The 115,343-nt window shown below is 58.8% G+C and carries 102 protein-coding genes, 1 tRNA gene and 1 riboswitch (2 of these 104 running past the window's edge); of the genes, 63 read left to right on the top strand and 40 right to left on the bottom strand.

All coding sequences use genetic code 11. From position 1 onward, the window contains the following. Positions 1–18: the 3' portion of a serine/threonine-protein kinase gene (locus DX908_RS14700; protein ID WP_116393245.1), read on the top strand. It extends 2,355 nt beyond the left edge of the window; 18 of the gene's 2,373 nt are visible here — the last part of the coding sequence; its start codon lies beyond the left edge, outside the window; the stop codon is at positions 16–18. A 34-nt stretch (positions 19–52) separates the two neighbouring features. Here DX908_RS14700 and DX908_RS14705 read toward each other — a convergent pair whose 3' ends face one another. Continuing rightward, positions 53–565 carry a hypothetical protein gene (locus DX908_RS14705; protein ID WP_116393246.1) on the bottom strand — a complete coding sequence of 171 codons (513 nt, stop codon included), beginning with the start codon at positions 563–565 and terminating at the stop codon, positions 53–55. Between the two features lie 138 nt (positions 566–703). Beyond that, complete coding sequence (locus DX908_RS14710) at positions 704–1,072, bottom strand: hypothetical protein (protein WP_116393247.1); 369 nt, start codon at positions 1,070–1,072, stop codon at positions 704–706. Positions 1,073–1,930: 858 nt separating this feature from the next. On the opposite strand from DX908_RS14710, the gene DX908_RS14715 reads away from it, so the two are divergent. The 3 genes from DX908_RS14715 to DX908_RS14725 are packed head-to-tail and all read left to right on the top strand — an operon-like array spanning position 1,931 to position 9,961. Then, a complete protein-coding gene (locus DX908_RS14715; protein WP_147303825.1) occupies positions 1,931–3,868 on the top strand; it encodes a glycosyltransferase in 1,938 nt (645 codons plus the stop codon). Positions 3,869–3,878: 10 nt separating this feature from the next. After that, positions 3,879–7,850, top strand: a complete 3,972-nt coding sequence (locus tag DX908_RS14720; RefSeq protein ID WP_116393249.1) for a glycosyltransferase — start codon at positions 3,879–3,881, stop codon at positions 7,848–7,850. Next, entirely contained in the window at positions 7,847–9,961 is a 2,115-nt protein-coding gene (locus DX908_RS14725; protein ID WP_116393250.1) for a glycosyltransferase, read from the top strand. Before DX908_RS14720 ends, DX908_RS14725 begins: the two co-directional genes overlap by 4 nt. Before the next feature lie 88 nt (positions 9,962–10,049). Here DX908_RS14725 and DX908_RS14730 read toward each other — a convergent pair whose 3' ends face one another. Next, positions 10,050–11,345, bottom strand: coding sequence for a glycosyltransferase (locus tag DX908_RS14730; protein ID WP_116393251.1), 1,296 nt, complete (start codon positions 11,343–11,345; stop codon positions 10,050–10,052). Positions 11,346–11,596: 251 nt separating this feature from the next. Here DX908_RS14730 and DX908_RS14735 point away from each other — a divergent pair, with 251 nt between their 5' ends. Further along, on the top strand, positions 11,597–12,787 hold the full coding sequence (locus DX908_RS14735) for an NAD-dependent epimerase/dehydratase family protein (protein ID WP_116393252.1): 1,191 nt from the start codon (positions 11,597–11,599) through the stop codon (positions 12,785–12,787). Between the two features lie 36 nt (positions 12,788–12,823). Beyond that, positions 12,824–13,636, top strand: coding sequence for a glycosyltransferase (locus DX908_RS14740; protein ID WP_116393253.1), 813 nt, complete (start codon positions 12,824–12,826; stop codon positions 13,634–13,636). Positions 13,637–13,648: 12 nt separating this feature from the next. Here DX908_RS14740 and DX908_RS14745 read toward each other — a convergent pair whose 3' ends face one another. The 4 genes from DX908_RS14745 to DX908_RS14760 form a co-directional block, all read right to left on the bottom strand. Next, on the bottom strand, positions 13,649–15,517 hold the full coding sequence (locus DX908_RS14745) for a sulfotransferase domain-containing protein (RefSeq protein ID WP_116393254.1): 1,869 nt from the start codon (positions 15,515–15,517) through the stop codon (positions 13,649–13,651). 57 nt (positions 15,518–15,574) lie between these two features. Continuing rightward, entirely contained in the window at positions 15,575–16,318 is a 744-nt protein-coding gene (locus DX908_RS14750) for a phosphoadenylyl-sulfate reductase (RefSeq protein WP_116393255.1), read from the bottom strand. 71 nt (positions 16,319–16,389) lie between these two features. After that, entirely contained in the window at positions 16,390–17,160 is a 771-nt protein-coding gene (locus tag DX908_RS14755; protein WP_199564768.1) for an ABC transporter ATP-binding protein, read from the bottom strand. 3 nt (positions 17,161–17,163) lie between these two features. After that, the gene (locus DX908_RS14760; protein ID WP_116393256.1) at positions 17,164–17,988 is read right to left on the bottom strand and encodes an ABC transporter permease; all 825 of its coding nucleotides are present in this window, start codon (positions 17,986–17,988) and stop codon (positions 17,164–17,166) included. Between the two features lie 141 nt (positions 17,989–18,129). Here DX908_RS14760 and DX908_RS14765 point away from each other — a divergent pair, with 141 nt between their 5' ends. The 6 genes from DX908_RS14765 (at position 18,130) to DX908_RS14790 (ending at position 22,851) form a co-directional block, all read left to right on the top strand. After that, positions 18,130–18,795: an FkbM family methyltransferase gene (locus DX908_RS14765; protein WP_158548859.1), complete on the top strand. Its 666-nt coding sequence runs from the start codon at positions 18,130–18,132 to the stop codon at positions 18,793–18,795. Between the two features lie 103 nt (positions 18,796–18,898). Continuing rightward, positions 18,899–19,684, top strand: coding sequence for a glycosyltransferase (locus DX908_RS14770; protein WP_116393258.1), 786 nt, complete (start codon positions 18,899–18,901; stop codon positions 19,682–19,684). Beyond that, positions 19,681–19,908: a hypothetical protein gene (locus tag DX908_RS14775; RefSeq protein ID WP_116393259.1), complete on the top strand. Its 228-nt coding sequence runs from the start codon at positions 19,681–19,683 to the stop codon at positions 19,906–19,908. Before DX908_RS14770 ends, DX908_RS14775 begins: the two co-directional genes overlap by 4 nt. 223 nt (positions 19,909–20,131) lie before the next feature. Continuing rightward, the gene (locus DX908_RS14780) at positions 20,132–21,670 is read left to right on the top strand and encodes a M23 family metallopeptidase (protein WP_147303826.1); all 1,539 of its coding nucleotides are present in this window, start codon (positions 20,132–20,134) and stop codon (positions 21,668–21,670) included. A 67-nt stretch (positions 21,671–21,737) separates the two neighbouring features. Beyond that, entirely contained in the window at positions 21,738–22,364 is a 627-nt protein-coding gene (locus DX908_RS14785; RefSeq protein WP_158548861.1) for a histidine phosphotransferase family protein, read from the top strand. 97 nt (positions 22,365–22,461) lie between these two features. Then, complete coding sequence (locus DX908_RS14790) at positions 22,462–22,851, top strand: response regulator (protein WP_116393262.1); 390 nt, start codon at positions 22,462–22,464, stop codon at positions 22,849–22,851. Between the two features lie 2 nt (positions 22,852–22,853). On the opposite strand, the gene DX908_RS14795 is transcribed toward DX908_RS14790, so the two are convergent. Both DX908_RS14795 and DX908_RS14800 read right to left on the bottom strand, forming a co-directional pair. Then, positions 22,854–23,345, bottom strand: coding sequence for a CinA family protein (locus DX908_RS14795; protein ID WP_116393263.1), 492 nt, complete (start codon positions 23,343–23,345; stop codon positions 22,854–22,856). After that, complete coding sequence (locus tag DX908_RS14800; RefSeq protein WP_116393264.1) at positions 23,342–24,499, bottom strand: bifunctional 2-C-methyl-D-erythritol 4-phosphate cytidylyltransferase/2-C-methyl-D-erythritol 2,4-cyclodiphosphate synthase; 1,158 nt, start codon at positions 24,497–24,499, stop codon at positions 23,342–23,344. The genes DX908_RS14795 and DX908_RS14800 overlap by 4 nt, the downstream gene beginning before the upstream one ends. Before the next feature lie 126 nt (positions 24,500–24,625). On the opposite strand from DX908_RS14800, the gene DX908_RS14805 reads away from it, so the two are divergent. From DX908_RS14805 to DX908_RS14815, 3 genes are read left to right on the top strand one after another with little or no spacing between them, the layout of a single operon-like run. Further along, the gene (locus tag DX908_RS14805; protein WP_116393265.1) at positions 24,626–25,168 is read left to right on the top strand and encodes a methanogen output domain 1-containing protein; all 543 of its coding nucleotides are present in this window, start codon (positions 24,626–24,628) and stop codon (positions 25,166–25,168) included. After that, entirely contained in the window at positions 25,155–26,207 is a 1,053-nt protein-coding gene (locus DX908_RS14810) for a histidine kinase dimerization/phosphoacceptor domain -containing protein (RefSeq protein WP_116393266.1), read from the top strand. The genes DX908_RS14805 and DX908_RS14810 overlap by 14 nt, the downstream gene beginning before the upstream one ends. A gap of 16 nt (positions 26,208–26,223) precedes the next feature. Beyond that, entirely contained in the window at positions 26,224–26,613 is a 390-nt protein-coding gene (locus DX908_RS14815; protein ID WP_158548862.1) for a response regulator, read from the top strand. A gap of 1 nt (position 26,614) precedes the next feature. Here the strand turns inward: DX908_RS14815 and DX908_RS14820 are convergent, their stop codons facing one another. Then, positions 26,615–27,388 carry a ferredoxin--NADP reductase gene (locus tag DX908_RS14820; protein WP_116393268.1) on the bottom strand — a complete coding sequence of 258 codons (774 nt, stop codon included), beginning with the start codon at positions 27,386–27,388 and terminating at the stop codon, positions 26,615–26,617. A gap of 182 nt (positions 27,389–27,570) precedes the next feature. Here DX908_RS14820 and panD point away from each other — a divergent pair, with 182 nt between their 5' ends. The 4 genes from panD to ligA all read left to right on the top strand — a co-directional run bounded on the left by panD (position 27,571) and on the right by ligA (position 33,568). Further along, entirely contained in the window at positions 27,571–27,927 is a 357-nt protein-coding gene (gene panD / locus DX908_RS14825; RefSeq protein WP_116393269.1) for an aspartate 1-decarboxylase, read from the top strand. Between the two features lie 75 nt (positions 27,928–28,002). Then, entirely contained in the window at positions 28,003–29,622 is a 1,620-nt protein-coding gene (locus tag DX908_RS14830) for a M28 family peptidase (RefSeq protein ID WP_116393270.1), read from the top strand. 95 nt (positions 29,623–29,717) lie between these two features. After that, positions 29,718–31,406 (top strand): DNA repair protein RecN, encoded by a 1,689-nt coding sequence (gene recN, locus DX908_RS14835; RefSeq protein WP_116393271.1) that lies wholly within the window; start codon positions 29,718–29,720, stop codon positions 31,404–31,406. Beyond that, positions 31,403–33,568, top strand: coding sequence for an NAD-dependent DNA ligase LigA (gene ligA, locus DX908_RS14840; RefSeq protein ID WP_116393272.1), 2,166 nt, complete (start codon positions 31,403–31,405; stop codon positions 33,566–33,568). The genes recN and ligA overlap by 4 nt, the downstream gene beginning before the upstream one ends. Here ligA and DX908_RS14845 read toward each other — a convergent pair whose 3' ends face one another. Together DX908_RS14845 and DX908_RS16495 are read right to left on the bottom strand one after the other, a co-directional pair. After that, complete coding sequence (locus DX908_RS14845; RefSeq protein ID WP_116393273.1) at positions 33,569–35,386, bottom strand: aminopeptidase P family protein; 1,818 nt, start codon at positions 35,384–35,386, stop codon at positions 33,569–33,571. It lies immediately after the preceding gene. 115 nt (positions 35,387–35,501) lie between these two features. Next, a complete protein-coding gene (locus DX908_RS16495; protein ID WP_199564769.1) occupies positions 35,502–36,059 on the bottom strand; it encodes a CarD family transcriptional regulator in 558 nt (185 codons plus the stop codon). Positions 36,060–36,204: 145 nt separating this feature from the next. Between DX908_RS16495 and DX908_RS16500 the strand changes: the two genes are divergently transcribed. Next, positions 36,205–36,570 (top strand): hypothetical protein, encoded by a 366-nt coding sequence (locus DX908_RS16500; protein ID WP_199564770.1) that lies wholly within the window; start codon positions 36,205–36,207, stop codon positions 36,568–36,570. Positions 36,571–36,780: 210 nt separating this feature from the next. Here the strand turns inward: DX908_RS16500 and fdxA are convergent, their stop codons facing one another. Next, the gene (fdxA, locus tag DX908_RS14855) at positions 36,781–37,119 is read right to left on the bottom strand and encodes a ferredoxin FdxA (protein ID WP_116393275.1); all 339 of its coding nucleotides are present in this window, start codon (positions 37,117–37,119) and stop codon (positions 36,781–36,783) included. A 112-nt stretch (positions 37,120–37,231) separates the two neighbouring features. Here fdxA and DX908_RS14860 point away from each other — a divergent pair, with 112 nt between their 5' ends. From DX908_RS14860 to mfd, 4 genes are all read left to right on the top strand, one after another. Further along, positions 37,232–37,528, top strand: coding sequence for a succinate dehydrogenase assembly factor 2 (locus DX908_RS14860; protein ID WP_233508732.1), 297 nt, complete (start codon positions 37,232–37,234; stop codon positions 37,526–37,528). Between the two features lie 320 nt (positions 37,529–37,848). Next, positions 37,849–38,517 (top strand): carbonic anhydrase, encoded by a 669-nt coding sequence (locus DX908_RS14865; RefSeq protein ID WP_116393276.1) that lies wholly within the window; start codon positions 37,849–37,851, stop codon positions 38,515–38,517. Positions 38,518–38,544: 27 nt separating this feature from the next. Continuing rightward, complete coding sequence (locus DX908_RS14870; RefSeq protein WP_116393277.1) at positions 38,545–40,236, top strand: SulP family inorganic anion transporter; 1,692 nt, start codon at positions 38,545–38,547, stop codon at positions 40,234–40,236. 127 nt (positions 40,237–40,363) lie between these two features. Further along, positions 40,364–43,864: a transcription-repair coupling factor gene (mfd, locus tag DX908_RS14875; RefSeq protein ID WP_116393278.1), complete on the top strand. Its 3,501-nt coding sequence runs from the start codon at positions 40,364–40,366 to the stop codon at positions 43,862–43,864. On the opposite strand, the gene DX908_RS14880 is transcribed toward mfd, so the two are convergent. Beyond that, positions 43,865–45,151 carry a hypothetical protein gene (locus DX908_RS14880; protein WP_116393279.1) on the bottom strand — a complete coding sequence of 429 codons (1,287 nt, stop codon included), beginning with the start codon at positions 45,149–45,151 and terminating at the stop codon, positions 43,865–43,867. Positions 45,152–45,158: 7 nt separating this feature from the next. Beyond that, complete coding sequence (locus DX908_RS14885; protein WP_116393280.1) at positions 45,159–46,838, bottom strand: D-alanyl-D-alanine carboxypeptidase family protein; 1,680 nt, start codon at positions 46,836–46,838, stop codon at positions 45,159–45,161. Positions 46,839–46,982: 144 nt separating this feature from the next. Between DX908_RS14885 and DX908_RS14890 the strand changes: the two genes are divergently transcribed. The 5 genes from DX908_RS14890 (at position 46,983) to DX908_RS14910 (ending at position 50,911) form a co-directional block, all read left to right on the top strand. Beyond that, a complete protein-coding gene (locus DX908_RS14890; RefSeq protein ID WP_116393281.1) occupies positions 46,983–47,732 on the top strand; it encodes a histidine phosphatase family protein in 750 nt (249 codons plus the stop codon). Between the two features lie 89 nt (positions 47,733–47,821). Beyond that, positions 47,822–48,694, top strand: coding sequence for a hypothetical protein (locus DX908_RS14895; protein ID WP_116393282.1), 873 nt, complete (start codon positions 47,822–47,824; stop codon positions 48,692–48,694). A gap of 190 nt (positions 48,695–48,884) precedes the next feature. Then, on the top strand, positions 48,885–49,502 hold the full coding sequence (gene rpsD / locus DX908_RS14900) for a 30S ribosomal protein S4 (protein WP_116393283.1): 618 nt from the start codon (positions 48,885–48,887) through the stop codon (positions 49,500–49,502). Between the two features lie 176 nt (positions 49,503–49,678). Beyond that, a complete protein-coding gene (locus DX908_RS14905; protein WP_158548864.1) occupies positions 49,679–50,470 on the top strand; it encodes an oxygenase MpaB family protein in 792 nt (263 codons plus the stop codon). 114 nt (positions 50,471–50,584) lie between these two features. Further along, a complete protein-coding gene (locus DX908_RS14910; RefSeq protein ID WP_199564771.1) occupies positions 50,585–50,911 on the top strand; it encodes a YjhX family toxin in 327 nt (108 codons plus the stop codon). A 36-nt stretch (positions 50,912–50,947) separates the two neighbouring features. Here DX908_RS14910 and grxD read toward each other — a convergent pair whose 3' ends face one another. Both grxD and serB read right to left on the bottom strand, forming a co-directional pair. Further along, positions 50,948–51,283, bottom strand: a complete 336-nt coding sequence (gene grxD / locus DX908_RS14915; RefSeq protein ID WP_116393286.1) for a Grx4 family monothiol glutaredoxin — start codon at positions 51,281–51,283, stop codon at positions 50,948–50,950. A 45-nt stretch (positions 51,284–51,328) separates the two neighbouring features. Further along, complete coding sequence (gene serB / locus DX908_RS14920) at positions 51,329–52,231, bottom strand: phosphoserine phosphatase SerB (protein WP_233508733.1); 903 nt, start codon at positions 52,229–52,231, stop codon at positions 51,329–51,331. On the opposite strand from serB, the gene miaA reads away from it, so the two are divergent. Next, positions 52,212–53,108 carry a tRNA (adenosine(37)-N6)-dimethylallyltransferase MiaA gene (miaA, locus tag DX908_RS14925; RefSeq protein ID WP_116393288.1) on the top strand — a complete coding sequence of 299 codons (897 nt, stop codon included), beginning with the start codon at positions 52,212–52,214 and terminating at the stop codon, positions 53,106–53,108. The two genes, serB and miaA, sit on opposite strands and share 20 nt — an antisense overlap. On the opposite strand, the gene phhA is transcribed toward miaA, so the two are convergent. From phhA to DX908_RS14940, 3 genes are all read right to left on the bottom strand, one after another. Next, complete coding sequence (gene phhA, locus DX908_RS14930) at positions 53,105–53,974, bottom strand: phenylalanine 4-monooxygenase (RefSeq protein WP_116393289.1); 870 nt, start codon at positions 53,972–53,974, stop codon at positions 53,105–53,107. The two genes, miaA and phhA, sit on opposite strands and share 4 nt — an antisense overlap. Before the next feature lie 152 nt (positions 53,975–54,126). Beyond that, complete coding sequence (locus DX908_RS14935) at positions 54,127–55,080, bottom strand: PRC-barrel domain-containing protein (RefSeq protein ID WP_116393290.1); 954 nt, start codon at positions 55,078–55,080, stop codon at positions 54,127–54,129. Between the two features lie 129 nt (positions 55,081–55,209). Then, entirely contained in the window at positions 55,210–56,607 is a 1,398-nt protein-coding gene (locus DX908_RS14940) for a DEAD/DEAH box helicase (protein WP_116393291.1), read from the bottom strand. Positions 56,608–56,924: 317 nt separating this feature from the next. Between DX908_RS14940 and DX908_RS14945 the strand changes: the two genes are divergently transcribed. Further along, complete coding sequence (locus tag DX908_RS14945; RefSeq protein ID WP_147303827.1) at positions 56,925–57,782, top strand: alpha/beta fold hydrolase; 858 nt, start codon at positions 56,925–56,927, stop codon at positions 57,780–57,782. Here DX908_RS14945 and DX908_RS14950 read toward each other — a convergent pair. The 3 genes from DX908_RS14950 to DX908_RS14960 are packed head-to-tail and all read right to left on the bottom strand — an operon-like array spanning position 57,777 to position 59,272. Further along, a complete protein-coding gene (locus tag DX908_RS14950) occupies positions 57,777–57,971 on the bottom strand; it encodes a helix-turn-helix transcriptional regulator (protein WP_116393293.1) in 195 nt (64 codons plus the stop codon). The two genes, DX908_RS14945 and DX908_RS14950, sit on opposite strands and share 6 nt — an antisense overlap. A gap of 6 nt (positions 57,972–57,977) precedes the next feature. Continuing rightward, complete coding sequence (locus DX908_RS14955) at positions 57,978–58,361, bottom strand: hypothetical protein (RefSeq protein ID WP_147303828.1); 384 nt, start codon at positions 58,359–58,361, stop codon at positions 57,978–57,980. Between the two features lie 2 nt (positions 58,362–58,363). Continuing rightward, positions 58,364–59,272 carry an alpha/beta fold hydrolase gene (locus DX908_RS14960; RefSeq protein WP_158548866.1) on the bottom strand — a complete coding sequence of 303 codons (909 nt, stop codon included), beginning with the start codon at positions 59,270–59,272 and terminating at the stop codon, positions 58,364–58,366. A 202-nt stretch (positions 59,273–59,474) separates the two neighbouring features. Between DX908_RS14960 and DX908_RS14965 the strand changes: the two genes are divergently transcribed. From DX908_RS14965 to DX908_RS14990, 6 genes are all read left to right on the top strand, one after another. Next, positions 59,475–60,500 (top strand): NADP-dependent oxidoreductase, encoded by a 1,026-nt coding sequence (locus DX908_RS14965; protein WP_116393296.1) that lies wholly within the window; start codon positions 59,475–59,477, stop codon positions 60,498–60,500. A gap of 54 nt (positions 60,501–60,554) precedes the next feature. Further along, a tRNA-Asp gene (locus DX908_RS14970) sits at positions 60,555–60,631 on the top strand. A 635-nt stretch (positions 60,632–61,266) separates the two neighbouring features. Next, the gene (locus DX908_RS14975) at positions 61,267–62,808 is read left to right on the top strand and encodes an MmgE/PrpD family protein (RefSeq protein ID WP_116393297.1); all 1,542 of its coding nucleotides are present in this window, start codon (positions 61,267–61,269) and stop codon (positions 62,806–62,808) included. A 154-nt stretch (positions 62,809–62,962) separates the two neighbouring features. Further along, complete coding sequence (prpB, locus tag DX908_RS14980; RefSeq protein ID WP_116393298.1) at positions 62,963–63,874, top strand: methylisocitrate lyase; 912 nt, start codon at positions 62,963–62,965, stop codon at positions 63,872–63,874. A gap of 30 nt (positions 63,875–63,904) precedes the next feature. Further along, positions 63,905–65,107, top strand: a complete 1,203-nt coding sequence (locus DX908_RS14985) for an acetyl-CoA C-acyltransferase family protein (RefSeq protein WP_116393299.1) — start codon at positions 63,905–63,907, stop codon at positions 65,105–65,107. Positions 65,108–65,135: 28 nt separating this feature from the next. Continuing rightward, complete coding sequence (locus tag DX908_RS14990) at positions 65,136–66,269, top strand: bifunctional 2-methylcitrate synthase/citrate synthase (protein ID WP_116393300.1); 1,134 nt, start codon at positions 65,136–65,138, stop codon at positions 66,267–66,269. A 15-nt stretch (positions 66,270–66,284) separates the two neighbouring features. Here DX908_RS14990 and DX908_RS14995 read toward each other — a convergent pair whose 3' ends face one another. From DX908_RS14995 to DX908_RS15010, 4 genes are all read right to left on the bottom strand, one after another. Further along, positions 66,285–67,511 (bottom strand): NAD(P)/FAD-dependent oxidoreductase, encoded by a 1,227-nt coding sequence (locus DX908_RS14995; RefSeq protein WP_116393301.1) that lies wholly within the window; start codon positions 67,509–67,511, stop codon positions 66,285–66,287. A 49-nt stretch (positions 67,512–67,560) separates the two neighbouring features. Next, entirely contained in the window at positions 67,561–68,913 is a 1,353-nt protein-coding gene (locus tag DX908_RS15000) for a GntP family permease (protein WP_199564773.1), read from the bottom strand. Between the two features lie 5 nt (positions 68,914–68,918). Continuing rightward, the gene (locus tag DX908_RS15005) at positions 68,919–72,203 is read right to left on the bottom strand and encodes a glycoside hydrolase family 3 N-terminal domain-containing protein (RefSeq protein ID WP_116393303.1); all 3,285 of its coding nucleotides are present in this window, start codon (positions 72,201–72,203) and stop codon (positions 68,919–68,921) included. 96 nt (positions 72,204–72,299) lie between these two features. Further along, the gene (locus DX908_RS15010) at positions 72,300–73,190 is read right to left on the bottom strand and encodes an aldo/keto reductase (protein WP_158548868.1); all 891 of its coding nucleotides are present in this window, start codon (positions 73,188–73,190) and stop codon (positions 72,300–72,302) included. A 135-nt stretch (positions 73,191–73,325) separates the two neighbouring features. Here DX908_RS15010 and DX908_RS15015 point away from each other — a divergent pair, with 135 nt between their 5' ends. The 5 genes from DX908_RS15015 to DX908_RS15035 all read left to right on the top strand — a co-directional run bounded on the left by DX908_RS15015 (position 73,326) and on the right by DX908_RS15035 (position 79,639). Beyond that, the gene (locus DX908_RS15015) at positions 73,326–74,543 is read left to right on the top strand and encodes an acyl-CoA dehydrogenase family protein (protein ID WP_116393305.1); all 1,218 of its coding nucleotides are present in this window, start codon (positions 73,326–73,328) and stop codon (positions 74,541–74,543) included. An 11-nt stretch (positions 74,544–74,554) separates the two neighbouring features. Beyond that, positions 74,555–75,622, top strand: coding sequence for a phosphotransferase family protein (locus DX908_RS15020; RefSeq protein ID WP_116393306.1), 1,068 nt, complete (start codon positions 74,555–74,557; stop codon positions 75,620–75,622). 2 nt (positions 75,623–75,624) lie between these two features. After that, positions 75,625–76,530 carry a haloalkane dehalogenase gene (locus DX908_RS15025; RefSeq protein ID WP_116393307.1) on the top strand — a complete coding sequence of 302 codons (906 nt, stop codon included), beginning with the start codon at positions 75,625–75,627 and terminating at the stop codon, positions 76,528–76,530. 90 nt (positions 76,531–76,620) lie between these two features. Further along, a complete protein-coding gene (locus DX908_RS15030) occupies positions 76,621–77,394 on the top strand; it encodes an MIP/aquaporin family protein (RefSeq protein WP_116393486.1) in 774 nt (257 codons plus the stop codon). A 35-nt stretch (positions 77,395–77,429) separates the two neighbouring features. Then, positions 77,430–77,619, top strand: a riboswitch (cobalamin riboswitch). A gap of 151 nt (positions 77,620–77,770) precedes the next feature. Then, complete coding sequence (locus DX908_RS15035) at positions 77,771–79,639, top strand: TonB-dependent receptor plug domain-containing protein (protein WP_199564774.1); 1,869 nt, start codon at positions 77,771–77,773, stop codon at positions 79,637–79,639. On the opposite strand, the gene DX908_RS15040 is transcribed toward DX908_RS15035, so the two are convergent. Beyond that, entirely contained in the window at positions 79,615–80,910 is a 1,296-nt protein-coding gene (locus DX908_RS15040) for a putative O-glycosylation ligase, exosortase A system-associated (protein WP_116393308.1), read from the bottom strand. The genes DX908_RS15035 and DX908_RS15040 overlap by 25 nt on opposite strands. Positions 80,911–80,983: 73 nt before the next feature. After that, on the bottom strand, positions 80,984–81,685 hold the full coding sequence (locus DX908_RS15045) for a MarC family protein (RefSeq protein ID WP_116393309.1): 702 nt from the start codon (positions 81,683–81,685) through the stop codon (positions 80,984–80,986). A 145-nt stretch (positions 81,686–81,830) separates the two neighbouring features. On the opposite strand from DX908_RS15045, the gene DX908_RS15050 reads away from it, so the two are divergent. After that, positions 81,831–82,481 (top strand): hypothetical protein, encoded by a 651-nt coding sequence (locus tag DX908_RS15050; protein ID WP_116393310.1) that lies wholly within the window; start codon positions 81,831–81,833, stop codon positions 82,479–82,481. 6 nt (positions 82,482–82,487) lie between these two features. Here DX908_RS15050 and mutL read toward each other — a convergent pair whose 3' ends face one another. Continuing rightward, positions 82,488–84,362 (bottom strand): DNA mismatch repair endonuclease MutL, encoded by a 1,875-nt coding sequence (gene mutL / locus DX908_RS15055; protein ID WP_116393311.1) that lies wholly within the window; start codon positions 84,360–84,362, stop codon positions 82,488–82,490. Positions 84,363–84,423: 61 nt separating this feature from the next. Next, entirely contained in the window at positions 84,424–84,663 is a 240-nt protein-coding gene (locus DX908_RS15060; RefSeq protein ID WP_116393312.1) for a DUF2061 domain-containing protein, read from the bottom strand. Positions 84,664–85,170: 507 nt separating this feature from the next. Here DX908_RS15060 and DX908_RS15065 point away from each other — a divergent pair. Then, positions 85,171–85,860 (top strand): winged helix-turn-helix domain-containing protein, encoded by a 690-nt coding sequence (locus tag DX908_RS15065; protein ID WP_116393313.1) that lies wholly within the window; start codon positions 85,171–85,173, stop codon positions 85,858–85,860. 11 nt (positions 85,861–85,871) lie between these two features. On the opposite strand, the gene parE is transcribed toward DX908_RS15065, so the two are convergent. Continuing rightward, a complete protein-coding gene (parE, locus tag DX908_RS15070; RefSeq protein WP_116393314.1) occupies positions 85,872–87,869 on the bottom strand; it encodes a DNA topoisomerase IV subunit B in 1,998 nt (665 codons plus the stop codon). Positions 87,870–87,959: 90 nt separating this feature from the next. After that, positions 87,960–88,349: a PGPGW domain-containing protein gene (locus tag DX908_RS15075; RefSeq protein ID WP_116393315.1), complete on the bottom strand. Its 390-nt coding sequence runs from the start codon at positions 88,347–88,349 to the stop codon at positions 87,960–87,962. Between the two features lie 277 nt (positions 88,350–88,626). Between DX908_RS15075 and DX908_RS15080 the strand changes: the two genes are divergently transcribed. The 10 genes from DX908_RS15080 (at position 88,627) to metG (ending at position 99,074) form a co-directional block, all read left to right on the top strand. After that, complete coding sequence (locus DX908_RS15080; protein ID WP_116393316.1) at positions 88,627–89,691, top strand: FAD-dependent oxidoreductase; 1,065 nt, start codon at positions 88,627–88,629, stop codon at positions 89,689–89,691. Positions 89,692–89,710: 19 nt separating this feature from the next. Continuing rightward, positions 89,711–90,073, top strand: coding sequence for an Mpo1-like protein (locus DX908_RS15085; protein ID WP_116393317.1), 363 nt, complete (start codon positions 89,711–89,713; stop codon positions 90,071–90,073). Then, a complete protein-coding gene (locus DX908_RS15090; RefSeq protein ID WP_116393318.1) occupies positions 90,070–90,435 on the top strand; it encodes a ribosomal maturation YjgA family protein in 366 nt (121 codons plus the stop codon). The genes DX908_RS15085 and DX908_RS15090 overlap by 4 nt, the downstream gene beginning before the upstream one ends. Positions 90,436–90,505: 70 nt before the next feature. Beyond that, positions 90,506–91,381, top strand: coding sequence for a 3-deoxy-8-phosphooctulonate synthase (kdsA, locus tag DX908_RS15095; protein ID WP_116393319.1), 876 nt, complete (start codon positions 90,506–90,508; stop codon positions 91,379–91,381). A 4-nt stretch (positions 91,382–91,385) separates the two neighbouring features. After that, on the top strand, positions 91,386–91,928 hold the full coding sequence (locus DX908_RS15100; protein ID WP_116393320.1) for a cell wall hydrolase: 543 nt from the start codon (positions 91,386–91,388) through the stop codon (positions 91,926–91,928). Positions 91,929–91,939: 11 nt separating this feature from the next. Next, positions 91,940–93,544 carry a glycoside hydrolase family 13 protein gene (locus tag DX908_RS15105; protein ID WP_116393321.1) on the top strand — a complete coding sequence of 535 codons (1,605 nt, stop codon included), beginning with the start codon at positions 91,940–91,942 and terminating at the stop codon, positions 93,542–93,544. A gap of 51 nt (positions 93,545–93,595) precedes the next feature. Then, complete coding sequence (gene parC / locus DX908_RS15110) at positions 93,596–95,866, top strand: DNA topoisomerase IV subunit A (RefSeq protein WP_116393322.1); 2,271 nt, start codon at positions 93,596–93,598, stop codon at positions 95,864–95,866. Between the two features lie 65 nt (positions 95,867–95,931). Then, positions 95,932–96,420, top strand: a complete 489-nt coding sequence (locus tag DX908_RS15115; RefSeq protein ID WP_147303829.1) for a hypothetical protein — start codon at positions 95,932–95,934, stop codon at positions 96,418–96,420. A gap of 89 nt (positions 96,421–96,509) precedes the next feature. After that, positions 96,510–97,304 carry a MipA/OmpV family protein gene (locus DX908_RS15120; protein ID WP_116393324.1) on the top strand — a complete coding sequence of 265 codons (795 nt, stop codon included), beginning with the start codon at positions 96,510–96,512 and terminating at the stop codon, positions 97,302–97,304. A gap of 75 nt (positions 97,305–97,379) precedes the next feature. Beyond that, positions 97,380–99,074 carry a methionine--tRNA ligase gene (gene metG, locus DX908_RS15125; RefSeq protein WP_116393325.1) on the top strand — a complete coding sequence of 565 codons (1,695 nt, stop codon included), beginning with the start codon at positions 97,380–97,382 and terminating at the stop codon, positions 99,072–99,074. An 86-nt stretch (positions 99,075–99,160) separates the two neighbouring features. Here the strand turns inward: metG and DX908_RS15130 are convergent, their stop codons facing one another. The 5 genes from DX908_RS15130 to DX908_RS15150 form a co-directional block, all read right to left on the bottom strand. After that, entirely contained in the window at positions 99,161–99,520 is a 360-nt protein-coding gene (locus tag DX908_RS15130) for a hypothetical protein (RefSeq protein ID WP_116393326.1), read from the bottom strand. 161 nt (positions 99,521–99,681) lie between these two features. Next, positions 99,682–100,713 (bottom strand): ACP S-malonyltransferase, encoded by a 1,032-nt coding sequence (locus DX908_RS15135; RefSeq protein ID WP_116393327.1) that lies wholly within the window; start codon positions 100,711–100,713, stop codon positions 99,682–99,684. Beyond that, on the bottom strand, positions 100,710–102,938 hold the full coding sequence (locus DX908_RS15140) for a thiamine pyrophosphate-dependent enzyme (protein WP_116393328.1): 2,229 nt from the start codon (positions 102,936–102,938) through the stop codon (positions 100,710–100,712). The genes DX908_RS15135 and DX908_RS15140 overlap by 4 nt, the downstream gene beginning before the upstream one ends. After that, a complete protein-coding gene (locus DX908_RS15145; protein WP_233508741.1) occupies positions 102,935–104,170 on the bottom strand; it encodes an acyl-CoA dehydrogenase in 1,236 nt (411 codons plus the stop codon). Before DX908_RS15145 ends, DX908_RS15140 begins: the two co-directional genes overlap by 4 nt. 173 nt (positions 104,171–104,343) lie before the next feature. Continuing rightward, positions 104,344–105,501 (bottom strand): mechanosensitive ion channel family protein, encoded by a 1,158-nt coding sequence (locus DX908_RS15150; RefSeq protein WP_116393329.1) that lies wholly within the window; start codon positions 105,499–105,501, stop codon positions 104,344–104,346. An 83-nt stretch (positions 105,502–105,584) separates the two neighbouring features. On the opposite strand from DX908_RS15150, the gene DX908_RS15155 reads away from it, so the two are divergent. From DX908_RS15155 to DX908_RS15165, 3 genes are all read left to right on the top strand, one after another. After that, positions 105,585–106,784 (top strand): pyridoxal phosphate-dependent aminotransferase, encoded by a 1,200-nt coding sequence (locus tag DX908_RS15155; RefSeq protein WP_116393489.1) that lies wholly within the window; start codon positions 105,585–105,587, stop codon positions 106,782–106,784. A gap of 110 nt (positions 106,785–106,894) precedes the next feature. Further along, on the top strand, positions 106,895–107,338 hold the full coding sequence (locus tag DX908_RS15160; protein WP_116393330.1) for a Dps family protein: 444 nt from the start codon (positions 106,895–106,897) through the stop codon (positions 107,336–107,338). A 31-nt stretch (positions 107,339–107,369) separates the two neighbouring features. Then, positions 107,370–108,323 (top strand): DMT family transporter, encoded by a 954-nt coding sequence (locus DX908_RS15165; RefSeq protein ID WP_116393331.1) that lies wholly within the window; start codon positions 107,370–107,372, stop codon positions 108,321–108,323. A 9-nt stretch (positions 108,324–108,332) separates the two neighbouring features. On the opposite strand, the gene DX908_RS15170 is transcribed toward DX908_RS15165, so the two are convergent. Further along, positions 108,333–109,835: a sigma-54-dependent transcriptional regulator gene (locus DX908_RS15170; RefSeq protein ID WP_116393332.1), complete on the bottom strand. Its 1,503-nt coding sequence runs from the start codon at positions 109,833–109,835 to the stop codon at positions 108,333–108,335. A gap of 180 nt (positions 109,836–110,015) precedes the next feature. Between DX908_RS15170 and DX908_RS15175 the strand changes: the two genes are divergently transcribed. From DX908_RS15175 to DX908_RS15190, 4 genes are all read left to right on the top strand, one after another. Then, positions 110,016–110,243, top strand: a complete 228-nt coding sequence (locus tag DX908_RS15175) for a hypothetical protein (protein ID WP_116393333.1) — start codon at positions 110,016–110,018, stop codon at positions 110,241–110,243. A gap of 99 nt (positions 110,244–110,342) precedes the next feature. Beyond that, complete coding sequence (locus tag DX908_RS15180) at positions 110,343–111,539, top strand: Re/Si-specific NAD(P)(+) transhydrogenase subunit alpha (RefSeq protein ID WP_116393334.1); 1,197 nt, start codon at positions 110,343–110,345, stop codon at positions 111,537–111,539. 2 nt (positions 111,540–111,541) lie between these two features. Beyond that, positions 111,542–112,036 carry a proton-translocating transhydrogenase family protein gene (locus DX908_RS16830; protein ID WP_267895873.1) on the top strand — a complete coding sequence of 165 codons (495 nt, stop codon included), beginning with the start codon at positions 111,542–111,544 and terminating at the stop codon, positions 112,034–112,036. Positions 112,037–112,042: 6 nt separating this feature from the next. After that, positions 112,043–113,455, top strand: a complete 1,413-nt coding sequence (locus DX908_RS15190) for an NAD(P)(+) transhydrogenase (Re/Si-specific) subunit beta (RefSeq protein WP_116393335.1) — start codon at positions 112,043–112,045, stop codon at positions 113,453–113,455. A 2-nt stretch (positions 113,456–113,457) separates the two neighbouring features. On the opposite strand, the gene DX908_RS15195 is transcribed toward DX908_RS15190, so the two are convergent. Then, the gene (locus DX908_RS15195; protein ID WP_116393336.1) at positions 113,458–113,691 is read right to left on the bottom strand and encodes a hypothetical protein; all 234 of its coding nucleotides are present in this window, start codon (positions 113,689–113,691) and stop codon (positions 113,458–113,460) included. A 616-nt stretch (positions 113,692–114,307) separates the two neighbouring features. Between DX908_RS15195 and DX908_RS15200 the strand changes: the two genes are divergently transcribed. Both DX908_RS15200 and clpB read left to right on the top strand, forming a co-directional pair. Further along, positions 114,308–114,742: a hypothetical protein gene (locus DX908_RS15200; RefSeq protein ID WP_116393337.1), complete on the top strand. Its 435-nt coding sequence runs from the start codon at positions 114,308–114,310 to the stop codon at positions 114,740–114,742. A gap of 168 nt (positions 114,743–114,910) precedes the next feature. Beyond that, on the top strand, positions 114,911–115,343 hold the beginning of the coding sequence (gene clpB, locus DX908_RS15205) for an ATP-dependent chaperone ClpB (RefSeq protein WP_116393338.1). It continues 2,237 nt past the right edge of the window; only the first 433 of its 2,670 coding nucleotides appear in the window; the start codon lies at positions 114,911–114,913; its stop codon lies beyond the right edge, outside the window.

Consider the following 115,343-nt stretch of genomic DNA (forward strand, 5'->3'; position numbering starts at 1 on the left):
CTCAATTGCAATATCTAGGCTGCCGTTCGACCAATGATCCTGACAGCATGTCTCAGTTCGGGCAGGGTTCGCCCGCCTTGTGGTTGACGTGGAACGTGGCCTGACCCATCGGCTGGCCGCGCTGGTCGATAAACATCGCATGAACATGGCACTGGCCGTCGAACTGGAGCCTCAAATTCGACCTGTTCACCTTCCCCCGCTGACGCAAGTTCGGGGTGGTTACCATAGTATTGGCCATCATCCCGTTGAATTGACCCTGGATCTGGGAAACGCCGTTGGGGGATCGTTGGCTTGCCTGGATCTGTCCGTTGGCGGACACTTGCGCCTGCCAGGGGGCCGCGTCATTTCCGGTTTGCGGACTGGAGTAGTACCACTGACCACTCAGTGACTGGAAACTTCCTCCACCAGCGCCAAAGCCGGGCTGACCATAGGGCTGCTGACCGTAAGGCTGCTGTGGCTGGACCATACCGCCGCCGGGATAGCCAGGTTGCTGACCATAGCCTTGGGCGCTTGCAGTGGCGGCCATCATCGCGGCCGCGGCGAGAAGGGAAAGGCGGATTTTCATTTTCAAGCTCCTTGATCTGCGACGGCGGGCGGGCGAGACGCTCACGGACAACCGCTCAGTAAACGTATGAGGTAGTGTGGGGTCTGGGTGGGTGACGGCCCAGCGGCGAATCCGCCGGGCCGCTCTCCCCACTATCGATCAATCGAACATCCAGGTCGTGTCATAGAGACCGCCCGGAGCCCAATTGCTCGATTCCGTTGAGGTGTATGCGGAGCTGTTGTATTCGCTCCAGCTGTTCGTGGACGCTTGGTTACTCGGCGTCAGGTCGTACATGCCGACCGACGGGTCCATGCTGTAATTGTAGTTCGAGTACACATTGCCGTAATTATCGACCTGCGAGTCGTAGGCATACGGATCGACATAGTGGACGTTACCGAACTGATCGACCATTTCGAGGCCGTAAGGGCTGATCGTCGACCAATCGCTGTAATCTTGGGCGCTTGCGGCACCGGCGCTGACGGTGGTGGCGGCAATGGCAGAAAGGGCAAGTTTCGAGATGGTTTTCATGACATTGGTTCCTTTCAGGTTCTGGTCTCTCTCGTGTTGGTGGGCCCCCTCATCAGGGGCCTCATTAGAAAAGGCGTGAGCCAGCCGGAAAACGGGTCAGAAATTTTCAAAAAAAATGGAGAATTGCAGCGCGAAGACACAAAATATTGAAAAATCAATGGGTTAACCGCGAGATTCGACGCACTTTTTTCGTCTCTCAACGTCGATCACGGGTCTCAAGGCCGATTTTCGTGAGGCGAACGGTCCAGCCCCATGAGACAGGGCGATCGTTCGATCCAAGATCTAGCCCCCGTAGCCATCAATACGGTTGTGAGCCAGACCGCAGCCCTGCTGAAATGGAGTGCGCATTCGTCGGGTGACTAACTTAGCTGGATATTGAAACGATATTGTCTTCCTGATGTGAGCTGCAAGCTGCTTGTGCTGGCCCGCCCTGGAATAAAGTGGTCCGGGTTTTGAGTTCGCTCTGGCTCCAATTGAGAAGCTCAAGAATGGCCCTAAGGCGGTACAGGGGCGTTCCGATGAGAAAGCGCTGACCAAAGCCATCATTGCACCGGCCGATGACTATGGCCGGTACGGAAAGCATTGAATTACAGCGTCCCCATCTGGCCCCCTTCGTTGATCTTCACGCTTCGGTCTGACGCGAGTTTTCTCGCGCTCCGCCCTAGGCTGAAATTCTAGGAATCCGAATTTTTCAGCCAGCCTCAATCTCGGGTTGCTAAAGGGTTGTGCAGCCGCTAACACACAACCCTAGATTACAGGCGGACGACGACACACTTTAGCCGTGACGTCGCAGCGTAACCGGTATGGCGATCCCATAAGACGCCATCTGCGCCTGTCGGGATAAATTGGGGGCAGGCGGTGATCAGCGTCACCACGCAAATAGTCGGTCAGGGCGACCTCGTAGCGGAGGCACTGGCGCGGTCGCCCGTCACCGGGCGAATGCTGGATATCGGCCTTGGCCGGGGGCGAGCGGCGAATGCCTTTGCAGCGGCGGGCTGGTCCGTCTCCGCGACGGGGTTTGATGTCTCTGACTATATCTCTGACACCGAAGACCTCGCGGAAGTGATCGAGCTTCATGAAGGCATCGATATCTGTGACATGTCGATCTTCGAAGATGAAAGCTTCGATGTCATCTGGTGCGCCCATGTGGTGGAGCATGTGCTCGACACGGGCAGGGCGCTGGCGGAGATCCGGCGGATCCTCAAACCGGGCGGCAAGTTTTTCATCAGCGTGCCGCCATTCAAGCCGGATATTGTCGGCGGGCATGTAAAGCCCGGATGGAATGTTGGCCTACTGATGTATGTGCTGGCCGTTGCTGGATTTGATGTGCGTAGCGGCGCCTTCATCCGGCATGGATATAATATTTTTGGCGCTGTCGGCCGAGGGACAGGACCCCTGCCGCGCCACGTGCTGCGCTTTGCCAATGGCGATCTGGAGCTGCTGCAGCGCTATGGCCGCTTTCCCGAAGACTTCGATGCGCAGCAGGGGTTTGATGGCGATATACCGTCATGGAATTGGGAATGGCAGCAGGCGCCGGAAGAGCTGCCGCCAGCCAAACAGGCCCAAATGCCGGAGGAGGCCGCCGCCGAAGACGCGCCTCCGACCCATATCGTCCGGAAGCGGATGAAAATTGCGTTCTTTGTGCCGTGGATCACGAAAAGCCGCGGTGGAACGGAGAATGTCGGGCAGGCGATGGCGAATGCCATGGCAGAGCGCGGTCATGAAGTGCAGATCTTCACATTCGACAATGACCGGGCGCCGTCTCGCTGGCCACTCGATCCCACGATCCGGCTCTGGCACCTGCCAGAAGGGGAACCTACTGACGATCTCCTGTTAATGGCGGCCGTTGCGCAGGCCAATGTCGAGCTGATTGTCGGTCTGCACATGAACCGGACCTTTGGCCGCTATGTCAGATGCGCGCACCGTCTCGGCCTTCCGGTCGTTTTGTCAGAACATATCGATCCGCGCTTTCCGCAGCGGATCGGCGCCTTCACCGAGGACGAGCGGCTGACATTCTTCAGTGGGGCCACCAAAATCCACCTCCTGGTCGAGGCGTTCCGCAAGACATTGCCGGAGAGCTTTCAGGACAGGATTGAGGTCATTCCCAATACGGTGCCGCCCGCTCGTCGATTGGCAGAGCCTGCCGGTGTGGACGGAGAGCCTAAGACGATACTGGCCGTCTGCCGTTTGGTGCCGCGAAAGAATGTCGACCAGTTGATCAGGGCCTTCGCGAAGATCCTGCCCCTTGTCCCGGAATGGCGGCTGCGGATTGTTGGCGACGGGCCGGAGCTTGGCCGCTTGCAGTCACTGGCTAAAGAGCTGGGAGTTGCCGACTCTGTCGATTTTCATGGGTACACAGACGATACTTATGTCTGCTATGAAAAGGCGCAGATTTTCTGCTCTGCCGCCCTGTTCGAAGGTTTTCCCATGACCACGCTGGAGGCCATGGCGCATGGCTTGCCCTGCGTCGGCTTTGCCGCTTGCAACGAAATTTATGAGCTTATTTCATGCGGTGAAACAGGTTTTGTTTTTTCGGATAGAGTAGCCCACCAGAGTCTGGAGGCGCGATTGATTGAGCTAACTCAAGGACGTGAGCTGAGAAATCGCATGGGGAAATCTGGGTTAAATAAATATACGGAAGAATTCGGCGAAAACTATGTTCTTGATAAATGGGAATCTCTCTTCTTTAAGGCAGTATGTGGGGGATTAAAATATCTTAGTACGGAGTTGATTGAAGTGCATGAGGATCGATTGAACTCTTTTGCCTTCGCTTCCGATGATGAGATGCTGAACTAGGGGTAAGGAAATGTCGCAGGAGGAAGGTGATGCATATCTCAACTTCAGGGATTTCCTTGATCTCGGAAGCGAGCGTCTCAAGCAAGCTGTCGACATCAGAGAAAAGGTTCTTTCTCTCCGTCAAAAGGAAGTGATTTCTAGTTACTCAGTAGATGTCTTGGAATCAGGTTACGGAGCTAATCTGGGTGGCTTGTTTCGTGGTCTTAAAAGCATTGATGAGGGTTTATATGCCTCAGATGCTAATATGCTATCACATGGAACGCTACTGCGATCTCAAAAATCATCTAATTTTAGAGCCGGTAAGGTGTTTGGGGGGTATAAGTCTGAAAATAACATTGTTCTGTATGAGACGGGATTTCTAGCATCAGTATACGGATGGATACATTCTTTTAAAAATCGCCGCCCTGAAATGTCTTGCTTGGGGTATGTCTATGATGACATCGCGCATTATTTCATGACGGATTATCCCAATCGTCTGATCCAGAAACTGAACAGTGATGCCGAACTGAGCGATGCCGAGAGTGCGCGAGCCGAAGGTTTGATCAGACGCATCGTCGATCGAAGAATCAGCAAATATAACGCCCAGCCTTTTACAGCGCCTGCCATGACGGAGGGATATTCTCGCCGTGTGCTCGTTTGTGACCAGAGCTACGCTGATGCCTCGACAATCTATGGCAAAATCAATACGCACGGCTTTGAATCTATGCTGCTCGCCGCCATTCAGGAAAATCCTGATGCGGAGATATTGGTAAAATCCCATCCGGACACTTACTGGGAAAAATCAGAGCTCAAGAGAGAGAATCGTGCAGGCTATTTCGAGCACTTGCGTGACACCGGCCGGGTGCGCATTCTGCGTGAGCCGGTCAATCCTTATACGCTCTTTGACCTGGTCGACACAGTCTATGTGGGCACCAGCCAGATGGGGCTTGAGGCGCTGTTTGCAGGCAAAAAGGTCGTCTGCTTCGGTGCACCTTTTTATGCCGGCTGGGGGCTGACCGATGACCGGCAGCCAGTGCCGCACAGGCATCGGAACCGCTCCCTGATTGAGCTTTTTCACTATTTTTATGATTGGTACACAATTTATCATGTGCCGGGATGTGCGGTCCCCAGCAGGATAGAAGATGCGCTCGATTTCATTGAGCAGCACCGTCCCTATGCACCGCCAATTGCCTTGCCGGCGACGGAGCGTCCGCCAAAAATTTCTGTCATTCTGCCGGTCTATGGGGTTGAGCAGTATATTGAGGAGTGCTTGCGCTCGATCCAGCGACAGACATTGGAAGATATCGAGATCATTCCGGTGAATGACCAGAGCCCGGATGGCAGTCAGGCCATCATCGACCGGCTCGCGGCGGAGGATTCGCGCATTCGGCCGATCATCATGAAAGAGAATGTCGGGCAGGGTTTCGCCCGCAATGCTGGGATAAAGGCGGCACGCGGCGAATATATCTGGTTCATCGACTCGGATGACTACCTGGCTTCTCCAACTCACCTGGAGACGGTTTACAATGTTGCGTGTGAAGATGGTGCAGATTTAGTCCGTGGACGAAAAAACATAGAGAGAATAGAGGATTCGAGCGGACAGCATTTGCGCGATCGTCGAGATGAAACCGAAAAATATTTCGATGAGAATTTTCAAAAGAAGACATTCGCAGAAGCTACGGTCTTGCTACACAGTAGGCATCACTGCCAATGGCTCTACCGGCGAGAATTTCTTCAGGAAAGTGATATAAAATTCACAACGCCCAAATGGGAGGAGCGCCCATTCCTTTTAAAAGCGCTGCTGAGCGCAAAGTGTATCAGCACGACATCAAGTGAAGCTTTTATATATCGTATACGTCAGGATTCAACGGCAAGAAGGGAGAAAACCGCTCAGGACTACGAAGATCAAATCAAGAATTTTGAAGATGTTGTTGAGCTACTGTCTATTGCGGGTGCTTTCGGGAGATCAAGCGAACTTTGGTATCATGCTAACTTCACAATAGCTCAGTATATACATTATATATTCTGTGGCTTTCCATATGAGTTAGTCAGCGCTGGAAAATTAAACATCCAGTCGGAAGAATTTTTCGATCGTATTCGAGAGGTGTTCCTATCCACGAACGTGAATTCCAACGATCTGGTATTTGATGCCTATGTTTTCAGCAAGTCTAAGCTGAAACCAAATGTATACAGATTAATCTTTGCGGCAATCAGAGCTGAAGAGTACGACCTCGCCCGTACTGCAATAGAAGAAGCTCCGATCCCTCAAGAGAAGCTATATACGATTTATAAGGATGAGCCGTGCGATGAATTTGAAGCAGATCTCCAATATGCGCTGAACCTTTACGCCCGAAACGGGCTGGCAAAAGAGCTATCCGCGCGGCCGGATGTGTCGCTGGGAGCTTTACCCCGGATCGTCATCCATATCGGCGCGACCAAGACCGGCAGCACATTCCTTCAGCATTACATGGACCAGAACCGTCCGGCCTTGCTGCGAGAAGGGATCTGGTATCCTGAACGTGGGTTGTTCCAACAAAAGGGACGTCCACAAAAAGTAGCTGGCCAAGCAAATTTTGCTCCGGCTGCGGTGAAACGGGATCCATTCCTGCTCAACTATCTGCTGGATGGCCTGCGCCTGATGAAAGGCCGTATCCATACGATTGTCCTGTCGAGCGAGGCATTCTTCCTCAATGCGAAGGCCGATATGCTGGCGGAGTATTTCCGCGGCTTTGATGTGCAGATGATCGCCTATCTTCGCCGTCAGGATGAATGGGCAAATGCGCAATATGCTGAGTTCGTTGCCGGTGGGGCCGTTGGTCGGATCGATAAGGAATTCACAGAATGGCTGGAAAGCCCTGAGACCGCCGAACGGCTCAACTATCTCAACGTCCTTAACCGTTGGAACGAACGGATCGGCCGGGAGAACATCATTGTACGCCCCTATGAGCGTTCGCAGTTTGTAGATGGTGACCTGATTGCCGACTTTGCGGCTGCCGCAAATCTGCCTGCGTTGGCAGTTCTGCCCTGGCCCGAAAAGAGCAAGTCGAATTCCTTCCCGTTGGGGAGTGAGCACCTGCCGATGTTCCGGCATTTCAACAAGCTCTCCTATCCGAGCCGGGAAGCGTATCTCGACTTTGTCGAGGAGGCGACGCGCAAGATCACGGCCTATCGGGAGGAGATTGGCCGACCGATATCTAAGCCCTGGGCGCTTGCGGACGGCCAAAGCGAGCAGATCCTTGCCGATCATGCATCCGTCAACGAATCGATTGCCCGGCATTATATGGGACGTGAAGATGGCAGACTTTTCGAGGATATGACGCCGCGCGCTGGGGAGCCAGCGCCGACTGCTTTCGATGCGCGGGAATTCGAAATTCTGTCCAATGCTTATGAGTATCAGCTTAATAAGGCTGCGACGAAAAAACCCAAGCCAAAGGCAAAGCCCGCAGCGCCGCAGAAGGTCGTGACTGAAACTGTCACCTTGCAGGCCGTACCGAAACTTGCGCCGGGTGCTGTTAATTATGGGTTGTTCGGGTGGAGAAAGAAATTCCTTGCCCCAATCGTCGGGCGGTATCTCAAACCGCGTATTCCGACGCCGCTCTATCGTATTTATGACAAGGAGCCATCGCTCTATTTCAATTCCCTGCCGCATGTAAACCGTAACCTTGCCCACCGTGTCGTCTTTCCTCGGGGAAGTGTCTATGGGCCATTCGGTATCACGAAGATCTGGGTACCAATTGCATCGGCGGTCATCGGTGCATGGCGTGGGGACCGGATGAGGTCGACATTCGAGCAGGATCCGGTGATGTTCTTCCGGAATGCGAGGGGCGGGATGACGCGCCTTATCGGCCGGCTCCTTTTCCCGTTTGGGGAGCGTCCAGAAGATGTCCGCGAAGAGTTGCGGGCCGCCGGCTTTGTTTATGACTGGCACGGACAGCATGAACATCGGGCCGATCAGGCTGATCGTATCCGCTTCGGGCAGCTCAGCCATGGGGCGGCGGAATGACAAACTGGATCATCAGCGGTGTGGCGCGGTCCGGCACGACGCTGCTGTATCAGATCCTGTTTGACAGCCTGCAGGCGGAGGGGACGCCCTTCACGGGCATTTATGAGCCATATCTGTGGGGGAGGGGCGTCTGGAATCTGTCGCCTGCTGATTTCCGTTCGGAATTCAATGTGACAGATAACCTTCATCCGTATGGGATTTATACTCATACAGAAACGCCGCTGCATCTAAATGGAAACCACGAGACACACGATGCGTTCCTGAGCACTATTCTTAGTAGAGGGCCGAATGCACTGGTCAAAGTCATCAGGGGGGCGGGACGATTGCAGCCCATCCTGGATCATGGCCCCGATACGCGGATCATCCATCTTGTCAGGAACCCGCTGGATGTCTGTAATTCCCTTCTGAGTAATTTCTCTCCTTACGGGGATGAATATCATCCCAGTGACAGGGCACGGTTTCTCGCTGAGATCATTGCGGCGCGGACAGATGATTTTGGCAGGGCGCCGCAGACCGAAATGCAGTGGAATCTGTTGTGGTGGAAGCACATGAATGACTGGGCGTTTGAAGCGGCGGTCAAAAATCCGGATCGAGTGCTGATCCTGCCATATGAGCTTTGGGGGCATGACCCTTACTTATTCCTGAAACTCATCGGAGACTTCGCGCAGATCAGAACTTCAGGATTGTACAAAGAAGCATATACACGGCAGATCAAAGGCAAAACGACCCGCAAGCTTCTGAAATCCGATGATGTGTCAGATGCTGAGCCCTATTTCAGGCGCTTTGTGGAATGGGCTTCTGGTTTGACGCAAGCGAAGTCTGATGTGTGGACAAAGCATTTAAAGAGAGCCGGACAAAAATACGCATCAGGCAGTGTGGCTGGCCATTATTGCCCTTCACTCAAGCGGAATATGTCGAGCCTACGGCTTCGAAAAAGTCATGCACATAATGCTAAGTACACAGAGTTACTCTTATGCAGTCAGCGGATCACCAAACGTGAAACTGTCGCCCGCCTGTCACGTCTTGCTGACGGCGCCAGTCAGTTGCAGTCAAGCCGAAAACTTTGGTATCTGAATTTTGCATTCAGAGATGTCATCAAGACAATCGATAATGTCGCGAGTGAAGCGCGCGTTGTGCATGAGCCGCTAGATGTCACTTGTGTCATTACTTCATTCAACAATGGCGCATATTTACGAGGGGCGGTTGATTCTGTCCTCAATCAGTCCAGGCCTGTCAAATCCATTCTTATCGCAGATGATTGTAGCCAGGACGGCTCGCAAGAATTTATTCGTCGATATGCTGAAGAAAACCCGCAGATCGACTTCCTCTGCCGGGAGCAGAATATCGGTGTCGGGCGCAACCGTGATGATGCGTTCCGGCGCGCGGAAAGTGAGTTTGTTACTCAACTTGACGGTGATGATTTCATCTACCCCAAAAAGATCGAGCATGAGCTCCGGGCAATTGAAGTAGCTGGAGGTGATCCATCTACATTAGTTGCTTTTTCCGACATGATGAAGATTGACGAGATGGGATTACAGCCAAATTCCCTTTCCGGGTTTGCTGAACTGCAATCGCGGGAGAAGAGGTTGGAAGCGCTCTTGCTGCGCCGAAATCCGCTGCCCCATAACATGACTTTCAGTAAACGTCTTTATCAGGAATGCGGTGGATACGATACTGAGGCCTGCCTTTACGAAGACTGGGGATTGAAATTACGTCTCGCTAAACATGCCTCAAACTGGGTTTATTCAGGTGTCGTCGGTCTGGTCTATAACCGGCATGGTCAGGGGCTTTCGGCGGCCGATCCGCTCGTGCATTGGTACTGGCGGCTTTATTGTCTCTCAGTCAACCGCGGATGGCTGATAGGTTCCGTCGGGCCAGAGATGCTTGTGCGGACGATCGCCAATATCAATGAGCAGATCGTCGGGCGACATGTATCGCAAGCGGATAATTGCAGCTTCCTCAGTCAGGCTAACACCGAGTATGGAGCGAGGCTTTTGATGAAAAAACTCAGTACATTGAGTAATCCGAGAGCGTTGAACAAGAAGGGCGAGGGCGCCCTGTCGGAAAGTGTCAGGCGATTCTTTGCGGAAGAAAGTCTCTATGCGTATTAGGTGAAACGCTAAATCGATGCGTTCTTTTGCGATTTGCATATAGATTGAGCTTCATCCTGCTTGCTTTCTACTGGATGAGATATCAAAGCTACACGCCCTTGAGCCGGGTCACATAGGCGGCGACTCTATTTTCTTGCCGGTATTCTGCGGCAGAAGTGTCGAGCAGGCGCTGGCGCTTCTCACGCTTGGACATCGCATCAAGGAGCGCGCGCGCCATGTCGATCGGGCTCGTACCAGTTCCGCCATGATAACTTTCCGCGACATGCCCCGGATAGGTCCCGGCTGTGGCGATCAGGAATTTACCCGCCGCGATCGCTTCCGTGACGATCCCGGAGCTGCGCACGCGGTAATCTTTTGGGGTATAGGGCAGACAGACAGCATCCGCAGCCCCTAGCAAAGTGCGGTAATCGAGATCCGAGAGTGGTTCTTTCAGAAGCGTCAGTTTTTTCGGGTCGACTGCATCAAGTTTTTCCAGCGTGGCGGCGATAACCGGGTGCCGGCCGATGATCTGCGGGCTCGCATGAAGGGCGAAATGGATCTTCTCCGGCGCTGTGCCGGGAAACTCCTCTGAGCCGGCCAATTCAAAAGCGCGCCGGATAATGTCCGGAAACAGATTAAAGCCCTTTTCGAGCCGTGCCGCGCCAAGGCTGATGGTCACGAAACTGTCCGGTGTGACGCGTAATTTTTCGGCGCGGAAATTCGCGGCCTCCCCTGAGATGTCATCCTGTTCAAGGACAGGTAAGGGGAGGGGGGCGACTTCGACTTCCCACAATTCGGTTAGGTGCCGGGCGAGAATCTCATTCTCTGCATAAAGATGAATTCTGGTGCCGATGAGGCCTGCCTCCTCCCATTCATGAATGGGTGCTGAGACCTCGGCCGCGCTTGCCCGGTTCGGCATGACCCCCACAGGGTCATAGGGAGTGCAGATATGGATGGTGGGGAGCAACACGGCTTCGTCCTCGGCTATCAGCGCGGCGACCGCCCGGTAGGTCGCGCCATCGGCCGTGTGAAAGAGGAGGTGGTCATCCGGCCCGGCGCCGCTTTCTTTGAGGCCCTCTTTCAGGCCTTCCGCCATTGAGCGGGCGAGGTCAGGCGCCGGCGGGGCCGTTTTAGGTCCTGAATTGCGCATGAAGCGCCCCAGTAGCCCCCGGCGGGCGACGGGTGTCTTGGTGCCCTTATAGGCGTCATACATGCTCTTTCCGAAGGTCGGGATTGCCTCAGGGTGCTGGGCACCCAGACCCTCGCTCAGATCGGCACTGACGAGCCATGACGTCCTGAAGCCTGCCGCCTCCGCCGACGCAGCAACCGCGCGGGTGAGGTTGTAGTGATGCCCCCGGAGGTCGGTCAGGGAGGGGTCAGCGATCAGGAACAGGGGGCTCGGCACAGATTGCGCTTCCTTGAGGGCGGGACGGGCCCGTTCATAAGCCAGCTCGGCAAGCCTCTGTAACCCTTTAATTTCACGTGATTGAGGGCATGGACAGCGCCCGCCCGGCGGCGCTACGCGCATTCTCTGGATATCTGACCTTGCCGCGAGGCCCAGCGGCACTATAGAGGGTCGCAAATTTGGTAAAAGTGTCGCATTGGGCGCACTTTCCTTGACCCTGAAGACAGACAAGCGGGCAGGATTACAGCGTTATGAAAATTCTTGTAGTTGGTGGCGACGGTTTCTGCGGTTGGCCGACAGCCCTTCACCTTTCCAATGCAGGCCACGATGTCCTGATCGTTGACAATCTTTCACGCCGGAAGATTGATATCGAGCTTGAGGTTGCCTCGCTCACCCCGATCCGGCCGATTTCAGTGCGCCTTGACGCCTGGGAAGAAATTTCCGGCAAGCAGATCGGTTTTGAGAACATCGATGCCGCGCAGGACTATGACAAGCTTCTGACCCTGCTGCGCAATTTCGAGCCGGACACGATCGTCCATTTTGCCGAACAGCGTGCGGCGCCTTATTCGATGAAGTCGAGCTCTCACAAGCGCTATACCGTCGACAATAACCTCTCCGCGACGCACAACATTCTTGCAGCCGTTGTCGAGGCTGGTCTTCAGTCCACGACGCATATCGTCCACCTCGGCACGATGGGCGTTTACGGTTACGGCACGGCGGGCATGCGGATTCCTGAGGGCTATCTGACGGTCCATCTGCGGACCGATAGCGGTGAGGAAGTCACCAAAGAAATCCTTTATCCTGCCAATCCCGGGTCGATCTATCACATGACCAAGACCCAGGATCAGCTGATGTTCGCCTATTATAACAAGAATGACGGGCTGAAGGTCACCGACCTGCACCAGGGTATTGTCTGGGGTACACAGACCGAAGAAACTCGTCAGGACGAGCGCCTGATCAACCGTTTCGATTATGACGGCGATTACGGCACCGTTCTCAACCGCTTCCTTATGCAGGCCGCTGTCGGCTTCCCGCTGACGGTTCACGGAACAGGCGGTCAGACGCGCGCCTTCATCCATATTCAGGATACGGTCAAATGTATCCAGCTGGCGATTGAGAATCCGCCGCAATCGCGTGAGCGGGTGCGCATCCTCAACCAGATGACCGAGACACACCGCGTTCGCGATCTTGCGAAACTGATCGCTGAAGTGACCGGTGCCAAGATCGAGAATGTCGTCAATCCGCGTAATGAGGATGACGAGAACGAGCTGCATGTCGAGAACCGCCAGTTGCTCGGCCTCGGTCTTGATCCGATCACGCTTCAGAACGGGCTTCTTGAGGAAGTCACGCAGATTGCGAAGAAATATGCTGACCGCTGCGATCTGTCGAAAATCCCGTGCATTTCCTACTGGAATGACGATCGCCGCCCGGTTTCAAGTTAAACCGCCGGTTACGGCTTATCATTCAAGAGGACCGGCATGACGATCACGATCTTCATGCCGGTCCTTAATGGCGCTTCGTTTATTGCAGAAGCCATAGCTTCGATTGAGGCGCAGACCTCGCCGGACTGGCGGCTCTGTGTTCTTGATGGGGGCAGTACAGACGGCACGCTCGATATCGCCTCCGCCCGATGTGAAGCGGATAGCCGGGTCACCGTTCAGAGCGCCCCAGATGACGGGCAATATCCCGCGCTGCTCAACGGGATCCTTTCAACAGATTGCGACCATGTCGGCTGGCTGAATGCCGATGATTTGATGCCGCCCTGGGCTGTGGCTGAGGCTTCGCGTGCTTTTGCTGAAACGGGCGCTGACTGGATTTCCGGTCTGCCGTCCCTGTGGGACAGTGAGGGGCGGTTACGTGCCGTCTATCCGCTGGCGCGGCGCTCCCGGCGGCTGATCCGGGCGGGCTGGTATCATGACGGGCTTCTTGGTTGCCTACAGCAGGAAAGCATGTTCTTCCGTAAACGACTTATCGAGGGGATGAGCGCAGCTGAGCGGGATGAGGTGACGGGGCATCGTCTGGCCGGTGATTTTGCGCTGTGGCGTGCCTTTGCGCGGCAGGCGAGGCTGATGGCGGTGCCGGTCGTGCTTGGCGGTTTCCGGCGGCATGGCCAGAACAGGTCGTTGCTCGATGGGCAGTCTTATGCGGAAGAAGTCAGTGAGATGGGCGGGAAAGACTTTCCCGGATTTGTCGCGCGAAAAATCAGATCCGTGCACGATTATTTAGCAGCCATCGGATCACTGAAGGCGGCCCGAAAATCTGCTGAAATGCTGGCGCGTGAAGGCGAATAGCGGGCGCTATCCTCAGAAATGATCCCAGATCTCGTCCGGCGTGATCATGTTAAAGGGCGGGGCCCGGAAGACTGGATTGGCGCCGAAATGGGTCGAGCTGTGACCCATGCCGAAATTATAGATTAGGCGCTCCCGGCTCGGACGATGGGACATGCCGCGCATGGCCGTCAGCAGGGCGACTGTTTCATCCCAGGCAAAGAAATTAGTGATCGTGTTGAGGGGGTCACGTCCCGGCGTTGCCCGCAATCTCGCCTCGACATCCGGCGTGAGGGCGCGGTTGACGAAGTCGAGATAGTCATCCTCGCTCATCATGTAGCAATCGCGCAGGTCCGGCCAGATCGACATCATCTTGTCGCGGGTCGTTGCCCATCCCCACCCCTGAAAACGCGGGAAGCTCTCCTCATTCTGCTCAAGGCCGAAATGGTGACCGTAGACGGAGAAAATGCCGTCATCCTTCTCAATCGCGGATAGCTCGCAAGAAAATCCCTTCGCGGCATGGCGGGTCGGAAAGCAGTCATCTTCAAGAAAGAGCGCATGCTCATACATCTCGAACATGCGCTTGATGCTGAGGATCATCATCTTGCGGAAACCGAAATTTCCGCGCTGGCGGTGAATGCCGGCGATATCGTATGATCGAGCAATCTCTTCGGTGCGGTCGATAATCTGTCGTTTCGCAGGCCGCCCCTGATCGCCATCAATGAAGACATGTACCGTAGAAAGCGCATCCTGCAATTTCAGGCTTTCGAGGACAGCCTCGAGATTTTGTGCGCGGTCATAGGCGAAAACGGCGATACCGAGCGGCTTTTCCTGTGTCCATCCTGCATAAAAGGACGCTGACTGACCAGTTTTCCTTTGAATATTGTCAGGTGCCGCAGGGAGTTTCGTAGTCTCATCGGTGGCATGCTGTGAATCATGATCCTGATGACCAGCTTCGACGGGGATACCATGTTCATCAAATTTGAGGTGGCCGGATTTGACGAGGCCCCGCATGCGCATCACGAAACGCAATGGCTTTAGACTGAATATATTCTTCCACCGAGGCGCCAGCACATTGTGTAGCTGTCCAAGCCGACGATGGGCGCGGTCGAGTTCCGATTTCAGGCTCTCAAGCTCGGCGGCGAGTTCTGCTCCTGACATCCGGGCGCGGGCAGCCTCAGCCTCAGCCCGTTTCATCCGGGCGAGCATGTCAGTGGATGTCAGATCTGCCTTTGTGGTCTCGCTAGGGAGGGCGCGTTCCATATGGGCAATCTTCAGGCGGATTGAGAGCTCCTGCATGACTGGGATGAGGTTGCTGCGCTTGTGCGCCGTTCTGGGCAGATAGCCGAATTTTGCCATCTGCTCAGCATTCAGTACTTCAATCAGTGTAATGATTTCAGGTGTCAGATAGGCATGCGAGGAAAGCTCGGCGCCGAGTTCTTCGAGGGTGGTCTGGTCCACACTTTTTGCAGGCTTAGACTCCCGACCAAGAAAGCCCGCCAGTTTCTCGATTGCCGCGGGTAGGTCTTCCAGCAATTCTTCACAGGTCAAGAAGAGGGTGTTGGCTCGGTAGGTTGGGGACCAGCTTTTTACATGATCAGCCCACGATCCGAATGGTGAATTGCCCAGAATGACGTCACGATAATCGATCGCGCCTGTATCCTGTGTATCTGTGTCTCGCCGTGCCGATGCAATGACGTCTCGGGGATCCCGGATGAGATAGATGGCTTTTGCCTTGTCCTGAGGTTCATCATGCGTTTCGACGACATGAAGGTCTTTGGACTGAGTGATCTCTGAATAGGTGATCTCGCTTGCCGAACTGACGGGCAGGTCAAAGCCTTGCTGCAGCAGGGTGCGCAGAAATCGACTTCCCGAATGGGGATAGGAGGCGAGCCAGACAATCATGCAAGGAGGCGTTATCAGGCTCCGGGTCCGCGGGGAAAGGCTTTTGGCAACAAGCGCCTAGCCTTTTCCGTGAAGACCACATTCGGACTTGTCGAGACCGCGCCAGCGGCCCGCACGGGCGTCTTCTCCGGCTTTCACCTTGGAGGTGCAGGGATAGCAGCCAATGGAGCCATAGCCCTTGGAGAGAAGCGGATGGACAGGGAGTTCGTGTTCGATCTGATAGGCGCGGATCGTGCCGGCGTCCCAATTGGCGAGCGGATTGATTTTGAGCCGGCCATCGTCTCGCTCAACGATCGACATCACGGAGCGGATGTCAGACTGATAACGCTTACGGCCATTAAACCAACTGTCGAACGGCGACAGGGCGCGTTTGAGGACGTCCGTCTTGCGAATGCGGCAGCATTGGTCGGGGTTCGTTGCACTGAGGGTGCCCAGCGGGTCGAACTCTGCGAGATCGGATTTGCGCGGGTAGCTCGAGCGAATGTCCTCGAGACCTAGAACATGCTGGAGCTGATTGCGGTATTGCAGCGTTTCCCCGAACAGCTTGCCGGTATCGAGCATAACGATGGGCAGTGCAGGCTCGACCTGCGCGATCATGTGCAGAAGAACGGCTGACTCAGCGCCAAAGGAAGAAACGGCAGCACAATGGCCAAACAGGGCCTGACGGCGCGCCAGCGCATCCTCGATGATCTCCTGCGGCGTCAGGGTCTCGTAAAGGTCATTGAGGTCGGAAATCTCGCGCAAAAGGGCGCGTTCAGAGGCGCCGGGGAGAATGCTGTCTCGATTGCGGAGATCTACCATAGTCTTTGCGTAAGTCGCCGTCGGGCGTTGGTCAATAATGTTGCCATATGTGGCAGATGCTCATGGCGAAATCAGGGCGCAGCGGCGGCTGCCGCCTTGTCAGCCACCAGCTTGTCCTGAAACTCAAAGGCTTCTTCCAGTTCTCCACAAAAAAGGATCTGGCCTTTGTCCATGACCGCGCCCTTGTTCGACATCCGCCTATGCAGGTCTCGCGAGTGGGTCGCGAAGACGAAAATCCGGGAATCCTGAATGATCTGGCGCAGGCGGCGGGCAGCCTTGTCGCGGAACTCTAGATCGCCTGTGCCAAGCCATTCATCGAGCAGGATGACTTCGGGCTGGAAGGCTGTTGAGACGGCGAAGCTGAGCCGCATGCGCATACCGCTGGAATAGGTCTTGATCGGCAGGTCGAGATAGTCGCCGAGTTCTGTGAATTCGGCGACGTCAGGCGTGATCTCGTTGATCGCGTCATCGCGGAAGCCCATCAGCCGCCCCCGGATCCGGATATTCTCCATGCCGGTCGCTTCATTATCGAGGCCAAGCTGGATCGAGGTGAGAGGAGAGATGCGCCCTTCAACGGTCACACTACCGGCATTGGGCGGCAGGATGCCTGCCATCGTCTTGAGAAGCGTCGTTTTGCCCGCCCCATTATGGCCGAGCAGGCCCAGACGGTCGCCGTCTTTGAGCTCTAGCGAGATGTGGCGAAGCGCCTGAATGGTGACTTCTTTTTCCGCTGAAATCAGCCCGCCGAGCAGGGTCGACTTGGTCGTCGCCATCAACCCTTTGCGGTGGAAATGCGGGACCGGATAGCCGACCGAGACATTCTTGAGAGAAACGCGCGCCATTCGTCAGCACCAATAGGGAAGGCGGTGGGAAAACCGGCCGTAAACGAGCAGTCCAGCGACCATCGACAGAATGGCAATCGCGCCGGTGACGATAAAATGCAGGGCGATATCATCGCCGCCTAATAGCGGTCCACGGACAGTCTGGATCATGTGATAGAGCGGATTGAAATCAACGACCCAGCTGTATGGCCCCAGCCGGTCAGCCGTCCAGAAAATGGGGGTGACGAAGAAGGCAAAGCCGAACATCGCGCCGACCATCTGACCAAAATCACGGAACCGCGCATTGATAACCCCAAGCGCGAGGCTGGACCAAAAGCCGATCCACGTCAGAAGTGCAAAGCCGATGATCGCCAGGGCCGATAAAGGTGTGAACGGGACGCCAAAGATCATCATTACACCGAAGAGCACAATGAAGCGGAAGCAGACCTGTAGCAATTGCAGGACGGTCAGACGCATCGGGAACATGCTCAAGGGAAGGGGATATTCCTTGAAGATGTGCGAATTGGAGTTGAAGACCGCCGTTCCTGACGTCGCGAAGGAACTCATATAGGTCCAGACGACCAGCGCGATGGTCACATAGGGCAGATGGTTTTTGACATCGATGCTGAAGAGCTGGGAGTAGAGAAGTCCCAGTCCCGTGGCCGTCAAAGCTGTTGTCAGAGAAATCCAGAACGGGCCGATCAATGCGCCGCGATACTGGTTGAGAAAATAGCGAAAAGCCATGCTCGACCAGAGCCGCCAGCGGCCAAGCCCGGATTTGATATCTGCGACCGTCCGGCCCCAGTTCGAGTTGCCGGCTTCGTAGTGATAATAATCTGGGGACGCCATAAGTCCGGTCGTTCTTTCTCGTCAGTCAGGCACTGACATGCCGTCCTTCCATGAAGCGGCGCGAGCTAGCAAGGCACAACCCCTTGTGGCAAGGGCGGGTTTTCGTACATGTGCGCATAATATCCTTGTGGGAGAGTGGTTTTGACCGAACGGCCGACGCGAGATTTCGACGCGTTTTTTACTCATCTGAAGTCACTCGGTTTCGCTCCCAAGACCTGTATCGATGTCGGTGCGGCAAAAGGCACCTTGAGCATTTATCAAGCGTTCCCCGAAGCGCAGCACGTCGTTTATGAGCCTTTGCCGGATTTCCACGCCGAGCTGGCAAAGACCATGAAGCCGTACCGGCATGTGATTCGGACCTGCGCCTTGATGGAAGAGAAGGCGACAAAGACGCTTCTGCGGCATCAGGATCTGTTTGGTTCATCCATGATGCATCGACGGAAAGACGATGATCAGCGGGTCGTCGAGGTTGAGGTGACAACGCTCGACGATGAAATGGCCGAATTGTCCTGCGAGAAGCCGATCCTTTTGAAAACCGATTGTCAGGGCGCCGACCTGCTGGTGCTCAAAGGGGGCAAGGAGACGCTCAAGGATGTCGATGTGGCGATCGTTGAAGCGTCTTTTTTCCCCTTCTGGGGACCGCATCACCCGATTTTCTATGAGATCATCACCTTCATGAAGGAGGCCGGGTTTGTCGTTTACGACCTTCTCGATGGACTCTACCGGCCGAGCGACAATGCGCTGGGGCAGGTGGATATCGCCTTCGTGAAGGAAAAAGGCGCGCTGCGCAGGTCGCACGCCTGGTAGGTGATACCTCGCGAGTGAACCGCAAACGGCAATCGCTTTTCCAGATCAATACGCTAACGTGCAACAAGACGCGCGATAAGCGTCAGGCTATCCGAGACCTCCTATGATGCCGCCGCTGACATTCTCCATCACGATTCCGGCGGGGCCTGACTTTGACCCTCGGTTGGGGGAGTGCCTTGCGTCACTTGATGCGCAAGATGAGGCGACCGCTGTGGCGCTCTGTGATTGCAGTGATGCGCAAGAGGTCCATCAGCTCGCAGAGGACTATCAGAATATCATCACCTATCGACGGCATGGCCCAGATGACGGGCAGGCTGCCGCGATCAAGGAAGGCTGGGCTGCGGCCCCGGGAGATATCCTTGGCTGGCTCAATGTCGATGACCGCCTGACCGATGGCGCGCTTCGCAAAGTAGCTTCGTTTTTCCGCGCTCATCCTGACATCGATGTGGCGTACGGGCAGAGCCTGATCGTCACGGATGATGCTGAGCCATTCCTTCATCCGGAAGTCTCGGCGCCGTCTGAAAGTCTCTATTATTCGAACAATATTTCTCAGCCGTCCTGCTTTGTGCGGCGGTCAGCCATCGAGGCGATCGGCGGGATCGACCCGACACTTCATTTCGTCATGGACTGGGATCTATGGGTTCGGCTGCGGGAGAACGGCGCAAAATTCCACTACACCCCGGACGTCCTATCGGAGGTTTATTTTGGGGAGGGGACCAAGACCGGCACGCTGGGCCGGGCGCGCCTGCGCGAAATCTGGCGCGTCCTTCGCAGGAATTGCGGACGGGTGAGGTCGCTCAAATCAGTAACCGGCTTTGCGCTCGCGCATCACGGCATTTACCGGCGGGCTGGCGAAACGGCGAATAGCCCCCTATCTCAAGCATCATGAGCAATGATCGTAAAAACCAGCCGGGCTCACCGGACTTCGACACCGATGAGGCCATTCGCCGTCTGATCCGGCAAACCGTCGGCGCGATGGGTGAGACGGCCCCCGAAGCCTTGCCGCATCTTGTACGTGAAAGGCTCAAGGGACAGATCGCGGGCAATGCCGATCTCGACAAGCTGCTGCGCGACGTCCTCAAGGAACGTGGGGAAGGCCCCGGACGAGGTTAACCCGTTCGGTCAATTCACATTTTCCCTGACATTTGAGTCATTTGACGCGCACGCCACAAAAGTGTTTTCTGCCCGCCTGAGTTGGTCCGCTTATTGCCTGACATCAGGCACGTGATCAGCTGACTTGGTGGGACTGGGCAGGGATAGAGTGACTGCAAGGAATACGGGACTGCTTCCCGTCGCAATTCTATCATTGATTGTAGGCGCCTTCGCCATTGGGGTCGTGCTGCTCGAATCGGGCCGCCGCGCACCGCAGGCAGAGGCTGATACGAGCTATGCCGAGCTCCGGTTTCCCGTTTCTGTAAGTACAAGAGCTGACCGGCCTCGTCCGCAAAGTGCACGTATTGTGATCGGCGGATCGGAAGAGCAGGTCGCTGTCCTCGCGTCCGCGGCTCCTGACCAGATGAAGCTCGTTCCGCGTCTGAAGCCCCGCCGACGCCCTGAAGGCGTGCCGATCGTCAGCACCATCGATCCTGCCGCCGTTTATCTCGCCGATGCAGCCCCGGTCGCCATTGCGCCTGCCGATGATTTTACCGGCGGCCGTGAGAGCCTCTTTGCTGCCTATGCCCAGGCGCAGGCCGAGAGCCGGGCCGAGCGCGCCTATATGACGGTCGTCCTCAATCGCGGTGAAAATCTCAGCCAGACCCTGCTGGCCCTTGGCGCAGGCGAGATCGAAACCGAAGCCATGCTCACGGCGGCCGGTGCGGTGACGGACGTCAAGAAAATCGAATCCGGGACTGCCATCGACTATGCCTTCGAGCCAGTCCGCCGCGACAATGATGGCGGCGACATGACGGCAGAAGGACTTCAGTCCTACGACCTTGCCCTGATGCGTCTGCGCTTCCGGCCCGATGACCGCCATATCGTCACTGCTTGGCGCAATCGTGACGGTCAGTATACGGCCCGCATTGAAGAGCTGCAGATCCAGAAGCGCTATGCCGCTGTTGCGGGCGTGATCAATCACTCACTCTTTATGGCGGGCAGCCGATCCGAAGTGCCCCCCGAAATCATGCAGCGCTTTGCGAACCTCTTCCTCTATGACATCGACTTTGCGCGTGACATCTTTGCCGGTGACCGTTTTGAGGCTGTCTACGAAGTCCTCTACGACGAAGAAGGCGAGTATGTCGGCTCAGGCGATATCGTCTTTGCGGCGATGACCTGGCGCGGGAAGACGCGGGCACGGAATTACTACCGCTTTGACGAGGCCGAAGGGATGGAAATCCCGTTCTTTGATGCTTCCGGTGAAAGCGCGACCCGTATGCTGATGAAAACGCCGATTGAAGGCGCGCGGGTGACCTCGGGCTTTGGTCGTCGCAAGCATCCGATCCTTGGCTATACCAAGGCGCATAAAGGCGTTGATTTCGGCGCGCCGCGCGGCACACCGATCATGGCTGCAGGGGACGGCAAGATCGTCCGGGCTGCTCCGACCGGCACCTTTGGTAATTATATCAAGATCGAGCATGCCAGCGGCTTTGAGACGGCCTATGCCCACCTCAATGGCTTCGCCAAGGGCATCAAGGCCGGCACGCGCGTCCGTCAGGGCGACATCATCGGCTATGTCGGCACGACAGGCCGGTCGACCGGTCCGCACCTTCATTATGAAGTGCTCAAATCAGGTGTAGTGCAGAACCCGATGACCCTCGATGTCGCCAATGGTCGTGTCCTTGATGGCGATCTGCTTGCGAGTTTCGAGGATCGGCGCCTCTTCGTCGATACGCTTCGGGTGCATCCCTACACGATTGCCTCGGCAACCAATCAGTAAGCATTTTACCAACAGTTTGGCCTTTTCCCCGATTGCCTGTTCGAGAGAACAGGCAGAAAGAACAGGCATGACTGATACGGACAAGATTGTTCAGATTTCCTCGCTCATGGCGTCACGCCTTTGCCATGACCTTGTGAACCCCGTTGGGGCCCTCAATACGGGCCTCGAAGTCCTCTGCGAGGGCGAAGATCCCGAAATGCAGGAGCATGCCCTCAACCTGATCAAGGAAAGCACATCGAAGTCGATTGCCGTCCTGACGTTGGCGCGGCTGGCCTACGGCTCATCCGGCGGTTTTTCCGGTGACCTCGATATGCGGGAAGCGGAAACGGCGGCGCAAGCATTCTATGCCCATTCCAAGGCGGAGCTTGACTGGCGCTTGGGTGAAGCGAGCCTGCCGAAATGGCAGGGTCGGGTGCTCCTCAACATGCTGATTGCCATTGAGCGCTGCGTGCCGCGCCCCGGCAGTATCGTACAGGTTGAGAAGGCGGGCGGGCTGATCGTCACCGCGACGGGCCCCAAGGTGAAGTTTAGCGACGAGATGGCACGCGCCTTTGACGGCGATGATGCGGACATCCAGCCCAAGGATATGCCGGCTTGCCTTGCGGCGCTTATTGCCCGGACAGGTGGGGCGCATATCACGACGGATTTCGCGCTCGATGAGCGCCTGGTCCTGCGGCTCGATCTGGCTTGCTAAGAAACGCAGAATTTTAACTAAGCTGCGCTAACTCTTTGGTCGTTTCTGTCCGGGATATCATTCCGGCCGCAACACAAGCGTGGAGTCTGCGTCGAAAATGGGATGTCTCGTCATTGAGGATTCGAGCAATGTCAGGGCGGTCATGTGCCGCCTACTGGCATCGTGCGGATGCGAGACGGAGGAGGCGGATGGCCCGGCGGGGGCGATCGGGCTCCTTAAAGACCATCCTTACGACGCGTTGTTCCTCGATTGGGACCTGCCGGATTTCGGCGCACTCGATATCTTGCGTGAGGTGAACAGGCTTGATGCGCGTCCGCATGTCATTCTGTGTGTCACGCATAATGATCCGCGTGAATTGGCGCTGGCCAATGCGGCAGGTGCCAAGCACATCCTCATGAAGCCGTATGATGAGGACATGGTCGCAGAAGTGCTGGCATCAATTGGTGAGGAAACTCACATCGAGCAGCAGCAGCCGAAAACGGCTTGAAGTCAGGCGCTCAAGCCAGCAGCAAGATAACGAAGCGCGGCCTTGACCGTCTGTGAGCGGATATATTCCCTAGAGCCTGCCGCGAATAGATGCCGGTGAAAACTGGTTCGATCCCCGTTCGCAATCCCGATGTAAACGAGCCCCACAGGTTTCTCCGGGGTACCGCCGCCGGGACCGGCAATGCCCGTGACAGAGATCGCGATATCCGCGTTTGCGGCGGCTCTTGCGCCTTTCACCATGGCAAGCGCGACAGGGGCGCTGACGGCGCCATGTGCCAGCAACGCGGTATGGGGAACGCCCAGCATCGTCTCCTTGGCTTCATTGGCGTAGGTGACAAAGCCGTGGGTGAAGACATCTGACGCCCCCGGAATATCGGTGAGCGCAGCAGCGATCAGCCCGCCGGTGCAGGATTCGGCTGTCGCGATGCGTTTCCCGGCTGTCGCAGCGCGGGTAATGACCTTTTCGGCGAGTTGATAGGTCTGATGATCCGTCACAGGATGACCGTCACCGCAGCCTGACAGGCGATGCCTTCCTTGCGGCCGGTAAAGCCCAAGCCTTCGGTGGTTGTGGCCTTGATCGAAATGCGAGCCTCATCAAGCCCAAGCATGCCCGCGATCTTTTCGCGCATAGCCGCCCGGTGCGGGCCGACCTTCGGGGCTTCGGCAATGAGGGTGAGGTCGATATTGCCGATCTCGCCGCCGCGATCGGAGATCAGCTTTGCGGCATGTTCGACAAATAGGTGAGAGGCCGCGCCGCGCCATTTTTCGTCAGAGGGCGGAAAATGGGTACCGATATCGCCTTCGCCAATGGCGCCGAGAAGCGCATCGGTGAGGGCATGAAGCGCCACATCGGCATCGGAATGGCCTTTGAGTTTTTGTGTATGCGGGATTTCAACCCCGCCAAGTGTGACGGCGTCACCATCCTCAAAGGCGTGGACGTCAAAGCCTTGCCCGATATGGGTCCGCCTCGTGCCGGCGATCAGTTTCTCGGCCACGTCGAAATCTTCCTTATAAGTCAGTTTAATATTGGTCGGCAGGTCAGGGACAATGGCGACATGGATGCCGCGCGCCTCAAGCAAGGCGGCATCATCGGTGGCCGTACCCGGTTCTGCGTCTTCATGCAGGTTGTGAATGACTTCATAGCGGAAACCTTGGGGCGTCTGTGCCCGCCACAGCCCCTCACGTGGTACCGTTTCCTCAATCCCCATCGCGCGGTTCGCCCGTTTGAGCGTGTCGGAAACGGGCAGGGCGGCGATCGCGCCATCTGCCTGATGTAGGGCCTCAATCACGCCGGTAATCGTCTCATGACTGATGAATGGGCGAGCGCCATCATGGATAAGGACCATTTGCGGCGAGTGACCTGTGAGCGCGCGAAGTCCGTTACGCACGGATGCCTGACGGTTCTCGCCCCCAATGGCTGGGTCAAGCATTTTGCTCAGACCTCTGACGGAATTCTCATAGAGCTCGCCATCTTCATCACCGATGACACACAGGACGGCGTCGATCCGAGGGTGTGTGGAAAACGCTGTTGCAGTGCGGCGTAAAACGGGCGCGTCGCCAAGCGGCATATATTGTTTGGGCAGCCCGGTACGGGCGCGGCTGCCTTTCCCGCCTGCGACGATAACTGCAATTATTTCAGGGTTCGACATAAGTTCCGTCTTGCCAGCACTTGAAACATCTTTGAGAGTAATTGCCTGAGAGTGCAACTTTTGAGTTAGATTATCACTTATGGATTCGTCCGCTTGGAAACTTAAAATTTGAAGGAGTTTTCCGTCATGTCAGGAGTACAAGATATTCAAAATGCGGATATCCCCCTGGACAAGGACCGGTTCACTCGATCGCTCTTACGTCATCTCACAGGCGCATTGGAAGATATAATTGGTCTACCGGAAGCGGCTGGTTTTGTTTCAATTGTTGGTGACACGATGGGGGAAGAAATTGGCACATCCTACCGTCAGTCATTGCAAGTTGAGAACTTGAATAAGGAACAGGTTGCGGCCTGTCTTGTCGATCTAAAGAGGCGGATCGGAGGCGAATTCTACATCATCGAGGAAAGTGACGAGGAGATCGTCTTCGGCAATAATGCTTGTCCATTTGGACAATATGTCGAGGGCAGGCCATCCTTATGCATGATGACGTCAAACGTCTTTGGACGGATTGCAGCCGATAATCTGGGCTATGCAAATGTCAGAATTGACGAGGCAATTGCGAATGGTGATAGGGGGTGCCGTGTCGTTATCAGATTGAAGCCTGATGAGAGGCCTCAGAGTACAAGCCGTGAATATTTTGCAGTAGAGGCAAGTCATGACCAGCATTGAGTCAGTGCTCGAACTTTGCCCGGAGCCGTGCATCGTCCTCGACGGTGAGGCCAAAATCGTCCACGCAAATTCGAAGGCGCGTTGTTATTTGGAGACGGATGATTGCGCTGGACGAAAGCTCGTCGAGTTTCTTCATGACAATGAGCCTGACGTAATAGAGGACATTGTCTCCAAGGCTTCTGGTTCAACTATGCCTCGACCTGCAAAGCTGAAACTGGGGCCGGACATTAGCGATCATGCTGTCGTGATTGCACAGCGGCTTTTGCCTGCCGAGCCACTACGGATCGGTGTCAGATTTCCGGATCTGCGACAGGGGCGTTTCAAGGCGCTAACCAAGAAAGTTGATGCGCTAAATGCGGAAGTCAGAGAGCGGCATCGTTTGCAGCACCGCTTGGAAATTTCCCTTCAGCAGAACATTCTCCTGATGCGTGAGTTGCAGCATCGCGTGAAAAACAACATCCACGTCATCATCTCGCTCCTTGAGCAACAGGCTCGGCGAAGCGAGGATCAGGTCTTTCATGACCTCGTCGACACGGCGACACGTCGCCTTCTTGCGATGTCACGGATCCATGAGCTGATGTATCGGCGCGGAGAGATGTCACAACTCGATGGTCATGATCTCATCCTTTCGCTGCTAGAATCATTGAAGAGTGCGACGGATAGCTCGGTCAGTTTCGTAGAAAAAATTGAGGCGGGGTGGTCACTGACAAATGATCAGGCAGGGCCGGTTGCCTTGATCATCAATGAGCTCATTACGAATGCAGTACAGCATGCAACTTCGGATAAAGGGCTCCAAATTATTGTTGAGGCTGGCCTGGAAGATTCGAAAATAGTTCTCTCTGTAAAAGACAATGGACCCGGTTTCCAACTTGAGGAACGCTCCTCAGAGAGTCTCGGTTTAACGATGGTGAAAGGCTTATGCGCTCAGCTAGCGGCATCTTTCAACGTTGAGAGTGTGAACGGCGCACAATGTAGTGTACGGTTCAAGCACATCGCCGAGTTGGAGTGTCCGAATGGAGAGTCTGAGTACATCGCCTGAAAAGAGCCGTCCGCCAGTGACTTCCACTGCTGGGGACAAGCTCAAGGTTGTTGTTGTTGAGGACGATTTCCTGGTTTCTCTCTCCGTTAGCGAGGCGATCGAACTTGCTGGAATGGAAGTTGTGGCGACAGCAGCCACAGCAGGTCAGGCAGTGGCACTTTGCGAGACGGAGCGGCCTGATCTTGTGACCATCGATCTCAATCTGTGTGGTGATCTTGTCGGTATCGAAGTTGCCGAAGTGCTACGTGAACAGCTTGATGTCCCGATCATCTTCGTGACGGCATTCAACTCACCGGAAATACGTGAGGCTGGTGATAAGTCCTCGCCCCTGTGCTGGATCGAAAAGCCCTTCACTCCTCGCGTCATGGCTGAGCGTTTGAAGGCCGTCACCTCATCGCTGCACTAAGTTAGCCAACAAAGGCTTTCTCAACGACGAACTGAGCCGGCTGCGCATTCGAGCCTTCGGTGAGGCCAGCTTGTTCGGTCAGGGCCTTGGTGTCAGCGATCATCTCCATCGAGCCGCAAATCATCACCCGGTCCGTTTCGGGATTGAGCGGCGGCACGCCCAAGACTTCAAACAGCTTGCCGCTTTCGATCAGCGTTGTGATGCGCCCTTCGAGCGGATGCTTCTCCCGCGTGCAGGAAGAGACATATTTGAGCTGCGCGGGCGCAACGTCGCCGACCAGCGGGTCATCCTTCAGGCTGTCGACGATCTCACCTGAATAGGCGAGCTCATCAACGAGACGGCAGGTATGGGTGACGATGACTTCCTCGAACTTCTCGTAGGTCTCTGGCTCGCGGACAAGGCTTGCAAAAGGAGCAAAGCCGGTGCCGGTCGAGAACATGTAGAGCCGCTTGCCGGGAGTGAGGGCGTCGAGCACCAGCGTACCGGTCGGCTTCTTGCCGACGATGATCTCATCGCCGACTTCGATTTTCTGGAGCCGTGAGGTGAGGGGGCCGTCCTCGACCTTAATCGAGAAAAACTCGATTTCCTCGTCCCAGGCGGGGCTCGCGACAGAATAGGCCCGCAGGATCGGTTTGCCGTTATCACCGGGCAGGCCGATCATCACGAATTCGCCTGAGCGAAAGCGGAAGGCCGGATCACGGGTCGTGCGGAAGCGGAACAGTCGGTCGGTATAATGCTGGACGAGCGTGACTTTTTCCGTGGTGAAGGCAGCCATGAGAATTCCTTAAAAGGCGGTCGGACGAGCGAAAGCGCGCATATGGGTGCTGTCACATATGAATGGCAACCCAACCCTTTCTCGATAGGACGTGAGAAATGCTATGCATTCACGTGAATCAATGGGGTTTTCATGTGCGGCCAGCAACATTATATCGCACCTGCACAACAACGGGCAGGCCAATGCTCCTCAAAATGCTCAAATCAAAGATCCACGGGGCGACCCTGACGATGACCGACCTTCATTATGAGGGTTCGATCGCGATCGACGAGGATCTGCTCGATGCGGCGGGGATCCTGCCTTACGAGCATGTGGACATCTGGAACGTCACCAATGGCAATCGGCTCGCGACCTATGCGCTGCCCGCCGAGCGCGGCTCACGGCAGTTCATGCTCAACGGGGCGGCGGCACGCCTTGCCCATGCCGGGGACAAGGTGATCATCTCGGCTTTTGGTCAGGTGCCCGCAGAAGAAGCCCGGAACTACAAGCCGACCGTCGTCCTCATGAATGACGACAACTCGATCCAGCGGATCATCTAAGCGGCCAGACGCCATCTTGCCAAATGCCCTCCGAACGATGTTAATGCATCGAAATTCGGTAAAGGGCTTACTCTCATGACCAATCTTCGCCGCCTTGTCCTTGGCTCGGCCGCAATTGCTTTCCTTGCCTCCTGTGCTGCAACGGCGCCGGACGCGGATGCTCCTAAAGGGGCGAAATACGACACAAGCTGGCCTGACGGCGCTGCAGCTTCGGCGGAGCGGTTCCGGAACGATCTGACGACATTGGCGGGCGACGAATATGAGGGCCGAGAGGCGGGCACGCCAGGCTATGACAAGGCCGTCGATTATGTGGTCGCTGCCTACAAGGAGATCGGCCTCAAGCCCGCGGGCGACAATGGCTACCTCCAGCAAGTGCCGCTGCGTAAAGAGAAGACGGTCGTTGAGGCGTCAGTCGTCGAGCTGGCCGGCGCGGACATGCAGATCTTCGATGATTTCTACGTTGGGGCCTCGACCTATCATGAGAGCTTTGATGTGACGGCGGATGTCGTCTTCATGGGTTATGGTCTTGATGCGCCGATGTTTGGTCAGACCGCGTATGACAAGATCGACGTGACGGGAAAAATCGTTGCCGTCCTCAGCGGTGTGCCGGATGATCTGCCCTCTGAGGAAAATGCCCACTTCAACCGTGCTTCCACCAAGCGGGAAGCAGCTGCCGCGCATGGCGCGGTTGGTTTCGTGACGCTCAACCCGACGGGCGGCTTCAGCGGCTCGCGCCTTGAGCGCGCGGCGGCACGGGCAAGTGAGGTTGTGGTTCATCCGGACGGCAAGGATAAAGAGATCGCAGCGGCGGCCTATCTGACCGAAACGGGCACGGCCAAGCTGGCACTTGCCGCCGGGATGAGTGCGGATGATTTTAACGACGGCATGGCGCCGAAAGAGCTGGGTGTCAGTCTGCGCATTGCCGGCGCCAGTGAATGGGAAGATTATGAATCACCCAACGTCATTGGCGTCATTGAGGGCTCTGACCCTGACCTGAAAGGCGAATATGTCGTCCTGACGGCTCACCTTGATCACATTGGCAAGCTGCGCGTCATTGAAGAAGATCCGGACAAGGACATCATCAATAATGGCGCCATGGACAATGCGTCCGGCATCTCGACGCTGCTCGAGGAAGCCCGCAAGTTCAAAAATGGCGAGCGGCCGCGCCGGTCGATCCTTTTCGTTGCGCTGACGGCTGAGGAGAAAGGTCTTCTGGGATCGGAATATAATGCCCAGAACCCGACAGTGCCGGCAGAATCCATGATTGCCAATGTCAATCTCGACATGCCGATCCTGCTGCATGATTTTACTGACGTGATCGCGTTTGGTGCACAGCATTCCAGTATCAAGGAAACGGCGGAGGCTGCTGCCGGTACGCTCGGGGTAACCTTGTCGCCTGACCCCGTGCCTGAAATGGTCCTCTTTGTACGGTCGGATCATTATAACTACGTCAAAGTGGGCATCCCTTCGATCTTCATGGTGCTCGGCTTTGAAAATGGTGGTGAAGAGGCTTTCCGCGGTTTCCTTTCGACCAATTATCACCGACCCGGTGATGAAGCGTCTCAGGATATTCGCTATGACCAGGCGGCACGCTTCGCCGAAATCAACTACCGGATCGCGAAAGCCATCGCGAATGCGGACGAACGCCCGACTTGGAATGAAGGCGATTTCTTCGGCGACTATTTCGGGAAGTAAGGCAGGCGCCCGGCGAGACGCCGGGCACCTTTTTTCGGGCTGGCTGATGGCTCGGCGTTCTTGACCTGTTCTCCGGTTCGGCCGACAATCAGCGCATGCTTTGTGAGCTCCATATCCAGGATATCGTCCTGATCGATCAGTTGCGGCTGTCGGTCGGTGGTGGATTGACGGCCCTGACCGGGGAGACCGGGGCGGGCAAGTCGATCCTGCTCGATTCGCTGGGCCTCGCGACCGGCGCGCGGGCTGATAAAGGGCTCGTCCGCTACAGCGCAGACAAGGGCATTGTCGCGGCGACCTTTGATGTGTCAGCGGAGCATCCCGCCTGGGAGGCGCTGGAGCAGAACGGGCTCTCAACCGAGGATGACACGATGACCCTGCGCCGTGTGCAGATGGCGGACGGCAAATCGCGGGCTTTCATCAATGACCAAGCAGTGAGCGTCGCGCTCCTGCGCCAGATCGGCGAGACCCTGATTGAAGTCCATGGCCAGCACCAGAGTCTCGGATTTCTGAACCCTGAAACCCATGGCCAGCTTCTCGATCAGTATGGCGGGCTGACCGAAGAGGCCGCAGAGGTCGCGCGCCTCTGGTCAGAGGTGCGGGAGATCGAGCGGACGCTGGAGGAGGCAAAGGCCGAACGCGCGCGCCTTGCGGGGGAGACGGATTATCTGCGCCATGTCGCCGAAGAGCTGACCGCGCTCGGCCCCGAACCGGGTGAGGAGGCAACGCTCGCCGACCGGCGTGCAGTGCTGATGGCAGCCGAGAAAGTCGCCGGTGATCTCAGGGATGCGACAGAAGTGCTTGAGGATGATGGCGCGACGCGCAGGCTCGCTCATGCCGCCATGCAGATCGAGCGCGCAGCCGCCCGCCTGCCCGAAGGAGAGGCGGGGCCTCTGACCGAAGCTGTCGCGCGGCTTGATGCGGCGATGGAGGAGTTCGGTGCGGCCCGCGATGCGGTGGTGGCCGCGGCGGACAGTTTTGTGACGGATGCGGAGGATCTCAACCGGACCGAGGAGCGCCTCTTTGCCTTGCGCGCAGCGGGCCGGAAATATTCGCGCATCCCGGACCGGCTGGCGGACTACCTGCAAGAAGTGACCGCCGCGCTCGCCAGTATCGAGGAGGGCGAGGAGAATTTCGGCAAGCTCGAAGCCGACCTTCGCGCGGCGCGCCGGAAATTCGACAAGGCCGCCTCGCTTCTCTCCGAGCGGCGGCGACAGGCCTCCGACCGTCTCGATCGGGCGATTGAGAAAGAGCTGAAGCCCTTAAAGCTCGGCCATGCGCGCTTCCATGCGGAGGTCGACCCCCGGCCTGATGAGCCAAGCGCGCGCGGCATTGACCGGATCCGTTTTCTTGTCTCGACCAATCCCGGCACGCCTTTCGGTGATCTCTCCGTGATTGCATCGGGCGGGGAACTGTCGCGCTTCGTGCTTGCGCTCAAAGCCGTGCTGGTCGCCCGTGAGAGCCGCACCGTGATCATCTTCGATGAGGTCGATTCAGGGGTCGGCGGCGCAGTAGCCGATGCGGTCGGCGAACGTCTTGAAGCCATTTCGCGGGGCAGTCAGGTGCTTGTTGTCACGCACAGTCCGCAGGTCGCCGCGCGTGGGGCCGTCCATCTGAAGGTGGAGAAAAAGGGGCGCCAGCGGCTGACGACCACGGTCACCCGGCTTGACGATGAGGCGCGGACGGAGGAAATCGCCCGCATGTTGTCCGGCGCGAAAATCACCGATGAGGCACGGGCCGCTGCGGCCAAGCTGCTCGCTGGCAAGCCGAAAAGGCGGGCTGCGTGACGGACAGGACGCCGGCCGAAAAGCTGTCTGAAAAGGACGCTGGTACGGAGCATGCGCGTCTTGCAGCACTCATCGCCGATGCGGATCGCGCCTATTATCAAGATGATGACCCGAGCCTCACGGATGCAGAATATGATGCCGCCCGCCAGCGGCTTGAGGCGATTGAAGCGGTCTTTCCTGCCCTGAAGAATGCGGAGAGCCCAACACAGAAAGTTGGCGCGGCGCCCAGCGGACGCTTTGCAAAGGTCACGCATGCCCGGCCCATGCTGTCACTTGATAATGCGTTCTCGGATGAAGATGTGCATGAATTTGTCGCGCGAATTCGGCGGTTCCTCGGTCTGGCCGAGGACGAGGAAGTCGCCTTGACGGCGGAGCCCAAAATTGACGGGCTGTCGGCCAGCCTGCGTTATGAGAAGGGCAAATTCGTGCTCGGCGCGACACGCGGTGACGGCACGGTGGGCGAGGACATCACCCGCAACCTTGCGACGCTTGATGATATTCCGAAGGAGATCAAAGGCGCGCCGGATGTGCTCGAAGTGCGCGGTGAGGTCTATCTCGGCAAGGAGGATTTTGCCGAGATGAACCGGCGGTTCGAGCTCGAAGGCCAGAAAGTTTTTGCCAATCCGCGCAACGCGGCAGCGGGTTCCTTACGCCAGAAAGATGTCGAAGTGACAGCTTCCCGGCCGCTCAAATTCTTTGCCTATGCTTGGGGTGAAGTGTCGGGCGAAGGCTTGGCCGAGACGCAGAGCGGCGCGGTCGAACGACTTGCGGAGTTCGGGTTCTCCGTGAACGATCTTTTCGTTCGTACCGCAACCGTCGAGGAGGCGCTTGCGCATTATCATGCGATTGAGGAGCAGCGCGCCGAACTCGATTACGATATCGATGGGGTCGTCTATAAGGTTGATCGGCTCGACTGGCAGGAGCGGTTAGGCTTTGTCAGCCGCGCGCCGCGCTGGGCTATTGCCCATAAATTCAGCGCCGAGAAGGCCCAGACAATCCTTGAGCGGATCGATATTCAGGTTGGGCGGACCGGCGCGCTGACGCCGACGGCGCGGCTTCATCCCGTGACGGTCGGCGGGGTCGTTGTCTCCAATGCGACCCTGCACAATGCCGATGAGATTGAGCGGCTCGATGCGCGTGAGGGGGACACGGTCATCATCCAGCGGGCAGGCGATGTCATCCCGCAGGTGCTGGAAGTCGTCAAAGCCAAAAGGCCCAAGGGGGCAAAACCCTATCAGTTTCCTGAGACCTGTCCGGTCTGCGGCTCGGATGCCGTCCGGGAGCTGAATGAAAAGACCGGCGAGCGCGATGTGGTCACGCGCTGCACCGGCGGGCTGATCTGTCCCGCGCAGCTTGTCGAGCGCCTCAAACATTTCGTCTCCCGCCGTGCGATGGACATCGATGGACTCGGTGCGCGGCAGATCGAGGATTTCTTCGGGCGGCGGATGATCCGCTCCCCAGCGGATATCTTCACGCTGGAGCAGCGTTATCTGGACGACGAATTCGACGTGCCGGGCACGTCGGATCTTCAGAGCTATAAGCGCCTCGCGCCGACCAAGACCCAGCCTGCACGCTGGACGAATGAGGTCACCAACCGCAAATCGCTCGACAATCTTTTCGCCTCGATCCGGGCGGCGCGCACGCGTCGGCTCGACCGGCTGATATTCGCGCTAGGCATCCGCCATGTCGGAGAGATCACGGCCAGATTGCTCGCCAGTCGCTATGAGTCGCTTGAAGCCTTTGAGGCGGCGGGGCAGGCGCTGGCTGCGGGGAATGAAGAAGTGAAGGCCGAGCTGCTTTCGATCGACGGGGTTGGTGAGACGGTTACCGACGCACTCGCCGAATTCTTCCATGAGCCGAAAAATGTCACGGCACTGACGGCTCTGGCAAAGGAAGTTGATCCGGAACCCATGCCGAAAGCCGCCTCCGACAGCCCAGTCTCCGGCAAGACGGTCGTCTTTACCGGCACGCTGGAGAAGATGACCCGCGACGAGGCCAAAGCAAAAGCGGCAAGCCTTGGCGCGAAAGTATCCGGCTCGATTTCGGGCAAGACGGACTATCTGGTCGCGGGCGCGAAGGCCGGCTCCAAGCTTAAAAAAGCGGCGGAGCACGGCGTGAATGTGCTGACCGAGGATGAGTGGCTCACCCTAGTCTCCGGGTGATCAGAGCGCGGCAGTCCGGGCTTTCAGCCAGTCCTTGACCTCACCATCAAGCTCGGGGCCGACCTTGGCCCAGACCTCTGCGTGATAGTCGTCGACCCATTTGCGTTCGTCTTCGGTCAGCATGTCCGCGACGATCAGTTCGCGTTCGAGCGGTGCAAGGGTGATGGTCTCAAAGGACATCATCTCGCGTTCGCCGCCGGGGACCGGTTGCGGCTGGGTGACGATGATGAGGTTTTCAATCCGTATGCCGAATTCACCCGCCTTGTAGAAACCGGGCTCATTCGAGCAGATCATGCCGGGCTCTAGCGCCTGCGCGATCGGATGTTTCGAGATCTTCTGCGGGCCTTCATGGACACCCAGATAGCTGCCGACGCCGTGGCCTGTGCCGTGATCATAGTCGAGGCCCGCTTCCCAGAGCGGGCGGCGGGCGAAGGCATCGAGCGCGTGGCCGGACGTGCCCTTGGGGAATTTCGCTGTGGCGAGCGCGATATGACCCTGCAGAACCAGCGTGTAGCAGCGGCGCATCTCCTCGGTCGGTGCGCCAATTGCCATGGTCCGGGTGATGTCCGTCGTGCCGTCCTCATACTGACCACCAGAATCGATCAGGAACAGGGTGCCCGGCTTGATCTTCTGATCGGAGCGGGTCGAGACGCGGTAATGCGGCAGGGCACCGTGATTGGCAGAGCCTGAAATCGTATCAAAGCTGATATCTTTGAGGACGCCGGTTGCGATACGTAAGGATTCAAGTTTCTGGGCGGCGGCGATTTCTGTGAGTTCGCTCTTGGGGGCTTCCTCGGCCAGCCAGTGCAAGAAGCGGGTGATGACCGCGCCGTCGCGGATATGAGCCGCGCGCGCGCCATCAAGTTCGGCGTCGTTCTTCAGGGCACGGGGGAGGGAGCAGGGGTCTGCCATCTCCTCAATGCCGGCGCCCGCAGCCTCAAGGGCCTGCGTGAAGGCAAGCGGGGTGATGGCAGGGTCCACGGCAACCTTGACGCCGGCTTTGCCCAGATCGGCAAGGGCGGACATCACTTCCGTCTCGGCACGGATGGTCACTTCATTGCCAAGATGAGCGGGCAGGCCGTCGGTCACCTTGTCGGGATGGATGAAAAGCTCGGCGCTACCATCAACGCGCAGGATCGCGCGACCAAGCGGCAGGGGGCTGGCGTGGACGTCGCCGCCACGGATGTTGAAGAGCCAGGCCAGCGAATGCGGTGCGGTCAAGAGCGCAGCGCCGACCTTGGCGGATTTAAGATCTTCGGCCAGACGGTGGCGTTTGGATTCGCTTCCCTCACCTGAAAAGCTGTCTGGGTGCGGAAGGATCGGCGCGCAGGGCTCTTCAGGCTGGTCTTCCCATGCGACATCTATCGGGTTGGTCTCCAATGCCTTCAGGGTAAAGCCAGACTTCGCGGCCATCCTTACATAGGGTGCAAGACCGGCTTTCGAGTAAAGGAACGGGTCATAGCCGATGACCGCGCCCTCGGCAGTGTTCGTGGCGAGCCACTCGGCGGGATCGACATCGGCGGTATTGTGAAGCTCGAAATATTCCTGATCGACCTGTTCGCGCAATTGCAACGTGTACCGCCCATCAGAGAAGACGGCGGCCTTGTCCTTCAAGACGATGGCCATTCCGGCGGACCCGGAAAAGCCCGACACCCACATCAGCCGCTCGGCATTGTCAGGCAGATATTCGTTCAGATAGGCATCATCATGCGGGATGAGCAGGCCATCAAGGCCCTGGTCGGCCAGAGCGGCCCGCAATGGGGGGACATGCGCCGCGGCAAAGCCGATATCGGATGCGGGCTCGAATGTCTGAAACATGGGAAATCTCCTTACGCGTCACCTGCGCGACGCCTAGCTGACGCCGCCTGAAAATAAAAACGCCGCCCTCAGTCTCATGACCGGGCGGCGTTTCCAATGACTAAAAAGCAGGGCCTTAGCTGGCGTCGACTTTTTCTTTCTTCGCAAGGTGCTCGTGAATTTCCTCGATCGCTTTTTCGAGGGTCTTCTTGCGCACAGCGGCCACTTCGCGGCCGAATCGCTCGCGCGCCTGCTCGAAGAGCTGGCGTTCAGAATAGCTCTGCTCGGGTTGGTCGTCGGCGCGATAAAGGTCACGAACGACTTCAGCGACAGAGATCAGGTCGCCAGAATTGATCTTGGCTTCATATTCCTGCGCGCGGCGCGACCACATGGTCCGCTTGATGCGGGCCTTGCCTTCGAGCAGTTCAAGGGCGCCATCGATCTGTTCGGCCGTCGAGAGGTTCCGCATGCCGGACGCTGCGGCCTTCACCACAGGAACGCGAAGCTTCATTTTCTCGTGCTCGAAATCGATCACGAAAAGCTCGACCTCGATATCAGCGATCGACTGCTTCTCGACCGAGTCGATATAGCCAACGCCGTGAGCCGGATAGATGATCTGGGTGTTGACCTTGAAGGTCTGATTCTTGTCCCGCCGAGCTTCGGCGCGTTTGGCCACGCGAAGGGCCGGGCGCATCGGGGCGGGGGCAATTTTCGGCTTATCGTCGTCGCCTGCTGACTCAGGGGCGGCTTTCGAATTTGCTTTAGCTGCTGGTAACTTAGCGGCTGATTTCACAGACTTTTTCTCACTCTGCTTGACGGTTTTGGGAGATGAGGACGCGTTGGCGGTACCTTTGCCAGACGTCGTTTTCCGCGCCGTTTTGGCGGCGGATTTCGGAGCAGCGGCCTTTTTGGTCGTCTTGGCCGCAGCGGGTTTCTTCGGCGCTGCTTTTTTGGCAGTCGTCGATTTTGTGGGGGAATCGGATTTCTTCACTGCCGCTTTCTTGGCGGGTTCGGCTTTTTTGGCCGTTGTTGTTTTCTTCGCGGTGGTCTTACGAGCCGTCGTCGGGCTCTTGCGTGCCGTACTGGTCGACTTACGGGCGGTGGTTTTCCGTGTGGCGGTGCCCGAAGCCGTTTTGGCTGTCTTCTTGGTCGTTGTCGTTTTCTTTGAAGAGGTGGCTTTGCTCATCGCCAATCCTTCCGCGTAGCCTCATCCAGACCGCAGACACATGTCAGCGGCATGAGAGAAATAAAAAGACCGCCGGACCGGCGGCCTCCGATCTGTTAAAAATGGGGCTTCTGCCCCGACTTATTGGGGCCTCGCCCCAGCATTCACCTACATATAGCACAAAATTGCACAGGATTCCAGCGCCGGGCATCAGCGACCGGAATGCAGGGGGCTTCAGGGTCGGCGAGGCTTATTCGTCGCCAGTGCCAGGTGCCTCGGACAGTTTGTCGAGCTTGCCGTCTACTTCGGCATAATTATCCGCGTCAGGCAAGGCAGGTTTGGCCCGCGTTATATTCGGCCACATCTCGGAAAGGCGAGCATTCAGCTCGGTCCACTTGCCGTCAGGATCTTCGGTATCAGGCTTGATGGCGTCGACCGGGCATTCGGGCTCACAGACACCGCAATCGATGCACTCATCCGGCTTGATGGCGAGGAAATTCTCCCCTTCGTAGAAACAGTCGACAGGGCAGACTTCGACACAGTCGGTGTATTTGCAAAGGATGCAGGCGTCGGTGACGACATAGGTCATCTGGCGGTCACTCTTTCGTTGCGAACGGGCAGGCCGGGAATCCCCGCCTATATGGATAAACTGCAAAAAGGCAACAAGTGCAGCATTGCTGACGCTATCCACAACCGGGCTAATGCCCTACGACACATTCATGACACTCTCGCCTATCCGCCGCCGTCTTCTCTACCGGGCCATGCACCGGGGGTTTAAGGAAGCTGATCTCGTCATCGGGAATTTTGCCAAGCGGCATCTCGAAGATATGACGAGTGCGGAAGTCGATGAATTTTCCTCCTTACTCGAAGTGCCGGATCAGGAGCTTTACGCCTGGATCATCGGGCGTGAGGATGTGCCGGACAATTACAACGGGCCGGTTTTTCGCAAGATGCGTGACTTCGAGGTTGCGACATTATTGCTCAGCGGTTCAGCCTGAAATCTTTCTCAGAGAGTCTTGAAATTTTTGTCGCAGACGGCAAATTGCCGCTGTCGCGAAGGCTTTAGACGTCTCGTGACCCGGCATGTCGGGCGACCATCACGGTACGGCGGGCGTCATGACCGGTTCGACTCGAAAGAGTTGCGGCCGCCCGCAACGAACCGCTCGGGGAGGGGAAACCCTCCGTTGAGCCTTTCGTGCGGTGACTGGCGGCGTTTTCCTTCTTAAAGGGCAGCGATCTGTCAAAGTGGGTGACTTTATGTCATTCTGCTATGCTGATGCGGAGGGTCACCGAGCCCCAACGTAAAGAAGGTCGCAACATGCCGCGATTTGCTGCCGGGGTTGTTAAGTTTCAGTCCGAAGTCTTCCCCGAGAAAAAAGAGCTGTTCGAAAAACTGAGCCACGGCCAGTCGCCCGAGGCCCTGTTCATCACCTGTTCGGATTCCCGTATCGAAACGGCGATGATCACCCAGACAGACCCTGGTGAGCTCTTCATCTGCCGGAATGCCGGCAACATCGTGCCGCCGCATACGGAACATACAGGCGGGATGACCGCGAGTATCGAATTCGCTGTTTCTGCGCTTAATATTCCGCACATCGTCATCTGTGGGCATACAGAATGCGGGGCCATGAAAGGCGCGATGAACCCGGAGGGGCTCGATTCGCTTCCCCATGTCCGCCAGTGGCTTGGCTATTCCAAAGCCGCAGTTGACATCGTCAATCATCTTGCACCGGATGCGGATGATGAGACACGGATGAAAATGCTGCTCGAACAGAATGTCGTTTTGCAGCTCCAGCACCTCAAAACTCACCCGGCAGTCGCGGTACGTCTCGCCAAGGGCGACCTTGCGCTGCATGGCTGGGTCTATGACATCAAGAGTGGCGAAGTCGTCGCTTATGATGAAGCGAGCGGCAAATTTGAGCCGGTTGCGGAGCGTTACGCAGCGGAAGTGGCAAAGCATCTGGGGCATTCCGGCTGCGCGGCCTGACCTGAACCCTCTTCAAGGAGAATTCATATGTCCTCTACCCAAGAGGTAAAGGCGCGTGCGCCTTATTTCGACTTTTCACATCTGCGCGGCGATTTGTTCGGTGGCCTGACGGCTGGTATCGTTGCACTGCCGCTGGCGCTTGCTTTCGGTGAAGCCTCTGGTGCTGGGCCTGTTGCCGGGCTCTGGGGCGCAATGATCACCGGCTTCTTTGCTGCTCTGTTTGGCGGCACAAATACACAAATCACTGGGCCAACGGGTCCGATGGTTGTTGTCTTTGCCGGTGTGTTTGCGAGCCTGTCCGGCAATCTGTCACTGGTTTTTGCGGCGGTCGTTCTCGCCGGAATCATTCAGATCCTGTTCGGGGTCTTCCGCTTGGGCCAGTATATCCGGCTTGTGCCGTACCCGGTCATTTCCGGTTTCATGACAGGCATCGGCGTGATCATCATCCTGCTTCAGGCGTCACGCCTGTTTGGGCATGAACCTGAAGGCGGCGGGACCATCCCGGCCCTGACAGCCATCCCGGGGGCCATGGCCGATCCAAATGTTGCGGCACTGGCGCTTGGTCTTCTGACGGTCGCGATTGTGTTCCTGTGGCCCAAGAAGATCGGCCGTTTCCTGCCGGCACCGCTCGCAGCGCTGATCATTGGGACATGTCTTGCCTCATTTGGCGGGCTGAATGTACCGATCCTTGGGGATGGGCTGAAGACGGGTCTGCCGAGCTTCATCATGCCGTCCTTCTCCACCGACACGGCGTTCATCGTCTTTGAAGCGGCGGTGATCCTCGCGGCACTCGGCGCGATCGACAGTCTGCTGACATCTCTTGTTGCCGACAACATGACGCGCGATCGTCATGAGTCTAACCGGGAGCTGATCGGTCAGGGCATCGGGAACACCGTGGCGGGCTTTTTTGGCGCCATCCCGGGCGCCGGTGCCACCATGCGGACCGTGGTCAATATCAAGACCGGTGGCCGGACAAGGATATCCGGTATGGTCCATGGCCTGATCCTCCTGGCGATTGTCGCCATGCCTTTCATGGCGCCGCTTGCCAAAGCCATTCCGCATACGGTGCTGGCAGGTATCCTCATCAAGGTTGGTTGGGATATTGTGGATGTCAGCTATCTGCGCCGGGCGCACAAAGGCCCCCGCTGGGACCTGATCCTGATGGCACTCGTTCTTGTTGTGACGGTCTTTGTTGACCTCATCACGGCAGTCGGGATTGGCGTCTTCCTCGCAGGTCTTGCCTATGTGAAGTCGATTGCGGACCAGCAATTGAGCGCTATCGACAATGAAGAGGTGCTTGCCCTGACCGCTGACGAGAAGGCCATTCTTGATCAAGCAAATGGGCGGATCAGCCTGTTCGAGTTCTCAGGCCCATTGAGCTTTGGGGCGGCAGCTGACCTTGCTCACCGGGTGCGTGAACGGGCCGGTAAGAAGGCAGCGATCATTCTCGACTTCTCCCGTATCCCGCATCTTGATTTGTCAGCGGTGCGGGCGGTCGAAACTGTTGCCACTGATGCGCATGATGAGGGCAAGCTTCTGTTCGTGTGCGGTATGAATAAGGCTGTGGCTGATGTACTCGCTGGTCTTAACGCCGATACCCACATCGATGAGGCGAGAAGCTATCCGACGCGTATCGAGGCCCTGCGGGCTGCGTGGGGGGCTGTCGCCCCTGCTGCGGATGAACCCTTGCTGGCTGATGGTGCGCTTCCGGCCACCTGACGAGAATAACAAAGGGCGGGGGAAACCTTGCCCTTTGTCTCCTGGGCGACTAGCTCGACCCTCCATTTGAATTCCGCGCGGAAGTGAAAGCTCGCTTCCGCGCTTTTTCGCGTTGAAGGTTCCCGTCATGGTGATGCAATCGGCAACAGCCCAGATCTCAGCGAAAGCCGCCTGGGAAGGGCTCGACAGTCTCACCGTTCACGGCGCGCCTGAAGGCGCCGATGCACTAGCTGTCGCTGAAGCTGCCACCGCGCGGGGCGGGTTGATCCTGCATATTGCGCGCGATGCCAGCCGCGCCGCGGCGATGGCTGCGGCGCTCCAGTTTTTCGCGCCCTCCGTGCCCGTCATCCGGTTCCCCGCGTGGGATTGCTTGCCTTACGACCGGTTGTCGCCGTCGCCGGAAGTCGTGGCCGCGCGGATGGCGGCACTCTCGGCGCTGGCCGCGCATGACGGCAAGACGCCCCTCATCCTCGTGACAGTCATCAACGCCGTCACCCAGCGCACGCCGTCACGGAAGCTGGTCGAGGCGTCGAGTTTTGCCGCCCGTCCCAGCGCCAGCGTCGATATGGACGAGCTGACCGGTTTTCTTGCCGCCAATGGGTATGCGCGGGCATCGACTGTGCGCGAGCCGGGTGAGTTTGCGGTGCGCGGGGGGCTGATCGATCTTTTCCCGCCGGGCGACGATGAGCCGCTGCGGCTCGATTTCTTCGGCGATACGCTGGAGACGATCCGCGCCTTTGATCCTGTCACCCAGATGACGACCCGTCAGCGGGCGGATATTCATCTGTCAGCTGCTTCCGAAGTCCTTCTGACAGAAGACAGTATTTCCCGCTTTCGCGCGGGCTATCTCAAGCTCTTCGGCGCGCCGGGCGATGATCCGGTTTACGAGGCGGTTTCCGCCGGGCGCCGTCAGGCGGGGATGGAGCACTGGCTACCGCTTTTCTATGAAGAGACCGGCACGCTGTTTGATTATCTCGATGGTGACCCGCTTCTCTTCATTGATCACCTTGCCGATGATGCGGCGAAGGAACGCTTTGATCAGATAAAGGATTATTACGAGACACGGGCCGATGACATGGCCATGCGTGAAGAAGGCGGCGCGATGGAAAGCGTGCCTTATCGTCCATTGTCGCCGGAAAAACTCTATCTGAAGCCGGAGGAATGGTCGGCCCGGCTTGAGACCCAGGTGCTGCGGCGGTTGTCGCCTTTCTCGGCGCCTGAAGGCAAGCGCGCCTTTGATTTTCATGCGCGTCAGTCCCGCAGCTTTGCCGCCGAACGCGCATCGGGGCAAAATGTCTTTAATGCGGTTGCTGATCACCTTGCCGCGAAACGCAAGGAAAAGCTGACCATTGTCGCAGGCTGGACCCAGGGTTCGGCGGACCGGCTGAAATCCGTTCTGACGGATCATGATGTGCAGGGGCTCATCTCCAAATCGTCCTGGACGGATATCGACCGGGGGCAGACGGATTATATCCCTGTCGTCACGCTCGGCCTCGAAAACGGGTTCGAGACGGATGATCTTTGCATCGTCGCCGAGCAGGATATCCTTGGCGACCGGCTGGTGCGGCGGAGCAAGGCCAAAAGGGCCGAGAACTTCCTGACCGAAGCTTCGACCCTGTCGGTCGGTGACCTCGTTGTGCATGTCGATCACGGGGTGGGCCGCTATGACGGACTGGAGACGCTGGAGGTCGGCGGGGCGCCGCATGACTGCCTCCTTCTGACCTATCACAAGGGCGACAAGCTTTACCTGCCTGTCGAGAATATCGAACTTCTCAGCCGGTTCGGTTCTGACGACCCAAGCCATGCCCTTGACCGCCTTGGCGGTGGATCGTGGCAGGGCCGCAAGGCCAAGATGCGCGAACGCATCCGTATGATGGCCGAGCAGTTGATCGCGATTGCCGCCAAGCGGGCGACGCGAAAAGCCGAGGTCATGAACCCGCCACATGGCGCCTATGATGAATTCTGCGCGCGTTTTCCGTATACGGAGACGGATGACCAGCTCGCGGCCATTGACGATGTCATCACCGATCTTGGCGCGGGCAAGCCGATGGACCGGCTGGTCTGCGGCGATGTCGGTTTCGGCAAGACCGAAGTGGCGCTGCGGGCGGCCTTCGTTGCGGCCATGACCGGACGGCAGGTCGCGCTCGTCGCACCGACGACCCTGCTGGTGCGTCAGCATTACCGCAATTTCGTCGAACGCTTTGCCGGCTTCCCGGTCAATGTCCGACAATTGTCCCGCTTTGTCTCCTCCAAGGAAGCTTCCGCCACGCGCGCCGGGGTGCGGGATGGATCCGTCGATATCGTCATCGGCACCCATGCGCTGCTCGCAAAAACCGTCGGCTTCCGCGACCTTGGCCTCTTGATCATTGATGAGGAGCAGCATTTCGGGGTGAAGCATAAGGAGCGCCTCAAGGAATATCGGGGCGACACGCATGTTCTGACCCTGACGGCGACGCCCATTCCGCGTACGTTGCAACTCTCCATGGCGGGCATCCGGGATCTCTCAATTATCGCAACACCGCCGGTCGACAGGCTGGCTGTGCGCACGACGATCGGGCCCTTCGACGCAGTCGTTGCGCGCGAGACCTTGCTGCGCGAGCATTACAGGGGCGGGCAGAGTTTTTATGTCGTCCCGAGGGTGGCCGATCTTGATTCCGTCGCTGAGTTCCTGACCGCGCAGGTGCCGGAAGTGAAATTCCGTATCGGACACGGACAAATGGCGGGCGGTGAGCTCGAAGACATCATGAACGGCTTTTATGACGGCAAGTTCGATGTGCTGCTGGCAACGACGATCATCGAAAGCGGGATCGATGTGCCAACGGCGAACACGCTGATCGTGCATCGGGCGGATATGTTTGGCCTTGGCCAGCTCTATCAGATCCGCGGGCGCGTCGGTCGGTCCAAACAGCGGGCCTATGCTTACCTCACGACAAGTCCACGCAAGAAGATGACGGCGGGTGCCGAGAAGCGCCTCAAAGTGCTGCAGTCTCTCGACACGCTAGGGGCGGGCTTTACCCTTGCCAGCCATGATCTTGATATCCGCGGCGCCGGTAACCTTCTGGGTGAAGAGCAATCAGGTACCGTCAAAGATGTCGGCGTCGAGCTCTATCAGCATATGCTGGAGGAGGCCGTCGCATCAATGAAGGAAGGCGGGGCGGAGACCGAAGAGACCTGGTCGCCGCAGATCAATATCGGCACGGCCGTACTGATCCCCGATTTCTATGTTGCGGATCTTGATGTGCGTATGTCGCTCTACCGGCGCCTGTCGGACCTTCAGACGCCGGAAGAAATCGAAGGGTTTGGTGCGGAACTGATCGACCGGTTTGGCCCGCTCCCCTCAGAAGTCGACCAACTATTGCAGATTGTCTCGATCAAATCGCTCTGTCGCCGCGCGCATGTTGCCAAGATCGATGCCGGGGCGAAGGGTGCTGTCGTGACCTTCCGGGAGAACCAGTTCCCGAATCCTGTCGGGCTCGTTCAGTATCTCGGCACGACACCGCTCGATATGAAATTGCGGCCTGACCAGAAGCTCGTCTTCAAGCAGGTCTGGCCGAATGAAGATCATCGCCTGAAAGGGTGCCGCCGCGTGCTGACGATTTTGGCAGAGATTGCAGAGGCCGCTGGCTGATTACGCCAGCAGGACGTCAGCGGGCTTGCTCGCCTGTAGGCCTTTGAGCGCACGGCGGATCAGGTCGCGCGGCTGCATGCCGGGACCCGCCTGAACGATATGCGTCTTGGCTGAGAAGGTGATCGGCGCGGTCTGGGTACCGAATTTGAGATCCTGCACAAGTGTCGAGATCATCCGCATGGTGCGTTTCGCATGATGCAGATCGGCCCCGGCCATGCTGATCAAGAGGGTGTCGGGAGCAGCACGGGTCACAAGGTCGGCCGGCTGGCAGCCGAGGGCGACATAGATCGCAGGCTCGGTGAAGATTTGCGGATGTGTTTCACCTGAATGCGGCGTCAGACGCAGCGAGCCGAGACAGAAAGTCATGTCCGACCGGCAGCGTAAAGCGAGGGCCGAATCGAAGAATTTCGGCGAGCAGAGCCGGCTCGATTCGCCGTGATCGGTGAAAGAGAGATGCTTGAGCAGGTTCTCGGAGCTGACCTTGGCATCGCGGGCACGGCGGCGCTGGGTCGCAATAGCAGACGCCAGCGCAGGCTCAGATGTCGAGACGACAGCATCGGCCCCCATGCGGGTCCAGTAATCGCGGTGCCGATCGTTGGGCTTTTCCTCGAACACGACCACGGGCGTCCCGCTCATCATGCTGTGACGGCGCAGGAGTTTTATGAGAGCTGCCGACTGACGGCGGTTCTGCGGCGGCAAGATGAAGATGCGGTCGGCGACGCCATGCTCCAGAGCGGAGAGGGCCTGCTGCCGGGACATCGCTGTGTTGAGCGATGTGTGAAGCGAAAGCTCCGAGGACAGATCAAGCGCACGAGGGCCGGGCGGTGCAATCAGGAGCGCGCTCGCCTCGGGGCTTGCGTGATGGGTTGGCAGGGCGCCCAGCCCGGTGGCGGAGATCGCCTGCAGGCGGATGGCCGCTTCGCTGGCGCGGTCGGTATCAAGCGTGCGGTGCGCAATCTCGGCCAGCAGCGCGCGTTCATTCGCGGCACTGATGATCACAGTCTCATTCTTGGCGAGCTGTTTGACCTGCGGCAGGTCGAGCTGGCTCGGCAGGACGAGGAAGAGAAGAGGCTTGTCGAGACTGATCTCGCGGAGCTGCGAGGCGACGCTGTTGATCTCCGTCGGTACCCTCGAGGTGAGGTCCGCGATCACGACGTCTGCCGTGATGCTGGTCGCGGTCGGATCAATCCCCTGTTCAAGGAGCAGACGCTCAAGATTGCGGCCTGCGCCCTTGTCCTGATGCAGGGCGATCCGGATCGACCGGCGGGGTTTGTCATTCAGCGTCATTATCGGATCAGCCTGTCTCGTCCGTGCCCGTCGCATCGCTGGCGATGGCCGTATCAGGCATCACGCTGGCAAGGCAGACATCATCTTCCCCGGCATTCAGGAACAGGCCGGAGAGGGCGCGTTCTTCATAGCAGGGAAGGGCGGCGAGGAATTCCTGCGGATGACCAAGCGGGCCGATCTCACGATAGAGAAGCGCCGTTTGCGGACCGACAAAGCGCCAGTGCCACGGCTCGAAACCGTCCTCAGCATCAAGATAAGTATTATCGCGCGGATAAGAGAGAATGAAGCCATAGCGGAAGGCCTGCGCTTCGAAGCAGGCAAAAGACCGGTCGGTCGAACGCATTAGGCGGCCATTCACATCGATATCCGCGGCCAGCCCCAACTGGTGCTCGGACGTGCCGGGCTTGGTGACCTTGCCGCCATGATCGGTGCGCTCATAGAGGATCGATTGCGTCTGGTATGATCTGTAACCGGAACGCAAGGACAGGCGCTCTTCCTCGGTAATGCATTCGCCGACGAGATCGGCCAGCATTTTCGGCATGGTCGTTTCCGCATCAAGCATTGCTGTGCGGATTTTCATCTCGTCGATCACCGGATTTTTCGAAGTCGGGATTGAGAAGATTGAAGCCTGGACAAGATCCGGCGGCACATACGTCGAAGGCAGTGGGAATTCAGCCGAGACCGGGCGGTTAATGTCCGCAGTCCGGTCACGGTCGCGGTTGGCGGCGTAACGGCGCGCACCGAAAGCATCGCGGAACAGGTTGCGCATGTGCCGGTTGAGAGCTTCGGCTTCGGTGATGCGTCCCTGACGGCGGTAAACATCCGCCAGCAGACGGATATAGAGGCTGAGCTCCGGGTTATTTGAGCCGCGCGCACGTTCCTGCGCGTGAAAGGCGGTGAGATAGACATCCTCGGCATCGCTGAGGCGGCCGATGCGCTCATAGACCGGGCCGAGAAGAAGTGCCGTGTGCACCGTATCTTCGTGATCGGCGGTCAGGATTTCAAGGCGGGTCCTGTAGGCGGCGGCCAGAAGCCCGGCGGCGGCATAACCACCATCTTCGAGACCGGCATAAAAGCCGCCAAGCTGGGTCAGCCGTTCAGCGGCGGCGAGCCGGTCGGGCTCCGGCCCGGTGATGACTTCGCGGGTCGGCACGGGCACAAGCTGATCCGTGAACAGATCAAGCGGCTCGAGCGCATAGCCGAGATAGACAGCTTCAATGCCTTCGGCTTCCGGGTTCGGTTCAGCGGCAAGGTCGCCAGCGGCATCGACGAATTCAGCGACGAGGATTGCGGCCTCGACCGGCTGTTCGACCTCAAGGTAGAGCATCGCGATACGATGCTTGAGCGCCATGCGCTCAGGCTCGGTCATCTGCGAGCCGAGCGGCGAATCAAGAACGATGCGGTAAAGCTCAATCGCGCGGTCGGGGTCGCCAGCAATGTCATGGGCCTTGGCAACGGCATACTGCATCTGCTGCAGTTCCTTGCCGTTGAGCCCGTCCTCGACTTTCAGGCTTATGGCCTTGTCGCCATGCCCGACGGCGCGGCCCACGGCATTACCGTTCGACAGGGCGTCAAAACGGCTCCACGCACTGTCCGCGTCAAGCGTAACCATGCCCCAGAAGGATGCCGCGTAAGCTGCGGCTGCAACCCCAAATAGGGCGGCGAGTGTAGTGGGTGCGCGCACCATGCCCGTTAACTCTGCTCCCCCAGCCTGACCATACCTGCCACAAAGCTGCAGGCCCCTGTTGGACCCGCCACGCCATCAATTGTTGAGCGTATCGACTCCGCCTCTAAAGAGCAATTCGGATGCCGCGGGAAATAGGTCACAGACATGGAGAAAGAGACGCAGAAGGTTAAGCTGACGGGACGCCGGCGCCTCTATCTGATGCGTCACGGCCATGTGGATTACTTTGCGCCGGGATTAACCGATTTCCGGACGGTGCCGCTGACCGAGACGGGCCGGGCCCAGGCGGAGGCCGCCGGCGAGGCGCTGGCTGATATCGCCTTCGAAAGGGTCTTTACGAGCGGGCTGCCGCGGACGCGGGAAACGGCCGAACTGGTGCTCGGGGCCAATCGTCAGTCCGTGCCGGACATGGTTGATCGGCCTGATTTCGAGGAGCTGAGGGGCGGCAAGGTCGTCGTGCCGACCCGGGAGGAACTCGCCGCCCGGCTTGCCTTCAGTTTCGATGACGCGACGGGGGAAGGCGCAAGTTTTTTGCCCGGCGGAGAGCTTTTCGCCGATGCCTATGCCCGTATCAGGCGAGGAATCGAGGAGCTGATCGCGCAATATGCGTGGAAGTCCGCTCTGCTTGTGGCCCATGACGGGACCAATAGGATTCTTCTTGGACATGCCTGCGGGGCCGGGCTCGCCGGGATTCCCCATTTCGAGCAGGATCTTGCTTGCGTGAATGTGCTCGATTTCGATGTCGTGCAGGACGAGGAGGGGAGCCTTAAAATCATCCGCATGGTGATCAAGGCAGTCAATCTGACGGCCTATGATGTGGTGAAAGCTGGCCTGCCGAAGACCAGTCTTGAGCACTTGTTTGACATCGATTTCGGCGGTGCCCGGCCAGTTGAGTGAATGCAGCCGGACTCTGCAGAAAGCCCGATTGTCGCTTCCTTACCTGTGTGATAGCATCACGTCAGGTATGGACTGGGAGACGAGTTGCCATGGCTTATGGTGAGAAAAAAGCACCAAAATCCCTTGAAGAATATGGACTTGCGGACAAGCTGGGACTGGGGCTCGCATCTGCTGTCGGGATTGCGGTCGCAACCATTGCAGACCTGCTTCAGGCAGATGATGCGTCCTCTCTCTTCCTTTTTAACAAATGGGTCGCGTCCCTGACGGACACGCTCGGGATCGGGGCGCTGCCGCTCTACGCGGTTGTCCTTCTCCTGATGGCGATCGGCGGCACCTCCATCATGTATTTCCAGCCGGTGACGATGCGCGGTGCTTTTGCAACCGGCTTTGCCTCGCTTGCCGTGCTGATGAACCTTGCACCGTCCGATCTAGGGGCGCCGCTGCCAGGGACCATGGATGACATGGACGAGGCTGGGTTCGATCAGCCTCTCCCGCCGTCGGATGATCTTTCCTTCGATGAGGATGTGTCTTTCACACCCTCGACGGCGCCTGCGCTTCTGGTGCCCATTGCGATGGCGGCACAGTCGAGTGCTGTTGATGGCTACAGCATCCGCATCAAGATCACTTTCCCGGACGGTCTCGATAAAGATGTCCGCCAGATGATCAACAGCGGGGGCTTACGCGGACGACTTCACAACGAAGGTAATGGCGCGACCTATAACCTCTTCCGCTCGGGCGGCGGTGATGTCGATTTCCGCAATAACACGCTTTACGTCGCGACTCGCCTGCCGGGGACGGCGCCGACAACAACGCTGGTCGCGCGGATTGAGGCGGAAGGCTACCGGATCGCCGAAGAGCGTTTTGACGCCAAGAAGGGCCCCAATCCGATCTGGCAGATCAATATGGATCCGGGCGGCGGCCCGCTCTTCTTACAGCGACTGAACCGGCCCTACCGGTTCTAGGCCAACCCTAGAGACATGAAAGACGGAACGGCCCCCATGCGGGGCCGTTTTTCTGGAAGGGGCGGGCTTTACAGGGCGGCTTTCCGCCCCTATCACCCGCCGCTTCATGACGGGTGGCGCGGAACCGCCGTTGTAATCGCGGGCCGGATAGGCCGGACCGCCGGACCGCGCTGGAATAAAGAGAACTGACATGTCTAAGCGCCAGGGCGCCAAGTACAAGATCGACCGCCGGGTCGGTGAGAACATCTGGGGCCGCCCCAAATCTCCTTTCAACCGCCGCGAATACAAGCCGGGCATGCATGGCCAGCGCCGTGCAGGCAAGCTTTCCGACTTCGGCCAGCAGCTCATGGCGAAGCAAAAGCTCAAAGGCTATTACGGCAACGTCTCCGAGAAGCAGTTCCGCAAGATCTACGAAGAAGCGGCTCGCCGGAAAGGCAATACCGCCGAGAACATGATCGGCCTGCTTGAATGCCGTCTCGACGCGGTCGTCTATCGCGCGAAATTCGTGCCGACCGTCTTTGCGGCCCGCCAGTTCGTCAACCACGGCCATGTCATGGTCAATGGTGTGCGCACGAACATTCCGTCCTATCGCCTGCGCGTTGGTGACGTTGTCGAGATCCGCGAGAAGTCCAAGAACATGGCGCTCGTTCTCGAAGCTCTCCAGCTGCCGGAACGCGATATTCCGGATTATGTCGATGTCGATCCGAAGAAAATGACGGCGTCGCTGATCCGCGTGCCGGAATTCTCCGATGTTCCTTATGCGGCGAACATGGAACCGAACCTCGTCGTCGAATATTACGCATCGTAAGCGAGGTGGGGCGGAACGACGTTTCCGCTACCCATTCAAAAGAATTATGGAGCGCCGCCGCAAGCGGCGCTCTTTCTTTTTGGCCCCTGTCAAAGGCGGTCGAGAAGAGCTTTCAGGATTTTCTCAGCCACGGAGGGCGGGGGCCTGACTTCAGGGCGCCGATGGGGGAGGCGGCATTGGTTCCGCCCGATTCTGTCAGTTGGCGGATATTCCGAAACCCCATTTCGCTTTTCATCGGCGGCGTGACGGCCGTCATCCTCGAGCTTGCCGAGCCGCGTGTTCGCCACGGCGTCTGGACATTTTCCGATTTCAGGCGAGATCCGAAAGCCCGGCTGCAGCGGACTGGCCTTGCCGCCATGGTCACTGTCTATGCGGCGAAAAGCGTGGCGGCGGGGATGATTGAGAGGATCGTCCGGCGTCACGATGCGGTCGAGGGGATCGCGGAAGATGGTCGGGCCTACCGGGCCAATGACACCGAGCTTCTCGACTGGGTGCAGGCAACGGCCATGTTCGGTTTCGTCGAGGCCTATTCGCAATTTGTCCGCCCACTGCCTGAACAAGAGAAGGACGCCGCTTATCTCGAAGCCACCCCGGCGGGGGATCTTTACGGTGCGACAGGTACGCCGCGGACAAATGAGGCGATGACAGCATGCATTGATGCGTGGGAAGAACAGCTGTCCTCGTCACCTGTGATCGATGAATTCCTGAGCCTGATGCAGAAGTCACCCCTCCTGCCGTGGCCTGCAAAGCCGCTGCAGAAAGTGCTGATCCGGGCGGCAATTGGGCTTGTGCCCCAATCTGTCCGTGAACGTCTTGGTCTGGATGGAGATGAGCTCAGTCCGCGTGAACTGCGGTTGGTCAGGCTCACTGCGCGGACCGTTGAGAAGCTCACCGTCAAGGGTAGCCCGCCGGTCGAGGCCTGCCTGCGACTCGGTCTGCCTGAAGACTATCTGACCCCGCGCCGTTGAGGCGGGACTTGAAAATGCATCCCTTCCGGCATAACTTCTGAGCCGTGCCGGATGAACCAAATGCTCCGGCCCCTGATGTGAGTTTTTATGTCTGAGATTGTGCTCCGCTGATCCGTGAAACTCGCCCTCGCGTTCCTATGCGCGGGTGGCCCGGTATTGCGACAAACTCAGGTCAAATCATTGAATATCTCGAAGAAGGAGCAGCGCACGCTGCATGTCCTCGCTCGTGGCGGCGTGATCGTCGTTGAAAAAGACGAGCGCGGAAAAATCATTGCCGTCAATTGTGTGAGCCCGGAAGGCTGGAGCCTTGCCGACTGCACATTGGGCATTTTTAGAAGACTGAAACGCCGGGGGCTCATCGCCTCATCCGGCGGCAGGCCCTATCAGATTACCTATGCGGGGCGGATCGCGGTTCGTCCGCAACTGGATAATCGGGCCTGAAATGAAAAGGGCGGCTCTTCGGGGCCGCCCTGATCCTTATGCGTCGGCTTTCAGGACGCCTTTTTCTTCAAGGAAGGGGCGCAGCTCACCCTGCTCGAACATTTCCCGGACGATGTCGCAGCCGCCGACAAATTCGCCCTTCACATAGAGCTGAGGGATCGTCGGCCAGTCGGAGAAAACCTTCACGCCCTCACGGATATCCATGTCCTCAAGCACATTCATCGAGGAATATTCGGCGCCGAGATAGTCGAGGATCTGGACGACGGCGCTAGAGAATCCGCATTGCGGGAATTGTGGCGTGCCTTTCATGAACAGCATGATGTCGTTCTGATCGACAGCGGATTTGATGGTTTCCTGTGCAGACTCTGCCATGGGGCAACTCCTTTGGGGCAAAGGTATGATTGGGCCTTGCCGTCTTCAAGCAATGAATTCTTCTGCGCGAATGCCCTGGAAATAGAGCGCAGCGTGCAGACCGGTGTGATTGATCGCGGCGTCCGCCGCAGCGGCGGTCACGGGCTTTGCCTTATAGGCGATGCCGAGGCCAGAGGCTTCGATCATGCCAAGGTCGTTGGCGCCATCGCCCAAGGCCATGGTCTCGGCATGCGAGAGGCCGAGCGCGGTCACTTCCCGGTTCAGAATATCAGCCTTGGCTTCGCGGCCGAGGATCGGGCGCAAAACCCGGCCGGTCAGCCGGTCGCCTGAGATCTCAAGAAGGTTGGCGTGATGGGCCTGAAACCCGCAGAGGCGGGCAATCTCCCGAACGAAAATTTCAAATCCGCCCGAGACGAGGACGGTCTTGGCGCCGCGCGCATTCATGCTGGCGATCAGAGTTCGGGCGCCGGGTGACAGGGTCAGGCGCTCGCGGAGCACATCCTCACAGGCGGTTACAGGTAGTCCCTCCAGACGAGCGACCCGTTCATTGAGGGCGGCTTCGAAATCGAGCTCTCCGCGCATGGCGCGTTCGGTGACGGCGGCGACTTCCGCGCCGACGCCGGCAAGGTCGGCCAGCTCATCAAGGCATTCCTGCTCGATGATGGTCGAATCCATATCGGCCTGCAGGAATTTCTTCTCGCGCACATCCGCTTCGTCATGGATCGCAAAGTCAAAGCCGTGCTCGGTAGCGAGCTGTGCGACTTCATCCCAGACCGGGGCTTCGGCGAATCGGATATCCGCCGCATCAGGCCCAAGCTCATAGACGGAATGCCCGCCGAGCTGTGTGAACGCGGCGATCTGCGGTGTCGTGAGGTCTCGTGGCGAGACGATGGTGAGAATATGCGGCATGCGTGATAGGCGGTTGTGAATGTCAGATGCGCTCGTCATTGCAGGCCCCACGGCCAGCGGCAAGTCCGCAGCCGCGCTTTCGCTCGCGGCACGCCTTGGCGGCGAGATCGTCAATGCCGATGCGATGCAGGTCTATGCCGATCTCCGTATCCTGACCGCTCGTCCGTCGTTCGCGGATGAGGCGGAGATGCCGCATCATCTTTATGGTGTTTCGCCGGGGGATGATCCGTGGTCGGCGGGACGGTTTGCGCGGGCGGCTGCCACGGAGATTGAGGAAATTACCGCAAGAGGACGGCTGCCGATCATTGTGGGCGGGACGGGGCTTTGGCTCAAGGCCCTGACCGAAGGCCTCTCGCCCATGCCGGAAATTTCCGATGCCATCATGGCGCGGGCCGCCGCACGGCTGGAGGAGGCCGGGATGGAAGGCTTCCGGGAGGAGCTTCTTACCCGTGACCTCCATATGGAATGGCTGGAGCCAAATGACCGACAGCGGCATTTGCGGGCATGGGCGGTCCATGAGGCGACGGGCACGCCGTTATCTGAATGGCAGAAACGCCCACCTGAAAAAGTGACGTCTGCTGAGTTCAGGAAGGCCGCGCTCATCCCGCCGCGGGAGCTGTCGCATGAGGCTGTTCGCAGGCGGCTCGATGAGATGATCGAAGAGGGCGCACTGGCCGAGGTCGAGGCGCTGCTGGCGAAAGGCTACGCGGCGGAATTGCCCGTGATGAAAGCGGTCGGCGTGCCCGAATTTGCGCGGCATCTTGCCGGAGAGGCATCGCTAGAAGCGGCGATCGAGAAGGTCGTCATCGCCACGCGCCAGCTCGTCAAACGGCAATCGACTTGGCTGAATAACCAGTTTGCAGAATGGGAGAGGGCAGAGAGCCCGGACGGGCTCATCCGCCTGTTTATGGTCTAGCTCGCGAAGCGCCCGCCTTTATTAGCGTAGGCTTGCGTACCTTGCGTGAAGACTTTGTCCGTCTCAAGAATGGTTTCCGGCGTGTAGTCAAAGCCGCCCGACAGGCGCTCATAAAGCGGGCCGAAATCCGTGTTCAGCGTTTTCTCGAGCAGATCCTCATAGGAATCGATCACGAAATAGGTCTGCTGGAAGTCATCGATCCGGTAATCGGTGCGCATCAGCCGTTCAGTGTCATAGGCGATCCGGTTCGGATCCGGCGCATCGATGGAGAACACCGATTCTGCCGGGGAGGAGACGATCCCGGCGCCATAGATGCGCATGCCCTCGGAGCTGTTGATCAGGCCAAATTCAACCGTGTACCAATAAAGTGCCGCAAGGTTTTTGAGGCACCCCGTGCCGAGCGCCCGAAGGCCACCCTTGCCGTAAGCTTCCATGTAATCGGCAAAGACCGGATTGGCGAGCATCGGCACATGGCCGAAGACATCATGGAAGACATCCGGTTCCTGAATATAATTGAGCTGGTCTGGCTGGCGGATGAAATTCCCCGCCGGGAAACGCCGATTGGCGAGGTGGTCGAAGAATACCTCATCGGGGACGAGGCCAGGCACGGCGACGACGCGCCAGCCGGTCAGCTTTTCCAGCTCATCCGACAGGCGGCCGAAATGCGGGATCCCGCCCTTGTTGAGGTCGAGTGCCTTGAGGCCCTCAAGGAAGGCGGTATCGGCCCGCTTGGGTAGCACTTCCATCAGGCGGCGATAGAGGATGTTCCAGGTATTGTGTTCCTGGGCGGTGTAATCCTCCCAGTCCTGCGGAATGGTATAGTCCGCCGACGGGGGCTGGCTGGCTCTGTGATAGCTGGCGGTCACGTGTCTGTTCCTTCTTGGCGGGCGTTGACGCAACGGCTTTCATATAGGGTGTTTCGGGCCGTCTCTCAAATGAACTGCCCTCAAACAAGAAGACGCCGCTTCGCCCGATTTCCGGGTAAAACGGCGTCTAGCACGTCCCTATTCAGAAGTTCTTACTTCTTGGGTTTCTCTTTCTTGTCGTGGTCCTCTGACCAGTCAGCCTCTGCCAAGTCGTCCTTGGCATCGGGGCGATAGGTGAAGAGCGTCATGTTGTCATAGGTGCTCGGCGTGAGGTCGATTGTGACCCCGCCATCGCCTTGGGCAACGGTCAGACGGCTATAGTCGATCGCACGGCGGTCACCGCCGAAGCTGGCGATCAGGCCATCAGCCGCAATCAGATATTCGGCCTCACCATCCATCGACAGGATAATGTCCGTAATCGTCACATCACGATCCGATTCGGCGAGGTTGCCCGACGCACCGATCAGTTCTGAAGCCAGACTCCAGTCATTGGCTTCGGTCTGCTTATACTCGGCAACGCCCTTGATCGACTCTTCCGTCATCGAGAGAGTGACAAGCGGATCGCGGTCAAAGTCATAGGTGATGTTGAGACGGTCAAAATCGACAGCGGCTTTCTGCCCGCCTAGGCCGAAAAATCCGCCGGAGAGAAGGATGGCTTCTTCGACCTGGTCGTCAGCGCCGATCACGAAGTCATCGACACGGGCAATCCGCTCGCCATTCACGCCAAAGACAGGCGCGCCAAGAATGTCGCGGGCGCTCATGTAATCGGCGGTCAGGTTGCTCAGAACCGAGAGAGCCTCGTTGGTTTCGGATTCGGCTTCCGCGAGTTCAGTCGGGTCTGCCACCGGCTCGTTAGTGTCAGGTTCCTTGACCTCAGCAACGGCCTGCGTTTCGACATTGGTTTCTGTACGAACTTCCGTTTTTGCTTCCAGACTTTCTTCCTGAAGGTCTTCCGGCGTGTTCGGCGTGCTCATTTCCTCGATGGTTTCAGAGGCAGGCGGATTTTCCTCAATCGGCTGAGGATCGTCTTGCTGAAGTGAAGAAGCAGTCGCCACTGACAGTGCAAGTGCGACGGCAGACGCAGAAGAAAGCAACATTTTGGTCATGGGATACTCCTTGGGTTTTGCTGTTCACAATCTGGAAACGCCAAGGAGGACACGCCGTTCCGTATGCCCTGCACCTGTAGAGATGAAGGAGTCGTAAGGCGGGTTATGCAGGAAGGAGAGGCGGGCTTTTTAGCTCGCCTCGACCTGAAGGAATGCGGGGACGTGATCGCCGAAGCCGACGACCTGGCCGCCATCATCATCCCTGTCACGGCGACCGCGTCCACCGCTGCTGCGGCGGCGCTCACCACGCTCACTCGACGAGGAGGAGGAAGAAGCGGCGCTTTTCTCGCCGCGGCGGCTTCTGGATTTGCCGCGATCCCCGCCGCGTGACGGGGCTTCGGCTTCGAGTTTCTCGAAGAAATCGCCCATATCGCGTTCTTCGATCTCTTCAATCCCGGTCACGCGCAGGACAGCCGCATAGGCTTTGGAATCCTCCGGCGTCACCAGCATGACCGCGTGACCTTTACGTCCGGCGCGGCCCGTCCGGCCGATGCGGTGGACATAGTCATCCGCATTCACGGGCACGGAGAAATTGAAGACATGGCTGACGTCAGGAATGTCGAGACCGCGAGCTGCCACGTCGGAAGCGACAAGTAGTTTCAGCTCGCCATCACGGAACGCCTGCAGCGTTTCCATGCGGAAGCTCTGCGGCAGGTCGCCATGGATGGGGCGGGCGTTGAAGCCATGTTTCTGAAGAGATTTGGCGATGACATCGACATTTTTCTTCCGGTTACAGAAGATGATGCCGTTTTTCAGCTCGTCGCCACATTCCTCGATCAATTGACGAAGTGCGGCACGCTTTGACTTTTCGTCGGAGCGCGGCACGCGAATGATCTGTTGTGTGATGGTGGTCGCTGTCGTTGCCGGTTTGGCGACTTCGACAAGCGCCGGGGCGGATAGGAACTGATCCGTCAGGCGCTGGATCTCGGGCGGCATGGTGGCCGAGAAGAAGAGGGTCTGGCGCGTGAATGGCGTGAGTTTGAAGATCCGCTCAATGTCCGGGATGAAGCCCATATCGAGCATGCGATCAGCTTCGTCGACGACCATGACCTCAAGACCTGTCAGCAGCAGTTTGCCGCGTTCATGGTGATCGAGCAGGCGGCCGGGCGTTGCGATCAGCACGTCGACACCGCGGGTCAGCTTCATGTCCTGATCGGCAAAGGAGACCCCGCCGATAAGGAGCGCCATGGAGAGCTTGTGATTCTTGCCGTATTTCTCGAACTGCTCCGCGACCTGCGCGGCGAGTTCGCGCGTCGGGGCGAGAATCAGCGAGCGCGGCATCCGGGCGCGGGCGCGGCCTTTTGACAGACGGTGGATAACCGGCAGCACGAAGGAAGCGGTCTTGCCCGTGCCAGTCTGGGCAATGCCCAACACGTCACGGCCTTTCAGCGCTTCGGGGATCGCCGCGGCCTGGATCGGCGTCGGGGAGGTATAGCCGGCATCCTTGACGGCGCTCAGCAACGACGGTTCGAGGCCGAGATCATCAAAAGTTACGGGCGTTTCGTCTTTTCCCTGGTCGGTATCCATAATGCCTTTGGGCGCTGCTTTCGTTACGGGCGGTCGGTTGCAAAAAACGGACCTCTTCTCGGCATATGAGGCAAGAATGAGGCAAAGAGCGGTGACGGTTGCCGGACAACCACGCCGGAAAACAGCGTACACTCACTTCGCGTCTAGGCAGGTGCCCTTGATCTGTAAAGGCGAGGCCCTAGTTTCACGGGGCCGCTACGGCGAAACGTTGCGAAAAGGCAACGTTATGAGTGGATATCTCCAAGGAGGCCCCCCTGACTGATTTTATTGCGCCCCGCGGCCCCGTGCCCGGAGAGGTTCCCGCGACGGATCACGCCGTGGTCCGATCCGGCCTGACACTTCGCTACCGGATCTGGGGAGACCGCCAGAAGCCGATGGTCCTGCTCCAGCACGGCGGGCGCGACCATGCGCGAAGCTGGGACTTTGTCGTAGCTGGCCTCGTCGATGACTATTGCGTCGTCACGCCGGACCTGCGCGGCCATGGCGACAGCGAGCATGTTCCGGGCGGCGGCTATGATTCGCTCGACTACATGACCGATTTTGCGGCCATTCTAGAGGATCTTGAAGGGCAAGGTATGGCGCCGCCATTCCGGATCATCGGGCATTCGCTCGGCGGGAATATTGCCAGCCATTATGCAGCGGCCTTTCCTGAACGGGTCAAGCTCTTGGTCAATATTGAAGGCGTTGGCACGCCGCCCGCACTCTATCATCAGATGACGGAGCAGCCAGCCGGTCAGCGCTGGCGCGAGGCGGCGGAAAAGCGTCTTGCCGAATCTCGTCGGGAACTGCGGATTTTCAAGACGCCTGAGCTCGCCGTGCGCCGCATGAAACAGCTTCACGCCCGCGTCCCAGAAGAGATTGTCGAGCATGTCGCGCTTCATGCCATCCGGCAGCGAGAGGGCGGCTTTTCATGGAAATATGACGGCATGCTTGGATTTTCGCGCCATCGTCCTCAGTCTCCGGAAGAATATATCGATCTATACCGCTCTGTGAGCTGTCCGGTCCTGATCCTCTATGGCACGAACAGTTTCACGACGCCGCCGGATCAGGATGGGCGTGGTCAGGTCTTCGCGCAGCAAAAACTGATTACTTATGAAGGTGCCGGTCATTGGCTCCATCATGAGCGGCTGGACGATTTCATGCGTGATATTAGAGCGTTTCTGTCGGTCTCATGACCCGGGCTTGAAAACAGCCTCCACGCTCAGCCCAAAGCTTTCCGCGATTTTGAAGGCGAGCATTAAGGAGGGGTCATGCTTACCGCGTTCAATCGCGTTGACGGCCTGGCGAGACACGCCAAGCCGTTCGCCGAATTCGGCCTGGCTCCAGCCTTTGCTGGTTCTCAGTTCTTTGACGCGGTTCTGCAAAAGACCTCAAACGTAACGTAGGCGAACGAATGGCAGGGAAATACCGGCCGTGCCAATCAGGGAAGGGAATACCCAGATCAGAGATATTTCCGGCAGGGACACGGCGCCTTCGACAAAGCCATAGGTGAAGCAGGCGAGCCCGACAATGATGAGAGAGACGAGGCATGCTTCGGTGATGATCCTTTGCTGGACCTCATCAATCCGGCGGACATACCGAATGATCACAAAGACCATAGCGATGGCAGGAAGGACCGGGATGAGGGAGAGCGCAATTCTGGCGCTCGCGCTCATATTCTCTGAGTCGATGAGATTGATGCCGACGACGCTCGCGACATAGACCACCATGACGATGGTCATGTGGAGTGTGTACTGTCTGATGGCTGTCTTCATCGTCATTCTCCCTTGTCGTTTTTGTTGAGGAATTGCTCGAGTTCTTCACGGAAGACGGCTGGCTGGTCCAGCATGATGAAATGACGCGCATTCTCAACTATGCGCAACTCGACCTGTTCGAGGAAAGTGTACTGCTCCTCATATCGCGCCAGCAGAAGATCCCGGGAAAATCCGGTCATGGGATCAAATGGAACGAGGACGGTGATGGAGGCATCGATACCGCTCAGTTGAGGTGTGTAATCTGTGCTCATCAGCTCAATGAAGGCCGCTTTGGCGGCGCTAATATCAGCACGCGTTACATCTTCCATGATGCGCGACTGATCTTCTGGTTTCATGGCCTGTCTCGGCAGGCCTTGCCGGGCGAGATCAAGATAAGACTCGTCAGAAAGGGCAGCCATTTGCGTTGTGAGGACGGCGCGACTGGCGTCAACCTGTTCAGGCGTAATCGAGGGCTGGAAGAGGCGGGGGAGGAACGGCACGGAATCAATGACCATGACAGCTGACATCCGGTCTGATTTTGCCGCAACCAGAAGCGCCGTTAGACCACCCATGGAATGGCCAACGATTGCGGCATCCGATATATCCTCATCATTCAGATAACGGACGATGTCTGCGGCAAGACTGTCAATAAAGGGTGTCAGGGGCGCAGGCGCGGGCACACCGTCAAAACCGGCTGGCGTGATCAGATGAGCCTCCACGTAGAGTTTCTCCTGTGCAGCGGCAAAAACATCAGGCGATGACGTCAGGCCCGGGATAAAGATCACGGCTCGGCCGTTACCAGTCACTTCAACGACAAAGCGGTCGCCGCCCATTTCATCAGCCGCATGGGCAAAGCTGAGCGATAACAGCGCGGCAAGCGCCAGCATGCTCTTCTTCAGTAAGGACAAGGGGTCAGAGAGTGGCCGGGACATACATACCTCCAAAGCGAGGAGTGTCAGGTAAACCTTACATGTTGACGTGTCAAGTAAACCTGACACTCGGCGTTCGCATCCCTGCGATCGCCTCCTTCTTTCCCCATTTGCAGCACGTGCCCCCCGAACTACCCGAGGAGCTTGCCCGTAAAGGGGGGAGGGGATAGGTCGGTCGGCAAAATCTAGACAGTGGAGAAGCGCCATGACCGAAACCCGCCAGATCACGCTTGAGGACTATCCCGCCGGGATGCCGGCGCCCGAGCATTTCGGTCATCGCACCGTTGATCTTCCCGATCCGCAGGATGGTGAGGTTCTCATCCGTGTACTGTGGATGTCGGTTGACCCCTATATGCGCGGCAGGATGCGGCCCAATGTGAAAAGCTATATCCCGCCCTTCCAGAAAGGCGAACCGCTAGATGGCGGGGCCGTCGGGCAGGTCATCAAATCCAAGGATCCGAAATTCGCCGAAGGCGATTTCGTCGTCGGCTTCGCGGGCGGTTGGCGGGACCATCATGTCGGTCCGGCCTCTGCCTATACCAAGGTCGATCCGAACCTTGCGCCACTGTCGGCCTATCTGGGTGTGCTCGGCATGCCGGGCCTGACCGCCTGGGTCGGGCTTTCTCAGATCATCAAACCCAAAGAGGGGGAGGTGCTCTATGTCTCCGGTGCGGCCGGGGCGGTCGGCTCGCTCGCCTGCCAGCTCGGCAAGCATTACGGCATGACGGTCATGGGCTCGGCGGGCTCGGCCGAAAAGGTTGAATGGCTGGAGAAGGAAGCCGGGGTCGACAAGGCCTTTAACTATAAAGAGCATGATGTCGTCAGCCTGACCAAGGCGATCTCGGAAATCGCGCCCAAGGGCGTCGACGGCTATTTCGAGAATGTCGGCGGCATGCAGCTCGAAGCGATTCTCAACACGGTCGCCTTTGGCGGGCGCATGGCGTTTTGCGGCATGATCTCCGGCTATAATAATGACAAGCCGGAGCCCGGCCCGAGCAATCTTATCAACATTGTCGGCCGGGGCGTGATGATTCAGGGCTTTATCGTTTCGAATTACATGAATCTGGTGCCGCAATTCGCTGCCGAAGTGGCGCCGCTGCTCGCCGCTGGGAAAGTGAAGTTCGAGGAAACCATCTATGAGGGTCTGGATAAAGCGCCGGACGCTTTCATCGGGCTCTTCCGTGGCGAGAATTTTGGCAAGGCCGTGGTTAAAATCGCAGAACCTGCTTGACGGGTCCGCGGACGATCTCTACCAACCGGGTCTCGCGCTGATTTCAGCGCGGACGCGGGTGTAGCTCAGTTGGTTAGAGTGCCGGCCTGTCACGCCGGAGGTCGCGGGTTCGAGCCCCGTCACTCGCGCCATTTCATACTATGAAATGGCGCCCGCCTTTTTCTCTCAGTCTGAATGTTCATTGTGTTGTGTCTGGCACAGCGCCGATGATGTCTCGTTTGCCGCTGCTCTGAGGCAGTGAGCGCGTGCCGATCCGCGTCAGGTCAGTGCCTTCAAACGTCAGTACAAAGAGAGAATGCTCGATTTAAACTGCTCTCCGAGCTAAATGCGAAGGGGCGCTCCCGGTATCGTCTCAGTCAGGATGATAAATCCGGCCGCACCATCTTAGAGAACTGTCTGGATCTGCTGCTTTGGCGATGCGTGGGCAGCTGAGCGCCATCGTCTGTTCATTTTCACTCGAGTGTGAAACCTGACGAAAACGATCTGGTCATAAGCAGTGATGATCGCAAAGAATCAGACGCCTTGCCGCACCTGCAAATCCGCTTGGTTCCGAGCTACTGTAGGGCCTTTCAGCCAGTAATCATAAGCGGTTTGCTGCCTAAGAGGGCTCTCTAGCGATCACCGGCCTACGGTATGTTAGCGCTATCCTTGCATTGACAAGACATGCGCCAGGGCCGATCCACCATCAGAAAATCACGATCTACGGGATGGCTCATGCTGGAACATGCTTCCGGCCACCTCCCGCCAGCCAGAAAAGGGATAATTCATGCAAATTGTCGATGTCCGCGCCCATCCGTCAAAGGACCAGCTGCCGCGTGAAGACCAGCTCGCCTGGAAAATGGCTGAAGTCGCTGCCGATTCGGTAGAGGTGGATGCCGAGACGACGGACATGATCATCAACCGGATCATCGACAATGCTTCCGTTGCCATCGCTTCCCTCAATCGCGGCCCGATCAAGACAGCGCGAGCGCAGGCGAAAGCCCATCACCGTCATGGCGGCGCAACCCTTTTCGGGATGCCGGCCGATTTCGGCGTGGCGGCCGAATGGGCCGCATGGGCGAACGGCACGGCCGTGCGCGAGCTTGATTTCCACGATACTTTTCTGGCTGCGGATTATTCCCACCCGGGCGATAACATCCCGCCCGTTCTCGCGGTCGCCCAGCAGATGGGCAAGAATGGCCGCGACGTCATTCGCGGTATCGCGACCGGTTATGAGATCCAGGTGAATCTCGTGAAAGCGATCTGCCTTCATGAGCACAAGATCGACCACATCGCCCATATCGGCCCGTCGGCGTCCGCCGCCATCGGCACGCTGCTCGGCCTCGACCGCGAAGTCATCTATCAGTCGATCCAGCAAGGCCTTCACTGCACGGTCACGACCCGTCAGTCCCGTAAAGGGGAAATCAGTACATGGAAGGCTTTTGCGCCCGCCTATGCCGGTAAGACAGCCATTGAGGCCGTTGACCGCTGCATGCGGGGCGAGGGCGCGCCGTCGCCGATTTATGAAGGCGAGGATTCAGTCCTTTCCTTTATCCTCAATGGCCGGACTGCCCGCGATCAGGGCAAGTCGCCTTATGAGCCGACCTATCACGTGCCGCTGCCCGCACCGGGTGAGGCCAAGCGTGCGATCCTTGAGACCTACACCAAAGAGCACTCCGCGGAGTATCAGTCACAGGCGCTGATCGACCTTGCCTTCCGCATGGGCCGCGACATCGAGGCCAAAGGCGGATTTGATGCGGTCAAGTCGATCGTTCTGCACACGTCTCACCATACGCATTACGTCATCGGGACGGGCGCTGGCGATCCACAGAAAATGGATCCCAAAGCCTCTCGCGAAACGCTCGATCACTCGATCATGTATATTTTCGCGGTCGCCCTGCAGGATGGCGAATGGCACCATGTCCGCTCCTATGCACCCGAGCGCGCCCAGCGTGAGGACACGGTCCGCCTGTGGCACAAAATTTCGACGACCGAAGATCCCGAATGGACGCGTCGCTATCACTCGCATGACCCGAACGAAAAAGCCTTCGGCGCACGCGTTGTTGTCACAATGGAAGACGGTACCGTCATCGAGGATGAGCTTGGTATCGCCAATGCGCACCCCTTCGGCGCGCGGCCATTTGGGCGGGACGAGTATATCGGTAAGTTCCTGACCCTGACGGACGGCATACTTGCCAAGGAGGAAAGCGATCGCTTCCTCGATCTCGTCCAGCGTCTGCCGGAGCTCGAGCATCTGGATCTTCTGACCCTCAACCCGGTCGCCCCGGACGGCTATCTCGAAGAGAACGGCCTGAAAGGGATTTTCTAAATATGGGCGTTGTCCTGATCGTCGTGGTCCTTGTTGTGGCCGCGAAGATCGGGATCGGCCTTTTCATCTATTCCCGCATGAAGGCGAAAAGAATGAAGGGCAGCACGCGCGACAAATGAACGCCGATCCGGATGCAGGTTAAAGGATAAGAAGTATGCTCTTTACAAAGAAAACTCACGCAGAAAAACGCCAGGCCTTTCGCGATCTTCTCGATGACGGCAAACTGCATCAGTTCCCCGGGGCGTTCTCGCCTTTCGTAGCGCAGATGATCGAGCGCAAGGGCTATCCCGGCGTCTATATTGGCGGCGCGATGCTGACGGCGGATCTCTGCCTGCCCGACATCGGCATTGCGACCCTGTCGGAATTTGCAGATCGCGGTGAGCAGATCGCGCGCGCAACCGACCTGCCAGCCTTTATCGATATCGATACAGGTTTCGGGGAGCCGATGAGTGCTGCCCGGGCCGTCCGTATGCTGGAGGAAAAGGGTCTGGCCGGTTGTCATATCGAAGATCAGGTCATGCCCAAGCGATGCGGGCATCTCGACGGTAAAGAAACCGTCGAAACCGAAATCATGATCCAGCGGGTGCGTGCAGCGGCCGATGCAAAGCGTGACCCGAACTTTACGGTCATTGCCCGCTCTGATGCTCGCGCTATCGAAGGGCTCGATAAGGCAATCGACCGCATGAAAGCCTATGTCGATGCAGGGGCGGACATGATCTTCCCCGAAGCGATGAAGGATGAGAAGGAATTCGAGGCGGTACGTGCTGCGCTTGACGTGCCGATCCTCGCCAATATGACCGAATTCGGTAAAAGTCGTCTACTGACGAAACAGGAACTTACCGATCTCGGCTTCAACGTCGTCATCTATCCGGTGACGACTTTCCGTCTGGCCATGGGAGAGGTCGAGCGCGGGCTCGATCATATTCTCGAGCATGGTGACCAGAATGGCATCTTGGACAAGATGCAGCACCGCAAGACGCTTTATGATTATCTGCGGTATGAAGACTATTCAAAGTTCGACCAGTCGATCTTCAATTTCGACGTGGGGGATACACCCACCAAATAAATCCAGGGCAACCCTTGAAAGGAACTGAATATGGCTGAAAAAGCTATCAAAGACGTTGTTGTCCTGAGCGCGGTTCGCACCGCTGTCGGGCGTTTCGGTGGCTCCCTGAAGGATGTGCCGCTAGAAGAGCTTGGTGGCCTCTGCGTGCGTGAGGCGATCAGCCGAGCAGGAGTGCCGGCAGAAGGCATTGAGACGGCTGTTGTCGGCAATGTCCTCCGCACACAGTCGAAAGATGCCTATATCTCTCGCATGTGTGCGATTGAAGGCGGCATGTCGCATGACTCAACCGCTGTGACAGTGAACCGACTCTGCGGTTCCGGTCTCGAAGCCATCGTGCAGGCCAGCCAGCAGATTCAGCTCGGCGATGCCGAACTTGCCGTTGCTGGCGGCGTTGAATCGATGAGCCGCACAACCTATTCCGCCGCCGCGCCGCGCTTCGGTCAGAAGATGGGCCCGGTGACGATGGAAGACGACATGTTGGCAGCGCTGCATGATCCATTCGGTGCGGGCCATATGGGTATGACGGCGGAGAATGTCGCGGAGCAGTTCTCGATCAGCCGCGAGACCCAGGACGAATTTGCCGAGGAAAGCCATCGCCGCGCGATCAATGCGATTGAGCAGGGCTATTTCAAAGAACAGATCGTTCCCGTCGAGCTGAAAAGCCGTAAGGGCACGACCCTTTTCGACACCGATGAACATCCGCGTGCGGATGTCAGCATGGAAGGCCTCTCCGGCCTGCGCCCTGCCTTCAAGAAAGATGGCGGCACGGTGACGGCGGGTAACGCATCCGGTCTCAATGACGGGGCGGCCATGCTGGTGCTCGCCTCGGCAGAGAAAGCCGAAGAGCTTGGTGTCAAACCGATGGCGCGTCTTGTCGGCTATGCGCGGGCAGGGGTTGATCCCAGCATTATGGGCACAGGGCCGATCCCGGCTGTCCGGCGTGTGCTGGAACGGACGGGGCTTTCTGTTGCGGATCTCGATGTCATCGAATCAAACGAAGCCTTTGCAGCGCAGGCTTGTGCTGTCTCGAAGGAACTTGATCTGCCAGCGGAGAAAGTGAACCCCAATGGCGGCGCGGTTGCGCTGGGCCACCCTGTCGGGGCGACCGGTGCCATCGTCACCACCAAATGCCTTTATGAGTTGAAGCGCACCGGCGGGCGTTATGGCCTCGTCACGCTCTGCATCGGTGGCGGGCAGGGTATTGCGGCCATTTTTGAAAATCTGGACGCTTGATGATGACAACAGAACACGGAGGGAAGTGATGAGCGAAGACGTCAAATATGGACTGGCCGGGGTACTGGCGGATGATACCGCCGTCTCCAAGGTGATGCCCGAGACGAACTCCCTGACCTATCGCGGCTATGCGGTGCAGGATCTGGCAAAACATTGCCGGTTCGAGGAAGTCGCCTATCTCATCTGGAATGGGGAGCTTCCCAAAGCGGATGAGCTGGCGGCACTGAATGCCCGGGAAAAGTCCGAGCGTGGTCTTTCGGATGATGCGCTGGCGGTCATGCGGCTTCTCAATACCGAAGCGCATCCCATGGATACGCTCCGCACGGTGGTCAGCTTCCTTGGTCAGGAAGATATGTCGACGGCAGATTCTTCGCCTGAAGGGCTGATGGAAAAGGCCATCCGCCTTTACGCCCAGATCCCGCAGATCGTTGCGACCGACTATCGCCTGCGGAATGGCAAGGAGCCGATTGCGCCGACGGATGATCTCGGTTTCACCGAGAACTTCTTCCATATGTGCTTTGGTGAAGTGCCCGCACCGGAAGTCATCAAATGTTTCGACATCTCGATGACGCTTTATGCGGAGCATTCCTTTAATGCCTCGACCTTCACGGCTCGGACGATTGCATCGTCGCTGTCCGATATCTACTCGGCGGTGACCGGCGCCATCGGCTCTCTCAAGGGACCGCTGCATGGCGGGGCCAATGAGGCGGTCATGCATATGCTGAAGGAAGTCGGCTCGGCGGATGCTGCGCGCGACTGGATGCTGGATGCGCTGGCGACCAAGAAAAAAATCATGGGCTTTGGCCATCGCGTCTATCGCTCCGGTGACAGCCGCGTGCCGACCATGACCGATGCCTATGAGAAAATGGTCGATGTCATCGACACGCCCGAGGCGCGGGAATACTGGAAGATGTCGAGCATTCTCGATGAGACCATGGTGTCTGAGAAAGGGATCTATCCTAATCTCGATTTCCCGGCTGGCCCTGCCTATTACCTGATGGGCTTTGACATTCCGATGTTCACGCCGATTTTCGTCATGTCACGGATTACCGGCTGGACGGCGCATGTCATGGAACAGCTTGCTAATAACAAGCTGATCCGTCCGTTGTCGCATTATAATGGTGTGCCGCAGCGAGACGTCACACCGCTTGAGGATCGCTGATCTGGAATGGCCGGTTTATCCGGCCATTTCTTTTAGCTCGACATTTATATTGCGGAGCTGATCATGTGCCGGGCTTGCCCCTTGCATGATCAGCAGACGTCCTTGCGCATAATCCGCTGGACGGTTGACGCAATCAAGAGCAATGACCCGGCCTTTCTTCAGATAGACAACGGAGAAACTGCGGTCTTTGGGGTGGCCCCGGACGACCATATCGTCATGCCCGAGTGACAGGCCGATAGTCTGAAGATGCAGGTCATACTGGTCGGACCAGAACCAGGGGATCGCTTCATAGCTGGCGGGTTTGCCAAGGATTGTCTTGGCAACGACCCGGGCTTGATCATTCGCGTTCTGAACGGATTCAAGCCGAACCCATGCGCCATCCGCGAATTTGTTCTGATGCAGGGCGCAATCCCCGATCGCGAAAACATCCGGCAGGGAAGTGCGGCAATGCGCATCGACGCGGACACCATTGCCGCCCGTGGCGCCAACTTCCAAGAGGGGCGCAACCACCGGATCAATCCCGATACCGACGATCACCATGTCGCAAGGCAGGGTCTCGCCGCTCTCCAACGTCACGCCCGTGACCTTCTGGCCGGTGATCTTAAATGAGCTGAGCTTCGCATTGAGACGCATATCAACGCCCTGAGCTGTGTGCTCTGCCTCATAGTAACGCGAGAGCGGTTCACCAGCGACGCGGGCCATGACCCGCTCCATCGCCTCGATGACGGCCACTTCCTTGCCGAATTTCCGCATCACGGCGGCCGCCTCAAGACCGATATAGCCGCCGCCGATGACCGCGACGCGGTTGGTCTGGGGCAGGCTGGCCATCAGCGGATCAACGTCCGACCGGTACCTGATGACATGCATGTTTTGCGGATCATGACCGGGGACTTCGAGACGTCTCGGCGTGCCGCCCGTGGCCCAGATAAGCTGTCCGTAGCCATATGACTTGCCATCTGCGGTCGTCACGCGATGCGCGCCGGGATCAACCGCCGTGACCTCGTGATCGAGAAGAAGCGTGATGTCCTGCTCTGCCCAGAAGCTTTCGGGCCGGATCAAGATGCGGTCGAAATCCTTCTCTCCCGCAAGGTAGTCCTTGGACAGCGGAGGGCGCTCATAGGGTGCGAACGATTCCGCGCTGATAAGGCCGATGCTGCCCGTAAACTTGCCCTGGCGGAGGGTGATGGCGGCTTGCGCGCCGGCATGACCGCCGCCGACGATCAGGATGTCAAAGTCACTCATGCCGCTTAATCACATGCCTGTGCCGCGATTTCCAGCCCTCGGGCGCCTGTCAGAAGACGAGCGAGAGAAGGCACGCCATGCCGAAGCCGACCAGCCCGATGATCGTCGTCATCACCGTCCAGCTTTTGAGTGTCTGCGCCTCGCTCAGCCCCAGATAACGGCTGACCAGCCAGAAGCCTGAATCATTGACATGCGAGGTCATGCTGGCGCCCGAGGCGATCGCGATGACGAGGAGGCCGAGCGTGGGGCCTGTCACGCCTGCCAGCTCTGCAACCGGCGCGCAGAGGCCAGCGCCGGTGATCATCGCGACAGTGGCGGAGCCTTGCGAGACACGGACGATAAAGGCGGCAAGGAAACCGAAGAGCAGAAGCGGCATGTCATTGGCGAGCAATGTCTCGGCGAGGAGGGTACCGGTGCCGGAATCGACAAGGATCTGTTTGAAGGCGCCGCCAGCCCCGGTGACGAGAACGACGAGCCCTGCAGGCTCCAGCGCGCGGGCGCAGGCTTCGCGCAAATTCTCTGCGGGTAGGCCATGGCGCAAGCCGAGCAGCCACCAGGCAAGAAGGCACGCAATCAGAAGCGCCGTGAACGGATGGCCGACAAATCCGATAGTGCTCATGGCTTGTGGCGGGATCCAGTCAGGGGAGACAGCTTTCGTGACGGTCGCGATCAGGATGAGGGTGACCGGCGCAATGATGATGAACATCGCCTCGCTGAACCCGGCCGGATTCGACGGGCGGGCAATCTCATCGGCGGGGGTTAGGTCGGGTGGGGTAATATTCTGTAGGCTGCGCAGTTTTACGAGCTGGCTTGCCAGCATGGGGCCTGCGATGAAAGCGGCGGGGAGCCCGGTGATGATCCCGAACAGGATGATCCAGCCAAGATCGGCGGAGAGGATTTCCGCAACCGCAATGGGGCCGGGCGTGGGCGGCACAAAGGAATGGGTGACGACCATCCCGGCGGTGAGCGGAATGGCAAAGGCAATGATCGACTTTCCAGTGCGCTCGCTGAGACCCAGTAAAAGCGGCAGGAGAATGATCAGCGCGACATCGAAAAAGACAGGGATGGAGACGAGAAAACCGATCAGGGTAAGGGCCGTGGGCGCGCGGTCCGGCCCGAACTTTTTCAGCAGCGAGTTAGAGATGGCTTCGACGCCGCCTGAGGCTTCGAGGAGGGCGCCCATCATCGCGCCAAGGCCTACGACGACGGCGACAAAGCCGAGCGTGCCGCCCATCCCGTTGCGGACGGCTTCGATGACAGCGGACGGATCCATGCCAACCGTCAGGCCAAAGACGATACTGATCAGGATCAGCGACAGGAAAGCCGGCAGCCGGACTTTCAGGACCAGAAAGAGTAGCGCGAGGATGGCCCCCGCCGTCGCAAATAGCGGAAGGAGGGGCATGTCGCTCACTCCTTCCCGTCGAGATGAACGCGGGCGAGGAAGGCGCCTGAGGTGATGAAGAGAGTGCGGCCCCCTTCGGCGAGCGTCACATTCGCGGCCAGCGTGCCGGTGCGGATGAGGGCCAGAAGATCACCTTCAGGACTGAGGAGATGGATGCCGCCGGGCCCGGCAAGATAGACATTGCCGACCGCATCAATCGCCATCCCGTCCGGCAATCCCTGCTCGCCGCGTTCGATGAAGGGCATGGCATCATGGAAGACACGGCGGTTCGTCGCCGACCCATCACCCTGGACGTCATAAGCATAAAGCTTGGCGGCGTCCGGGTCGGAGACAGCGACGTAAAGCGTCTTGCCGTCCGGGGAGAGGCCGACCCCGTTCGGCTTGGTCAGCTCATCATCGATAAGAGTGACGCTACCATCCGGGGCCAGACGATAGACACCGTTCCACGGCATTTCCTTGGCGGGGGAGTCCTCGATCCCGGCCAGCCCATAAGGCGGGTCGGTGAAATAAAGCGCCCCGTCGCTCGCGCGGACGAGGTCATTGGGGCTGGAGAATTTCTTGCCGTCATATTCGGTGGCAAGGAATGTCTTCTCCATCGTGTTGAGGTCGAGCCGGGCCACCGCGCGGTTGCCGTGATCGCCCATCAGAATGGCATCGGGGCCGTCAGCGATCAGGCCATTGGCGCCGGGTTCACGGAAGATGTCTGTCGGCGGCCCCGCATAGCCGGAGGGTTCGAGAGCAGTGCGGAGACCACCTTCTTCGCTCCAGCCATACATCGTGTTACCCGGAACGTCCGTGAAGAGAACTTCCCGGCGCTCCTCCATCCAGACCGGACCCTCTGACCAGCCGAAAAGGTCCGGGGTCAGGCGTTCGATGGTGGCATTGGGGGCGATCAGGGCATCCGCCCGGCGGCTGAACCGTTCAATCCGTCCGATGGATCGTGGCAGCGTTTCCTCTGACGCACCTTCAACACTGACCTTGGTTTCGATGGCGGCGGCAGGGCCATCAGCACTAACGCCTTCCTCGATCATGAAGCTGCCGCTGGTCCTGATATCGGCGGAAGAACTGCCGATCATGTAATTGATCGCACCCGCATCGACCTGCCATTCGCCGTCCGGTCCCCAATAGGCAAACTGCTCCGGGGTCAGCGTGAAGCTGACAGATTTTGTCTCTCCCGGCGCGAGGGTCACCCGCACAAACCCGCGCAGCTCTGCCTGTGGCCGAGCGACGTCAGCGAGCGGGTCGCGGGTATAGAGCTGGACGACTTCGTCGGCGGCCATGGTGCCGTCATTGGTGACATCGACAGAAAGGGTGAGTGTTTCACCTTCGCCCATGCTGTCCCGATCCATTGCCGCATCGCCATAAGAGAAAACGACATAGGAAAGACCGTGTCCGAACGGATAAAGCGGCGTGATGTCGATATCCATGTAACGGGCGGTGTCTTTGGTGACATCCGGGTCAGCGGGACGGCCTGTCGGATGGTGGCCCATATAATAAGGGGACTGACCGGTCCGGCGCGGGAAGGAGGCGGGCAGTTTGCCACCGGGTGAGGCCTTGCCGAAAACGATATCCGCAACGGCGGGGCCGGTCTCGACGCCCAGCATCCATGTTTCAAGGATGGCGTCTGCTTCTTCGCTCAGCATGCTGATGTCGAGCGGACGGCCATTCATCAAGAGCACCGCGACCGGCGTATCCGTTTCCAGAACGACTTCGGCGAGCGCGGCTTGAGGGGCGGGGAGGCCGATATCCGAACGGGAGCGGGCTTCGCCGGAGAGGTCGTAATCTTCGCCGATGACAAGCAGGACGAGGTCGGCCTTTTTCGCGGCATTCACTGCCCGGCGCAGCTCGGAACGGGCTGGCATGTCCTTGGTGTCCGCGCCTGCGACATAATCGAGGCGCGCACCTTCGGGGAGCGCTGCCTCAAGACCTTCGAGAATGGTGCTGACATTTTCAGCCTGCCCCTGCGCCCGCCAGGAGCCGAGCGGGGAGGAGGCGTCATCTGCCAGAGCACCGATGACGGCGATGCGTTTTACGTCCTCTGTGACCGGCAGGGCGCCGTCATTTTTCAGGAGCACCATGGATTTGCGGGCTGCTTCGCGGGCCAGCACGCGGTGGGCTTCTGAGAGGATGACTTCGGCTTCCCGTTCCGTATCGTGATAGGCATACGGATCATCGAAGAGCCCCAGCCGGTCCTTGGTGAGCAGGATGCGCGTGACCGACAGGTCTAGCGCCTTCATCAGCTCGGGGTCCGATTTCACCCTGTCCACCATCTCGCCGACATAGATGCCGCTGGTCATTTCCATATCGACCCCGGCGGCAAGGGCGAGAGCGCCAGCATCAGCCGGTGTTCCCGCGACACCGTGGTTCATCAGCTCCATGACGGAATTCCAGTCACTGACCACCATGCCGTCAAAACCCCAGAGGTCGCGGAGGATACCGGTGAGGAGGCGTTTGTTCGCTGTGGTCGGCACGCCCGCAATATCGTTGAAGGCGACCATATAGGTCGCGGTACCTGCATCGGCGGCGGCCTTGAAGGGCGGCAGGTAGATCTCGCGAAGCGCGCGCTCGGAGATCTCGGCGGTGTCATAGTCGCGGCCGCCCTGGCCTGCGCCATAGGCACCGAGATGTTTGGCGGTGGCGAGAATTGTGTCGCCTGCGGAGAGATCATCGCCCTGATAGCCGCGCACCTGTGCGGCGGCCATCACCGCACCGAGATAGGGTTCTTCACCGGCGCCTTCGACGATCCGTCCCCAACGCGCATCGCGGGCGATGTCGACCATGGGCGCGAAGGTCCAGTGAAGACCAGCGGCGGAAGCTTCGCTGCCCGCGGCGCGGGCGGTCGCCTCGACAAGCGCAGGATCAAAGCTGGAGGCAAGGGCCAGCGGTACGGGGAAGATGGTCTTGTAGCCATGCACCACATCCATCGCGAAGAGGAGGGGGATGCCGGTCCGGCTTTCCTCGACCGCGACACGCTGGAGATTTTCGAGCGGCTCTGCGCCCGCGACATGGAGGTATGAGCCGACAAGGCCGGACCGTACCCGGTCGAGTTCGGCATCATTGAGGCGTGAGTTGAGGTTCTTCGACCGCCCACCCGGCATCTGGTGGAGCTGGCCCAGCTTTTCCTCAACGGTCAGGCGCTCAAGGATATAGGCCCGCCGTTCGGCACCGGTGAGGCCAGCCTCGGTCGCTTCGCCCGCAAGCGTCTGCGGCGCATCCTGCGCAATTGCGCTGCCGCCCATGGCTGAAATCGCAAGAAGGGCTGCCCCCCAAATGGCTTTGGTGACCATCATCTACTCTCCCTATGTGCCGCCCGAATCTGTCGTCCGGCTGGTCATTTAGCTGTTAGCGCTATCACGGTCTGCCGAGGTCGGCAAATCTTCGTGAGGTCAGGGCATGGGCCCGCCGCGATAGGCCTCGACGATGTCATACCATTCCCGCCGTGTGAGAGTCGGGAGGGGCTCCCGGCCCAGCGCGGCGATGCGTTCCGCATTCTGTGTACCGATGATCGGGATGACGGGCCCTGGGCACATGCTGAGGAAGGAGAGGGCGATCGACGCCTCATCTGTCACTTTCTCCTTGGCAAGGCGCGCAACGGTTTCGCGGACACTCGCATCCGTCGCGGTCCCGTCATGGGAGAAGAGCCGACCGCCGCCGAGCGGTGACCATGCCATGAAAAGCGCGCCATTCTCTTCGCACCATGAGAGGACACCGTCCTCGATGGGATCCTGACAGAGAACCGAGAATTCATTCTGGACGGAGATGATCGGGGCTTTCATGTGGGCGGCCAGAGCCCGAATCTGGTCGGCCCTGAAATTCGAGACACCGATATAGCGGGTCTTGCCCGAGGCAACGAAGCTATCAAGCGTTTCGGCAAGCTCCGCCATGGGGGTCAGGAGATCCGGCCGGTGGAGCTGATAAAGGTCCACCTGATCAACTTTCAGCCGCTCTAGTGATCTGTCGAAGGCAGCCGTCAGATAGTCCCGGCTCGAATCATAGGGCGCGCCGAGCCAGATGCCGCCCTTGGTCGCGAGGACCATGCGCCCGCGCAGACCGCTATCCGCCTCCAGCACTTCGCCAAGAAGAGCTTCGGCGGAACCGAATCCTTCATCCGTGTCCGCCCCATAAATATCGGCGGTGTCGATCAACGTCATGCCGGCATCAAGCGCGGTCACGATCTTCTCGTGCGCCGTATCGACATCGGTTGCGGCAAACCGCCAGCAGCCATAGGCGAGCCGGCCAATATCGGGACCATTCGGGGTAAGGGGCAGCGTATCCATGGCGTGCCTTGTGGCAGATGCCGCGAGACCTGAACAAGCAGTTCGGCACATTGCCCTCATGGTCAGAGCAGCCTAGACAGTGGAGAGATTGATAAGGGCTCCGCCAAGAGCCCGCCACGCGGGAGGATGACTGCCATGGAATTCGCGCTTTCAGACAAGGCTCAGGATTATTACGACCGGATGACGGCCTTCCTCGAAGAGGAAATCCTGCCCGCCGAGGCGGCCTATCACGCGGAGCTGACCGGGGGCGGGGACTGGACCAAATGGCGCCAGCCTGAGACCATAGAGCGGCTGAAAGTCGAGGCCCGCAAGCGCGGCCTGTGGAACATGTTCCTTCCCGACCCTGAGCATGGGGCCGGTCTCTCCGTCACCGAATATGCCTCGATTGCCGAGGTGACCGGGCGGTCCTTCATCGCGCCAGAGGCAGTCAATTGTAACGCGCCGGACACCGGCAATATGGAAGTCCTCCATATGTTCGGGTCCGAAGAGCAGAAGGCTGAATGGATGCTGCCGCTGCTCGAGGGGAAAATCCGCTCGGGCTTCTGCATGACCGAGCCGGGGGTAGCCTCATCCGATGCGACCAATATGGCGGCGACCGCGCGCATCGAGGGCAATGAGGTTGTCCTTAATGGCCGCAAATGGTGGACGACGGGGCTCGGCCATCCGAATTGCCGTATCCTGATCTTCATGGCGGTCACGAACCCAGAGGCTGACTCGCATGGCCGTCACTCCATGGTGCTTTGCCCGATTGATGCGCCGGGCGTACAGATCGAGCGCATGCTGACGGTCTTTAATGACTATGACGAGCCCTTCGGTCATGGCGAAGTTTCTTTCAACGATGTGCGTCTGCCCGCCAGCAATGTGATTGCCGGGCCGGGGCGGGGATTTGAAATCGCGCAAGGCCGGCTTGGGCCGGGCCGCATCCATCACTGCATGCGGTCCATCGGGGCGGCGGAACGCGCGCTGCAGCTTCTCTGCAAACGGGCGCTGGAACGCGAAGCCTTTGGCAAGCCGCTGGCGAAACTCGGCGGCAATGCGGAGAAAATCGCGGAAGTCCGTATGGCGATCGAACAGGCGCGGCTCCTCACCATGAAGGCGGCATGGCTGATTGATACCCATGGGGTGCGCGGCGCGCTGAGTGAGATTTCCCAGATCAAAGTGATCGCGCCGCGGGTCATGGAAATGGCCGCCGACCTTGCCATTCAGGTGCATGGCGGTGCCGGGGTGAGCGCGGATTTCCCGCTGACCCAGATCTATGCCGGGGCCCGCTGCCTGCGCATTGCGGATGGGCCGGATGAGGTGCACCGCATGGTCGTGGCCAAGCATGAAATCAAACGCCAGCTTCAGGGCTGAAGGGGGCTGTCATGGTGCTGACCGACCAGCCAGGCGACGTCCGGGAGGATGACCGTCTCGACCTTGATGCGTTAAAAGCTTTCCTGCAGCAGAATGATCTGGCGGGCGCTGACGATCTTCTGACCATCAAGCAGTATCCGGGCGGGGCCTCGAACCTCACCTATCTCCTGGTGACGCCCGATAGGGACATGGTGGTTCGCTGTCCACCCAAAGGGCGCAAGGCAAAATCCGCGCACGACATGGTCCGCGAGGCAAAGATCATGCGCGGACTCAAACCGCATTTTGAGACCGTGCCTGAGATCTACGCGATCTGTGAGGCCGACAATGTTCTTGGGCATCCCTTTTATGTGATGGAGCATCTCGAAGGTATTATTCTGCGTCAGGATATTCCCGAGGAACTGTCTTTGAATGAAGGAGATGTCGCGCAGCTCTGCGGAAATGTCCTTGACCGGTTTGTCGATTTGCACGGTGTCGATGTCGAGGCGGCTGGTCTTGACTGGATGGGGAAGGGCGAGGGCTACACCGCCCGGCAGATTTCCGGCTGGACCAAACGCTGGCGCGATGCCCTGACCGATGATGTCGATCCGGGCGAAGATGTCATTGCCTGGCTGGAGGCGAATACACCTGAAGGCGATACTGGCATCTGCGTCATTCACAATGACTATCGGTTCGACAATGTCGTTCTTGATAAGGACGATCCGATGAAAGTCATCGGCGTTCTCGACTGGGAAATGGCAACGCTGGGCGATCCGCTGATGGATCTGGGTGCGACGCTCGCTTATTGGGTCGAGGCCGGAGACGATCAGGTTTACCAGATGATGCGGCGCCAGCCGACCCATGTGCCAGGCATGCTAACCCGCGATGAGCTTGTCGCGCGTTATGCGGAGAAAAGCGGTCGCACCATCCCCGATTTCACTTTTTACGAGGTCTACGGCCTGTTCCGACTTGCCGGGATCATCCAGCAGATCTGGTGGCGCTACCGGGCCGGGCAGACAACCAATCCGGCATTCAAGACATTCGGGACGGCGGCGAATTACCTGATCTCACGCAGTCGGCGCATTCTGGAAGCAAAGGGCTAGACATGGAAATCTTACACACACCGGACGAGCGGTTCGAAAACCTGCCGGATTATCCGTTTGCCCCTCATTATGCTGAGATCAGTGACGGCTTGCGGGTTCATTATGTCGATGAAGGGCCAAAGGATGGGCCGGTCGTCCTCCTGATGCATGGCCAGCCATCATGGTCCTATCTCTACCGATTCATGATCCCGCTGCTCGTCGAAAAGGGCGCGCGGGTGCTGGCTCCTGATCTTATCGGGTTCGGGAAATCCGATAAGCCGGGGGACCGGAACGACTATACGTATGAGCGGCATATCGGCTGGATGACCGAATGGCTCCATGCTCTCGATCTCAAGGAAATCTCCCTTTTCTGTCAGGACTGGGGTGGACTGATCGGCTTGCGGATGGTCGCTGCCGAGCCGGATCGCTTCGCCAGTGTCACAGCGTCGAATACCGGCTTGCCGATCGGGCAGGGGCAGGCATCAGAGGCGTTCTTGAATTGGCTGGAATACAGCCAGACCGTGCCGGTCCTGCCGATTGGCGGCATTCTGCAGCAGGCGACCGTCCGGGAGCTGACGGACGCGGAAGTGGCCGCCTATGACGCACCGTTCCCGGATGAAAGCTACAAGGCCGGCGCACGCGCCTTCCCGGCGCTGGTGCCGATCACCGAAAGCCATGCCTCTGCAGCTGAGAACAGGGAAGCATGGGGCCGCCTCATGGCGTTCGAGAAGCCCTTCATCACGGCCTTCAGTGACAAGGATCCGATCACCAAGGGCGGGGAGAAGCCCTTCCGGGAGCGGGTGCCGGGGGCGAAGGGCCAGACCCATCATGACGTCACGGACGGCGCCCATTTCGTACAGGAAGACCGGCCAGCAGCGCTGGTCGAGGCGATACTGGATGCGATGAAAGCCGCAGGAAAGCTGGGCTGAGGCAGGTCGGCTGATCTGAAAAACCTTGACATGCTTCTATATTTCCATAAATGGGGAAATATAGAAGCATGAAGCCTTCAGATGCCCGACATGACCTCAAACACGACTGACGATTTTGATGCGACGGCGCCTGTTTCGCCCGAGCAATTCGATCTTGCCCGCAAGGCCGTTGCCGAGTTTCTCGGGACAGCGCTGCTCCTCGCTATCGTCGTCGGCTCCGGGATCATGGGCGATGTCATGGCGGGCGGTGCAGATGGACTGGCGCTGCTTGCTAATACGCTGGCGACGGGTGCGGGGCTCATGGTCCTGATCCTGATTTTCGGGCCAATATCCGGCGCGCATTTCAACCCGGCGGTCACGCTTGTCTTCGCGGTCAGGGGCGACCTTCCGTGGAAATCGGCGGGCGTGTTCCTGCTGGCACAGCTCGCAGGTGGCATGGCTGGTGTCTGGGCCGCGCATCTGATGTTCGACATGCCGGTGCTGCAGGTCTCGCTGACCGACCGGACAGGCCCCAGCCTCATCTTCTCAGAAGGCATTGCGACCTTTGGGTTGATCGCAACCATTCTTGGCTGTGTCCGTTTCCGGCCCGATGCGACGCCTTTTGCGGTCGGGCTCTATATCACGGCGGCGTACTGGTTCACCGCATCGACATCCTTTGCTAATCCGGCGGTCACCCTGGCGCGGGCTTTCTCCGATACATTTGCGGGGATCGCACCGGCGGCTGTGCCGGGCTTCGTCCTTGCCCAGATTTTCGGGGCACTTCTCGCGGTGACATTGTTCGACTGGCTGCTGCGGGTGAAAAATCCTTGCTGCGCGTCTCTCTATACGCGCCGTCAGACACGCGAGCTGCATCCCGCCGAATAGGCGCGACTGCCGATTGACTCGGCGCGGCTGGCGCCGCACATCTTCGATCAGATGGTTCTTCCCTAACAGGAAGCGAAGAGGGAACCCGGTGTAATTCCGGGGCTGTACCCGCAACTGTGAACCGGGAGCCAACGGCCAATCATGCCACTGCGCGACAGCGCGGGAAGGCGGCCCGAGGCGTTTGATCGGTGAAGTCAGGAGACCTGCCATCGCGTCGTTCGCCCGGGGAGCGGGATCACTCCGGCAGGGCAGGAACGTTTGTTTCCTCCGTAACGGCATCATTTGCCCATCGTCGTGTCGGCTCAAACCGGCGGGGCTGATATGTCGTTTTGGCCTTTCCCGTTCGGCGGCGGTAAGGGGTTAAGAGGAAGTCCTCGTGAAAAACCTGTTATCAACCAGTGTCGTTCTGGCCCTTCTCTGGACAAGCGTCTCTGCAGAAGAGGCGGATACGGATGTTATTACTGTCTCCGGTCTTCGGGCCCAATCGCCAGCCGATGTGACGGCAAGCATCAGCGTGCTCGATGAAGAGCAGTTGCGCCTGCGCGATGCGCCGTTCCTGGCCGATAGCCTGCGGGCCGTGCCGGGGCTTGGCGTGTCCCGTTCCGGTGCGGCGGGGGGGCTCACCCAGATCCGCCTGCGCGGGGCGGAAGCAAACCACACGCTCGTGCTCCTCGATGGGATCGAAATTTCCGACCCCGTCACGGGCGAGACCGATTTCGGTCTGTGGTCGGGGCTCGATCTTTCGCGGATTGAAATCGCCCGCGGGGAGCAATCCGCCCTCTATGGGTCGGATTCGATCGGCGGCGTGATCGCACTGTTCTCGGGCAGCGAAGACGGCCTTAGGGCCGCCGTTGAAGCCGGCTCCCGCCAGACGGCGCGCGGCATGATCTCGGCGAGCCACAACGCAGGGCGAGGCTATGTCGGGGCCAGCCTGACAGGCTTCACAACAGAAGGCGTTGATACATCCGGCTCGACCGGCGAGGAGGATGGCAGTGACAGCTTTGCCGGCCTCATCCGTGCCGGGATCGAATTCGGTGAGGGATGGTCCGGCAATCTGCTCCTGCGCGCCGCCAGCTCGACTGTCGAAAATGACAGCGATACGGATTTCGATGGTCTCCTTGAAGACACGCTTGATGAAACGGAAACCGACCAATTGACATTTGGCGGCCGTGTCGGCGGTGATCTCATCGGCCTCAATCACCAGTTCCGCGTGGGATATACGGAAATCGTCCGCGAGAACACGGATAATGGTGTCTATACAGATGAGACGACAGGCGAGCGGACCAAACTCTCTTATTCACCGTCAAAAGAATGGCGGTCAGGAGATGTGACGCACCGCCTCACCGGTCTCATCGATCATGAGGCTGAGGATTACGAACGCAAGGATACCGATATCGCCTTTGGCGATCCCAATCAGCGTCAGGAGTTCACAAGCCTCGGCGTGGCGGGCGAGTATCTGCTGACCGCCGGGCGGCTGACGCTTAATGCGTCGGCACGTCATGACGATAATGATGGCCAGTTTGAAGACGCGACGACGTGGCGGCTCGGCGCGGCATGGCGAACGGATCGTCTGGGGCGCTTCCGGGTCAGTGCTGGTGAGGGCATCAAAAACCCAACCTTCACGGAGCTTTTCGGTTTTTATCCCGGCAGCTTTGTTGGCAATCCGGATCTGAAACCAGAGCAATCCTTCAGCTATGAGCTTGGCTGGGACCAGGACTTTGCGAGGGGCTCGATGTCAGCAGTCTATTTTGCTGCTGAGCTCGAGGATGAGATCTATACGGCCTTTAATCCTGATTTCACCTCAACGGCTATCAACCGTGTAGGGAAGAGTGAGAGAAGCGGGATTGAACTGTCCGGCCAATACGCCGTGAGCGATGCGGTTGCGATCTATCTCTCCGGCACGACAACGCAGTCGGAAAGCGATGACGGCGAGGATGAAATCAGGGTGCCTAACTGGACGGCCAGCTTTGGCGCGTCATGGGAAAGCCCATCAAAGCCGGGCTTTGTCGTGACGGGCGCGCTTGATGCGGTCGGAGAGCAGGATGATTTCGATTTCGGTAGCTTCCCCTCCCGCCGCGTGACGCTTGATTCTTACGTGCTGGCATCCGCGACCTTACGCTATCCGTTGACGGATCATCTGTCCTTCACCTTGCGTGGAGACAATCTCTTTGATGAAGAGGTGACGGATGTCTTCGGTTATCGAGGGCCCGGTGCCGGGCTTTACGCCGGCTTCCGCATCGACTGACGGGCGCGGGTCTGAATCCGTTCCCTGATCGAATCGATCGGGGATGCTTTGACGGGAGGGATGTCCGTCATGTGCCGGACCGAATGGGCCAGCACGAGAAGGATGAGATATCCCTCCCACATTTCCAGCGACACACTCGCGCCGCCAATGCCGAAGATAATCAGCGACATGGTGGCATAACGGCTGAATTCCCGCCGCCAGGGTTCGGCCTTCCGATCAAGTGATGTTCGGAAGGCGGCAAAGAACCCGGTGACCCAGATCCCCAGATAGATGATGAGCCCGGCAAAGCCGGTCCCGCCCAGCACCTCGAAATAGATCGAGTGCGCAGCTCGCGGCTGGCGGTCCGAGACTGTGGCGGCGACGTTTGCGTCATAAGGCGCCCGGAGGCCGGCGCCGGTCAGCGGGTTCTCAGTTGCGAGCTCCCAGTTGATCACCCACGCATCGATCCGGCCCTGAAAGCTCTGATCCTCCGCAGCCTCACTGATACTTACCATGCGGTCGATCCAGTCACCCGGTGCGGAGAGGAAGATGCCGAGCGCCATGATGACGCCTGCGGCACCAATCAGGAATTTGTGCCGCGACTGCCACCAGTAGAGTGCGCCGAAGACGACGAGACAGATGAAGGCGCCGCGCGAATAGGTGCCGATGATGGCGACGATGGTCAGGGCAAAGACGGCCCAACTTCCCATCCTGACGAGGCGATGCGTCGCCTGATTGGCGACATAGAGCAGCATCGGCAGGAAGGTCGCCATGGCGATGCCGATATGGTTGTTGTCGTAGAGGACCGTGCGCTCGAGCCCGAAATAGAGGTTCTGCCCAGCCGTCAGCAGGGTGAAGACCCCGCCTTTGACGCCATAGAACCCCATGATCAGGACGACGACCCAGAGCAGGGCAGTAAACCGTAGGCGGTCGGTGACCGCGACCGAACAGATCACAACGAACAGCATCACCTTCCAGAACCGGTCAAAGGCGACGGCGGAGGCGGCGGGCGACAGGCTCATCCATTGCGACAGGAATATCCAGAAGAGGAAGAGCAACAGAAAACTGAGGAGCCAGCTCATCCTCAGGCGGAAAAGCTCGCCATGCAGCAGGAGCGACAGGATCGCGATCGCGGTGATCGGCGGTTGCAGCGACAGGGTACTGGCTGTCCACGCGGCATTCTGCGGGGAGGCAATAGTAAACCATGCCCAGAGCAGGACACCTGCAAAGGGGTAACGGAACACGGCGAGAAGCGTGATCCCCAGGAATACCAGGAGGAGGATGTCCCTCATGCGCAGGCGCTCGCAAAACTCATGCCCTCATTTAGCATGAAGCATGCAAACACGGCATTACCGCGGCGGAAGTTCAGGACTTTTCTGCGACGTGAACCGGCATCCAGCCTTCAAGCGTGCTGATCTGAACTCGTTCGAGAACGCCGACGCGGACCCCATCAAAGACATATTGAACGGCAAGGGCCATCAGCAGCATGCCGAGCAGGCGAGAAATCGTGTTCATGCCGGTCCGACCAAGCGCGCTCGCGATCCGCGATGAGAAGATCATGATGATGATGCCGATACACAGGCAGAGCAGCATGGAGAGGATAACCGCGGTCCGGGTCAGCATCAGATCTGCAGCTGCAACCCCTTGCGGGTTCATCAGAAGCATGATGGTCGCGATCGCGCCCGGGCCTGCCAGCATCGGCATGGCGAGCGGGAAGAAGGCGACGTTATCTCGTGAGGAAGCCTTCGGGCCGGGGCGTTTGGCTTCCATCTCGCCATCGGGATCAAAGAACATCCGAAAGCCGATCAGGAACAGGAGCATGCCGCCCGCTGCCCGGAACGCGGCGATGTCGATGCCCAGATGCTCCAGCATGAAGCTACCGAAAAAGCCGAAGACGAACAGGATGCCAGCTGCGATCAGCGCGGCCTGAATCGCCGTCAACCGCTGGGAAGCGGAAGTCTCACTATGCGTCAGTGCCGCAAAAAGCGGGGCCACCATGATCGGGTCGATCACGATGAACAGAGTGACGAAAGAAGCAAAGAAGACCGAGACGAAACCGGCGTCCATTTGAATAGATCCTGATTGTTGGGAGCGGGCGCCCTCTGCGCCCGGTTACAGCCGGGGTCAAGTGGGCGTCGGCAGTGAATCGCGATTATTGTCATCGCGCCGTATCGAGATAGGTAGGGAACGATGAGTGAAAAGGGGCAGCGGGATGACTGGCGAAAATGAGACGACTGAAGAGGGCGCGGTAAAAACGTCTGAGGCGACGCGCGAAGACATCAAGAATCTCAATAAGGTCGACAGGATCTTCATCCGGCTGAATGTCCTCAACACCATCCTTGCTGTCGCGGGCGTATTCACCGGCGCCGTTGCTCTTTATGCGGCAATGGTCGAATCCGATGCGGTCAAGAAACAGTCCGCCGCCGCCGTCTGGCCCTTTGTCCAGTTCTCGACATCCGACTACACGAATGAGGAAGGCGTCTATTTCGCCATGCACCTGACCAATGTCGGGGCGGGCCCTGCACAAATCAAAAGCGTGCGGATCAAACTGGCCGGGGAGTATCGTGAAGACTGGCGCGATGCGGTCAGCGGCATGCTGCCCGATCAGAAAGTGTCCTTCGGTACGAGTTTCGCGACCAATCGGGTGATGCGCCCAGGTGATGATGTGACAATGATCGAGACGCTTGATCCAGTCCTGCAGAAAGCCTTCGTTGAGGCGACGCTCGATCCTGAGAATGAGTTCGCTTATTGCTATTGCTCGATCTTTGACGATTGCTGGCTCGCCGACAGCACGAAAGACATTCAGAATCCGGAACAGGTGAAATCCTGCCCCGATTTTGGTGATGATGCCTTTCGGAACTGATGCGGGTTATTTGCGGCCGAATAATCGTTCGATGTCGGAGAGTTTGAGCTCGACATAAGTCGGCCGGCCATGATTGCATTGACCGGAATGCGGGGTCGCTTCCATCTGACGGAGGAGGTGGTTCATCTCTTCACCGGTCAGGCGGCGTCCCGCACGGATCGAGCCGCGGCAGGCCATGTTCCCGCAAATGTCACCCAGCCGTTCTTTCAGCGCCGTGCTCTCATCGAGATTGGCTAGGTCCGCCGCGATATCCTTCACGAGCCCGACGACATCTCCCTGACCGAAAAGGGCCGGGACTTCACGAACGAGGATTGCCCCTTCGCCGAAGGCTTCGATCTGCAGGCCGAGGGCATCGAGTTCTTCCGTCCGGGCAGAGATCAGCTCGGCTTCTTCCTGCGGCAAGTCGATGACTTCGGGGATGAGGAGACGCTGGCGGGGGACTGTGCCCTCGGCCATGTGGCGCTTCATTTCCTCATAGACAAGCCGTTCATGCGCCGCATGCTGATCGACAATGACGATCCCGTCCGCTGTCTGCGCCACGATATAGGTTTCGTGAAGCTGGGCGCGGGCCGCGCCGAGCGGATGATCGGATGTGGCGGGCGCGACAGATTCGGCTTCTATCCGGGATGTCGGGGCGGCAGTGGCCGTAAAGGCTGACTGGGCTTCAGCGAGGCCAGCCTGCATTGGACGCTGGACGAATTGCCGGTCGACCGTGGCGCGATGCGGCTGAGGCAGGAAAGAAGGGGCGCCCTGCTGTTCGTCCTCCATCCGCTCGGGCTGGATAGAGGAAAGGGCGCTTGCCGCAACGGTGGTTAAGGCGCGATGACCTGCCTCCATCAGGGCGGCACGCAGGCCAGATACGATCAGCCCACGGATGGATGGCGCATTGCGGAAGCGAACCTCCGTCTTGGCGGGGTGCACGTTCACATCGACATCATCAAAGGGCAGGTCGATGAACATGGCGAGCAGTGGGTGCCGGTCCCGCGCAAGGAAATCCGCATAGGCGCCCCTGACGGCTCCAACCATCAGCCGGTCTTTGACGGGCCGTCCGTTGACGAAAAGATATTGCCGGTCGGGCTGTCCCCGGTTGAAGGTCGGCACCCCGGCAAAGCCGGTCAGCCGCGCGCCATCGCGCTCGAAATCAAGCGGCAGGGCATTGTCGCCGAATTCGCGTCCCATGATTGCCGCAAGGCGATTAAGGTGACCCTCCGTACCCGGCGGTTCTGCCGGAAAGGCAAATCGCTTTCGGCCATCAGCCTCGAGAGAGAAGGCAATGTCAGGCCGTGCCATCGCAAGGGCCTTGAGCGTATCCGAGACGGCGCGGGTCTCGGCCATTTCGGATTTGAGAAATTTGAGCCGTGCGGGTGTGGCGTAGAAAAGGTCGCGAACCTCAACGCGCGTGCCATGACCGGGGAAGGCGCCGGGGCGCACTTCATCGAGCTCACCGCCCGCACATGACAGCTCCCAGCCTTCATCGCCTTTCGCCCGCGACGTCAGCGTCAGCCTCGCCACGGCGCCGATGGAGGGGAGCGCTTCGCCCCTGAATCCCATGGTCGCGATATGGAGGAGATCGTAATCACCCGCATCGTCGGGTTCGAGTTTGGAAGTCGCGTGCCGTTCCAGCGCGAGCTGGAGGGAGTCTGCATCCATGCCGCAGCCATTATCCGTCACGCGGATCAGGGATTTGCCGCCATGCTCGATCGCCACATCAATGCGCGTCGCACCGGCATCGATCGCATTCTCCACCAGTTCTTTGAGCGCCGCCGATGGCCGCTCGATGACTTCACCGGCGGCGATCCTGTTGATCGCGGTCGGGGACAGTTTGCGGATGACGGGGCGCAGCGACTGAGTGCGCGGTGCAGCTTGGGCAGTGTTGGACATTCCCTAATCGTAGCGCGACTCAACCAAGAGCCCACGTGCAAATTCTGCACATCATCGGGCGTTACGCCGTCTCGGACTGATGCGGCATAGGCGCGTGGTGGTGGTAATGCGGTCGCGGGGCCGCACCGGCCTTCGCCCACAGCTTTTCGTGCAGCGTATAGGCGAAGGTCTGGATCAGCGGCTCGACCATCCCGATCCCGAGCGCCACGGCCCAGCTGCCGGTCAGCGCATAGGCGACCCCGATCGCCACGATGAAATGCATGGCGCCATAGGTGAGCGGTTTGAGGGCGGTGACAGACATGAGCCATCCTTATTGCGAACTATTCTCAATTAAGGACTGGGGGCGTTTCAGGCAACCTCCAGCTATCGAAAAGGGTCATCGGGAAAATCGATGGAGACAGGAAAAAGGGCGGGGCCTGGTGGCTATGAGTGAGAACCAGAACCCCGCCAGTCGTGACCGTCACCAGAATGGGTAAGATGGACGGCCTGTTCGATGGCGACAGATCGGGGTCGTGTCGCTCTCGGCACCCATAATGGCGATCATTCGGGCGGGTGCCGGGCAGCGAAACGAAGCAAATCCGCCTCCTATGACACTGGCAATCTGCGCTGTCCTCATCACCTTAACCTGACGATTAGCTGTCGAATTGCTGATATCTGGCCGTTTTTCTCATCTTCGAGAGGGATGGAAGTTTTTATTGCTAAACAGTAACGCCGCAAACCTGATCATTCAGCTTTCCGCCGTTGATCAGGTTTGCATTTCGCCGCAGTTTTTTGTGCTGAGACAGAAAAGGCTGTGAGGGAGATCGCTGTGAACGAGGAAAAGGAGGGCCTGACGTCCTGCTTTCATCATGCCCCGTTCGTGCTGGGGGAATGGACGGTTTATCCGTCCCGCAACCAGCTTAGACGAGCGGAAGAGACGGTCAGTCTTCAGCCCAAGGTCATGAACCTCCTCTGCACTCTGGCGGGCGCAGGCGAAGAGACGATTTCCCGCAACCAGCTCATCGATAAGGTATGGAACGGGCTTCATGTCTCCGACGCTGCGATCGACCGAGCGGTCTACAGTCTGCGCCGGACTCTCGGCGATTCGGCGACGGCCCCCCGCTATATCGAGACGGTCCGCAAAAAGGGGCTTCGCTTGATTATCACTCCGGCGGAAGTTGCTAGCGAGCCGAAGCCGGTCGAGGTGCAGGTGACGACAACTTCTGTGCCCATGGAGCTGAATCTCGCCGGGTTCTCGCTCGGCTCACTCGTTCAGATGACGAGTTGGCGTCAGGCTGCAGTGATGCTTGGGACAATCGTCTGTGTGTTGACTTTCTGGAGCATCATCAACAACCCGATCATCTTTCCGGCATCAGGTGGATTGAACTCTGCAGAAGCTCCGTCAGAGAGTCCCTCTATGAAGGCAGAGGAAGAGGATTGCGCCAAGCAGGTTCTGCTGGCTGACATGTCTGATCTGAATGCCGATTGCTCACCGCAATCGAACGTCATGTTCAGATAGGTAGGCGAGCCTCAAATATCGAGTTCGTCGAGGGCGAAGCTCGCATTCTCCTGAATGAACTGGAAGCGCGGTTCAGCTTTACGGCCCATCAGCCGGTCGATTAGAGCATTCGCATCCGGCGTATCTTCATCGGGCAGATAGACGCGAGCGAGGGTGCGCGTCGCGGGGTCCATCGTCGTCGTCTTGAGGTCGGCGGCATTCATTTCGCCCAAGCCCTTGAACCGGCCGACATCAACTTTGGCACCTTTGCGGAATTCGCTGGCAAGCTTTTTGTCCCTGTCCGCATCATCCAGCGCATAGACCGTCTTGCCGCCTTGGCTGAGGCGGTAAAGCGGCGGCTGGGCGAGGAAGAGGCGACCCGCTGAGAGAAGCTGGGGCATCGAGACCTGAAAGAAGGTGATGAGGAGGGCAGCGATATGCGCGCCGTCGACGTCAGCGTCGGTCATGATGATGATCTTATCGTAGCGCAGATCATCAAGATCGAATTTCGAGCCGAGCCCCACGCCGAGCGCTGTCGTGATGTCGGAAATTTCCTGATTGCCAGCGATCTTGTCGCGGCTTGAGGAGGCAACGTTGAGGATCTTGCCGCGAAGGGGGAGGATCGCTTGCGTCTCCCGGCGGCGTGCCTGTTTGGCCGAGCCACCAGCCGAGTCACCCTCGACTAGGAACAGTTCCGTACCCGTCCGGTCTTTCGCCGAACAATCGGCAAGCTTGCCGGGCAGGCGCAGCTTCTTCATGGCGGAGGCGCGCTGCACCTCCTTTTCCTTGCGGCGGCGGATGCGCTCATCAGCGCGGTCGATGACCCATTCAAGAAGCTTGTCGGCCTGCTTGGCATTGCCTGCGAGCCAGTGGTCAAAGGCCGGGCGGATCGCCGCTTCGGTCAGCTTCTGGGCTTCGGCAGTGGCCAGCTTGTCTTTGGTTTGACCCTGGAATTCAGGGTTCGAAACAAAGACGGAGAGAAGTGCGCCGGCGGTGCCGAGCACGTCTTCTGCCGTGATGTTCTGCGCCTTCTTGTTGTTGGTCAGGTCCGCATAGGCCTTGAGCCCGCGGGACAATGCCGCGCGCAGGCCCTGCTCATGCGTGCCGCCTTCCGGGGTCGGAATGGTGTTGCAGTAGGAATTGGTGAAGCCATCAGCGATCTGCCCGCCCGGCGTCTGGAAACCAGCGCCGCCCCAGACGACAGCCCATTCGACCGTGCCGTGACCGCCTTCTTTTTCGACCTTACCGGCAAAAATTTCGTCCGTAACCGTTGGTTTGCCGCCAACGACATGGGCCAGATAATCCTTCAGCCCGTTGGTGAAGTGGAAGGTCTCTTTCTCCGGCGTCTTGTCGCCTTCGGGAATGATAGCCGGGTCACAAGACCAGCGGATCTCAACGCCGCCGAAAAGATAGGCTTTCGACCGCGTCATCCGGAAGAGACGCGCAGGTTTGAAAGCCGCGCCCTTGCCGAAAATCTCAGGGTCCGGATGGAAAGTCACCGACGTGCCCCGGCGGTTCGGCGCGTCACCGACTTTTTTCAGTGTCGAGGTCGGCAGGCCCTTGGAGAATGTCTGACGGTAAAGCGTGCGGCTTCGCGCGACTTCAACCGTCATGTCATCGGAAAGGGCGTTGACGACCGAGATGCCGACCCCGTGCAGGCCGCCCGACGTCGCATAGGCTTTGTTCGAGAACTTCCCGCCCGAGTGGAGCGTCGTCATGATGACTTCGAGGGCGGGCTTTTTATATTTCGGGTGCTTGTCGATCGGGATGCCGCGGCCATTGTCGATGACGGTCAGATGGCCTTCTGCGTTGAGATTTACCTCGATACGTGTGGCGTGACCGGCGACGGCTTCGTCCATTGCGTTGTCGAGGACTTCCGCAAAGAGGTGGTGCAGAGCGCGTTCATCCGTACCCCCGATATACATGCCTGGCCGTTTCCTGACCGGCTCAAGCCCCTCAAGGACCTCGATATCCTTCGCGGAGTAATCGCTGTCGGAGAAAAGATCGGCTTTACGCTGGGGACGGGACATCGGACCTCTGGAACGAAGGGGGAACAGTACAAACTGCTCCTCTAGCCTGTTCGTTAGCACCCGCCAAGGGCGGGGAATTCAGAAAGATATTCAGCTTCGGGGCCGGGCGGGCGGCCGGTAACGCGGATGGGTGTCGAGACGGCTGAGTTTACGCGGGATCGCGGGTGCCGTGTGCTGACGGCTTTCTTCCTCGTCCTCTTTATCCTCATCATCGTCTTCGTCATGCCCATTCGGGTCAGTTTCCTCGATCTCCTTGCGAAACCGCTTGGGGATGATTTTGCCGGTTTTCTCAAAAATCTTGTCCAGCCAGCCCCATTTGCGCCGCGCTTTTTTGAGAAGTTTCTTCGCTGTCTTGTTGGTGCTGACGACGAGAACAGTGCCGATAATCAAAAAGATCCAGCCCAAAGGCAGGGGCAGGGGGAATAGAACGAGCCCCACGAGGATCATGACGATCCCGATCAGAAAGAGAATAAGTTTCATCAATCGGTCCCAACAACCGCGCCAACTGTGGCACGAGGGGTCGCCCAAACACAAGCGTTGGCGGGTTGAGCTGGCCTGTTGCGGGTTGGATTATTCTCTCGGTCTCGGAATGTGAAGGGCAGTTGGCCGAAATGGCCAAGCCAGCCTTGGACAAAAGGCACCGTCAAAATGCCTGAGGGCCGTATGATCTGGCACGTCGCTCATCATCTTTTCTGGCGGTTCAGAGCATGGCAAGGCATCGTTTCGGCCACCTGCTGAACAAAGGACATATTTCTCGATGAAACAGGCAGACGGTTTGTCCTTCGCCTCTCCCTATCCGGCCCTGAAGGTGGATCAGGAACGGGAAATCCTGACACGGACGGCTTTGCGTCCCTATCGGGCTGCCGGATATGTCATCCGGAAGGATCGTTTCGGGGAGAAGACCCTCATCCATAATTACGGGCACGGCGGGTGCGGGGTCACGCTGTCTTGGGGCTGCGCTAAAGAGGCTGCCGATCTTCTTAAAGACGTGAAGGGCGAGGACATCGCGATCATCGGCGGCGGCGTCATCGGCTTGACGACGGCACGTGTCCTCCAGCAGCGCGGCGCGAAGATTACGGTCTATGCGGAGGAGTATTCACCCGACACGACGTCCGATGTGGCGGGCGCCCTGTGGTTTCCTGTTACGCTTTATGATGAGGATGTGGCGACGACAGACTTCCTCTCGCGGTTCCGCAAAGCGGCGCGTCACGCCTATGAGGTCTTCACCTCACTTCGGGATGATCCGCGTTATGGGGTGTACCCCATGCGCTTTTTTGAACTTGCGGATGAAACCAAAACAGAAGGCTGGCCCGACCGCGTCGAAGGCAATGATCTTTATCCAGGCTTCACAAGGGTTTCGGAGGAGGAAGCTTTCGGCTTCCCCGATGCTCTGCGCTATGAAGCCTTGATGATCGATCCGTCCGTCTTCCTGCCTGCCCTCATGGAAGATATCCGTCAGGATGGCGGTGAATTCGTGACACGCAAATTTGCGAGCAGGGACGAACTCTCGGGTCTGCCAGAGCCGGTTCTCGTCAATTGCACGGGATATGGCGCGCGGGCGCTTTTCGGGGATGAGGAACTGGTTCCCGTCCGGGGCCAGCTTACGCTTCTCGAAGGCCAGCCGGCGATTGATTACGGCTACGCACTGGGACGGGGCGACAGCGAATATCTCTATATGTTTCCGCGCCGAAAGAGTATCGTTCTGGGCGGCTCAAAACAGGTCGGCAATGACAGTCTGGCCATTGACGGGAGCGCCCGGAGCCGCATGCTGGAAGGGCATAGCGAAATTGCCGAACGGATCGTCCGGCAGCCAAAAGAATAAGACCCTGAAAGGGAGCGCCATGGCAGAGAGAACTTATAAGACGTTCACGGATTTCTTTCCCTATTACCTGCGTGAACATGCAAAGCCGGGGACTCGTCAGTTCCACTATGTTGGCACGGCACTTGTTATCCTGATTGCCCTTTGGGCAGTTTTTTCAGGCACCTGGTGGGCGCTGTTCCTGATGCCGGTTGCGGGATATTTCTTCGCCTGGGTCAGCCATGCCTTTGTCGAGCGGAACAAGCCGGCGACGTTCACCTATCCCCTCTGGTCGTTGGCCGCCGATTTTCGCATGTTTTTCCTTGCTGTCTCCGGGCGGCTGGGCCCGCATCTTGAGGCGGCAGGCGTGAGAACCGGCAGCGAAGCCGACAGCCCGGCTGCATGAGCCTCTTGAGCGGCCGGACCGGCCGGGCACACATAGCGGGCGGCCTGTTTCTTCTGCTCGTTCTTATCGCGCTCTATGTTCGCGACGACATTATCCGGCCCTTCGGCGGGGACATCCTCGTCGTCATCTTCCTCTATTTTGCCTTGCGGGCTGTCACGAACTGGCCGCGCGCCACCTCGGCTCTTACGGTTCTCGCGTTCGCCGTCGCCATCGAGATCAGTCAGGGGCTGGGGCTCGTCGAGCGCCTCAATCTCGATGGCAATCCGCTGGCGAGTGTAATTCTGGGGGCGACCTTCGATCCTATGGATCTATTGGCCTATTCGATCGGGGCGGCGCTGGCATTTCTGGCTGACCGCACCTGAAAGACTTGCGCGGCGCGCGCGGTCGGCCCATCTCGTGCGTTCTGATTTACTGCATGCTAAGAGCGCCGACATGACCAGTTCGAAAAACAATACCGTCACCATTTCTGCTCCATCGGGCGATGTGAAGATCGGCAATCATCTGCCCTTCATGCTGTTCGCTGGCCCTTGCGCCATGGAGAGCCGCGACCACGCGATTGAAGTCTCAAGCGCGATTAAGGAGATCACGGACGATCTAGGGATCGGCTTTGTCTACAAGACGAGCTTTGACAAGGCGAACCGGACCTCGCTTTCCTCAAAACGCGGCGTTGGCCTTAATGATGCGCTGCCGGTGTTCGCCGAAGTCAAGGAACGGCTCGGCGTGCCGGTGCTGACGGACATTCATGAGCGCAGCCAATGTGCGCCCGTCGGCGAAGTCGTCGATGTCCTGCAGATCCCGGCCTTCCTCTGCCGTCAGACGGATCTGCTGATCGCGGCGGCTGAAACGGGCCGCGTCATCAAGATCAAAAAGGGCCAGTTCCTTGCGCCTTGGGACATGAAGAATGTTGTCTCCAAAGTGACGGATTCCGGCAACCCCAACGTGCTCATCACCGAGCGCGGGGCGAGCTTTGGTTATAATACGCTGGTTACGGATTTCCGCGGTGTACCGACGATGGCGCGCGATACCGGCGCGCCGATCATCTTCGATGCGACCCATTCCGTCCAGCAACCGGGTGGTCAGGGCGGCACATCCGGCGGTCAGCGCGAGATGGTCCCGACCCTCGCTCGGGCAGCCGTTGCGGTCGGGGTGGCTGGTATCTTTGCCGAAACCCATCCGGATCCGGACAAAGCGCCTTCCGATGGGCCGAACATGATCCCGCTGCATCTCTTGCGCGGCTTCCTTGAAGAGCTGATCGAGCTCGACCGGGTCGCAAAGGCACGTAAGAACCTGCACTGGTTCGCGGAGTAAGCGATTGGCACGCCCGGGGCTTCTGTCTGCCCTGATCCTGTGGGGCGCATCCGCCATCACGCTTGTTACGGTCGCAGTGCTCGCCGTGACAGGATCGGAGACAAAAGCCCCGCCTGCGGAAGAAACCCTTCCTATAATTCCCGTTGCCTTGCCGGAAATGCCAGACGGCAAACAATTCGAATGCCTGGCGCTCGCCATCTATCATGAGGCGCGGTCGGAGCCAGGACCTGGGCCGCGCGCAGTCGGGCACGTTGTCCTCAATCGGGTGGAAGATACGCGCTTTCCTGATACGGTGTGCAAGGTCGTCAAACAGGGAGGCGAAACGCCGCCCTGCCAGTTTAGCTGGTGGTGCGACGGCAAGCCCGACCGGCCCATCTATCCCCGCCTTTATGAACGTTCGAGGATTCTCGCATTTCTTCTGCTGACGGAGGAAGATGAAGACCCGACCGAAGGAGCAGTCTTCTTTCACGCAGATTATGTGACGCCATATTGGGTGGGTTCATTCGACCGGACGGCGGAGATCGGCCGGCATTATTTTTATAAATAGGGGAGGGTGAGATGATCAGAGTTAGCGGCCTCATTGCGGCAATATTGATTCTGCATGGCTGTTCAGCAGAAGAACAATCCTCTCCTGTCCCTGCGCCTACAAAAGCAGAGGCCGCTTCTACAATCTATGATCAGCGTCGGGATGACTGGCGCATCGGGGCCGTCACTTATCAGATCTTTGTTGACCGTTATGTGCCTGCCGAAAATCTCGACGCCAAGCGGGCGCTTTATGCGCCGCCCAAAATCCTGAAGGAGTGGTCCGACCAGCCAGCACGGGGCGAGCCTGTCCCAGAGGCCGGGATTTGGACGCATGAGCTGTCCTTCTGGGGCGGCGATCTGAACAGTATCCGGACGAAAGTCGGATATCTTGAGGCGCTAGGCGTCGATGTCGTCTATCTCAACCCGATCCACCTTGCGCCCTCGAACCACAAATATGATGCGATCAGCTATACGGAGCTGTCGCCCGAATATGGCACATTTGAGGATCTGACCGCGCTGGCCGACGACATTCACGAAGCCGATATGCGGCTCGTCATTGATGGCGTCTTCAACCATATGGGCCGCCGGTCGGAATGGTTTCTTGCGGCCATGGAGGATGAGAACAGTCCCTATCGCGGCTGGTTCACGATCGGCGAGGAATACCAGAACGGCTATGTCGGCTGGTGGGGGATCGCCAATCTGCCGGAGCTGAACTGGGAGAACCCGGTCGTACGGGCGCGCATTGTTGACGATGAAGACTCTGTTGTCCGGAAATGGTTCGACTACGGCATAGATGGTTGGCGGCTAGATGTCGCAACCGAGCTGGGTTTTGACAATCTGACCGCCATCACCAGCGCGGCGCATGAGGAAAAGGCTGGCAGTCTCGTCATCGGGGAGGTCTGGTCCTATCCGGAGAAATGGACCGGGGCACTTGACGCTGTCATGAATTTCCCCATGCGGGAGATGATGTTCCGTTATACCGCTGGCGAGGTGACGGGTGCCCGTTTCGGCGAAGTGGTCGAGGAGATGGCCGAGGATGCCGGGCTCGATCCACTGCTACGAAGCTGGATCCTGCTCGACAATCACGACACGCCACGCCTGAAAACACTGTATCCGGATGAAGAGGACCGCGCCTTCCTGCAGGCACTGCAATTCACCCTGCCGGGGGCGCCGCTCCTTTATTATGGTGTCGAAGCCGGGATGTCTGGCGGGCATGATCCTGAGAGCCGCGGGCCCATGGACTGGGAAGGGGCGAGCCCGGACAATCCTGAATTCGCGCGGCTCCAACAGTTGATCGAACTGCGTGAAGAGACCCCGGCTTTGCGGATCGGTGATTTCCGGGCGCTCGAAATGGAGGAGCTTCTCGCCTTCCTGCGGGTCACCGACCACTATGCCGAGACGGTGCTGGTGGTGGCGAACAATAAGGGCGTGCCGGTGACCGAGACCTTCCTCCTGCGCGAAGGCTCCATCATGAATGGCGAGGAATTCGAGGATCAACTGACGGGCGAGGTCATCAAAAGCGAATCGGCCGTGATGTCGGTGACCGTGCCCCCCATGACGGTGCGCATCCTCAAGCCCAAGCTCTGGCGCGAACATACCGAGCGGACAGGGCACAGCCCGTATAAAAATGTGCCCTAGACAGGGAATGAGAGGACTTCCCCCCGGGCGCCAATCTGCCTAATCGGGTGTATGGCCAAACGACCGACGAAAACGCCGCCGCCGCGCGACGTCCCCGAAAACATTTTCAATGAACCCATGACCGAGGCGCTGTCGCGGCGCTATCTTGCTTATGCGCTGTCGACGATTACGTCGCGGGCGCTGCCCGATGTGCGGGACGGGCTCAAGCCTGTGCACCGGCGCATCCTCTATGCGATGCGGCAGATGAAGCTCAATTCCGATGGTAGCTACCGGAAGTCCGCGAAGGTTGCGGGCCAGGTGATGGGCGATTTCCACCCGCATGGTGACCAGGCAATCTATGACGCCATGGTGCGGCTGGTGCAGGACTTTTCCGTCCGTATCCCGCTGATCGACGGGCAGGGGAATTTCGGCAATATCGACGGCGATAATGCGGCGGCCATGCGGTACACGGAATGTCGTTTGACCCAAGCCGCTGAGATGCTGCTGGATGGCATCGACAATGACACGGTCGATTTCCGGGAGACCTATGACGGAGAAGGGCGAGAGCCGGTCGTTCTGCCCGCTGCTTTCCCGCATCTTCTCGCCAATGGTTCTGCCGGGATCGCGGTAGGCATGGCGACCAATATCCCGCCGCATAACGTGGCCGAGCTGATCGATGCTTCCGTACACCTTATCAAGACGCCGAATGCGCGCACCGAGACCCTCCTCAATTATGTGAAGGGGCCGGACCTGCCGACGGGCGGTGTCTGTGTCGAGCCGCAGGAGAATATTGTCGAGGCCTATGCGACGGGCCGTGGCGGTTTCCGCATTCGCGCGAAATGGGAGACAGAGGATCTGGGGCGCGGGCGCTACCAGATCGTCGTCACGGAAATTCCGTACCAGATCCAGAAATCACGGCTGGTCGAGCGTATTGCTGAGCTGATCCAGACGCGCAAATTGCCGATCCTTACCGATGTGCGCGATGAGAGCGCCGAGGATATCCGCCTCGTGCTGGAGCCCAAGACCGGCAATATCGATCCGCAGATTGTCATGGAAACCCTCTTCAAGCTGACAGATCTTGAAAGCCGGATTTCGCTCAACATGAACGTCATCGGCGCCGATGGCGCGCCGCGCGTTCTGGGCTTGCGCGACTGTCTTCAGGCTTTCCTTGATCACCGAAAGGAAGTGCTGGTTCGCGGCACCCGTTTCCGTCTCGACAAGATCGCGCACCGGCTGGAAGTCCTTGATGGTTTCCTGATCGCCTATCTCAATCTTGATGAGGTGATCCGCATCATTCGGTATGAGGATCATCCCAAAGAAGAGCTGATGAAGACGTTCAGCCTCTCGGACGTGCAGGCTGAAGCAATCCTCAACATGCGGCTCCGCTCGCTACGCAAGCTCGAAGAGATGGAAATCAAGACCGAGCACAAGGCACTCAAAGCCGAGCAAAAAGACTTGAGGGCCCTACTCAAATCGGATGACCTTCAATGGAAGAAGATCACCGAGCAGCTTAAGGAAACCAGAAAAGCCTTCGATCCCAAATTTGACCTCGGCCGTAGGCGGACAGAATTGGCCGATGCGCCCGCCGAGATGGAGGTCAATCTCGATGACCTCATCGAGAAAGAGCCGGTCACAGTTGTCATTTCGGATAAGGGATGGGTGCGGGCCCTCAAGGGGCATGTCGAAGACCTCTCCACCGTCAAATACAAGGACGGGGACAAAGGGCGCTTTGCGCTTCATGCCCAGACGACGGACAAGGTCATGCTGTTTGCGACCAACGGGAAATTCTTCACGCTCGATGTGAAGGATCTGCCCGGCGGGCGCGGGCATGGCGAGCCGTTCCGCCTGATGATCGATCTGGGGAATGAGCACGATCTGGCGCAGATCTTCCTTTATCAGGGTGGGCGTATGCTGCTTGTGGCCTCATCTGCCGGACACGGATTGTTTGTTAAAGAGGATGATGTGCTGGCCACGACCAAAAAGGGCAAACAGGTACTGAATCCTGCGCAGGGCGCTGAAGCGCAGGTTGCTCGCATCATCGATGGCGAGCCCGGAGAGGATGGCTGGATCGCCGCTGTCGGCACCAACCGTAAGCTGATCATCTTCCCGGCCAGTGAACTGCCCATCATGTCGCGCGGCAAGGGCGTCCAGCTTCAGAAATATTCAGGCGGGGCGACGCTCTCCGATGCCAAATATTTCACGCAGGAAGAGGGCCTGACCTGGACCGACAAGGCCGGGCGCAGCCAGATCGAGGCGGGCTGGCATGACTGGACTGGCAAGCGGGCGCAGGCCGGCAAGATCGTCCCCAAGGGCTTCCCGCGGTCCAATAATTTCGGCGCCTGACAGGCGGGGTGCAGGGCCGCTGTTTTTCCTCTAAAATGGCGGCCTCATCATTCCGGGGGCGTAAGATGAAATCCTGTATCGCCATTTTCAGCACATTCGTTCTGGCCGCTTGCGCGAGCGGCGCGCCAAACCTGCCACTCGGGCCGGATCAGCGGACCGCCGAGGATGGCCCTCTCGCCCAGACCGAGGACTGGAAGGACTGGGGGCCAGAGGAGAACCAGCGAGCACGAGAGCAGGGGCTCGAAGGCAAACGCCTCGACACGGCAGAGATTTCGGCTGTCCTGCGCGGACGGGTGCTGCGCGGCTGTTATCCTGACGGCACGCCTTTCGCCGAGGCGCTGGATAGTGACGGGCAGTTCTATGACGCGACTAACAACAACCAACTCCTCGGCACCTATACGATTGCCAATAACCAGCTCTGTTTCCGCTACCCTGAGCGCGCGCAAGCTGGCCAGCCGGATAGCTGCTTCACCGTCTTCTCGCGCGGGCAAGATCTCGATTTCTACACGCCCGACCTGCGCAGCCGTGCGGCGACAACCGATTGCGATGGCTGACCCCGCGACATCGCGGCTGAATGTGGTAAGCAAGTTGAGGTGAGGGGGCCGCGAGGGGCCATCCCGCAAGATGAGTGAAGGAGTCGAAGATGACCCATTTTCGTGCGGGCGCGCTGCTGGCTGCGCTATCCGGCCTGATGGTTTCTCCTGCCTTTGCGCAGGAAGAGACACCAACACGGGCCATCGGCGCAGGGGTTGGGATTGTCTCTGAACCTTATGCGGAACTTGAAGACGACTATCGGCTCTTCCCTGTGCCGCTCCTCTATCTCGATGGCGGGCGGATTTCGGTCTCGGGCACCTCAGCCAGCCTGATGGTCTTCAAGTCGGATCGCTGGGAAGCGGCGGCCACGGCGGAATACCGCTTCAACGGCTATGAAGCTGATGACAGCCCGGTTTTCGAAGGCATGGATGACCGCAACGGCACACTCGAGGCGGGTGGCTGGATTGCCTATAATATCGACGAGACGGTCTATCTCACCGGTTACGCCGTGCATGACGTGCTCGACGAGCATGGCGGGTTCGAGTTGCGCGGTCAGGCGGCGTGGTCCTGGAACCCGCATGTTGCGACCAATGTGACACCGTTCCTCGGCATTGCGTTCCGGTCCGAGGAGCTCAGCGATTACTATTACGGCGTCCTGCCGGGTGAGGCGATGACGATCACCAATTTCAACGGCGGCACCGGCACTTTCGTGCGCAATGCCTATGCGCCGGGCGAAACACTGACGCCTTACGCCGGGATTTCGGTGCGGCAGGCATTGTCCTCGTCATGGGCAGTGTTCTTCTCCGCGCGGCATGAATTCCTGCCGGATGAGGTCGAAGACAGCCCGCTGGTTGACGATGACGGCCGGTCTTATGCGGGGCTCGCGCTCGGCCGCCTGTTCTGATCGTAAGCCGCCCGTTGCACCATCGGGTCAGTTGCGCCATGAGCCATGGCTCTCTGGCTCGCGACAGGAACGGACATGGCTCGCATTCTCATCACTTCGGCGCTGCCCTACATCAATGGCATCAAGCATCTGGGGAACCTTGTCGGCTCCATGCTGCCAGCCGATGTCTATGCCCGGTACTGCCGGGCGCGCGGACATGAAGTCGCCTATATCTGCGCAACCGATGAGCATGGCACGCCAGCGGAACTGGCTGCGCGGAAAGCCGGCCAGGATGTCGCCGCCTATTGCGCCGAGCAGCACGAGATCCAGAAGGCGGCCGGCGAGGGCTTTGGGCTTTCCTACAATCACTTTGGCCGCTCTTCGAGCGAGGCCAATCACGAGCTGACCCAGCATTTCGCCGCGCGGCTGGAGGCCGAAGGCTTTATCGAAGAGCGCACCGACCGGCAGGTCTATTCGCCTACGGATGGACGCTTCCTGCCGGACCGCTATGTCGAGGGCACCTGTCCCAATTGCGGTTTTGAGAAAGCGCGCGGCGACCAGTGTGATAATTGCGGCAAGCTGCTCGATCCGACTGACCTGATTGATCCTTATTCCGCCGTGTCCGGCGCAAAGGATATCGAGGTGCGGGACACGCGGCATCTCTATCTGCTGCAGTCGAAACTCGAGGGCGAAGTGCGCGCCTGGGTCGACAGCCACCCTGACTGGCCGCTGCTGACCCGGTCCATCGCCAAAAAATGGCTAGATGAGGGTCTGCGTGATCGGGCCATCACACGCGATCTCGAATGGGGTGTGCCCGTCAATCGCGAAGGCTTCGAGAACAAAGTTTTCTATGTCTGGTTCGATGCGCCCATCGAATATATCGCCGCGACGAAAGAATGGGACGCAGGTGGCTGGGAGCGTTGGTGGCGCACCGATCAGGGGGCGGATGATACCCGCTATGTCCAGTTCATGGGCAAGGACAATGTCGCCTTCCACACTGTCTCTTTCCCCTGCACCCAGATCGGCAGCCGGGAGCCGTGGAAGAAAGTCGATACGCTGAAAAGCCTGAACTGGCTGACATGGTACGGGGGTAAGTTTTCGACTTCTGAAGGCCGCGGCATCTTCATGGATGCAGCACTCGAAATCATGCCCGCCGATGCGTGGCGCTGGTATCTGATGGCCAATGCCCCCGAAAGCGATGACACCGCCTTCACGCTCGAGAATTTTGCCGGTGCGGTGAACAAGGATCTCGCCGATGTCTTGGGTAATCTCGTCAATCGGGTGACGCGGTTTAATGCGTCACGCTTTGAAGGCGTCGTGCCTGATGGCGGAACGGTCGGCGAAACCGAAGAAGCGCTTTATACGGAGCTTGATCGTCGCATTGAGGCCTATACCGGCCATCTTGAAGCGATTGATTTCCGCAAGGCCTTTGCTGAGCTGCGCGCGATCTGGGTCTCGGGGAATGAATATCTTCAGGTTGCCGCGCCTTGGACGGCCTTCAAGACCGATCCGGAGAAGGCAGCAGTCGGCGTGCGCACCGCGCTCAACCTGATCCAGCTGATTGCCGAGCTGTCCGCGCCGGTGATTCCGTTCACGGCTGCGAAAATCCTCTCGATTTTCGGCCGCGAAGGCGAAGAGGCCCCGGCATGGCCCGAAGGGAAAGCCCAGGATCTGCTCTCACGGCTTGGAGTCGGGATGCCGATTGAAGCTCCGGATGTTCTCTTCAAGAAGGTCGAAGATGAAGATCTTGCCGCTTGGTCAGAGCGATTCGGCGCACCCAAAGACGCCTGATTCGGTCCGGCGCAGAGTTTCGGACATGAAAAAACCCGCCGGCTTGAACCGGCGGGTTTCTTGTATCTAACGGTTAAGTGTGCGGCTTAGCGCTGCACAACCGATTTGACACCGTGAATGACGGCAACGCCAACCAGCATGACGGCGTAGTAGCCGACGAGCGTTTTGACGGTCATCGCCATCAGCTCCATCCAGCTTTCTTTGCCTTCAGCATCCCAGTTGGACCATGCGAAACGGTTTTCGTTGTCCAGCACGTCCCAGAGGAACAGCGCGAGTGCGACAAGCAGCAAGCCTTGGCCGGCACGGCCAAAAACGCTTGTCCATTTCGGCATGGTCAGGCCAACGGCCAGCGCCGCAACAGCCATGATCCCCAGAACGACCCAGTCCTTGCTGGAAACGACAGATTCTACCGAACCAGACAGGTCCGACCAGATTTGTTCAAACATGTGATAACCCCACAGAATTGATACCCTCGAGTCTCTCTTAACAAATTCTTAAGGCTCGTGCACCCCGTTTCGGTGGAATTATTGCGACATCTCACTGGTGTTGTGCGGCGCAATATATCGTGTCATTTTAGTGCTCAGTGGACGGCACGCGTTCTGCGCGGTCAGGCAATGACGTCCTTGCGCTGATCGTCCATGCCCATGGAAAGGATCAGCGGGTCTTCTTTCTGGCGAGCGATGAAGTCCGCCTTCGAGGTCAGGCCGCCCCATTCGCATTCGATCATGGCTTGCGCTGTTGCGCCGCCAAGCGTCGTACCCGGACCAAGCAGGATCACGACATCGGGCGCAAATTCATGCAGTCCTGTGATCACCGCGCGGGTGAAGTCATAGGTCTGCGTGACCTGCTCTCCGAACGTATAGTCCCACAGCGTCTCAATCGGGGTCGCCTTCGACAGCCAGACATGGCCGCGTCCATCGATCATGGGTGTTTCAGGCTGGCCGAAAAGAGAAGGCGGCAGCGCCGATTTTCCCCGTGCGGAGTTTCCTTCTAGCAGCGGGGTATGAAATGCCGCATGATTGGCGAGCCGCATCGGGTAGCGGTCCTGAATGAGGGGTAGGCGGCTTTCCGCTTCCTTCAGCGCGAGCTCCATGCCTGCCAGCACCAGCATCCCGCCGAGCCGGATCGAGACATGCAGGTCCGGGATGTCTTTGACGAGAGCGAGGAGTTCCTCCCGCTTGCCGGGTATCTCCCGCCAGTCGCCATCCACGAAAGGATAGATCAGCTGACCGCCGATCAGATCCTCCTGCATGATCGTGCCCATGGTGTTGACGACCTCAAACCCCTGATCGCCATCAAGCGCGCCGCCGCAGGCAAGGGCGGTGTACCAGCCCATGGAATTACCAGTAACGGCAACAATGTCGAAGGCCTCCCGGTCAATCGCCAGATAATCCGCATAGGAACAGGCATAGATGAGCCCTGAGGCGTTATCGCCGCGAGTGAACTTCGACAGCGTGAATCGCTCGGCGCCATCAAGTTCTGCAAGGCTCGTCTGGTCGCGTTCAGCGCGCTGGGCATCAAAACCCGAGAGCAGGTTGAGGCGGCTCTCATGGTGGTGGTGGAAATAGCCAAGTTCAGCGGCGTTATAGACCCCGCGGCCGGGCGCAACGACGAGAGCAGTGCGTTTCGTCTTGCTCATTTCGCGTCTCCCTTGGCCAGCGCGAGGGCGGCAGAAATGATGCCGTCGCGGTCAGGCATGGTCGCGCCATAGGCGGGACCGGTCGCGATATAGCTGTCGGTGGCGACCAGCCGGGCGGTCGCAAGGTCTGTTTCTTCTTTCAGCAGCGTGGTGAGGGCTTCGCTGTGCGAGCCCTGCTCGCGGCATTCGTCAACGATCAGTACACGGTTGTGACCTTTGAGCGCGTCGAGCAAGCTGTCTTTCGGCAGGGGCGAGAGCCAGCGCAGATCGATGACGGTTGCAGCAATGCCGTGCTCGTCTTGAAGGACTTTCTGCGCCTGCTGCGAGAGATAGGTGCCGTTCGCAAAACTGACGATAGCGAGGTCCTTGCCCTCGCCGTGCACGCCCACCTCACTAAGACCGATGATGTCGGTACTGTCAGGCGCCGGATAATCAAACATCCATCCGCCATCGCCCTTTTCGTGAAGGTCACGGACCATATAAAGCGCGATGGGCTCGAGGAAGACGACGAGACGCTGCTCTTCCCGTGCGAGCCGCACGCATTCCCTTAGCATCAGGACGGCATCGCGGCCATTGGACGGGCAGGCAAGGATAAGGCCGGGGATATCCCGGATCGCGGCAACTGTGTTCTCATTGTGGAAGTGCCCGCCGAAGCCCCGCTGATAGCCGAGCCCGGCAATGCGGATGACCATGGGGTTCGTGAACTGACCATTCGAGAAGAAGGAGAGGCTCGCGGCTTCCGCGCGGAGCTGGTCGATGGCGTTGTGCAGATAGGCGAGGAACTGGATCTCCGGCATCGGTAACAGGCCATTATGCGCCATGCCGATGCCAAGCCCGAGGATCGACTGCTCATCAAGCAGGGTATCGATCACCCGTGTGCGGCCGAAGCGGTCCTGCAGGCGTTGGGTGACGCCATAGACGCCGCCCTTTTTGCCAACATCTTCCCCGGCAAGGACGATTTCCTCATGGGCGAGCATGAGGTCCGTCATCGCCAGATTGATAAGTTTTGCCATATGCTGCGGCTCACCGAGGGCACGGACATCGCTCTTGCCAAGGAGCTTTTCGCGGTCCGTCTTGCTGGTCTCCCGTGCCGGTGCGCAGGTGCGTCTGGGCGGGATGAGGCTCGCCATGACGTCATCTGCCGTCTTCAGCTTCGGCCGGGCGATGACATGCTCGGCGGCGCGTTCGACACGGGTGCTGACACCGCGATAGGTGGTGAGGATCTCTTCCGCACTCATGATCCCTTCACGGATCAGGCGGGCGGCGGTGGAGAGAAGGGGGTCTTTGGCTTCCTCCGCCTCGATCTGCTTGGCGGACATGTAGGCGGTCTGGGCATCGGCCCCGGCATGACCATAAAGGCGCACGCAGCCCATATGCAGGAAGGCCGGTTTCCTCTGTCTACGGACGTAAGCTGCGGCCTCGGCGGCGACAGCATGAGTCTCGGCGACATCAAGACCGTTACAACGGAAATATTTGAGCGCGGGCCGCGCACGGACCGAGGCTTCGACCCAGCCGCCCGGCGTGCGCGTCGATATGCCGATGCCATTGTCTTCACAAACGAACAAGAGCGGCATGGGCGAATTCTGATAGGCCGACCAGCAGGCGGTGTTGATCGCACCTTGCGCTGTCGAATGGTTGAGCGAGGCATCGCCAAAGCTGACCATGACGATGGAATCATCCGCAAGCTGCTGATGTTCCGGCCTGAGGCGCTCGGCAACCCCGATGGAATAGGCGGCGCCCACCGCTTTGGGCAGATGTGAAGCGATGGTCGATGTCTGGGGCGGAATGAACAGCGTCTTCGAGCCGAGCACCTTGTGTCGCCCGCCAGAGATGGGATCCTCCGCTGACGCTGTAAAGCTGAGCAGCATGTCCCAGAGCGGCGTGCTGCCGGGCACCTGCCGCGAGCGGGCGATCTGGAAGGCGGCATCCCGGTAATGAAGGAACGCCATGTCATCAGGCCGCAGCGCACAGGCAATCCCGGCATTCCCTTCGTGCCCGGAGGAGCCGATCGTGTAGAACCCTTCGCCGCGGGCCTGCAGCTTGCGGGACATGCGGTCGAGATGCCGGCTGAGAAGCTGGATATGGAAGAGCTCAACCAGCTCTTCTTTTGTCAGCCCGGCTTCTGCGAGGCCGAAATTGTTTGCCGAGGCGGGAAGCTCTCCCGCCTCGATGCGGTTCAGGAAATTCGTGTGGACGATTTCCGCGCGGTCAGTGAGGGTGCTCAAAAGAAGGCCTGCAGACCAGTCTGGGCACGGCCCAGAATCAGGGCGTGCACGTCATGGGCCCCTTCATAGGTGTTGACGGTTTCAAGATTCATCAGGTGACGCATCACCTGGAATTCCTCCGAAATACCATTGCCGCCATGCATGTCGCGGGCGAGACGGGCTATGTCGAGCGCCTTGCCGCAATTGTTCCGCTTGATGAGGGAAATCATTTCCGGCGCGGCATTCGCCTCATCCATCAGGCGGCCAACGCGTAAAGCGGCCTGCAGCCCGAGCGTGATGTCGGTCTGCATGTCGGCGAGTTTCTTCTGATAGAGCTGTGTCTGGGCGAGGGGTTTGTTGAACTGCTTGCGGTCAAGGCCGTATTGGCGAGCCGCGTGCCAGCAGAATTCTGCGGCGCCCATTGCGCCCCAGGCAATGCCGTAGCGCGCGCGATTAAGACAGCCGAAGGGACCTTTCAGTCCCTGTACGTTCGGCAGAAGCGCGTCTTCGCCGACCTCGACGCCGTCCATGACGATCTCACCGGTAACTGAGGCGCGGAGCGAAAGCTTGCCGCCGATCTTCGGGGCGGAGAGACCCTTCATGCCTTTTTCAAGGACGAAGCCTCGGATCTTGCCGTCATGCGCGTCGGACTTTGCCCAGACGACAAAGACATCCGCAATCGGAGAATTGGTGATCCACATTTTGGAGCCCGACAGCCGGTAGCCGCCATCGATCTTCTCGGCGCGGGTTTTCATCCCGGCGGGGTCGGAGCCTGCATCGGGTTCGGTCAGGCCGAAACAGCCTATCAGCGTGCCGCTCGACAGGCCGGGGAGGTATTTCCTGCGCTGCTCTTCCGAGCCGTACGCATAGATCGGATACATGACGAGTGAGGACTGCACCGACATCATTGAGCGGTAGCCTGAATCGATCCGCTCGATCTCGCGGGCAACCAGTCCGTAGGCGACATAACCGGCACCGGCGCCGCCATATTCTTCGGGCAGGGTGACGCCGAGAAGGCCCGTCTCGCCCATCAGGGGGAATAGGCCCGCATCGACGGTTTCATCGGAGAAGGCGTTGATGACGCGCGGCGCGAGCGTATCTTTCGCAAAGCCCGCAGCCGTGTCACGGATCAGTCGTTCCTCATCGGTCAACTGGTCTTCGAGCCGGAACGGATCGTCCCAGTTAAAGGTGCTGAGATCGGGGCGGTCCTTTTCCTTCAGGGCCGGGGTCTCATTGGTGCCATCTGCCATCATCACTCTCCCGTCTTTCGCCGCGCCGGTCGCGCTCCGCGAAAGCTGTCTTTTTGCGTTATTTCGCGTGCTCTTGGAACGGTCTGACGCACAAGCCAACCCCTCTCAAGCGGGCGGTCGCGGCATGCAGATTTCTGGCGCAGGGAAGGGCGCGACTGGCAGAATCGGCTCGAAACCTATTCGGCCTTGCCTGCGCCGCCCATGCCCTCGACCCAGAGCGTCCGGGTCGGATAGGCGAAGTCCGCATTCAGTTCCTCAAACAGCCTGTGGATGCCCAGCAGGATCTCCTGCTTTTCGTCCATGAAGATGTTATACTCAGGGGACTGAACGTAGAAGACCAGCTCGAAGACAATCGCGCTGTCGCCGTAGGTGGCCATATGCGCGCGATCAAAGCGGCAGAGGTCGCGCGGATCGATCAGATCGCGCAGACGGCCGGGCAGGGCCTCCAGCGTCTCGCGGGAGGTCTGATAGGTCACTCCGAGCGAGAGGACGACGCGGCGCTCAGCCATGCGTTTGAAGTTCTGGATCTCATTTGAGAGGAGCGAGTCATTCGAGACGACGAGCTGTTCACCGGAGAGCGCGCGCACCCGCGTTGTCTTGAGGCCGATCCGCTCCACATTCCCCATCAGGCCGTTCCAAACGATGAAGTCACCCTTCACAAAGGGTTTGTCGAGAATGATCGAAAGGCTGGCGAAAAGATCCTTGAAGAGGTTTTGGGCTGCAAGGGCGATGGCGATACCGCCGACCCCGAGACCTGCGATCAGCGCGCCTACATCCTGACCGAGATTCTGCAGGATGGTGATCAGCGCAATGGCGAAAATCGCGAAATTCGCGAAAAGGCCAATCAGGGACTGGGCATTGCGCAACGTGCCTGTGTCTGAGCTGTGCTTCTCCATCATCCCTTCGAGCAGGGCTTTAACGACGACACGTCCCCAGAACGCCCCTTGCAGAACGAAGAGGACCATAAAGCTCGACATCAGGATGGTGTGCCAGCGCTCGCTCAACTCGATGCCGACAAAGGGAATGGTGACCACGAAAGACAGCACAAGGAGGAAAAGGCTGTTCGTTGCGGAGATCAGATGCCCGACAATGTTGCGGAAGGAATTTGCCGGCCGGCTATCGTTCTTGAAAAGCCCGGCGACGATCGCGCGCAGGAAGCGCAAGCCGACGAAAAGCAGGACGGCAGCCGTCGTCCAAATGGCCCAGATCGTGCCATCGGCCATCAGCCATTCAAAAAATTCTGTAACGGACGTCATCATCTGATCGAGCATGTCGAGTCCCATATCGCTGAAACTGCGCTGCGGCCTATCGCGCACTGCGAATTCAAACAACATGATTGCGTCCTGCCCCCTTGCCCGGTCTACAGTGAGGCATAATGCATGCGGGGCAGGTCAGGTTCCCGGCAAATGAGGCTCAGATGACATCGCTCATACTTTCTCCCCGGCTCGAGGCGATGGCGCCTTCCGCGACCATGGCGGTCACGCAGAAGGCGCGGGACCTGAAAGCGCAAGGCCGCGACGTGATCGCACTCTCGGTCGGTGAGCCTGATTTCGACACGCCCGCCCATATTCGCGAAGCGGCGAAACGAGCCATTGATGAAGGCGAGACCCGCTATACGGCTGTCGATGGCACCACAGCGCTAAAAGCTGCAATCGCGCGAAAGTTCAGCCGGGATCACGGGCTCGACTATGCAGATGATGCCATCATGGCAACCAGCGGGGGTAAGTTTCTGATCTTCGCGGCGATGCTGGCGACCCTACGGGAGGGGGATGAGGTCATCATCCCGGCGCCTTACTGGGTCAGCTATCCGGATATTGTCCGGCTCGCGGGCGGGGTGCCGGTGATTGTCGAGACAAAGGCGAGCGAAGGGTTCGTGCCTTCGGCCGAGGCGCTGGAAGCTGTGATCACGGAGAAGACCCGCTGGCTCTTTCTCAACTCACCGAACAATCCGACCGGGGCGGTCATCCCGAAGGCGCGGCTGGCCGAGATCGGCGAGATGCTGCTGCGTCACCCGCATGTCTGGGTGCTGACGGATGATATCTATGAGCATTTATCCTATGGCGAGGCGGTGACGACGCTGCCGGCTGTCGTGCCCGCGCTCAAGGAGCGCACGCTGATCGTCAATGGTGCCTCAAAAGCCTATGCCATGACAGGCTGGCGGCTGGGTTTCGGCGCGGGGCCCGTGCCGCTGATGGCAGCAATGCGTAAGCTGGCCGGGCAGGCGACGTCCAACCCATCCTCGGTGACGCAAGCTGCAGGCGTGGCCGCACTCAATGGCGATCACGGATTTCTCGATGAGTGGCGGTCAGTATTTCAGGCGCGCCGCGATTTAGTCTTCTCAAAGCTCAACGATATGGGGCTCGACTGCCCGACGCCCGGCGGCGCGTTCTATGTCTTTCCGAGCTGCAAATCCGTGCTCGGCAGACAAGGCCCCGGCGGCGAGATCGGCACTGATGGAGATTTCTGCCTGCAGCTTCTCGAAGAGACAGGCGTTGCCGCCGTGCCGGGCACGGCCTTCGGTGCGCCGGGGCATTTCCGCGTCTCTTATGCGACGGATACCGCGGCGCTCGAGACATCGATGGACCGTCTGGCACAGTTTGTCACAGGGCTTGGATAAGCGGCGCGGACTATCGATTTTTCCGATGGGCCCTACTGCCGAAGTCAATTTGAATGCTTCGGTGAGACGCCTATATCCGATTCATCGAATACATGGAGAGGAGCACTACAATGTCTTCTGATATCGCAAAATCTCTCACCCGCGTTCTGGGCAACAGCTATGTTCTTTACGTCAAAACCCACAGCTATCACTGGAATGTGACGGGTCCGAACTTTCACGCCCTGCACAATCTGTTCGAGGAACAGTACCGCCAGATCTGGGCGAGCCTCGATGACATCGCCGAGCGCATCCGCGCTCTTGATGAATATGCGCCGGTCTCGGCCCGCGTGATGGCGGAAGCCGCCAATATCGAGGAATCCGACAATGGCGTGCCGTCCTCGCAGGTCATGCTGAAGAACCTCGTCGCCGACCAGACACTCTGGATCAAAGATGCCGAGGAAGCCCTCGAAGCGGCTTCCGAAGAGGGCGACACCGGCACAGAAGATCTGCTGGCGCCGCTGATTTCCGCGCATGAGAAAATGCGCTGGATGCTGAAAAGCTCGCTGGCGGATTGAGCCGGCAAAAGCGGGAAGGCTTGACTTCCCCGTGAAAAATGAGACGGGCGAAGAGATGACTTCTCTCCGCCCGTTTTTTCTATGTGCGCTTGGCGTTTTCTTCGGCTCAGTCCTTGATGCAACCGTCAAGGCGATCGCGGCCGATACGCCCGTCCTCACGCTGACAGCATGGCGGTTCCTGTTTGGCGCCGTCATCGTGCTCAGCATATATCTGGCTCGGGGCGGCGGTATGCCGACGGCAGCCGCGATCCGGTTTCACACAATGCGGGGGGCGGTCTATTCAATCACCGTCCTGAGCTTTTTCTCGGCCCTGGCGATCCTGCCACTCGCGATGGCAACCGTGATCGGTTTTACCGCCGCGCTGATGGTCGCGCCGGTCGCGCGGCTGATCCTGAAAGAACGGATGAACAGGACAGCAGTACTGGCCGCGCTGATCGGTTTTGCAGGCGTCGCGCTGACCGCGACGGGCTTTGGCGGTACGGAGATTGAGCCTCAGGCGCGGTGGCTCGGGGTTGTCTTCGCGCTCGTGGCCGCTGTGACTTACGCGATGACGCTCGTCCTGATCCGGTTACGGGCGCAGACCGAGGATTCGGTGACCATCGTCATGTTCTCGAATGTCGTTGCGGCAGTGTTCACATGGATTGTGCTGATCGGTGCGGCGCTGGTCATGAGGGACGGCCCGCCGGTCTGGCCGGGAGCGGCAGGTCTGCCGGCCCTCGGATTGCTCGCGGTGATCGGTGTTTCTGTCTGGCTACTGATGACCTTTGCCTATTCGAGCGCGGAAGCCGGAAGGCTCGCGCCATTCGAATATACAGCGCTCGTCTGGAGCGCGTTGTTCGGCGCATTCTTTTTCGGGGAGGTGCCGGGATTGCGGCTCTATGCAGGGGCGGCGATCATCATCGGGGCCTGCCTGCTGGTCGCGTTCGAAACGCATTTCACCGCTCGCAGGGAAGCAAGACTCCCCGCGAGCGATATCCTTGAATAGAGGCGCTGTTTAAGACGCGCGTTTGACCTCGATGCCCTGCTCCTGAACCTTGCGGTAGAGGGTCGAGCGGCCAATGCCGAGACGGCGGGCGACTTCCGACATCTGGCCATCATATTTCTCGATCGCCATAGCGATGAGGTCGCGTTCAATTTCAGCCAAATTCCGCAGATGACCTTCCTGATCAAGCAGGTGGACGGCTTCGCTCGGCTGATAGCCGACCGGTTCGTCTTCCTGCATCGTATCGTGCACAGGCGGCGTCTCGAAAGTTTCTTCCATCTCGAAGGCGTCGTCTTCATGCGGCGGCGGAACGTCAGTGACACCTGCCGCTTCGAACTGGGCCGAGAGCATCGGGAAATCATTCGGCGTCAGCCATACCCCGTCAGAAAGAACAACGGCCCGGAAGACCGTGTTCTCAAGCTGGCGGACATTGCCCGGCCAGTCATAAGCGGTCAGCACTTCCATTACCTGATGCTGCATGCCGCGGACCTTGCGGCCTTCGGAAGCATTATAGTGCTCAATGAAATGCTTGATCAGCGCAGGGACGTCTTCGCGGCGCGCGCGCAGGGGCGGCGTTTCAATCGGGAAGACGTTGAGGCGGTAGAAGAGGTCTTCACGGAACCGGCCCGCCCGAACTTCCTCTTCAAGGTTCCGGTTGGTCGCAGAGATCACGCGGACATCGACCTTGACGGGTTTCTTGGCGCCGACCGGATCAACTTCTCCTTCCTGCAGGACGCGGAGGAGTTTGACTTGGGCTTCAAGTGGCAGCTCACCGACCTCATCGAGGAAGATCGTGCCGCCATTGGCTTCCTGGAACTTGCCGGCATGTTTGCCGACAGCGCCCGTAAAGGCGCCTTTCTCATGGCCAAAGAGGACGCTCTCAACGAGATTTTCGGGCAGGGCACCGCAGTTGACTGTGACGAACGATTGGCCGGCGCGGTCAGATTCGCCCTGAATTGCGCGGGCGATCATTTCCTTGCCCGTCCCACTTTCGCCAGTGATCAGGATCGGGATGTTCGACGTCGCAGCCCGCTCGCCCATCTTGGCAACGGCTTTGAGGGCAGGGCTGTCACCGATGAGGTCGGAGAAGTTCATCGTGCCGTCATTCTTCATCCGCAGGCGGCGGACTTCACCGCGCAGCGTTTTGACTTCCAGCACCTGTTTAAGGGAGACGATAACCCGTTCGGGGCTGGCCGGTTTGACGAAGAAGTCATTGGCGCCCGCCTGCATCGCCTCGACCACCGTGTCGATTGAGCCCTTGCCCGTCAGGACGATGACGGGAAGATCCTCGCGGAAACGGCGAAGCTCTTCAAGGGTTTCAAGGCCCGACATGTTCGGCATCATCAAATCAAGGAGCATGACCCCGACAGATGCGCCTTCTGAGCTGCGCAGCAGGTCGATCGCATGCTGGCCGTCTGGCGCAGTGGCGACGAAATAGCCCGCACGCTCACACACACCCTGCATCAGGCGGCGGTGGACGGGGTCGTCATCAACGATCAGGACGGTTTGCGGCATCGGAATTTCCCTTGGCAGAATAAGCAACTGAGGCCCTATGCCTAACGCCTTGCGGTAAATATGCGGTGAAACCGTCCCGAAATGATGCGCCTTTAAGTTAGGGGAGTTGAAATTGTTGAACTTGTCGCCGAGCAGATTATGACTATGCGCAAATTCGATTGAGCTGAGGAGCAGCCCCCAATGTCCACGCCTGAGAGCACCGCCTCCCATTATCCCTCTGACAATCACCGCAAGATGTATAAGGGCATGATGTCCTTTGGCTTTGGTGTCGGCCTGCCGGTCGGCGGGGCGATTGCCATGTTTGTGGCCCTGCTTCTACTGGATGCCGGCATTTTCGTGTCGTTATTTCTGTCCTTCCTGACATGGCTTGGTCTTTACGGGATCTCCAAGTCCTTCTTCATGCACTAGCATCCCGTATACGCGATTTTCTGCTGTTTCCCCCTCGCCGCACGCGAGCGACTCCGGTAAGCCCCCTCGGCATTTGCCTGTTTCTGCCGGAGGAAGCCCATGAAAATTGCCGTTCTCAAGGCCAAAAAGGATCCGCGGGTCGGGGCCACGCCTGAAACGGTGAAGAAGCTCGCGGCCCTCGGCGCGGAGGTCTCAATCGAGACCGGCGCCGGTGAGGCTGCCGGTTTCTCCGATGCCGCCTATCAGGAGATGGGGGCCTCGACCGGTGAAGCCGAGAGCGTTCTTTCCGGGGCGGATATCGTCGTCGTTTCTTCCCCGCCGGGTAAATCCAAACTCGCCAGCATGGGCCGCGGCGCCAAACTGATCGGTCTTCTCGATCCGTGGGAAGAGCAGGAGCGGCTGGCGGACTATGCCGGGGCCGGTGTCGATGCCTTTGCCATGGAGCTGTTGCCGCGGATCACGCGGGCGCAGTCGATGGATGTGCTCTCCAGCCAGGCAAACCTTGCCGGCTACAAGGCAGTGGTCGATGCGGCACATGAATATGGCCGCGCCTTTCCGATGATGATGACGGCCGCAGGTACGGTCGCGCCGGCGAAAGTATTCGTCATGGGGGCAGGCGTTGCGGGCCTTCAGGCGATTGCGACCGCCAAACGCCTTGGCGCTGTGGTCTCCGCTACCGATGTCCGCGCAGCGGCCGGTGAGCAGGTAGAGAGCCTCGGCGGCACTTTCATCTTCGTGAAAGAAGCGATGGAAGAGGGCGAGGGCAAAGGCGGCTACGCCAAGGAGCTGACGCCCGAGCAGCAGCAGGCCCAGAAAGATCTCGTCGCTGAGCATCTGAAGAAAATGGACATCGTCATCACGACGGCGCTGATCCCCGGCCGCCCGGCACCGAAACTGCTGACGACAGAGATGGTGACGTCGATGCGCCCCGGCGGCGTGGTCGTCGACTTGGCCGCCCCTCGCGGCGGCAATGTTGAGGGCGGTGACGGCGAAGAAGCCTTCACGCTCGGGGCGACGAAAGTCCTTGCGCCGAAGAATATCCTTGCTGGCCTGCCCGGCGAAGCCAGCAATCTTTATGCCCGGAACCTCCTCAATTTCATCACCCTGATCACCGACAAAGAAGAAAAACAGGTCGCGGTCGATTGGGAGGATGAGATCGTCCGCGGGATCGCACTGACCCGCGACGGGCAGATCGTGCACGAACAGTTTGGCGGCAGTCCACCGATTCAAAGTCTTCCCGTTGAGGAAGTCGCTGAGGATTCCGAGCCAGAAATCATCGATGAAGGGGATGCCTGATCATGGCCTTTCAGGAAGAAGAACAAGTCGCTGAACACCTCACCGGCAAGGAAGCTGCCGAACAGGCGAAGATTGCCGCGGAGGAACTCCGTCAGGCATCTGAAACCCTGAACGATGCTGCGATGCAGGCCGAAGAGGCGAGCCGTCAGGTTCATGACCTCGTCTCGCCGCTCGAAGCACTCGCCTCGCAGGCGCATGTCTCCGAATGGGTGTTCCTTGGGGCGATCTTCGTCCTTGCGGTTTTCGTCGGCTATTATGTCGTCTGGTCGGTAACCCCGGCGCTTCACACGCCGCTGATGTCGGTTACCAATGCGATTTCCTCCGTGGTCATCGTTGGCGCGCTGATCGCGGTCGGCGCGGATATCACCCAGAGCCCGACCGGCACGTTGAGCCGCTTTCTGGGCATTGTCGGGGTGGCGCTGGCCAGCGTGAACATATTTGGTGGCTTCCTCGTGACCCAGCGAATGCTGGCCATGTATAAAAAGAAGGGGAGCTAAGCCCCTATGAATAACGATCTCACCGCCATTCTCTATATCGTCGCCGGTATCTTCTTCATCCTGGCGCTCCGTGGGCTGAGCAGCCCGGTCACAGCCCGGGGCGGTAATCGTTTCGGCATGATCGGCATGGGCATTGCGATCTTTGCGACCCTGTTCTCGAGCCGTTTCCTTGGCGATGCCGGCCTTGGCGGCTGGTTCTGGGTGATTGTCGCAGTCGTGGCAGGTGCCATCCCCGGGGCGATTATCGCCCGGCGAGTCGCGATGACCTCGATGCCGCAGCTTGTGGCTTTTTTCCATGCGCTGGTTGGCCTTGCCGCCGTGCTGATTGCGTGGTCGGCCTTCCTTGCGCCGCGCGCCTACGGCATTGGTGAGCCCGGCGCGATTGAGGGCAGGGCCATTGTCGAGATGGCGCTCGGTGTTTTCATCGGTGCCGTGACCTTCTCAGGCTCGCTCATAGCCTTTGCCAAGCTCGATGGCCGCATGTCGGGCAAGCCGATCCTGTTGCCCGCCCGGCACCTCATTAATATCGGCCTTGCCGTTGCCTCACTGGTGCTGGTTATCATGCTGGTCTCAGGCGCGCAGAGCCCGATGCTGTTCCTCCTCCTGACCCTGATCGCGATTGCGCTCGGCTTCCTCCTGATCATTCCGATCGGCGGGGCGGACATGCCGGTGGTCGTCTCCATGCTGAACTCCTATTCGGGCTGGGCGGCTGCCGGGATTGGCTTCACGCTCGAGAATATGGCGTTGATCATCACCGGGGCGCTGGTCGGCTCCTCTGGGGCGATCCTCAGCTACATCATGTGCAAGGCGATGAACCGCAGCTTCATCTCGGTGATCCTTGGTGGCTTTGGCGGCGATGATGCCGCCGCCGCTGGCGGGGATGGCGAAGAGCGCCCGGTCAAACAGGGTAGTGCGGATGATGCGGCTTTCATCATGAAGAATGCCGGCAAAGTCATCATCGTGCCCGGCTACGGGATGGCAGTCGCGCAGGCCCAGCACGCGCTTCGCGAGATGGCCGACCTCCTCAAACATGAGGGCGTCGATGTGAAATATGCGATCCACCCAGTCGCGGGTCGGATGCCGGGGCACATGAACGTCCTCCTTGCCGAGGCGAATGTGCCCTATGATGAGGTGTTCGAGCTTGAGGACATCAACTCGGAATTCTCGACCGCCGATGTCGCCTTCGTGATCGGCGCCAATGACGTTACCAACCCGGCGGCGAAGACCGACAAGACCTCCGCGATTTACGGCATGCCGATCCTTGATGTCGAAAATGCCGGCACGGTCCTCTTCGTCAAGCGGGGGATGTCGTCAGGCTATGCAGGTGTACAGAACGAGCTCTTCTTCCGTGACAACACGATGATGCTGTTCGGCGATGCCAAGAAAATGTGCGAGGACATCGTCAAAGCGATGGATTGACGTCAGTGATGGTGGTGATGCGGCTCAGTGTTCAGGCTGCCGCATTTGCCGCATTTGACGACAACGCCATGGGCATCGTGATGGGCGACATTGACGAGGAGTTTCGTCTTGCACCGCCCGCAGCGATAGGTCTCGTCCCCGCCACCCTCGCGCGCCGGAGATCCCGCCGTATGCTGAAGGACATCCGTGCCTTCTACCTGTTTCTCGTCGAGCAGGATCATGTCGAATTGCGGCATTGTGTGGCTCCGTTTATTTTTACGGTGAGAACTATACTGCATGCCGGGAGAGGGCGCATATCAAAATCTCATCCCCGCTTGCTCTGGTTTGCCCATCCCTCCGCACATGCCTGGCCTGGATCAAGTCCGGACTAAACTCCGGCGGGCATCTGGTTTCGGGTGGGGTGGTTGGATTCATCGTTGCGCGCTTTGAAAATGAGAGACCAGCGCCTCAGAGGCAGATCCCCGCCTTCGCGGGGATGAGCGGGTTGAGAGAAGAGCTTGAGATGGCGGAACCTGCGTCCCCTCTCCCCGGAACCGGGGAGAGGGTCAGGGTGAGGGGCTCTATGGTCAGTGTACACATCCAGCACACCCTCACCCGGCATTGCTGACGCAATGCCGACCTCTCCCTTACCAAGAGAGAGGTGGAGATCGCTTTTATCCCTCCAACCGGGGCGACAGTGTATGAGTGAAAAACGCATGCCCACTATCCCGCGCTCGGCCGAGCGCGCTAACGGAACGAGAAAATCCCTTCCCAATGCGACCACATCTGTAATCTTGTCACAGGCAGGCTTTTCCCTTATCGTGCTTCGATAACACTCCCATCATGGGGATGGGGCGGCTGGGGAGCTGGGAAATGCTTGAAAAACATCAACAACGCGGGAATTCGTCATCGGCGATGCTGATGATCGTCCTGTTCGTCGCGGTCATCGCGGCGGGCGTCTGGGCGGTCTACACCTATGGCGAGGGCCATGTGATCATTGACGGCCGGACCGTCAGCGAGCTCGAGCCTTGGGAGATTATCGGCGGCGTGATCGCCGGGGTCATCGCTCTGATCGTGGGGCTGACCGTTGGGCTGATCGGCCTCATCATCGGGCTTGTCGCCATGGTGATTTCGATCGTTCTCGGCCTGATCGGCGTCATGGCCGGGCTGTTCATCACCATCGGTACACTGCTCGGGCCGTTCCTCCTGCTGGCCGCGATTATCCTCTTGATGCGCCGGAACAAACAGGCAGCAGGCGCCGAAGCCGCATGGTGCCCTGAGCACGGGGCGGACTGCAATGGTCACTGACAGGGCTGCCAGAAACACAAAAAACAAGGGTTGAGGAAACGCCCCAGGGGCAGCCGAAGGCCGGGTTCAGACCTTGAACCCGGCCTTTTTCGTGACCATCTCACAAGCATCAGGGGGTTGCCGATTTCCGGGACTCCCATCTCTTTGATGCTCACCTGAGGTCATGACATGAATTTTGAGAAGTATACCGACCGTGCCAAGGGCATGGTTCAGGCGGCGCAGACAATTGCGATCCGCGACAATCACCAGCAGATCACCCCGCATCACCTGTTAAAGGCGCTGCTCGATGACAGCGAGGGCCTGGCGGCGAACCTTATTCGCCATGCCGGCGGCCAGCCGGCGACGGCGCTGCAGCTGACCGATGCGGCGCTGGCCAAGCTGCCCCGCGTTGAGGGGGCGAATGCTCAAGTCTATATGGCGCAGCCTACCGCCAAGATCTTTCAGCGCTCAGAGGAAATCGCCAAGAAGGCCGGGGACTCTTATGTCACCGCCGAGCGGATGCTTATCGCCCTCGCGATGGAAGGTGAGACAGCAGAGAGCCTGAAGAAAGCCGGCGCCACGCCGCAGAACCTCAACGCCGCCGTCAATGACATCCGCAAAG

It is taken from the genome of Parvularcula marina, assembly GCF_003399445.1.
Lineage (GTDB): Bacteria > Pseudomonadota > Alphaproteobacteria > Caulobacterales > Parvularculaceae > Parvularcula > Parvularcula marina.

Bases quoted from the DNA above. Each gene is read 5' to 3' on its own strand.
- DX908_RS15090 (WP_116393318.1), top strand. From the start codon at position 90,070: ATGAGCCTCTTGAGCGGCCGGACCGGCCGGGCACACATAGCGGGCGGC.
- DX908_RS15040 (WP_116393308.1), bottom strand. From the start codon at position 80,910: ATGAGGGACATCCTCCTCCTGGTATTCCTGGGGATCACGCTTCTCGCC.
- DX908_RS16830 (WP_267895873.1), top strand. From the start codon at position 111,542: ATGGCCTTTCAGGAAGAAGAACAAGTCGCTGAACACCTCACCGGCAAG.
- DX908_RS14725 (WP_116393250.1), top strand. From the start codon at position 7,847: ATGACAAACTGGATCATCAGCGGTGTGGCGCGGTCCGGCACGACGCTG.
- DX908_RS14990 (WP_116393300.1), top strand. From the start codon at position 65,136: ATGAGCGAAGACGTCAAATATGGACTGGCCGGGGTACTGGCGGATGAT.
- DX908_RS14940 (WP_116393291.1), bottom strand. From the start codon at position 56,607: ATGGATACCGACCAGGGAAAAGACGAAACGCCCGTAACTTTTGATGAT.
- DX908_RS14995 (WP_116393301.1), bottom strand. From the start codon at position 67,511: ATGAGTGACTTTGACATCCTGATCGTCGGCGGCGGTCATGCCGGCGCG.
- serB (WP_233508733.1), bottom strand. From the start codon at position 52,231: ATGACGAGCGCATCTGACATTCACAACCGCCTATCACGCATGCCGCAT.
- DX908_RS14785 (WP_158548861.1), top strand. From the start codon at position 21,738: ATGACTGATACGGACAAGATTGTTCAGATTTCCTCGCTCATGGCGTCA.
- rpsD (WP_116393283.1), top strand. From the start codon at position 48,885: ATGTCTAAGCGCCAGGGCGCCAAGTACAAGATCGACCGCCGGGTCGGT.
- DX908_RS15200 (WP_116393337.1), top strand. From the start codon at position 114,308: ATGCTTGAAAAACATCAACAACGCGGGAATTCGTCATCGGCGATGCTG.
- DX908_RS15005 (WP_116393303.1), bottom strand. From the start codon at position 72,203: ATGATGGTCACCAAAGCCATTTGGGGGGCAGCCCTTCTTGCGATTTCA.
- DX908_RS14720 (WP_116393249.1), top strand. From the start codon at position 3,879: ATGTCGCAGGAGGAAGGTGATGCATATCTCAACTTCAGGGATTTCCTT.
- DX908_RS14775 (WP_116393259.1), top strand. From the start codon at position 19,681: ATGAGCAATGATCGTAAAAACCAGCCGGGCTCACCGGACTTCGACACC.
- DX908_RS15170 (WP_116393332.1), bottom strand. From the start codon at position 109,835: ATGCCGCAAACCGTCCTGATCGTTGATGACGACCCCGTCCACCGCCGC.
- mutL (WP_116393311.1), bottom strand. From the start codon at position 84,362: ATGTCCAACACTGCCCAAGCTGCACCGCGCACTCAGTCGCTGCGCCCC.
- DX908_RS14755 (WP_199564768.1), bottom strand. From the start codon at position 17,160: ATGGCGCGCGTTTCTCTCAAGAATGTCTCGGTCGGCTATCCGGTCCCG.
- parC (WP_116393322.1), top strand. From the start codon at position 93,596: ATGGCCAAACGACCGACGAAAACGCCGCCGCCGCGCGACGTCCCCGAA.
- DX908_RS15160 (WP_116393330.1), top strand. From the start codon at position 106,895: ATGTCTTCTGATATCGCAAAATCTCTCACCCGCGTTCTGGGCAACAGC.
- DX908_RS15010 (WP_158548868.1), bottom strand. From the start codon at position 73,190: ATGGATACGCTGCCCCTTACCCCGAATGGTCCCGATATTGGCCGGCTC.
- DX908_RS14750 (WP_116393255.1), bottom strand. From the start codon at position 16,318: ATGGTAGATCTCCGCAATCGAGACAGCATTCTCCCCGGCGCCTCTGAA.
- DX908_RS14870 (WP_116393277.1), top strand. From the start codon at position 38,545: ATGTCCTCTACCCAAGAGGTAAAGGCGCGTGCGCCTTATTTCGACTTT.
- DX908_RS15175 (WP_116393333.1), top strand. From the start codon at position 110,016: ATGTCCACGCCTGAGAGCACCGCCTCCCATTATCCCTCTGACAATCAC.
- DX908_RS15075 (WP_116393315.1), bottom strand. From the start codon at position 88,349: ATGAAACTTATTCTCTTTCTGATCGGGATCGTCATGATCCTCGTGGGG.
- DX908_RS14960 (WP_158548866.1), bottom strand. From the start codon at position 59,272: ATGTCCCGGCCACTCTCTGACCCCTTGTCCTTACTGAAGAAGAGCATG.
- DX908_RS14830 (WP_116393270.1), top strand. From the start codon at position 28,003: ATGACCAATCTTCGCCGCCTTGTCCTTGGCTCGGCCGCAATTGCTTTC.
- DX908_RS14965 (WP_116393296.1), top strand. From the start codon at position 59,475: ATGACCGAAACCCGCCAGATCACGCTTGAGGACTATCCCGCCGGGATG.
- DX908_RS15015 (WP_116393305.1), top strand. From the start codon at position 73,326: ATGGAATTCGCGCTTTCAGACAAGGCTCAGGATTATTACGACCGGATG.
- DX908_RS14760 (WP_116393256.1), bottom strand. From the start codon at position 17,988: ATGGCGTCCCCAGATTATTATCACTACGAAGCCGGCAACTCGAACTGG.
- DX908_RS14745 (WP_116393254.1), bottom strand. From the start codon at position 15,517: ATGATTGTCTGGCTCGCCTCCTATCCCCATTCGGGAAGTCGATTTCTG.
- DX908_RS14895 (WP_116393282.1), top strand. From the start codon at position 47,822: ATGGCTTATGGTGAGAAAAAAGCACCAAAATCCCTTGAAGAATATGGA.
- DX908_RS14805 (WP_116393265.1), top strand. From the start codon at position 24,626: ATGTCAGGAGTACAAGATATTCAAAATGCGGATATCCCCCTGGACAAG.
- DX908_RS16495 (WP_199564769.1), bottom strand. From the start codon at position 36,059: ATGCGCCCGGCCCTTCGCGTGGCCAAACGCGCCGAAGCTCGGCGGGAC.
- DX908_RS15190 (WP_116393335.1), top strand. From the start codon at position 112,043: ATGAATAACGATCTCACCGCCATTCTCTATATCGTCGCCGGTATCTTC.
- DX908_RS14860 (WP_233508732.1), top strand. From the start codon at position 37,232: ATGCCCTACGACACATTCATGACACTCTCGCCTATCCGCCGCCGTCTT.
- kdsA (WP_116393319.1), top strand. From the start codon at position 90,506: ATGACCAGTTCGAAAAACAATACCGTCACCATTTCTGCTCCATCGGGC.
- DX908_RS15000 (WP_199564773.1), bottom strand. From the start codon at position 68,913: ATGCCCCTCCTTCCGCTATTTGCGACGGCGGGGGCCATCCTCGCGCTA.
- DX908_RS15060 (WP_116393312.1), bottom strand. From the start codon at position 84,663: ATGTCTGTCACCGCCCTCAAACCGCTCACCTATGGCGCCATGCATTTC.
- DX908_RS14880 (WP_116393279.1), bottom strand. From the start codon at position 45,151: ATGACGCTGAATGACAAACCCCGCCGGTCGATCCGGATCGCCCTGCAT.
- DX908_RS14820 (WP_116393268.1), bottom strand. From the start codon at position 27,388: ATGGCTGCCTTCACCACGGAAAAAGTCACGCTCGTCCAGCATTATACC.
- DX908_RS15195 (WP_116393336.1), bottom strand. From the start codon at position 113,691: ATGCCGCAATTCGACATGATCCTGCTCGACGAGAAACAGGTAGAAGGC.
- recN (WP_116393271.1), top strand. From the start codon at position 29,718: ATGCTTTGTGAGCTCCATATCCAGGATATCGTCCTGATCGATCAGTTG.
- DX908_RS15120 (WP_116393324.1), top strand. From the start codon at position 96,510: ATGACCCATTTTCGTGCGGGCGCGCTGCTGGCTGCGCTATCCGGCCTG.
- DX908_RS14800 (WP_116393264.1), bottom strand. From the start codon at position 24,499: ATGTCGAACCCTGAAATAATTGCAGTTATCGTCGCAGGCGGGAAAGGC.
- DX908_RS15145 (WP_233508741.1), bottom strand. From the start codon at position 104,170: ATGATGGCAGATGGCACCAATGAGACCCCGGCCCTGAAGGAAAAGGAC.
- DX908_RS14955 (WP_147303828.1), bottom strand. From the start codon at position 58,361: ATGAAGACAGCCATCAGACAGTACACACTCCACATGACCATCGTCATG.
- DX908_RS14735 (WP_116393252.1), top strand. From the start codon at position 11,597: ATGAAAATTCTTGTAGTTGGTGGCGACGGTTTCTGCGGTTGGCCGACA.
- DX908_RS14890 (WP_116393281.1), top strand. From the start codon at position 46,983: ATGGAGAAAGAGACGCAGAAGGTTAAGCTGACGGGACGCCGGCGCCTC.
- DX908_RS15155 (WP_116393489.1), top strand. From the start codon at position 105,585: ATGACATCGCTCATACTTTCTCCCCGGCTCGAGGCGATGGCGCCTTCC.
- DX908_RS14865 (WP_116393276.1), top strand. From the start codon at position 37,849: ATGCCGCGATTTGCTGCCGGGGTTGTTAAGTTTCAGTCCGAAGTCTTC.
- DX908_RS15085 (WP_116393317.1), top strand. From the start codon at position 89,711: ATGGCAGAGAGAACTTATAAGACGTTCACGGATTTCTTTCCCTATTAC.
- DX908_RS14985 (WP_116393299.1), top strand. From the start codon at position 63,905: ATGGCTGAAAAAGCTATCAAAGACGTTGTTGTCCTGAGCGCGGTTCGC.
- DX908_RS14845 (WP_116393273.1), bottom strand. From the start codon at position 35,386: ATGTTTCAGACATTCGAGCCCGCATCCGATATCGGCTTTGCCGCGGCG.
- DX908_RS14935 (WP_116393290.1), bottom strand. From the start codon at position 55,080: ATGACCAAAATGTTGCTTTCTTCTGCGTCTGCCGTCGCACTTGCACTG.
- mfd (WP_116393278.1), top strand. From the start codon at position 40,364: ATGGTGATGCAATCGGCAACAGCCCAGATCTCAGCGAAAGCCGCCTGG.
- DX908_RS15080 (WP_116393316.1), top strand. From the start codon at position 88,627: ATGAAACAGGCAGACGGTTTGTCCTTCGCCTCTCCCTATCCGGCCCTG.
- miaA (WP_116393288.1), top strand. From the start codon at position 52,212: ATGTCAGATGCGCTCGTCATTGCAGGCCCCACGGCCAGCGGCAAGTCC.
- DX908_RS14740 (WP_116393253.1), top strand. From the start codon at position 12,824: ATGACGATCACGATCTTCATGCCGGTCCTTAATGGCGCTTCGTTTATT.
- parE (WP_116393314.1), bottom strand. From the start codon at position 87,869: ATGTCCCGTCCCCAGCGTAAAGCCGATCTTTTCTCCGACAGCGATTAC.
- DX908_RS15045 (WP_116393309.1), bottom strand. From the start codon at position 81,685: ATGGACGCCGGTTTCGTCTCGGTCTTCTTTGCTTCTTTCGTCACTCTG.
- DX908_RS15115 (WP_147303829.1), top strand. From the start codon at position 95,932: ATGAAATCCTGTATCGCCATTTTCAGCACATTCGTTCTGGCCGCTTGC.
- DX908_RS14885 (WP_116393280.1), bottom strand. From the start codon at position 46,838: ATGGTGCGCGCACCCACTACACTCGCCGCCCTATTTGGGGTTGCAGCC.
- DX908_RS15135 (WP_116393327.1), bottom strand. From the start codon at position 100,713: ATGAGCAAGACGAAACGCACTGCTCTCGTCGTTGCGCCCGGCCGCGGG.
- DX908_RS14710 (WP_116393247.1), bottom strand. From the start codon at position 1,072: ATGAAAACCATCTCGAAACTTGCCCTTTCTGCCATTGCCGCCACCACC.
- prpB (WP_116393298.1), top strand. From the start codon at position 62,963: ATGCTCTTTACAAAGAAAACTCACGCAGAAAAACGCCAGGCCTTTCGC.
- fdxA (WP_116393275.1), bottom strand. From the start codon at position 37,119: ATGACCTATGTCGTCACCGACGCCTGCATCCTTTGCAAATACACCGAC.
- DX908_RS14975 (WP_116393297.1), top strand. From the start codon at position 61,267: ATGCAAATTGTCGATGTCCGCGCCCATCCGTCAAAGGACCAGCTGCCG.
- grxD (WP_116393286.1), bottom strand. From the start codon at position 51,283: ATGGCAGAGTCTGCACAGGAAACCATCAAATCCGCTGTCGATCAGAAC.
- DX908_RS14810 (WP_116393266.1), top strand. From the start codon at position 25,155: ATGACCAGCATTGAGTCAGTGCTCGAACTTTGCCCGGAGCCGTGCATC.
- metG (WP_116393325.1), top strand. From the start codon at position 97,380: ATGGCTCGCATTCTCATCACTTCGGCGCTGCCCTACATCAATGGCATC.
- panD (WP_116393269.1), top strand. From the start codon at position 27,571: ATGCTCCTCAAAATGCTCAAATCAAAGATCCACGGGGCGACCCTGACG.
- DX908_RS15150 (WP_116393329.1), bottom strand. From the start codon at position 105,501: ATGTTGTTTGAATTCGCAGTGCGCGATAGGCCGCAGCGCAGTTTCAGC.
- DX908_RS15030 (WP_116393486.1), top strand. From the start codon at position 76,621: ATGACCTCAAACACGACTGACGATTTTGATGCGACGGCGCCTGTTTCG.
- DX908_RS15105 (WP_116393321.1), top strand. From the start codon at position 91,940: ATGATCAGAGTTAGCGGCCTCATTGCGGCAATATTGATTCTGCATGGC.
- DX908_RS15025 (WP_116393307.1), top strand. From the start codon at position 75,625: ATGGAAATCTTACACACACCGGACGAGCGGTTCGAAAACCTGCCGGAT.
- DX908_RS14790 (WP_116393262.1), top strand. From the start codon at position 22,462: ATGGGATGTCTCGTCATTGAGGATTCGAGCAATGTCAGGGCGGTCATG.
- DX908_RS15020 (WP_116393306.1), top strand. From the start codon at position 74,555: ATGGTGCTGACCGACCAGCCAGGCGACGTCCGGGAGGATGACCGTCTC.
- DX908_RS15180 (WP_116393334.1), top strand. From the start codon at position 110,343: ATGAAAATTGCCGTTCTCAAGGCCAAAAAGGATCCGCGGGTCGGGGCC.
- DX908_RS15050 (WP_116393310.1), top strand. From the start codon at position 81,831: ATGACTGGCGAAAATGAGACGACTGAAGAGGGCGCGGTAAAAACGTCT.
- DX908_RS14705 (WP_116393246.1), bottom strand. From the start codon at position 565: ATGAAAATCCGCCTTTCCCTTCTCGCCGCGGCCGCGATGATGGCCGCC.
- DX908_RS14770 (WP_116393258.1), top strand. From the start codon at position 18,899: ATGATGCCGCCGCTGACATTCTCCATCACGATTCCGGCGGGGCCTGAC.
- DX908_RS15130 (WP_116393326.1), bottom strand. From the start codon at position 99,520: ATGTTTGAACAAATCTGGTCGGACCTGTCTGGTTCGGTAGAATCTGTC.